Annotated in this window: 107 protein-coding genes (2 of these 107 only partly in view); 37 read left to right on the top strand and 70 right to left on the bottom strand. The window is 63.2% G+C overall.

Features of this window, described 5'->3' with window-relative positions; all coding sequences use genetic code 11:
• The 4 genes from flgK to AC54AG_RS01505 all read left to right on the top strand — a co-directional run.
• Positions 1-110: the 3' end of a flagellar hook-associated protein FlgK gene (gene flgK, locus AC54AG_RS01520; protein WP_051991489.1), read on the top strand. 1858 nt of this gene lie to the left of the window's left edge; 110 of the gene's 1968 nt are visible here — the last part of the coding sequence; its start codon lies off the left edge, out of view; its stop codon occupies positions 108-110.
• Between the two features lie 51 nt (positions 111-161).
• Complete coding sequence (gene flgL / locus AC54AG_RS01515) at positions 162-1403, top strand: flagellar hook-associated protein FlgL (protein WP_034754058.1); 1242 nt, start codon at positions 162-164, stop codon at positions 1401-1403.
• A gap of 166 nt (positions 1404-1569) precedes the next feature.
• Complete coding sequence (locus tag AC54AG_RS01510; RefSeq protein ID WP_456130212.1) at positions 1570-2013, top strand: MarR family winged helix-turn-helix transcriptional regulator; 444 nt, start codon at positions 1570-1572, stop codon at positions 2011-2013.
• A 45-nt stretch (positions 2014-2058) separates the two neighbouring features.
• Positions 2059-3318, top strand: a complete 1260-nt coding sequence (locus tag AC54AG_RS01505) for an MFS transporter (RefSeq protein ID WP_496629333.1) — start codon at positions 2059-2061, stop codon at positions 3316-3318.
• A gap of 9 nt (positions 3319-3327) precedes the next feature.
• On the opposite strand, the gene AC54AG_RS01500 is transcribed toward AC54AG_RS01505, so the two are convergent.
• The gene (locus AC54AG_RS01500; protein ID WP_496629332.1) at positions 3328-4224 is read right to left on the bottom strand and encodes a LysR family transcriptional regulator ArgP; all 897 of its coding nucleotides are present in this window, start codon (positions 4222-4224) and stop codon (positions 3328-3330) included.
• A gap of 73 nt (positions 4225-4297) precedes the next feature.
• Here AC54AG_RS01500 and AC54AG_RS01495 point away from each other — a divergent pair, with 73 nt between their 5' ends.
• Positions 4298-4942, top strand: a complete 645-nt coding sequence (locus AC54AG_RS01495; RefSeq protein ID WP_496629331.1) for a LysE/ArgO family amino acid transporter — start codon at positions 4298-4300, stop codon at positions 4940-4942.
• Positions 4943-4951: 9 nt separating this feature from the next.
• Here AC54AG_RS01495 and fliR read toward each other — a convergent pair whose 3' ends face one another.
• From fliR to fliF, 13 genes are all read right to left on the bottom strand, one after another.
• Positions 4952-5818: a flagellar biosynthetic protein FliR gene (gene fliR / locus AC54AG_RS01490; protein WP_070303629.1), complete on the bottom strand. Its 867-nt coding sequence runs from the start codon at positions 5816-5818 to the stop codon at positions 4952-4954.
• A gap of 16 nt (positions 5819-5834) precedes the next feature.
• Positions 5835-6104: a flagellar biosynthesis protein FliQ gene (fliQ, locus tag AC54AG_RS01485; RefSeq protein ID WP_034754044.1), complete on the bottom strand. Its 270-nt coding sequence runs from the start codon at positions 6102-6104 to the stop codon at positions 5835-5837.
• A 9-nt stretch (positions 6105-6113) separates the two neighbouring features.
• Entirely contained in the window at positions 6114-6890 is a 777-nt protein-coding gene (gene fliP / locus AC54AG_RS01480; protein ID WP_496629330.1) for a flagellar type III secretion system pore protein FliP, read from the bottom strand.
• A complete protein-coding gene (gene fliO / locus AC54AG_RS01475; protein ID WP_496629329.1) occupies positions 6880-7467 on the bottom strand; it encodes a flagellar biosynthetic protein FliO in 588 nt (195 codons plus the stop codon). Before fliO ends, fliP begins: the two co-directional genes overlap by 11 nt.
• Positions 7464-7898, bottom strand: coding sequence for a flagellar motor switch protein FliN (fliN, locus tag AC54AG_RS01470; RefSeq protein ID WP_034754038.1), 435 nt, complete (start codon positions 7896-7898; stop codon positions 7464-7466). The genes fliO and fliN overlap by 4 nt, the downstream gene beginning before the upstream one ends.
• A gap of 178 nt (positions 7899-8076) precedes the next feature.
• A complete protein-coding gene (gene fliM / locus AC54AG_RS01465) occupies positions 8077-9063 on the bottom strand; it encodes a flagellar motor switch protein FliM (protein WP_034754035.1) in 987 nt (328 codons plus the stop codon).
• Between the two features lie 6 nt (positions 9064-9069).
• Positions 9070-9582 carry a flagellar basal body-associated protein FliL gene (gene fliL / locus AC54AG_RS01460; RefSeq protein ID WP_034754032.1) on the bottom strand — a complete coding sequence of 171 codons (513 nt, stop codon included), beginning with the start codon at positions 9580-9582 and terminating at the stop codon, positions 9070-9072.
• 186 nt (positions 9583-9768) lie between these two features.
• A complete protein-coding gene (locus tag AC54AG_RS01455; RefSeq protein WP_496629328.1) occupies positions 9769-11040 on the bottom strand; it encodes a flagellar hook-length control protein FliK in 1272 nt (423 codons plus the stop codon).
• Between the two features lie 19 nt (positions 11041-11059).
• Positions 11060-11500, bottom strand: a complete 441-nt coding sequence (gene fliJ / locus AC54AG_RS01450; protein WP_034754030.1) for a flagellar export protein FliJ — start codon at positions 11498-11500, stop codon at positions 11060-11062.
• Between the two features lie 32 nt (positions 11501-11532).
• Positions 11533-12849: a flagellar protein export ATPase FliI gene (fliI, locus tag AC54AG_RS01445; RefSeq protein ID WP_235194273.1), complete on the bottom strand. Its 1317-nt coding sequence runs from the start codon at positions 12847-12849 to the stop codon at positions 11533-11535.
• A gap of 89 nt (positions 12850-12938) precedes the next feature.
• Positions 12939-13640: a flagellar assembly protein FliH gene (locus tag AC54AG_RS01440; protein ID WP_496629712.1), complete on the bottom strand. Its 702-nt coding sequence runs from the start codon at positions 13638-13640 to the stop codon at positions 12939-12941.
• Between the two features lie 43 nt (positions 13641-13683).
• Complete coding sequence (gene fliG, locus AC54AG_RS01435; RefSeq protein ID WP_034754023.1) at positions 13684-14682, bottom strand: flagellar motor switch protein FliG; 999 nt, start codon at positions 14680-14682, stop codon at positions 13684-13686.
• On the bottom strand, positions 14675-16390 hold the full coding sequence (gene fliF, locus AC54AG_RS01430; protein ID WP_034754020.1) for a flagellar basal-body MS-ring/collar protein FliF: 1716 nt from the start codon (positions 16388-16390) through the stop codon (positions 14675-14677). Before fliF ends, fliG begins: the two co-directional genes overlap by 8 nt.
• A 328-nt stretch (positions 16391-16718) precedes the next feature.
• Here fliF and fliE point away from each other — a divergent pair, with 328 nt between their 5' ends.
• Positions 16719-17021 (top strand): flagellar hook-basal body complex protein FliE, encoded by a 303-nt coding sequence (fliE, locus tag AC54AG_RS01425; protein WP_254798560.1) that lies wholly within the window; start codon positions 16719-16721, stop codon positions 17019-17021.
• Between the two features lie 139 nt (positions 17022-17160).
• Here fliE and AC54AG_RS01420 read toward each other — a convergent pair whose 3' ends face one another.
• The 13 genes from AC54AG_RS01420 to AC54AG_RS01360 all read right to left on the bottom strand — a co-directional run bounded on the left by AC54AG_RS01420 (position 17161) and on the right by AC54AG_RS01360 (position 31027).
• Positions 17161-17907, bottom strand: coding sequence for a flagellar brake protein (locus AC54AG_RS01420; RefSeq protein WP_080698661.1), 747 nt, complete (start codon positions 17905-17907; stop codon positions 17161-17163).
• A gap of 25 nt (positions 17908-17932) precedes the next feature.
• On the bottom strand, positions 17933-18259 hold the full coding sequence (locus tag AC54AG_RS01415; protein WP_034754014.1) for an EscU/YscU/HrcU family type III secretion system export apparatus switch protein: 327 nt from the start codon (positions 18257-18259) through the stop codon (positions 17933-17935).
• Positions 18252-19433, bottom strand: coding sequence for a flagellar hook-length control protein FliK (gene fliK / locus AC54AG_RS01410; protein WP_496629327.1), 1182 nt, complete (start codon positions 19431-19433; stop codon positions 18252-18254). Before fliK ends, AC54AG_RS01415 begins: the two co-directional genes overlap by 8 nt.
• Positions 19434-19459: 26 nt before the next feature.
• On the bottom strand, positions 19460-19786 hold the full coding sequence (locus tag AC54AG_RS01405; RefSeq protein ID WP_070303636.1) for a flagellar protein FliT: 327 nt from the start codon (positions 19784-19786) through the stop codon (positions 19460-19462).
• A gap of 3 nt (positions 19787-19789) precedes the next feature.
• A complete protein-coding gene (gene fliS, locus AC54AG_RS01400) occupies positions 19790-20236 on the bottom strand; it encodes a flagellar export chaperone FliS (RefSeq protein ID WP_034754008.1) in 447 nt (148 codons plus the stop codon).
• 22 nt (positions 20237-20258) lie between these two features.
• The gene (fliD, locus tag AC54AG_RS01395) at positions 20259-22937 is read right to left on the bottom strand and encodes a flagellar filament capping protein FliD (protein WP_496629326.1); all 2679 of its coding nucleotides are present in this window, start codon (positions 22935-22937) and stop codon (positions 20259-20261) included.
• A gap of 233 nt (positions 22938-23170) precedes the next feature.
• Positions 23171-23536, bottom strand: a complete 366-nt coding sequence (locus tag AC54AG_RS01390; protein ID WP_070303638.1) for a flagellar protein FlaG — start codon at positions 23534-23536, stop codon at positions 23171-23173.
• Between the two features lie 84 nt (positions 23537-23620).
• Positions 23621-25105, bottom strand: a complete 1485-nt coding sequence (locus tag AC54AG_RS01385) for a flagellin N-terminal helical domain-containing protein (protein ID WP_072455362.1) — start codon at positions 25103-25105, stop codon at positions 23621-23623.
• Between the two features lie 487 nt (positions 25106-25592).
• Positions 25593-26186, bottom strand: coding sequence for a PEP-CTERM sorting domain-containing protein (locus AC54AG_RS01380; protein WP_331778425.1), 594 nt, complete (start codon positions 26184-26186; stop codon positions 25593-25595).
• Between the two features lie 285 nt (positions 26187-26471).
• On the bottom strand, positions 26472-28043 hold the full coding sequence (locus tag AC54AG_RS01375) for a diguanylate cyclase (RefSeq protein ID WP_034754000.1): 1572 nt from the start codon (positions 28041-28043) through the stop codon (positions 26472-26474).
• A gap of 198 nt (positions 28044-28241) precedes the next feature.
• Positions 28242-28889: a response regulator gene (locus tag AC54AG_RS01370; RefSeq protein ID WP_034753998.1), complete on the bottom strand. Its 648-nt coding sequence runs from the start codon at positions 28887-28889 to the stop codon at positions 28242-28244.
• Between the two features lie 30 nt (positions 28890-28919).
• Positions 28920-30422 (bottom strand): sensor histidine kinase, encoded by a 1503-nt coding sequence (locus AC54AG_RS01365; RefSeq protein WP_331778424.1) that lies wholly within the window; start codon positions 30420-30422, stop codon positions 28920-28922.
• Between the two features lie 17 nt (positions 30423-30439).
• The gene (locus AC54AG_RS01360; RefSeq protein WP_331778423.1) at positions 30440-31027 is read right to left on the bottom strand and encodes a hypothetical protein; all 588 of its coding nucleotides are present in this window, start codon (positions 31025-31027) and stop codon (positions 30440-30442) included.
• A 115-nt stretch (positions 31028-31142) separates the two neighbouring features.
• Between AC54AG_RS01360 and greB the strand changes: the two genes are divergently transcribed.
• Together greB and AC54AG_RS01350 are read left to right on the top strand one after the other, a co-directional pair.
• Complete coding sequence (gene greB / locus AC54AG_RS01355; RefSeq protein WP_035821325.1) at positions 31143-31709, top strand: transcription elongation factor GreB; 567 nt, start codon at positions 31143-31145, stop codon at positions 31707-31709.
• A 69-nt stretch (positions 31710-31778) separates the two neighbouring features.
• Positions 31779-32420 (top strand): transposase, encoded by a 642-nt coding sequence (locus tag AC54AG_RS01350; RefSeq protein WP_331778422.1) that lies wholly within the window; start codon positions 31779-31781, stop codon positions 32418-32420.
• A 49-nt stretch (positions 32421-32469) separates the two neighbouring features.
• On the opposite strand, the gene AC54AG_RS01345 is transcribed toward AC54AG_RS01350, so the two are convergent.
• From AC54AG_RS01345 to AC54AG_RS01330, 4 genes are all read right to left on the bottom strand, one after another.
• Positions 32470-34752 carry a RelA/SpoT family protein gene (locus AC54AG_RS01345; protein WP_070303641.1) on the bottom strand — a complete coding sequence of 761 codons (2283 nt, stop codon included), beginning with the start codon at positions 34750-34752 and terminating at the stop codon, positions 32470-32472.
• An 82-nt stretch (positions 34753-34834) separates the two neighbouring features.
• Entirely contained in the window at positions 34835-35038 is a 204-nt protein-coding gene (rpoZ, locus tag AC54AG_RS01340) for a DNA-directed RNA polymerase subunit omega (RefSeq protein ID WP_010400723.1), read from the bottom strand.
• Positions 35039-35092: 54 nt separating this feature from the next.
• Positions 35093-35731 carry a guanylate kinase gene (gmk, locus tag AC54AG_RS01335; RefSeq protein ID WP_080753685.1) on the bottom strand — a complete coding sequence of 213 codons (639 nt, stop codon included), beginning with the start codon at positions 35729-35731 and terminating at the stop codon, positions 35093-35095.
• 135 nt (positions 35732-35866) lie between these two features.
• Complete coding sequence (locus tag AC54AG_RS01330) at positions 35867-36757, bottom strand: YicC/YloC family endoribonuclease (RefSeq protein WP_034753986.1); 891 nt, start codon at positions 36755-36757, stop codon at positions 35867-35869.
• Positions 36758-37059: 302 nt separating this feature from the next.
• On the opposite strand from AC54AG_RS01330, the gene rph reads away from it, so the two are divergent.
• From rph to hemW, 3 genes are all read left to right on the top strand, one after another.
• A complete protein-coding gene (gene rph, locus AC54AG_RS01325; RefSeq protein ID WP_331778421.1) occupies positions 37060-37788 on the top strand; it encodes a ribonuclease PH in 729 nt (242 codons plus the stop codon).
• A 138-nt stretch (positions 37789-37926) separates the two neighbouring features.
• Entirely contained in the window at positions 37927-38511 is a 585-nt protein-coding gene (gene rdgB, locus AC54AG_RS01320) for an RdgB/HAM1 family non-canonical purine NTP pyrophosphatase (RefSeq protein WP_034753983.1), read from the top strand.
• Positions 38508-39782, top strand: coding sequence for a radical SAM family heme chaperone HemW (hemW, locus tag AC54AG_RS01315; protein ID WP_331778419.1), 1275 nt, complete (start codon positions 38508-38510; stop codon positions 39780-39782). Before rdgB ends, hemW begins: the two co-directional genes overlap by 4 nt.
• On the opposite strand, the gene AC54AG_RS01310 is transcribed toward hemW, so the two are convergent.
• The 3 genes from AC54AG_RS01310 to AC54AG_RS01300 form a co-directional block, all read right to left on the bottom strand.
• On the bottom strand, positions 39779-40954 hold the full coding sequence (locus AC54AG_RS01310; protein WP_496629325.1) for a tetratricopeptide repeat protein: 1176 nt from the start codon (positions 40952-40954) through the stop codon (positions 39779-39781). The two genes, hemW and AC54AG_RS01310, sit on opposite strands and share 4 nt — an antisense overlap.
• A 167-nt stretch (positions 40955-41121) precedes the next feature.
• Entirely contained in the window at positions 41122-42852 is a 1731-nt protein-coding gene (locus tag AC54AG_RS01305; protein WP_034753977.1) for a methyl-accepting chemotaxis protein, read from the bottom strand.
• Between the two features lie 120 nt (positions 42853-42972).
• On the bottom strand, positions 42973-44046 hold the full coding sequence (locus AC54AG_RS01300) for a patatin-like phospholipase family protein (protein ID WP_496629324.1): 1074 nt from the start codon (positions 44044-44046) through the stop codon (positions 42973-42975).
• A 204-nt stretch (positions 44047-44250) separates the two neighbouring features.
• Here AC54AG_RS01300 and AC54AG_RS01295 point away from each other — a divergent pair, with 204 nt between their 5' ends.
• Positions 44251-45111, top strand: coding sequence for a hypothetical protein (locus AC54AG_RS01295; protein WP_496629323.1), 861 nt, complete (start codon positions 44251-44253; stop codon positions 45109-45111).
• 75 nt (positions 45112-45186) lie between these two features.
• Here the strand turns inward: AC54AG_RS01295 and tal are convergent, their stop codons facing one another.
• Positions 45187-46122, bottom strand: a complete 936-nt coding sequence (gene tal, locus AC54AG_RS01290) for a transaldolase (RefSeq protein ID WP_496629322.1) — start codon at positions 46120-46122, stop codon at positions 45187-45189.
• 207 nt (positions 46123-46329) lie between these two features.
• On the opposite strand from tal, the gene AC54AG_RS01285 reads away from it, so the two are divergent.
• From AC54AG_RS01285 to AC54AG_RS01260, 6 genes are all read left to right on the top strand, one after another.
• Positions 46330-49194, top strand: coding sequence for a type VI secretion system Vgr family protein (locus AC54AG_RS01285; RefSeq protein WP_496629321.1), 2865 nt, complete (start codon positions 46330-46332; stop codon positions 49192-49194).
• A 10-nt stretch (positions 49195-49204) separates the two neighbouring features.
• Positions 49205-50137 carry a DUF4123 domain-containing protein gene (locus AC54AG_RS01280; RefSeq protein WP_331778412.1) on the top strand — a complete coding sequence of 311 codons (933 nt, stop codon included), beginning with the start codon at positions 49205-49207 and terminating at the stop codon, positions 50135-50137.
• A gap of 40 nt (positions 50138-50177) precedes the next feature.
• Positions 50178-50630 (top strand): DUF3304 domain-containing protein, encoded by a 453-nt coding sequence (locus AC54AG_RS01275; RefSeq protein WP_331778411.1) that lies wholly within the window; start codon positions 50178-50180, stop codon positions 50628-50630.
• Positions 50631-50903: 273 nt separating this feature from the next.
• On the top strand, positions 50904-51356 hold the full coding sequence (locus AC54AG_RS01270) for a DUF3304 domain-containing protein (RefSeq protein WP_331778410.1): 453 nt from the start codon (positions 50904-50906) through the stop codon (positions 51354-51356).
• A 4-nt stretch (positions 51357-51360) separates the two neighbouring features.
• Positions 51361-53529 (top strand): phospholipase effector Tle1 domain-containing protein, encoded by a 2169-nt coding sequence (locus AC54AG_RS01265; RefSeq protein ID WP_331778409.1) that lies wholly within the window; start codon positions 51361-51363, stop codon positions 53527-53529.
• A 38-nt stretch (positions 53530-53567) separates the two neighbouring features.
• The gene (locus AC54AG_RS01260; protein WP_331778408.1) at positions 53568-54020 is read left to right on the top strand and encodes a DUF3304 domain-containing protein; all 453 of its coding nucleotides are present in this window, start codon (positions 53568-53570) and stop codon (positions 54018-54020) included.
• Between the two features lie 50 nt (positions 54021-54070).
• On the opposite strand, the gene AC54AG_RS01255 is transcribed toward AC54AG_RS01260, so the two are convergent.
• Together AC54AG_RS01255 and zwf are read right to left on the bottom strand one after the other, a co-directional pair.
• Positions 54071-54925 carry an SIS domain-containing protein gene (locus tag AC54AG_RS01255; protein ID WP_034750862.1) on the bottom strand — a complete coding sequence of 285 codons (855 nt, stop codon included), beginning with the start codon at positions 54923-54925 and terminating at the stop codon, positions 54071-54073.
• Between the two features lie 87 nt (positions 54926-55012).
• A complete protein-coding gene (gene zwf, locus AC54AG_RS01250; protein WP_034750861.1) occupies positions 55013-56485 on the bottom strand; it encodes a glucose-6-phosphate dehydrogenase in 1473 nt (490 codons plus the stop codon).
• A gap of 563 nt (positions 56486-57048) precedes the next feature.
• On the opposite strand from zwf, the gene AC54AG_RS01245 reads away from it, so the two are divergent.
• Positions 57049-58002, top strand: a complete 954-nt coding sequence (locus AC54AG_RS01245) for a chemotaxis protein (RefSeq protein WP_034750860.1) — start codon at positions 57049-57051, stop codon at positions 58000-58002.
• Between the two features lie 239 nt (positions 58003-58241).
• Here AC54AG_RS01245 and AC54AG_RS01240 read toward each other — a convergent pair whose 3' ends face one another.
• Both AC54AG_RS01240 and pgi read right to left on the bottom strand, forming a co-directional pair.
• The gene (locus tag AC54AG_RS01240) at positions 58242-59138 is read right to left on the bottom strand and encodes an SMP-30/gluconolactonase/LRE family protein (protein WP_496629320.1); all 897 of its coding nucleotides are present in this window, start codon (positions 59136-59138) and stop codon (positions 58242-58244) included.
• A 14-nt stretch (positions 59139-59152) separates the two neighbouring features.
• The gene (gene pgi / locus AC54AG_RS01235) at positions 59153-60817 is read right to left on the bottom strand and encodes a glucose-6-phosphate isomerase (protein WP_496629319.1); all 1665 of its coding nucleotides are present in this window, start codon (positions 60815-60817) and stop codon (positions 59153-59155) included.
• Between the two features lie 336 nt (positions 60818-61153).
• Here pgi and edd point away from each other — a divergent pair, with 336 nt between their 5' ends.
• The 3 genes from edd to AC54AG_RS01220 all read left to right on the top strand — a co-directional run bounded on the left by edd (position 61154) and on the right by AC54AG_RS01220 (position 64403).
• A complete protein-coding gene (gene edd, locus AC54AG_RS01230; RefSeq protein WP_496629318.1) occupies positions 61154-63067 on the top strand; it encodes a phosphogluconate dehydratase in 1914 nt (637 codons plus the stop codon).
• A gap of 3 nt (positions 63068-63070) precedes the next feature.
• Positions 63071-63700 carry a bifunctional 4-hydroxy-2-oxoglutarate aldolase/2-dehydro-3-deoxy-phosphogluconate aldolase gene (locus AC54AG_RS01225; protein WP_128142236.1) on the top strand — a complete coding sequence of 210 codons (630 nt, stop codon included), beginning with the start codon at positions 63071-63073 and terminating at the stop codon, positions 63698-63700.
• 181 nt (positions 63701-63881) lie between these two features.
• On the top strand, positions 63882-64403 hold the full coding sequence (locus tag AC54AG_RS01220; RefSeq protein ID WP_034750855.1) for a hypothetical protein: 522 nt from the start codon (positions 63882-63884) through the stop codon (positions 64401-64403).
• A gap of 8 nt (positions 64404-64411) precedes the next feature.
• Here AC54AG_RS01220 and AC54AG_RS01215 read toward each other — a convergent pair whose 3' ends face one another.
• The 23 genes from AC54AG_RS01215 to AC54AG_RS01105 form a co-directional block, all read right to left on the bottom strand.
• A complete protein-coding gene (locus AC54AG_RS01215; protein ID WP_496629317.1) occupies positions 64412-65428 on the bottom strand; it encodes a LytR C-terminal domain-containing protein in 1017 nt (338 codons plus the stop codon).
• 13 nt (positions 65429-65441) lie between these two features.
• Entirely contained in the window at positions 65442-66389 is a 948-nt protein-coding gene (locus AC54AG_RS01210) for a type II secretion system F family protein (RefSeq protein WP_319990961.1), read from the bottom strand.
• Between the two features lie 19 nt (positions 66390-66408).
• The gene (locus tag AC54AG_RS01205) at positions 66409-67383 is read right to left on the bottom strand and encodes a type II secretion system F family protein (protein ID WP_072455317.1); all 975 of its coding nucleotides are present in this window, start codon (positions 67381-67383) and stop codon (positions 66409-66411) included.
• Between the two features lie 10 nt (positions 67384-67393).
• Positions 67394-68761, bottom strand: a complete 1368-nt coding sequence (locus AC54AG_RS01200; RefSeq protein ID WP_034750845.1) for a TadA family conjugal transfer-associated ATPase — start codon at positions 68759-68761, stop codon at positions 67394-67396.
• A 45-nt stretch (positions 68762-68806) separates the two neighbouring features.
• Positions 68807-69958 carry a CpaE/TadZ family protein gene (locus AC54AG_RS01195; RefSeq protein ID WP_034750836.1) on the bottom strand — a complete coding sequence of 384 codons (1152 nt, stop codon included), beginning with the start codon at positions 69956-69958 and terminating at the stop codon, positions 68807-68809.
• Positions 69959-69994: 36 nt separating this feature from the next.
• Positions 69995-70513, bottom strand: a complete 519-nt coding sequence (locus AC54AG_RS01190) for a TadE/TadG family type IV pilus assembly protein (RefSeq protein WP_051991109.1) — start codon at positions 70511-70513, stop codon at positions 69995-69997.
• A 10-nt stretch (positions 70514-70523) separates the two neighbouring features.
• Positions 70524-70991, bottom strand: coding sequence for a TadE/TadG family type IV pilus assembly protein (locus AC54AG_RS01185; RefSeq protein ID WP_034750833.1), 468 nt, complete (start codon positions 70989-70991; stop codon positions 70524-70526).
• A 7-nt stretch (positions 70992-70998) separates the two neighbouring features.
• A complete protein-coding gene (locus AC54AG_RS01180; RefSeq protein ID WP_072455313.1) occupies positions 70999-72549 on the bottom strand; it encodes a pilus assembly protein TadG-related protein in 1551 nt (516 codons plus the stop codon).
• Between the two features lie 46 nt (positions 72550-72595).
• Positions 72596-72883: a hypothetical protein gene (locus AC54AG_RS01175; protein ID WP_034750828.1), complete on the bottom strand. Its 288-nt coding sequence runs from the start codon at positions 72881-72883 to the stop codon at positions 72596-72598.
• 9 nt (positions 72884-72892) lie between these two features.
• Entirely contained in the window at positions 72893-74494 is a 1602-nt protein-coding gene (locus tag AC54AG_RS01170; RefSeq protein ID WP_496629316.1) for a type II and III secretion system protein family protein, read from the bottom strand.
• Between the two features lie 22 nt (positions 74495-74516).
• Complete coding sequence (cpaB, locus tag AC54AG_RS01165; protein WP_034750816.1) at positions 74517-75365, bottom strand: Flp pilus assembly protein CpaB; 849 nt, start codon at positions 75363-75365, stop codon at positions 74517-74519.
• Complete coding sequence (locus AC54AG_RS01160) at positions 75362-76708, bottom strand: DUF8689 domain-containing protein (protein ID WP_496629315.1); 1347 nt, start codon at positions 76706-76708, stop codon at positions 75362-75364. Before AC54AG_RS01160 ends, cpaB begins: the two co-directional genes overlap by 4 nt.
• Before the next feature lie 31 nt (positions 76709-76739).
• Positions 76740-77360 carry a methyltransferase family protein gene (locus AC54AG_RS01155; RefSeq protein ID WP_034750813.1) on the bottom strand — a complete coding sequence of 207 codons (621 nt, stop codon included), beginning with the start codon at positions 77358-77360 and terminating at the stop codon, positions 76740-76742.
• A 40-nt stretch (positions 77361-77400) separates the two neighbouring features.
• Positions 77401-77988: an A24 family peptidase gene (locus AC54AG_RS01150; protein WP_496629314.1), complete on the bottom strand. Its 588-nt coding sequence runs from the start codon at positions 77986-77988 to the stop codon at positions 77401-77403.
• Positions 77985-79055 carry a phosphatase PAP2 family protein gene (locus AC54AG_RS01145; protein WP_072455306.1) on the bottom strand — a complete coding sequence of 357 codons (1071 nt, stop codon included), beginning with the start codon at positions 79053-79055 and terminating at the stop codon, positions 77985-77987. Before AC54AG_RS01145 ends, AC54AG_RS01150 begins: the two co-directional genes overlap by 4 nt.
• On the bottom strand, positions 79052-79225 hold the full coding sequence (locus tag AC54AG_RS01140) for a Flp family type IVb pilin (RefSeq protein ID WP_080698528.1): 174 nt from the start codon (positions 79223-79225) through the stop codon (positions 79052-79054). The genes AC54AG_RS01145 and AC54AG_RS01140 overlap by 4 nt, the downstream gene beginning before the upstream one ends.
• A 95-nt stretch (positions 79226-79320) precedes the next feature.
• Positions 79321-79491 carry a Flp family type IVb pilin gene (locus AC54AG_RS01135; protein WP_070303472.1) on the bottom strand — a complete coding sequence of 57 codons (171 nt, stop codon included), beginning with the start codon at positions 79489-79491 and terminating at the stop codon, positions 79321-79323.
• A gap of 82 nt (positions 79492-79573) precedes the next feature.
• Positions 79574-79720, bottom strand: a complete 147-nt coding sequence (locus tag AC54AG_RS01130) for a hypothetical protein (RefSeq protein WP_157814672.1) — start codon at positions 79718-79720, stop codon at positions 79574-79576.
• 242 nt (positions 79721-79962) lie between these two features.
• A complete protein-coding gene (locus AC54AG_RS01125; protein WP_254671641.1) occupies positions 79963-80664 on the bottom strand; it encodes a response regulator in 702 nt (233 codons plus the stop codon).
• Complete coding sequence (locus AC54AG_RS01120) at positions 80661-82328, bottom strand: sensor histidine kinase (RefSeq protein WP_139143401.1); 1668 nt, start codon at positions 82326-82328, stop codon at positions 80661-80663. The genes AC54AG_RS01125 and AC54AG_RS01120 overlap by 4 nt, the downstream gene beginning before the upstream one ends.
• Before the next feature lie 149 nt (positions 82329-82477).
• Positions 82478-83437, bottom strand: a complete 960-nt coding sequence (locus AC54AG_RS01115) for a sensor domain-containing diguanylate cyclase (protein ID WP_034750954.1) — start codon at positions 83435-83437, stop codon at positions 82478-82480.
• Between the two features lie 5 nt (positions 83438-83442).
• A complete protein-coding gene (locus tag AC54AG_RS01110; RefSeq protein WP_034750807.1) occupies positions 83443-84069 on the bottom strand; it encodes a chemotaxis protein CheC in 627 nt (208 codons plus the stop codon).
• Between the two features lie 2 nt (positions 84070-84071).
• Positions 84072-84440 (bottom strand): response regulator, encoded by a 369-nt coding sequence (locus AC54AG_RS01105; RefSeq protein ID WP_070303475.1) that lies wholly within the window; start codon positions 84438-84440, stop codon positions 84072-84074.
• Between the two features lie 207 nt (positions 84441-84647).
• Here AC54AG_RS01105 and rpiA point away from each other — a divergent pair, with 207 nt between their 5' ends.
• Positions 84648-85325 carry a ribose-5-phosphate isomerase RpiA gene (gene rpiA / locus AC54AG_RS01100; protein WP_034750801.1) on the top strand — a complete coding sequence of 226 codons (678 nt, stop codon included), beginning with the start codon at positions 84648-84650 and terminating at the stop codon, positions 85323-85325.
• A gap of 47 nt (positions 85326-85372) precedes the next feature.
• On the opposite strand, the gene AC54AG_RS01095 is transcribed toward rpiA, so the two are convergent.
• On the bottom strand, positions 85373-85909 hold the full coding sequence (locus AC54AG_RS01095) for a DUF6622 family protein (protein WP_496629313.1): 537 nt from the start codon (positions 85907-85909) through the stop codon (positions 85373-85375).
• A 167-nt stretch (positions 85910-86076) separates the two neighbouring features.
• Positions 86077-86349, bottom strand: a complete 273-nt coding sequence (locus AC54AG_RS01090) for an oxidative damage protection protein (protein WP_034750797.1) — start codon at positions 86347-86349, stop codon at positions 86077-86079.
• 219 nt (positions 86350-86568) lie between these two features.
• On the opposite strand from AC54AG_RS01090, the gene kdsA reads away from it, so the two are divergent.
• Positions 86569-87414 (top strand): 3-deoxy-8-phosphooctulonate synthase, encoded by an 846-nt coding sequence (gene kdsA, locus AC54AG_RS01085; protein ID WP_034750794.1) that lies wholly within the window; start codon positions 86569-86571, stop codon positions 87412-87414.
• Between the two features lie 43 nt (positions 87415-87457).
• Here kdsA and argA read toward each other — a convergent pair whose 3' ends face one another.
• The gene (gene argA, locus AC54AG_RS01080) at positions 87458-88768 is read right to left on the bottom strand and encodes an amino-acid N-acetyltransferase (RefSeq protein ID WP_046685875.1); all 1311 of its coding nucleotides are present in this window, start codon (positions 88766-88768) and stop codon (positions 87458-87460) included.
• Positions 88769-88824: 56 nt separating this feature from the next.
• Between argA and hrpA the strand changes: the two genes are divergently transcribed.
• Positions 88825-93060 carry an ATP-dependent RNA helicase HrpA gene (gene hrpA, locus AC54AG_RS01075; protein WP_496629312.1) on the top strand — a complete coding sequence of 1412 codons (4236 nt, stop codon included), beginning with the start codon at positions 88825-88827 and terminating at the stop codon, positions 93058-93060.
• A gap of 181 nt (positions 93061-93241) precedes the next feature.
• Here hrpA and AC54AG_RS01070 read toward each other — a convergent pair whose 3' ends face one another.
• A complete protein-coding gene (locus tag AC54AG_RS01070; RefSeq protein ID WP_496629311.1) occupies positions 93242-93841 on the bottom strand; it encodes a PRC-barrel domain-containing protein in 600 nt (199 codons plus the stop codon).
• Between the two features lie 399 nt (positions 93842-94240).
• Between AC54AG_RS01070 and AC54AG_RS01065 the strand changes: the two genes are divergently transcribed.
• From AC54AG_RS01065 to AC54AG_RS01055, 3 genes are all read left to right on the top strand, one after another.
• On the top strand, positions 94241-95440 hold the full coding sequence (locus AC54AG_RS01065; RefSeq protein WP_072455295.1) for an extracellular catalytic domain type 1 short-chain-length polyhydroxyalkanoate depolymerase: 1200 nt from the start codon (positions 94241-94243) through the stop codon (positions 95438-95440).
• A gap of 307 nt (positions 95441-95747) precedes the next feature.
• Positions 95748-96962 (top strand): MFS transporter, encoded by a 1215-nt coding sequence (locus AC54AG_RS01060; RefSeq protein WP_072455293.1) that lies wholly within the window; start codon positions 95748-95750, stop codon positions 96960-96962.
• An 83-nt stretch (positions 96963-97045) separates the two neighbouring features.
• A complete protein-coding gene (locus AC54AG_RS01055) occupies positions 97046-99079 on the top strand; it encodes a GNAT family N-acetyltransferase (RefSeq protein ID WP_496629310.1) in 2034 nt (677 codons plus the stop codon).
• Between the two features lie 52 nt (positions 99080-99131).
• On the opposite strand, the gene AC54AG_RS01050 is transcribed toward AC54AG_RS01055, so the two are convergent.
• Positions 99132-100397, bottom strand: a complete 1266-nt coding sequence (locus AC54AG_RS01050; protein WP_496629309.1) for a putative Na+/H+ antiporter — start codon at positions 100395-100397, stop codon at positions 99132-99134.
• Positions 100398-100603: 206 nt separating this feature from the next.
• Between AC54AG_RS01050 and imuA the strand changes: the two genes are divergently transcribed.
• The 4 genes from imuA (at position 100604) to AC54AG_RS01030 (ending at position 104345) form a co-directional block, all read left to right on the top strand.
• Positions 100604-101314 (top strand): translesion DNA synthesis-associated protein ImuA, encoded by a 711-nt coding sequence (gene imuA, locus AC54AG_RS01045; protein ID WP_319991091.1) that lies wholly within the window; start codon positions 100604-100606, stop codon positions 101312-101314.
• Positions 101244-102731: a Y-family DNA polymerase gene (locus AC54AG_RS01040; RefSeq protein ID WP_496629308.1), complete on the top strand. Its 1488-nt coding sequence runs from the start codon at positions 101244-101246 to the stop codon at positions 102729-102731. Before imuA ends, AC54AG_RS01040 begins: the two co-directional genes overlap by 71 nt.
• An 81-nt stretch (positions 102732-102812) precedes the next feature.
• Positions 102813-103517, top strand: coding sequence for a glutathione S-transferase N-terminal domain-containing protein (locus AC54AG_RS01035; RefSeq protein WP_331778389.1), 705 nt, complete (start codon positions 102813-102815; stop codon positions 103515-103517).
• Positions 103518-103586: 69 nt separating this feature from the next.
• A complete protein-coding gene (locus AC54AG_RS01030) occupies positions 103587-104345 on the top strand; it encodes an alpha/beta hydrolase family protein (RefSeq protein WP_070303486.1) in 759 nt (252 codons plus the stop codon).
• Positions 104346-104419: 74 nt separating this feature from the next.
• On the opposite strand, the gene AC54AG_RS01025 is transcribed toward AC54AG_RS01030, so the two are convergent.
• Positions 104420-104770: a hypothetical protein gene (locus AC54AG_RS01025; RefSeq protein WP_496629307.1), complete on the bottom strand. Its 351-nt coding sequence runs from the start codon at positions 104768-104770 to the stop codon at positions 104420-104422.
• 221 nt (positions 104771-104991) lie between these two features.
• Between AC54AG_RS01025 and AC54AG_RS01020 the strand changes: the two genes are divergently transcribed.
• The 5 genes from AC54AG_RS01020 (at position 104992) to coaD (ending at position 110519) form a co-directional block, all read left to right on the top strand.
• Complete coding sequence (locus AC54AG_RS01020) at positions 104992-105459, top strand: Hsp20 family protein (protein ID WP_070303487.1); 468 nt, start codon at positions 104992-104994, stop codon at positions 105457-105459.
• A gap of 274 nt (positions 105460-105733) precedes the next feature.
• Positions 105734-107248 carry a Do family serine endopeptidase gene (locus tag AC54AG_RS01015; protein ID WP_331778386.1) on the top strand — a complete coding sequence of 505 codons (1515 nt, stop codon included), beginning with the start codon at positions 105734-105736 and terminating at the stop codon, positions 107246-107248.
• Between the two features lie 31 nt (positions 107249-107279).
• Positions 107280-107939 (top strand): response regulator, encoded by a 660-nt coding sequence (locus AC54AG_RS01010; RefSeq protein WP_034750756.1) that lies wholly within the window; start codon positions 107280-107282, stop codon positions 107937-107939.
• Positions 107940-107941: 2 nt separating this feature from the next.
• Positions 107942-109276, top strand: a complete 1335-nt coding sequence (locus tag AC54AG_RS01005) for an ATP-binding protein (protein WP_034750754.1) — start codon at positions 107942-107944, stop codon at positions 109274-109276.
• 94 nt (positions 109277-109370) lie between these two features.
• Positions 109371-110519 carry a pantetheine-phosphate adenylyltransferase gene (gene coaD, locus AC54AG_RS01000; protein ID WP_128142265.1) on the top strand — a complete coding sequence of 383 codons (1149 nt, stop codon included), beginning with the start codon at positions 109371-109373 and terminating at the stop codon, positions 110517-110519.
• A 2-nt stretch (positions 110520-110521) separates the two neighbouring features.
• On the opposite strand, the gene AC54AG_RS00995 is transcribed toward coaD, so the two are convergent.
• Both AC54AG_RS00995 and AC54AG_RS00990 read right to left on the bottom strand, forming a co-directional pair.
• The gene (locus AC54AG_RS00995) at positions 110522-111121 is read right to left on the bottom strand and encodes a 2-hydroxychromene-2-carboxylate isomerase (RefSeq protein WP_496629306.1); all 600 of its coding nucleotides are present in this window, start codon (positions 111119-111121) and stop codon (positions 110522-110524) included.
• Positions 111122-111144: 23 nt separating this feature from the next.
• Positions 111145-112883 carry the 3' portion of an OsmC domain/YcaO domain-containing protein gene (locus tag AC54AG_RS00990; RefSeq protein WP_496629305.1) on the bottom strand. 460 nt of this gene lie beyond the right edge of the window, so only the last 1739 of its 2199 coding nucleotides appear in the window; its start codon lies beyond the right edge, outside the window; the stop codon is at positions 111145-111147.

The raw sequence follows: 112883 nt of genomic DNA, 5'->3' as shown, positions 1-112883 counted from the left end.
ACGAAGAGGCGGCCAACCTGCTGCGTTATCAGCAGTCCTACCAGGCGTGCGGCAAGGTCATGCAGATTGCCAGTACCCTGTTCGACGTGGTGATCGGCCTGGGACGTTAATCAATTTTTGCCGCGACGTAGCGCGCGGCGGCTTTCTGGAAGGGCAGCATCATGCGCATCAGCACACGAATGATTTATGACCAGGGCAGCTCGCAGCTGAACAATCTGCAGGGCGCCTTGAACCGTACGCAGATGCAGCTGTCGTCGAACCGCCGCAATCTGACGCCGGCCGACGATCCGATCGCCTCGGCGCGCGCGCTGGAAGTGACGCAGTCGCAATCGATCAATACCCAGTTCGTGACGAACCGTTCGAACGCGAAGAACTTCCTGTCGCAGGAAGAGCTGGCGCTGGGCAGCACCACCTCGCTGATCGCCGACGTGAAGGACCTGGTCCTGAAAGCCGGTAATCCTGCCCTGAAGGACGTCGACCGCGATACCCTGGCCAGGGAACTGGAAGGCCGGCTGACCGACTTGCTGGGCATCGCGAACACGGCCGATGGCGCGGGCGGCTACCTGTTTTCCGGCTATAAATCCACGACCCAGCCATTCAGCCAGACGCCGACGGGCGCCAGCTACGTGGGCGACCAGGGCCAGCGCGAACTGCAGGTGGGTTCGGCGCGCTACCTGGCCACCAGCGATTCCGGCGCCACCGTGTTTGAAAACAACCTGACGGGCAACGGCAAGTTCACCACGGCCGCCGCCGCCGCCAACTTCACGCGCGGCGGCTCGGGCGTGGTCTCGGGCGGCACGGTGACGGACCCGTCGGCATTGACGGGGCATAAATATTCGATCGACTTCAAGGTCACGGGCACGGGGACGGACGCCGTCACCACCTATACCGTCACCGACGCCACCCTGGGCCAGACGGTGCCCAATCCTGCCGTGCCCATCCCCTACAAGGCGGGCGACGCCATCACCTTCGACGGCCAGCAAGTGAACATCACGGGCAAGCCGGCCGACCAGGACAGCTTTACCCTGGAGCCGAGCGCCAAGGAATCGTTGTTTACCACCGTGAAAAACCTGATCGGCGTACTGCGCCAGACGGGCAGTGGCGATGCGGCCCAGGCGCGCCTGACGAACGGCTTGAACGCCGCGCATAATATTCTCGACACGGCCTACGACAACGTGCTGTCCGTGCGCGCCGACGTCGGTTCCCGCATGAAGGAACTCGATTACCTCGACAGCGCCGGTGACGACCTCGACATCCAGTACGCCACCACCCTGTCGGACCTGCAGGACCTGGACATGGTGAAAGCCATTTCCACCTTCAGCCAGCAACAGGTAACCCTGCAGGCGGCGCAAAAAACGTTCACCTCGATCTCGGGCTTGTCGCTGTTTAACTACATCAGCTAAGAACGGGCATCGGCAGGATGACCGGCAAGCCGGGGCAGGGAGGATATCTCCCGCCCCGGCTTTTTTGCGTCCGTATTCTGGTCACTTCGGCAAGATATGCAGGCAAACTGTGCAGTCTTCCTGCATATCTGTTATAGTAGGGGCCGTTGATCCACTTTCGCTCCCCATGCACACGACACAAGAAGACCACGAACAAGTCCTGCAACTGGCCGGCGAATTGCGCATCCTGATCGGCAAGTTGCGCCGCCGCCTGCGCGAAGAGGCGCACCTGGGGGATGTCAGCATGTCGCAGGCATCCGTGCTGAGCCGTCTGGAGCGCGACGGCCCCGCCACCGCCAGCAGCCTGGCCCGTGCCGAAGGCATGCGGCCCCAGTCGATGGCCGCCACCGTGCAAGCCTTGACGGAAGCGCGGATGGTGACGGGTTCGCCCGATCCGGCTGACGGCCGGCAAACGATCCTGACCCTGACGGACAGCTGCCGCGCCTGGATCGCGGCCAGCCGCGCCGCGCGCGAAGACTGGCTGGCGCGCACCATCGAAACCCGGCTCACGCCGGACGAAGTCACCGAACTGGACAAGGCGGTGGCATTACTCAAACGCTTGGCGGAATGATCCGCTGCTAGACCTTAACACCCGGCAAGGAGCCCGCACGCCCAGATGAACAACACATTCCGTTCGCTACGCATTCCCAATTACCGTATCTGGGCCGGCGGCGCCCTCGTGTCGAATATCGGCACCTGGATGCAGCGCACGGCGCAGGATTGGCTGGTGCTCAGCGAATTGACGCAGCACAATGCCAGCGCCGTCGGCATCGTCATGGCCTTGCAATTCGGCCCGCAGCTGCTGTTGCTGCCCCTGACGGGCATGGCGGCCGACTTGCTGGACCGGCGCAAGCTGCTGCTGTGCACGCAGGCGGCCATGGGATTGCTGGCGCTGGGCCTGGGTTTGCTGTGCATCAGCGGCCTCGTGCAACTGTGGCATGTGTATGTGTTTGCTTTCCTGCTCGGTTGCGTGACGGCCTTCGATTCACCCGTGCGCCAGACCTTCGTTGCCGAAATCGTCGGCGAGGAAGACTTGACCAATGCCGTGGCGCTCAATTCCACGTCGTTCAATGCGGCGCGCATGCTGGGCCCGGCCGTGGCCGGCTTGCTCATCAGCAGCGTCGGCAGCGGCTGGGTCTTCATCATCAACGCCGTCTCGTTTGCCGCCGTGATCGGTTCGCTGTTGCTGCTGCGCGTGGAATTGCTGCGCCGCGCGCCGCGCCTGAAGGCCACACGCGCCAGCCTGGGCGAGGGTTTCCGCTACGTGCGCCAGCGGCCCGACCTGATGGCCATCCTGCTGATGCTGTTCCTGATCGGCACCTTCGGCCTGAATTTTCCGATTTTCCTGTCGACCATGTCTGTGACGGCTTTCCATGCGGGCGCGGGCCAGTATGGCGTGCTCAGTTCCGTGATGGCTTGCGGCTCCGTGGCCGGCGCCTTGCTGGCGGCGGGGCGCGGCCAGCCCACCCTGGCCTTGCTGCTGGGCGCGGCCGCACTGTTCGGCCTGGCGTGCGCGCTGGCGGCCGTGATGCCCAATTACTGGCTGTTCGGCATGATGCTGGTGGTCATCGGCATTGCCGCGCAAACGTTTACCACCAGCGTCAACAGCAGCGTGCAACTGTCGACGGCGCCCGCCATGCGGGGCCGCGTGATGGCCATCGTGCTGGCCATTTCGGCAGGCGGCACGCCACTGGGCGCACCCATAGTGGGCTGGGTGGCCGACACCTTCGGCCCGCGCTGGGCGCTGGGCATCGGCGCTTTGTCCGGTCTGGCGGCGGCCCTCGTCGGCGTGCGCTATCTGGTCAAGCATCACCAGTTGCGCTTGAACGTCGACCTGCGGCGCTGGCGCTTCGCACTCAGCAGCGACCAGCGCTGACGCCAGCGGTCAGAGCGGCAGCAGATCCGTGCGGGCGGCGGCCAGGATGGCGTCGCTCAAGCCATCAAGCAGGCTCGACGCGGCGCGCGCCGTATGCCAGTGCAGGGGCACGTCCAATGGCGCGGCGGGCAGCAGTTCGACCAGGCTGCCATTATCGAGATGGGACTGGATCAGCGCCTGCGGATGCAAGCCCCAGCCCATGCCGGCCAGGGCGGCCGTGACGAAGGCGTGCGACGAGGGCAGGGTGTGGCGCGGCAGTTCCACGTGCCGGTGGCACAGGCGCCGTACCCAGCGCGCCTGCAGCTCATCCTTGGCATTGAACACGAGGCTGGGCGCCAGCGCCAGGCTGGCGGCGCCCACGCCATGGGGAAAATACCGCCGCAGGAAGGCGGGACTGGCGGCCGCCAGGTAGCGCATGGCGCCCAGCGGACGGCTGTTGCAGCCGGAAGCTGGCCGGGCCGTGGCGCTGACGGCGGCCAGCACGGCGCCGCTGCGCAGCCATTCGGCCGTATGGTCCTGATCGTCGACGGCCACTTGCAGCAGCACCGGATGCGCGGCCCCGAAGGCGGCGATGGCGGGCGCCAGCCAGGTGGCCAGGCTGTCGGCATTCACTGCGATGGGCACGCTGGCGCGCGACATGCCCTGCGCTGCCAGCGCCGGCAAGGTGCCCTGCAAATCCTGTTCCAGCAGTTGTACCTGGTCCACGTGCTGGCACAAGCGCCGGCCCGTTTCCGTCGCGCGGCAGGGCTGGTCGCGTATCACCAGCGCGCAACCGACGCGCTCTTCCAGCAGGCGGATGCGCTGCGAAATGGCCGATGGCGTCACGTGCAAGGCGCGCGCCGCGCGCTCGAAACTGCCTTCGCGGATGACGGAAGCCAGCGCGGCGAGGGCGGCATAATCGAGCATGAATGAAGTTTTCCTTAACTTGCTGTAGAAAAGGTAGTTTGCCTTCATTTCGTTCGGCTGGCAAGATCGCCGCATGACACTCTCGACCGCCACCACACCACTCGTTTTTTCCGTCTTTCTCCAGGGCTTGACCCTGGGCCTGGGACTCATCGTTGCCATCGGCTCGCAAAATGCCTTTGTCTTGCGGCAAGGCTTGCGCCGCGAACACGTGGGCGCCATCGTGCTGTTTTGCGCGCTGGCCGACGCGGCGCTGATTGCCGCTGGCGTTCTGGGCATGTCCCGGGCGCTGGGGCAGCGTCCCATGCTGGCCAGGGCGCTGGCGCTGGGCGGCGCCATCTTTCTGGCCGTCTACGGTTGGCAAGCGCTGCGGCGCGCCCGCCGTCCCCAGCAGTTGCGTGCGGCCGAGGGCGGGGCCGGCCTCGGCCTGGCTGCCATCCTGGCGCAGGCGGCCGCCTTTACCTTGCTCAACCCCCATGTCTATCTGGATACGGTATTGCTGGTGGGAAGTATCGGCGCCCAGCAGCCGGGCGCGCTGCGCGCCTGCTTCATTGCCGGCGCCAGCGCGGCCAGCCTGCTGTGGTTTGCCTCGCTCGGCTATGGCGCGCGCTGGCTGGCGCCGTGGTTTGCGCGGCCGCGGGCCTGGCAAGTGCTCGATGGTTTGATCGGCGTGACCATGTTCGTACTGTCGGCGCTGCTGCTGCGCCACGCGCTGGGCTGATAGGTCTGATCAGCGCGCGGGCGGCAGCGGCGCCGGCGCAGGCAGTGCGGGACGCAAGGGGTTCGGCGGCGCCGGCGGTGGTGGCCGGTCGCGCATGGCAAAGCCGCGCGGCAGCAAACGCGCCGTTTCTATGCCGCGCAGGAACATGTTCTGGAAGGGCGTGGCCAGGTAAGGCAGGACCATGCCGATCACCAGCAAGCCCACGCCCAGGGTGACGGGAAAACCGATACCGAAAATGTTCAGCTGCGGCGCGGCGCGCGTCAAGATGCCCAGGGCCACGTTGGTCAGCAGCAGGGCGGCGATGATGGGCAGCGAAATTTGCAGGCCGGAACGGAAGATTTCCCCGCCCCAGGCAGCCAATTGCTGGAAACCGCCGCCGCTGATGGGGCTAGCCGAAATGGGCAGGCTGACAAAGCTTTCCGCCAGCGCCGCAAGCAAGACCAGGTGGCCATTGACGGTCAAAAACATCAAGGTGGCCAGCATGACGAGGAACTGGCTGATGGCGGACGACCTGCCCTTGGTTTGCGGATCAAAGAACGAGGCAAAGCCCAGGCCCATGGTGAGACTGCTGAGTTCGCCGGCCATTTCGATGGCGGAAAACACGATGCGGATGGAAAAGCCCATGGCCAGGCCCACCAGCATTTCCTGCGTGAGGATCAGCAAACCGGGCAGGGACATCGGGTTGACGGCCGGCAAGGCCGGCACGGTGGGGGCGATGATCATGGCCAGCAGCGCGCCCAGGGTCACCTTGACGGTGGCCGGCAGGGCCGCATTGCCGAACAGCGGCGCGGCCGCGATCAGGCCGAGGATGCGGCTAAGCGGCCACAGCAATGCTGCGATCCACGTATTGAGTTCGATGCTGGACAGGGTCAGCATGGCAACAGTGGCTGCACTAACCCACCAGGTTCGGGATGCCCGTAAACACCTGGCGCATGTAGTCGAGCATGACGGACAGCATCCACGGACCGGCCACGACGATGGCGACAAAGATGCCGACCAGCTTGGGAATGAAGGAGAGGGTCGCCTCGTTGATCTGCGTGGCCGCCTGGAAGATACTGACGATCAGGCCGATGATGAGGGCGACGAGCAGCATGGGCGCGGCCACCATCAGCGTGATTTCCATCGCATGGCGGCCCAGGGTCATGACGCTTTCGGGTGTCATCTGCTTCCCCTAGTAAAAACTCTGAGACAACGAGCCCAGCAGTAACTGCCAGCCATCGACGAGCACGAACAGCATCAGCTTGAACGGCAGCGAGATCGTGGCGGGCGACATCATCATCATACCCATCGACATCAGCACGCTGGCGACCACCATGTCGATGATCAAAAACGGGATGAAGATGGCAAAGCCGATCTGGAACGCCGTCTTCAGTTCACTGGTGACGAAGGCGGGCACGAGGATGCGCAGCGGCACGTCTTCCGGACCTTGCAGGGCCGGTGAGCGCGACATTTTGGCAAACAGGGCCAGGTCGGCCTGGCGCGTCTGCTTGAGCATGAAGGTTTTCAGGGGATCGACGCCCTTGTCCATCGCCTGCTGCATGGTGATCTTGTTTTCCTGGTAGGGCTGGTAGGCTTCCGTATAGATCTTGTCGAACACGGGTCCCATGACGAACAGGGTCAGGAACAGGGCCAGGCCCACCAGCACCTGGTTCGGCGGCGCCGATTGCGTGCCGATGGCCTGGCGCAGCAAGGACAGCACGATGATGATGCGCGTAAAGCAGGTCATCATCAACAGGGCCGCCGGCAAAAAGGTGAGCGACGTCATCAGGATGAGCGTCTGCACCGGCAGCGAGTAATTCTGGCCGCCGCCCGGCGCCGGCGTGCTGTTGAAGGCCGGGATGCCAGGCTGGGCCATCGCCCACAGCGGCAAGGCCAGGGCAACGGCCGCCAGCAGCCAGGTCAGGGGAGTCTTCAAGGTGGACCACGCCATCTGCTGCTTATTTCCCATTGCGTTTTTCGATGGTCTGTTTCAGCCACTCGGAAAAATTGGCGGCCGCGGGGCCGTTTTGTGCCGTGGCCAGTTGCGGCAGGTCGCCTTCCTGGCGCGGCATGGTGGCCAGCGCGTTGATCCGGCCTGGCGAGGCGCCGACGACGATCCACTGGTCGGCCACTTCGACGAGGACGATGCGTTCGCGTCCGCCCAGGTTGAGCGAGCTGACGACGCGCATCTTGTTGTTGCCGCCCATGACCTTGGGGCCATAGCGCTTCATGAACCAGGCCAGGCCGATCAAGAGGGCCAGCACGAACATCAGCGCGAAGATGGTTTGCAGCAAGCTGCCGGCCGAGCTTGCCGGCGCCATCGTCGCCGGTGCGCCAGGCGGCATGGCGGGCAGGGCGGCAGCAGGCGAGGCAGCCGGAGAAGCTGCTGGCGCCGTTGCGGCGGCAGGCGGCGTCTCGCTTGCCACGGCGGCGGAAGCGCTGGCGGCGCTGGCCGCTGGTGCGGACGCGGCTGGCGCTTCAGCCAGGGCAATGCTGCATGCCGCCATCAGCGGCAGCATGGTGGAAATCAACAGGCCAGGCTTCATTTATTCAATTTTCGGATGCGTTCGGAAGGCGTGATGATGTCGGTCAGGCGGATGCCGAACTTGTCATTGACCACCACCACTTCGCCCTGGGCGATCAGGCAGCCGTTGACCAGCACGTCCATCGGTTCGCCGGCCAGGCCGTCGAGCTCGACCACGGAGCCCTGCGCCAGTTGCAGCAGGTTCTTGATGGCGATCTTGGTGCGGCCCAGTTCGACCGTCAGCTGCACGGGGATATCGAGGATGAAATCGATATCGTTGTGCGTTTCCGACTTCGACGCCTGCTTGGAAAAGTCCTTGAACACGGCGGCGCTGGCGGCGCTGGCCGTATTGGCGGCCTGGTTCTGCAGCGCTTCGGCTTCCGCCTTGGCCTGCTCGGCAATGGCCGCGCCCCAATCGTCTTCCGCGCTTTGGTCGTCTTGGTTGTCAGACATGTGTTTCTCCTGTTGTACAGAGTTGGCCGCCAAGCGGCCAGTGTATATATTAATTGTAACGCCTGGCAAAATCGTAGCGAGCGGCAGTGATTTGTGGCTAAGAAGCGCAACCGTGCTGGAACACGGTGAGCATCGCAGGCCGCACAAAGCGCGACGCGCAGTAGGTTTGGTCAGGTGTTTAGTGGTTGTTCATGTTATCGGCATTAGCGAGGAGTTTCTCCACCTTCAATGCATATTGTCCGTTCAGCACGCCGTACGTGCAATCCATCACGGGCACGCCGTCGACGGTGGCGGCGATCAGTTCCGGAATATTCAGGGGGATGATGTCGCCCACCTTCATGTTCAGGATTTCATCGAACGAGACGCGCGCCGTGCCCAGCGAGGCCACCAGCTCGACTTCGGCGATCTGGATCTGCTGCGTCATCAGGCGGATCCAGCGCTTGTCCACTTCCAGCGCCTCGCCCTGCAGGCTCGAGGTCAGCGAATCGCGGATCGGCTCGATCATCGAATACGGCATGCAGAAATGGATTTGTCCGGAAACGGAGCCCAGTTCCACCGTAAACGTGGAAGCCACCACCACCTCGTTCGGCGTGGCGATGTTGGCGAACTGCGTGTTCATTTCCGAACGGATATATTCGAACTCGACGGGGAAGACCGGCTCCCACGACTTGGTATAGGCTTCAAAGACGATGTCGAGGATGCGCAGGATGATGCGCTGCTCCGTCTGCGTAAAGTCGCGTCCTTCGACGCGCGTATGGAAGCGCCCGTCGCCACCGAACAGGTTGTCGACCAGCAGGAAGACGAGTCCCGGGTCGAACACCATCAGGGCCGTGCCGCGCAGCGGCTTCATGTGCACCAGGTTCAGATTGGTCGGCACCACCAGGTTGCGGATGAACTCGCTGTATTTCGAGACGCGCACGGAACCGACCGACACTTCGGCGCTGCGGCGCAGGAAGTTGAACAGGCCCACGCGCAGCAGCCGGGCGAAACGCTCGTTGATAATTTCCAACGTTGGCATCCGGCCGCGCACGATGCGCTCCTGGGTTGCCAGGTTGTAGGTACGAACTCCCGTGACATCTTCCGGCGCCTGCGCGTCGTCCTGGTCTCCGTTGACTCCCTTCAGAAGGGCATCGACTTCTTCCTGGGAGAGGAAATTATCGGCCATGGCTGCTTATTGAATGATGAATGCGGTAAATAATACGTCCGTCACGTCCTGCTCCGGCCCTTTGTCCTCGAACGGCTGGTTCACCTGATTGATGATTTCGGCCGCCAGCTGCTGCTTGCCTTCCACGGTATTGAGTTCGGACGCCTTCTTGCCCGACAGCAGCAACAGCAAGCGGCTGCGCACTTTCGGCATGTTCAGCTTGATGGAATCCATTTCTTCCGGGCTGCCCACCTGCAGGGTAAACGCGATCTGCAGGTATTGCTCGCCATTTTCCGGCTGCAAGTTGACGGTGAACGCATCGACGGGCACGAATACGGGTGGACCTGCCTTGGAAGCGGCATGTTTTTTCTTGCTCGGTGCCGATTCTTCTTTATCGGCCTTGCCATGCAGGAAGTACCAGGCGGCACCGCCACCGATGCCACCGGCCACCAGCACCGAGGCCAGCACAATGATCAGAAGCTTCTTTTTCGAGGCGCCGGCGGGAGCCAGGCCTGCATCTGCTTTCGGATCTGCTTTCATTTTTGGATTTGCTTTCAATGGTACTCGGGTGCATGGAAGTGGATCACGACGCCATTATGTCATTATCGGCAAATTCTGCGCAGAAGGATGCAGTGAAAAGAGGGCGGAAGCGCCCTCAACTCGCTGTTTTTATACGAAAAGTTATGCCGTGGGGCGCGCCTGTGGCCTGCGGACGACGAATTGTCCTCAGGCAAAGGTATCCACGGCACTCAGGCTGGCCCGGCTGCGTCCGCCCGTCGCCGGGGCGATGGCGATCTCGCCTCCGGAAGTGCCGCCGCCCTGGCCATTGCCACGGCGTTCGCCCGAGGCGGCGCGTTCGCCATTGTTTTGCTGTTCCGGCGTGCCGGCCGAGACGGTGGCGCTGCCGAAGGCGATGCCCGCTTCGCTCATCATTTCGCGCAGGCGCGGCATGGCCGCTTCCAGCGCCTGGCGTACTTCCGGCTGGGCCGACATGAAGGCGGCATCGGCCTGGTCATTGGTCACCGTCAAGACCACTTGCACGGGACCCAGATCGGGCGGATTCAGGGTCAGGGTGGCGCTCTGATCGCCACCGGCCGCCATCCACACGACTTTCTGCCCCAGTTGCTGGTCCCAGGCTGGCGAACCGACCCGGCCCGTCAGCTTGTCGGCCGGCACGGCCAAGGCGGCGGCAGCCTGCTGCAGCGCGCCTGGCTGTAACTGGGCCGCCAGGCGGCTCAGGTCGGCTGGTGTTTCCTTGAGGATCGGTTCGGCCACGGCGGCGCCCGCCTTGGCGGTGGCTGCCAGCTGGGCGTCGATGGCCAGCTTGCCCGGTTCGGCCTTGCCTGCCGGCACGCCGGTGCCTGGTGTGGCGGCCGCCTTGCCCTGGGCCTGGCCCAGGCTGTCGGCAAAGTCGCCGCCGTCCGCTTGCGCGATGACGGTGGCCTTGCCGCTGCCCTGGCCGGCTGCCAGCAATGGCCCCGTTGCCAGGCCTTTGCCGTCGGCCTTGACGCTGGAACGTGCGGGCAGTTCCGGCGCGGCCTTGGCCGCTGGCGGCTGGATGGCCAGCTGGATGTTGCCCACGAGGGCCAGCATCGCGGCGGCCGGATCGGCTGGCGGCGCTGTTTCGGCGGGGACGCTGGCCTCGGCCACGGTGCTGTCGGTGGCGGGGGGGGCCGCCGCTTCGGTGGACTGTGCTGGCGGCTGTTCGCTGCTGGCAGCGTGTTCTGTGCCCGCTTGCGCCGGCTTCGCTTCATTGGCGGGCGCCGGGGCCGCGGGCGCTGGCGCTGGCGTGGCGGCGGGGCTGGCAGGACGGGCCGCCGGTGCTGCCGCTTGCGTTTGCGCCATATTGCGGCTGGCCTGGCGTTGCTCGATCTGGCGGTTCAGGGTGCGCTGGAAGTCGCCCGCCGTGCCGCTGGTGGTCGGCTGGCTGCGGTTGGCGGCACCCGGCGTGGCGTTCGGCGAGATAATCTGGGAAATCGGGGTTGGCTGGGTTTGCATGATGCTGCCTTAGTGTTGCTTAGCGTTTGTAATAGGCTTGTCGCGCCGCGTGCTCATCCATTGCTTTCTGGTCGCGCTTGTTTTCCAGCTTCAGCGCCTGTTCCTGCGCCCGGTTGTTCAGGGTGGTGTACGACATGCGCTTGCGTTCGGCCAGCTGCCAGCGCATCTTTTCATTGTCGCTGCGCGCTTGCGCATGCTCGACCACTTGCTGCTGGCCCATGATGGCGCTGTCGAGCTTGCCCATGAAAGCCTGGAAATTGCGGTAAGCCATCGGCGTGATGCCGCTGCTCATGCTCGCCTCGAAGCGCTGGGCATAGTCGTCGCGGTAGCCGGACAGCATGTCGAGCTTCTGGCGGCAATCGTCGAGCGCTTTCAGGGCCGCGCCCAGGCGCTTGGCGCAGTCGTCCGTTTCGCGCTGGGCGAGGTCGATCAGGGTCGCAAGTTGGGAAGGAGAAGCCATGGCTGATTATATTCCCGCTATGCAAGTCCTAATCAGTCGAATAGAGCGGTAAGTTGCCCCAAGCTCTCGTCCATGCTGACCCGCTCCGTGATTTGCTGTTGCAAAAACGCTTCAATCTTTTCATGCAGGGCGATGGCCTGGTCCAGCACGGGGTCGGTGCCGGCGCTGTAGGCGCCCACGCTGATCAGGTCGCGGCTGCGCTCATAGCGCGAATACAGCTGTTTCAGCTTGCGTGCCTGCTGCTGGTGCTCGTGCGTGGTGATCGAGTGGGCGGCGCGCGAGATCGATTGCTCGATGTCAATGGCCGGATAATGGCCCGCCTCGGCCAGGCGGCGGTTCAGCACGATATGGCCGTCCAGGATGGCGCGCGCCGAGTCGGCGATCGGATCCTGCTGGTCGTCGCCTTCGGTCAGCACGGTGTAGAAGGCCGTGATCGAGCCGCCGCCTTCCTCGCCATTGCCGGCCCGCTCCACCAGCACGGGCAGCTTGGCGAAGACGGACGGCGGATAGCCCTTGGTGGCGGGCGGTTCGCCGATGGCCAGGGCGATTTCGCGCTGCGCCATGGCGTAGCGGGTCAGCGAATCCATGATCAACAGCACGTTCTGCCCCTGGTCGCGGAAATACTCGGCAATGGCCGTCGCATACGCGGCGCCTTGCAGGCGCATCAGCGGCGGCGTGTCGGCCGGCGCGGCCACGACGACGGAGCGGGCCAGGCCTTCGGCGCCCAGGATTTGCTCGATGAATTCCTTCACCTCGCGGCCCCGTTCGCCGATCAGGCCGACGACGATCACGTCGGCTTCCGTGTAGCGGGCCATCATGCCAAGCAGCACGCTTTTACCGACGCCGGAACCGGCGAACAGGCCCATGCGCTGGCCGCGGCCCACAGTTAGCATGGCGTTGATCGAGCGCACGCCCACGTCCAAGGTGTCGACGATGGGCGCGCGGCCCAGCGGATTGGCGGGGCGTACATTGATGGGGGCGCTGTCGACCGTGTGCAGGGGACCGAGCTGGTCGAGCGGCCGTCCCGCGCCATCGAGCACGCGGCCCAGCAGTTGCGGCCCCACAGGCAAGTGGCGCGCGCGGTCGCTGGGGCGGCGGCGCGGGTGCGCCACGCTGCCGGGGCGGGGGATGGCCGGTTCGACGGAAAACACGCGCGTGCCGGGCACGATGCCCTCGACGTCGCTTTGCGGCATCAGAAACAGGCGCTCGCCTTCAAAGCCCACCACTTCCGCCTCGACCCGGCCGCCATTTGGCAGCGGCACGGTACAGGCGGCGCCGACGGCCAGGCGCAAGCCCACGGCTTCCATCACGAGACCGGCCACGCGCGTGACCCGGCCTGAAATTTGCATCGGTTCGACAAAGCCGACGACGGCCGAACAGTCGCTCAGGTAGGCGCGCCAGCGCGCCGCATGGGCAGTGGGGCCTTTGACGGGCTCGCTCACGGCGCCAGCCAGTCCAGGTCTTTGCCCAGCGCATGCGTCAGGCGGTGCCAGCGGGTGGACGTCTGCGCGTCGATCTGGTTGCTAGCCGTGTCGATCTTGCAACCGCCGCGTTCCACGCTGGGGTCTTCGATGACACGCCAGCCGCCCTTGTCGAGCTCATCGCCGATGCCGTCGCGCACCACTTGCGCGTCTTCCGGATTGAGCATCAGCAAGGCCGGTTGTTGCAGCACTGGCAAGTATTCAATGGCTTCGCGCACCACGGGCAGCATCAGTTCGGGGCGCACGGGCAAGGCAGTTTTCAGCATGCCCTTGGCCAGCTGCAGGGCCAGTTCCATCACGTCGTTGGCGATCAGTTCGTCTGCCTGGTGCACGGCCGTGCCGAAGTCGACGGCGATGGTTTGCAGGTGCGCCAATTCCACGGCGGAGGCCGCCTTGCCTTGCGCATACGATTCGGCATGGCCATCGGCATGTCCGGCCGCATGGCCTTCCGCATAGCCGGCCGCGCGGCCTTCCTCGAAGGCCGTGGCGCGCGCTTCCTCGCGGATGGCGTCGAGTTCTTCCTGCGTCGGGTATTCGAGCGGCGGGGCCAGCTCTTCCTCGTGCAGTTCGGCAAACGGGTCTAGCTCGGGCTCGGGGTCCGGTTCCAGCAGCTTGCGCGCCGCCACCACGCTGGGACGCTCGTCGCCAAACGAGGTCATTTCCCAGCGCTGGTAGGCGGTTTGCTGCTCTTTGGGAATCAAATTAGACAAACGAATCCTCGCCTTTTCCGCCTAGGACAATCTGCCCTTCGTCCGCCAGACGGCGCACGATCTGCAGGATCTGTTTCTGCTGCGATTCCACTTCCGACAGGCGCACGGGGCCTTTCGACTCGAGGTCTTCGCGCATCATCTCGCCGGCGCGCTGCGACATGTTCTTGAAGATCTTGTCGCGCAGCTCCTGCGAGGCGCCTTTCAGGGCGATGATCAGCATTTCCGACTGTACTTCGCGCAGCAGCAACTGGATGCCGCGATCGTCGATGTCGATCACGTTGTCGAACACGAACATTTCGTCCATGATCTTTTGCGCCATGTCGTTGTCGTAGTTCTTGATGTTGTCCATGACGGAGCCTTCTTGCTCGCCGCTCATGAAGTTCAGGATCTCGGCCGCCGCGCGCACGCCGCCCAGCGACGATTTCTTGATGTTCTCGTTACCCGACAGCAGTTTCGTCAGTACGTCGTTGAGTTCGCGCAAGGCGGCCGGCTGCACGCCGTCCAGGGTGGCGATGCGCAGCACCACGTCGTTGCGCAAACGGTCCGTGAAATGGCCGAGGATTTCGCAAGCCTGGTCGCGTTCCAGGTGGACGAGGATGGTGGCGATGATCTGCGGGTGTTCGTTGCGGATCAGCTCGGACACGGATTGCGAATCCATCCATTTCAGCGATTCGATGCCGGACGCATCCTTGCCGCCCAGGATGCGCGACAGCAGCACGGACGCCTTGTCGTCGCCCAGCGCCTTGGTCAGCACCTGGCGGATATATTCGTCCGAATCGAGGCCGACCGTGGAATTGAGTTCCGTCTGCGCGCGGAAGTCGCCGAGCACCTCGACCACCTGCTCGTGCGCGATACCCTTCATGGTGGCCATGGCGGCGCCCAGTTTCAGCACTTCGCGCGGGCCGAGGAATTTCATCACTTCGGCCGCTTCGCTTTCGCCCAGTGCCAGCATCAGGATCGATGCTTTTTGCAGTCCCGTTGTCTCAGTCATTATTGCCTATCCATGCTTTGATCACGTTGGCCACCACGCGCGGGTCTTCCTGCGCCAGTTTTCTGGCCATCGCCAGGTTTTCGCGATAACCGCGGGCAGTGTCTTCTTCCAGTTCTTCCAGTTCCGCTTCGCTGAGCAGGACTTCGTTTTCTTCGTCCGTCTTCTCCAGTTCCGGCTCGATGACGGGCGGCGGTGCGCCGAAATCGTCGATCTTGCGCATCACGGGGCGCAGCATCGGGCGCACGATCTTGATGAAGATATACAGCAGGATCAGGGCCGTGATGAGGAATTTCGCCAATTCCTTGGCCAGCGGCAAGTTGGCCGGGTCGCGCCACCACTCGAGCTTGCCTTCCGGCGCACGGTCGATGCCGTCGAACGGCGAGTTGGCCACGCTGAAGCTGTCGCCGCGCTCCTTGTTGTAGCCCATCGCTTCCTTGACCAGATTATTGATCTGGACCATTTCGGCAGGGGAAATCGGCTTGACCGTGACCTTGCCATCCTTGTCGAAAGTACGGCGATAGTTGACGACGACGGCCACCGACAGGCGGCGCAAGCCGCCCATGGACTTCTGCTCGTAGCGCACGGTCTTGTCGACTTCATAATTCGTCGTCGATTCCTTCTGTGTCGGCGCCGTCGGCGCGCCGCCCGGGGCGCCTGGCGCCTCGGCCGTCAATGGCGCCGTCGCCACGCCAGGCGGCTGGTTCGACAGCGCACCCGGCACGCCGGATGGGTTGGCATTGCCGGCGCCCGTCGACTCGCTCGTTTGCTGGCTGCGGATGGTGGACGCTTCCGGCGGCGAATTCGGCTTGTAGGTTTCGGCCGCCTGCTCGCTTTGCGAGAAATCGACATCGGCCGTCGCTTCGGCGCGCACATTGCCTTCGCCGACGATGGGCAGCAAGATCGATTCGACCTGCTTGATCACGCTTTGCTGCAACTGCTGCACGTACTTCAGCTGGTTCGGGTCCAGGCTCTTGATGCCGTTGGCGCGGTCCTTGTCCTTTTCCTGGTTCGACAGCAAGGTGCCGGCCTGGTCGACCACGGTGACATTGATCGGCAGCAATTCCGGTACGCTGGACGCCACCAGGTGGACGATGGCGCTCACCTGCAGCTGATCGAGGCCGCGGCCCGGATGCAGGTTCAGCAACACGGAAGCCGTCGGTTTTTGCTGTTCGCGCACGAAGACGGACGGTTTCGGCAGGGCCAGGTGGACACGCGCCGTGTCGACGGCGGAGACGGATTCGATCGATTTGGCCAGTTCGCCTTCCAGTGCGCGCTGGAAATTGACCTGCTCCAGGAATTGCGAGACACCCAGCTTCTGGTTTTCCATCAGCTCGAAGCCCACGTTGCCGCCCTTCGGCAAGCCTTGCGCCGCCAGTTTCAGGCGCGCGTCGTGGACTTGTTCGGATGGCACGAGAATGGCGCCGCCGCCTTCGGAAAACTTGTGCTTGATGCCCAGCTGGTCCAGCGAAGCGGTGATGGCGCCGCCGTCGCGGTCCGTGTAGTTCGAGAACAGGACTTTGTATTCAGGCGGCTGGTTCCACATGTACAGGGCCACGCCGATGGCGATCAGTGCCGCCACGCCCAGGCCGCGCAGGAAATTCTTGCCCATCGGCGTCTTGGCGAACGCTTGCACGGACTCCACGGGCGAGCGGGCAGGCGCCGGTTCCGGCGGTATGCGGTTCACATCGATTTCTTCGGCTACAGCCATGATTGCCTTCCGGGGCGCGTATGTTTGGTATTGAGTGGGGGCCGCTTCCACTGGAGGAGGGGGCGATATGCAGAATTATCCGCCACTGTCACGCGCTTCAATCGTCCAAATAGAAGGCGCTTTTGCCGCCTGCTCGGCCGAGCGGCTGGCGTTGGCGCTGGTATTGTGGAACCCTGGCAACATGTGACGGAAGTTATTGTACCCGTCGTTGCCTTGCAAGCCAGGGTTTTGTTCTCTGGGTGCAACAGGCATGGAACAGATATGAAGCAGACCAGAATCGGGAGGCAAAGTGAAAACAGGCGGTATCGATAGCAGCAGGATCGAGGCGATGATCGCGCAACTGAAGTCGGCGGCCACGCGGCCGGAGGCGAAAATACCGGCGATCCAGACCGAGATGCCGGCGGCGAAGGTGAATTTTGCCGATGCCTTCAAGAGCGCGCTCGACTCCGTGAGCGGCGCGCAAAAGGCTTCGTCGGCGCTGGGCCAGCGCTTTACCATGGGCGACGAAAAGGTCAGCCTGTCGGACGTGATGGTAGCGATGCAAAAGTCGAGCATCGAATTCCAGGCGACAGTGCAGGTGAGAAACAAGTTGGTTTCTGCGTATCACGAGATCATGAACATGCAGGTATAAACGTCGCACCAAAGCTATTGCGCGGCGCCCTTTGCGGCCTGCGATGCTCGCTGTACTTCAGTACAGCTGCGCGTCTCGGCCGCAAATCATCGCCGCTCGCTACGCTTTGGCGGGACGTTTGGTGGCCTTCAATTCTGCCTTACCCCAATCCAGCCATGCGCGCATTGCGCTCGCGCTCCAGTCGCGTGATGTAGCGCTGCACGTGCGCCAGCATGCTGCGCGGCAGGTCGACGAACTGGCAGCCGAGGCGGCGGTTCAGTTTGTTGTTCAGCAGGGTCATGTCCAGCGAATTGCGAATTTGCAAAGTCGCGGTGACGATGCCGACGTCGGGCAAGTCGATGCGGCAGCCCGGATAGTCCCTGCCGATGGTCTCGCCCAGCATCAGTTTATTGTCGAGGATGGCGATGCCGCCGCAGCTGATGTCGGCCAGCGGGAACAGGGTATCGGCGCCGCCCAGCGAGGGTGGCAGGGGAATCGAGACGCGCACGGGATTGCTCACGGGCGTCGTCATGCGGTAGTACTCGCGCCGCTGCAAACGGATCAGTGTTTCTGGAATGGCAATTTTCAAGGCGGGCGTGCCGCCGTAATTACACTCTTCCACCTGGGCGCTGGCAAACAGGATGCGGATCTTGTCGAGCGAGGTTTCAAACGAAATGCCCGTGGCGGCCAGCATGCGCCGGTTCTGGTCGGCGTTCACGGAACGGTCGAGGATGACGGTGTTATGGTCGGCATCGACTTCCAGGATGGACGTGACGCACACATCGGATTCACCGTGGATCAGCATGCGGATCAGCTGGTTTTTTTCGCTGATGCCGCGCAGCAAGGCGATGATTTCCCGCCGCGATTCCACTTCAAAATCATGCCAGTTTTCGAGACCGGAATCCATAATATGTGCTTGCATTGATGCCTGTCTATGTATCGGTGAGGTTGACGCTGGTGTCGGGCGGCGGCGGGATCGGCCCGCCATTCGCAGATTCAATATGATATAACCAGGCCAGCAGTTCCGCAATCGCCCGATACAGGCCGGGCGGAATCTGGCGGTCCAGGTCGACATCCATCAGCAGCGCCACCAATTCCTTCGATTCATGCACGAAGACGCCGTGTTCGCGCGCCGTGCTGATGATCTGGTCCGCGATCAGGCCGCTGCCCTTGGCCACCACCTTGGGCGCCGGCGTGCCGCTCTGATAGGCCAGCGCGACGGCCGTCTGCGGCACCTTGCGTCTGCTGTCGTCAAGCATCGTCTTCTCCAGCCGCCGCCTCCGGCTTGCCGGCGATCGTCAGCGACGACAATGGCCAGCCGGCCGCATCGAGCGACGCTTCCAGCCGCGCCGCATGCTGGCGCAAGGTGTCGGCGCTGCCTTCGCTGCCTGCCTGCAACTGGATGGATACGCGGCCGCCCTGCAGGACCACATGCGCGGCCAGGTCGCCTAGCAGGGGGAACTGGAAGCGCACATTGCTGCGCCAGGCCGTCGCTTCCTCGTCGCCATCGCGTCCTTCGTGCTGCTGCCCTTCCGGCGCATCCTTGCTGATATCCCACTGCATCTTCTGGCCGGGCCAGGCTTCGCCCTGCCACTGCACGCGTGCCTGTTCGTGCGTATGCAGCTGCAAATTGATCAGTTGCGCCGAAGCGAGGTCGGTGCCCGTTCTGGCCATGTCGCCCTGTGCCGCCTTCTGCATTTGCGGCTCCAGCAGCAGCGAGGCCAGCGGCCGCTTGCCTTCGGCCCATTCGGCCACATGCGATTCATAGAACAGGCCGCTGCTGCCGACGGCATCGCGCAGGTTCTGGGCCACCTGGGCCGGAGCGGCGCCGGGCGTGGCCATCAGCGGCGTCTTGCCGACCAGCGACAGGGGTGCGCCGGGCACGCTTTCGGCCTGGCTGAGCACCGTGCTGATGGCGCGCGCGGTGGTGCTCAGCTCTGGCGCGGGCGTGTCGCCGGCCAGGGCGGGCAGCAGATTGGCGGGTGTCAGGGGTGCACGGCTGAGCAGGGTGGCGGCCGTGCTGCTGGTGCGCGTGCCCGCCTGGGCGGCACCGGCCTGGGGGCCGCGCAGGTCGGCTGCTTCCGGCTCGGCTTCCGCGTCCGCATACGTCAGCAGGGCGCTGGCGGGCTGGTCGTGGTTATTGCCGATTTGAAAAGAGGGGCGGGGATTGATGCCGATCAGGGTCAGCGGGATTTCCGTGCCCGGTTGGGCGCCGGCGGGCAGCTGCATGCGGGCCGGCGTGCCGGCCACGCGCACAAGGAAGCTGCCGTCGCCCATGCGGGCCAGCACCTGTCCCTGCATGGATTTGCCGATCAGTCCCTGCAGCGAGCGCTGGAATTCGGCCTGGCGCGGGTCGGCGACGCTGTCGGCCGCTCGCGTGCCCTTGACCGGGGTCAGGGGCGTCATGCCGATCGCATCCATCTTCGGCAACATGATAGCTGACCTTGCCCCGTGGGCGTTTAGACGCCGTAGGCGTTGGCCAGGCGCCGCTCGGTGCCGGTGCTGTTGATCAGCTTGGACAAGTGGGCCATCCACGGCATGGTCAAATCGCGGATCTTGCGGTCGTCTTCGAGGATCTGTTTGATCAGGGCGACCTTGCGCTGGCGGCCGGCGCTTTCCAGCACGACTTTTTCTTCATTCGCCTTCAGCGCAGCCACATGCGCGCTCACTTGCTGTTCCAGCGCTTCGAGCTCGTCCCAGTCGGCATTGCTGGCGGCGGTCACCATCCGGCCCGTCAGGGTCTGCATGGCTTCGTAGGTGGTCAATACTTCTTGATTGGTCATCATGGGTCAGGCGCTCGCAAGGCTGGGCATACGTTTCAAATCGGCGCCGGGAATGGCGGCCGGCGTGGCGCCGATGGCGTTCCAGGTTTCGCGCAGGTCGGTCAGCAGGCGCTGCACTTCTTCCAACAGGCTGATGTCGTTTTTCAGGTTGGCCATCAGCAGGCGCGCGCTCATGTATTCGTACAGGGCGTCGAGGCCTTCGGCGATTTGGCCGCCAGCGTCCTTGTCCAGGCTGGCGCGCAAGCCATTGTCGATGATCTGGATGGCTTTCGAGATGGACTTGCCTTTTTCCGGCACATTGCCCGATTTCATGTGCATCTGTGCGCTGAGCACTGCCACCAGGGCGCCGTCGTACAGCATCACGATCAGCTTGTGCGGCGAGGCCGAGACGATGCCCGTCTCCAGGCCGACCTTGGCATAGGCGTTGACGCCGCGTTGTTGGGTTCCAAACATGTAATTCTCCTGATGATAGCGCTTAACGGTTGGCGGCGATGGCGGCCAGCTGCTGGGTCAGATAGGTCTGCGTGGTCTGCATGGCACTCAGCGACACGTCGAGGCGCGAGAACTGGGCGCGATAGCGCGCTTCGATGGCGGTCAGTTTTTCGCTGAACTTGTCGCGCTGCGCCGCCACCGATTTCAGGGTTTCGTTGATGCCATTCGTGCGGCCGGTGATCATGCCGTCCGTCCCCAGGAAGGAGGTGGCCAGATTGTTCAGCTGGTAGGCATAGCCTTGCGAGAAGCTGACGGTGCCGCGCGGGCCGATCGTGCCGCCAGTTACCTCGATTTTCAAGCCTTCCGACGACGAACCGGGCGCGCCCGTCAGCGTCTGACCGGAGCCGATGACCGGTTGTCCGCCCAGGGTGCCAGCCACGTCGGCGCCCTTGACGGGCTTGGCCGTGCCAAACAAGGTTTCAATGGTGGTTCCCGTGCCGTTGCTCAGGGCCAGGTTCGACACGGAACCATAGCGGCTCGAGGCCAGCACCAGCTTGCCCGTGCCATCGATCGAGGCGGACACGGTGGCGCCATTGTCCGAGAAGGCTTTCACGCCATTGATCGACGATTGCACCAGCGCCGCCAGCTGGGTCGGTGTGTAGGTGCCGGCCGGTATCGTCACCTGGGCCGTGTTCTTGGCGGATGAAGGATCCGTATCGTTCAGGGTCACGTTCCAGGTGGTATCGCTGGCGATGGTCGTGCTGGCGCCCAGCACGCCGGTCGAGGTGAGCGAACCCTGGCTGGCCATGGTGGTGATGCTCAGTTCATACGTGCCGGGCTTGGTTGCCGCCGTCGAGCTGGTAAAGGAGACGTTGCTGTCGCTGGTCTTGCCGATGGCCGAGAACAGGCCAGCGATATCGCTGAAATTGGCACTGATGGCCTTGTCGAGTTTGCTGGAATCCAGCGCCAGGCTGCCGTCTTTCTGGAAAGAAATACCCACCTGGCTGAGGGTACTCATAGTGCTGTTCAAGCCGGTGATCGGCGCGCCCAGCTGTCGGCGCAGCTGGCTCTGGATCGATTGCACGGTCGAGTCGCCCAGCAGCACGCCGCCAGTCTTGGTGTCGGGATTGTACGCCGTCATTTTACCGATCGCCGTGTTCAGTTCGTTGTATGCCTTGACGAAGGAGTTGATGCTGGTCTTGACGGTGGTGGTGTCTTTGGCAACGGACAGGCTGCTGCTGCCGACCTTGGCGATGTTCAGGGTAATGCCTTCGATTGCCGTATCGACGCTGTTCGAGCTGCTGGTGATGGGAATGCCGTTAACACTGAACATGGTGTTCTGTGCCGCGCTGTTCTGCTTCAGATTCTGCGCGCCGCCAACGTCGTAGGCCAGCAAGGATTCCAGGGCACTGTCCGCAGGCTGGCCGTCACTGCCGCTCAGCGAGATTTTCATGGCCGAATTGGCGCCCGTCTTGCTTGAGCTGAGCACCAGGTGGAACGGTTTATCCGTGCCGTCGGAAACGATGCTGGCCGTGACGCCCAGACCGGCGTTGTTGATGGCGTCGCGGATGCCTTGCAAGGTATTGTTTGTCGAATCAATGACGACCGACCCCGTTGCCTGCGTCGCATCCTGGGTAAAGCCGGCACCCATGTAGCTGCCGACGGTGCCCGCCGTCAGGCCGGCCGCGGCCGGATTGCTGCCAGCGATGATGATGGGGCTGGCATTGCCCGATGTCAGGGTGATGGCGCTGGCAATTGTCACATTCGAGCCATCGTTGCTTGCGCCCGCTGCCTTGCCGATGCCACCGCTGACGCCACCCGTGACGACCTCTTCAATATTGATGTTGGAGCCATCGGCGCGCGTAAATTGCAAGGTGCCATCGGCAGCCTTGCCCGTGACCGTGATATTGGCTGCGGCCAGCGCATTCGAGACGGCATTCGGCCCTTCCAGCTTCGCATCGAGGCTGGCGGCGGTGATACCGGCGCCGGCGGCCACGTTCTCGCCTTGCGAGACGATTTCAATGCCGCCAACGGACAGGGAATAGCTGCTGCCCGCGCCGCTGGTGGCGACATTGCCATACGTGCCGAACATGGCGGCATCACTGCTTGCTGGCTGGGCTGTCGCCGTGACGCCCGTGGTGCTGCTCTTGGCATTGATGGCATCGGCCAGCGCGCGTGCGCTTTTCGTGCTGGCGTCCGTCGGGATGGCCGTGCCGTTGAGGCTCAGCGAACCGTTGCTCACGCCGTTCAGCAGTGTGCTGCCGCTCAGGGCCGTGCCTTTGGTGCCAAAGGTGCCGCCGCTTGCCGAGCCGAGCTGGAAGGAAATCGTCGTCTTGGCGCCCAGGCCGATGGTCGACAGCTTGCTGGCCATGCCACCTGACGTCAGGGTCTGCGCCTGCGCCAGCTGCGAGACATTGATATTGTAAGTGCCGGCCACGGCCTTGGCGCCAGCGCTGGCGGACAGCACCAGCGGATCCGATGGCGTGGCGCTGACGGCGCGAAAATTGTTCGAGTTGGTCAGTGACGACAGCGAGCTCTGGAAGGTGCTGATCGAACCGCCCAGTGTACCCAGGGCGCTGAGCTTGGCCTGGTAGGAAGCCGTTTTCTTGTCGTAGAGATTCAGCGGCGCCGACTCAGCCGTCATCAGCTTCTCGATGATGGCATTGACGTCCAGCATGCTATTGCCGATGCCCGGAGAGGATAAGGTTGGTGTGATGGCCACTGCATGCTCCTAGGAAAACACTAATATAAGCTGTTATCGGCAGAATCAATCAGGACTTGAGAGGGGGATTTACCGCGCTGTTTTCATTTCGGGGAAAAAAGCGGCCTGGTGTGCGTAAAGGGTTGCTCTTGTGGTAATAAGAATACGGGGGCCGGCAGGCTGGCTGGCGGACCCCGGTGTCGTGCTGATGCATGGCGAAACATGGCAGCGCGGACGGTTTTGCATGGCATCCGTCAGGCGCTTTGGCTGATGAGCGCGCCTTTGGCTGACTCGAAGGCCTTGGCCAGCGCCAGGGCTTCCTTGGTCGGGATCTGCCGCAAGACTTCCTTGGTTTCCTGGTCGATCACCATGACGACCGTGCGCTGACTGTCCTCATCGACGGAAAATTCCAGGCCCTGGGTCTTGATTTGCGATGACTGGTTCAGTTCAGATACCGCCTGGTCCAATTGGGCGCGGCTGGGTTCCTGCTCATTTTGCTGCGTTGTCACGGCGTCAGTGGTGCTGCGAGATGCCGCGGCACGCGCCGGCGCGATGTCTGCCGGAGTGTAACTCTTCTCGATCCGGCTGGCCGAGGCGGCTGATATCGTGTCTATAGTCATGGTGCTCTCCTAGTGAAAATTCCCCTGCCGAAAAAATCCGGCAGGGGAACCTGGGTCTGGCGATGTGACGAGACTAATCGAAGATTAGCCGCGCAGCAGGCTCAGCACGCCGTTAGGCAGCGAGTTTGCTTGCGCCAGCATGGCGGTACCAGCTTGTTGCAGGATCTGGCCGCGGGTCAGGCTGGCCGTTTCTGCTGCGAAGTCGGTATCGACGATGCGGCTGCGCGATGCGGACAGGTTTTCCGTCGTCGATTGCAGGTTCGAAATCGCCGAGGAGAAGCGCGATTGCAAAGCACCGTACTGGGCGCGTTGGCTGTTGACCGTCGACAGTGCCGCATCGGTGATCTTCAGGGCCAATTGCGCGCCCGCAAACGTCGTGACGTCCAGCGATGCAACCGATTTCAGCTGCGAACCTGCATTCGTGGTTCCAGCGGCCGCCGCACCCAGGCCCAGGCCGGAACCCGCATCGGTCACGGAGAAGCTGCTGTCCGAATCGAACGTCACGCTGCCGTTGGCGATACCAACTGCAGCTGCACCTTTGGTATCAGCAGCCGCCGACAACGTGTTATCCAAGTTGTAGGTTTTGACGTCCAGCTTGACAGCAGCCGTGGCGCCATTCGTCACCTGGATGTCGGCACCATTGGCATTACTCAGCTTGATGCCAGGATTTTTGGCGTCAAAACTTGCCGTGATGCCCGTTTTGGCGGTTTGTGCATTGATCGCGTTGATGCCGGCGGCAAAGTCGGCAGCCTGATTGGCGGCGCCGGTGACGGTGAACGAAACAGTCACGGCATCAGCAGGTGCAGAATTATCGCCGTTCAATTTGAACGAGTACGATTCCGCGCCCAAACCCAGGTTGGCTTCGGTTTTTGCCGTGGCGGTGACGCCGGTGCTTGCCGTTTTGGCATTCAATGCGGCAGCGATCGACTTGGCGGTGTCGCCTGCAACGGTGGTGTACTTGTCGGTACCCAGCTTGCCGTTGACGGTGACATCTTTGGCTGCAACGACGTTGGTCGTGGTCAGTTTGGCTGCAACAGCGTTGTTTTCAACGCGGTTGTTGCCATATGTGTTCGTCAGGAAGTTCGCGCCGTTGGCGGAAATCAGCTGGTTGGCATCGGCGCCGACCTGGAAGTTGGCCGTACCCATGGTGCCATCGAGCAGTGCCTGGCCGTTGAACGAGGTGGTCGTGGCGATACGGTTCAGTTCCGAGTTCAGCTGCGTCACCTCGGTTTGCAGCGCCTGGCGGTCGCTCGACGAGTTGGTCGAGTTCGACGACTGTACGGCCAGTTCGCGGATACGTTGCAGGATGTCGCCCGAGCTCGACAGTGCACCTTCGGCCGTTTGGGCCAGCGAGACGCCGTCGTTTGCATTGCGGGTTGCTTGGGTCATGCCGCGGATTTGCGACGTCATACGGTCGGAAATCGCCAGACCAGCAGCATCATCCTTGGCGCTGTTGATGCGCAAGCCAGAGGACAAGCGTTGCAGCGAGGTGCTCAGGGATGCTTGCGAGGAGCCCAGGTTGCGTTGCGAGTTCAGGGAAGCGATGTTGGTGTTAATTACTGCAGCCATGTTAATTCTCCAGACAGGTACTACATTGCGCTATGTGCTAGTCACTTTGGCCTGCCCCGCTGTTCCGGGACAATCAAGCCGCTGTTGTTTAGGGTAACGGTTGCTCTGCGGGAAAATTTATGGCGAAAAGTGCTTTAAATTTTAATTTTTAGCCCTTCAGTTTGTCGCATGCCGCGCGCTAGACGACATGCTTTTTGGAAACTTTAGGGTGAAAATAATTTTATTTTTATATGGTGCGCATGCTGGCGGCATGCTGGAGGGAGGGGGTGTTATTGTTTACGCCATGAAGTTGCCGTCCAGCTGGGCAGCGGGACGGCATGGCGTAGGCCGGCCGGACTCAGGCGGCCAGGATCCTCGTCCTCGTCCTCGTTGGCAGGGGCCGGGATAGGCGAGGAAAAAGTGGATCAGGACTTTTTGGTGAGGTCATATGGCGGACGGATCGTTCGTGCCCGACAAGCGATAGCATATTATCCGCCAGTTGTTGTGTTCACGATTTCCGTTTACGTCGAACAATGAAACCCATCAAGCCTAAACCTGTGAGTAACATGGCATAAGTTTCGGGTTCGGGAACTGCGGAGGTAAATGTCAGGGACAATGTTTGAGCGCCAGATGGAAAACCGGTGAAGTCAGTCCAGTTTTGTCCTTCTATAGAGGATTTCATCATGAATCCCACAGGCGTACCATTTTTATAAGCCTTGTTCAGATATTCTGTCAGGTCGATGGGTTTTTTTTGGCTTATATTGGTTGCTGTCTTTGCTACCAATCCCCCGATGGGATTCGGAGCGGTATAGTAATTAAAGGATACCCAGGTTCCATCGGTAAGATAAACCTCCATGCTACGGGCAGTTATCGGTGTCCATAAAAGCCCCGATGTCAGCGTGACGGAGGGATCATAGGCTGGCAAGATGAACTTTTCATACAGGCGGCTATATCCTTCGCCAAAAATAGCCCCTACTTCACCTCTATCTAAGGTGTTTGTGTTGCCGTTGCGGGTATTGTAAAAAGTTGATAGGTGCTGGCTGCTTGTGATGGAAATTTCTTTGGCAGCCGCCTGGGAGACCGCAGGCATGATTGCAGCCATGAAGATTGCGAGCGCGAATAAGGTATTTGAGGATATATTTTTAATGCACTTAAGTGGACTTCTTTTCATATGGCATGCCCTGAAAGGTTGATTTAATAAAATTATTGGCATAACTGGTGTGTGTAGCCTTTTCTTAAAAAAAAGCACACAACCATGTTACATTGCCAATTAAGTCATTAAAACGATCAAGGTTAATTTTTTAGTAATTCGCCGAGTGATTTTTTTTCGGTAATGCCCCGAGGCAAAGTGATTGAGGTGCTGTGTGTTGCTTCGCACCACATGGGTTCACTCCGCCACCACCACCCGGTTCTTGCCCGTCTGCTTGGCTTGGTACATGGCGCGGTCGGCGCGCTTGACCAGCTCGGCCTGGTCTTCGTTGGGCAGGCGCAGGGCCACGCCGGCGGAAAAGGTGATCAAGACTTTTTCGTTGTCGTGCAAGAAGAAATGCCGGGTCAGCTCGCGCTGCAAGCGCGTCATCGTCGACGAGGCCGCCTCGACCGTCGTTTCCGGCAGCAGGATGAGGAATTCCTCGCCGCCGAAGCGGGCGATGACGTCCATCGAGCGCAGGGTTTCCTTGACGATTTTCACCAGGTGTTTCAAGGCGGCATCTCCGGCCAGGTGGCCGTAGGTATCGTTCAGGCGCTTGAAGTCGTCAAGGTCCAGCATGGCGATGCATAGCGGCGTGCCGCGGCGGTCGGAGCGGGCCGTCTCGCGCTCGAACACGTCGTCCAGGCCACGGCGGTTCAGGCTGCCCGTCAGCTGATCTTCCCGCACCAGTTCGCTCATATGCTGGAGCTTTGCTTCCAGGGTGTGGATGCGCTGTTCCGCATCCTGCACTTCCTGGCGCGCCAGTACCATCTTGTCGCGTGCGCGCAAGGCCTCGTTCTGCACCATGCGCGTTTCGCGCAGGACTTCGTCGAGAACGCTGTTCAGTTCGCTGATATTTTCCGCCTGGCTGATCTTTTCCGAATAGCCGCCGATCTTTTCATGGAAGTCGCCCGTACTGGCCGCCACTTGGCCCAGGCGGTCGATGAAGGTCATCATCATGTTCTTGACCGTCAGCTTGACGTCGGACAGGCTGTGCTTGAGCTGGCTTTGCTTGTAGATGACTTCCTTCAGGCTGCGCGTGGCGTCTTCCAGCGCGCGCTGGTCGAGCGGGCCGGCGATCAGGTTTTGCACGGCATCGACCTGGCCGCGCAGCCAGCTGTCGTCGTCGAGCAACTGGCTGACGTTATCGAGCAGCAGCTTGAACAGGCGCAGCAGCAGTTCCTGCTGCTCGGCCGTGTCGCCGCTTTTCAGTTCGATCTGGTAGCACAGCTGTTTCAGGCGCAGTGCCGCTTCGTTCAGCGCTTCTTCCGTATGGGCCTGCTTGATGGCCGCGCCCAGCGATTCGGCCTCTTCCACCAGTGCGGGCGTGCCCGTCAGCAAGGTGGCGACGGCAAAGCCCAGGGTGCGGCTGAGCAATTCACGCAGGGTGCGCGTCTGTTCGCCGTCCGGCAAGGGCGGCAATTCGATGCCGCCGCCTTTCTTGACCTGTTTCTCCGCCAGCTGCGCCAGGGTGCGCGCATAGCTGTCCCAGTCGCGCGCTTTCAGTGCGCGCTGGAAACGCTTGCCAAAGTCGCCCAGTTCGCCCGCCGATTCGCTCATCTTGGCGGCAAATTGCGTCAGGACGTTTTCCGCGCCGCTCTCCGTCGGTGCGCTGGCGGCCAGCACGGCGCCCGGCGCCGCAGGGCTGTCCGCCGATTCGCTGATGCCGGCGATTTCATTGTAGATATCGCGGTAGGCGCTCGGCGTGGGGGCGATGCGGCGCGTGGCCAGGCGGCGAAACGCTTCGCGGGCGATATCGGCCGGGTTCATCGCGGCGGCGGCGGTATTCGTGGCGCCAGCGGGAGCGCTTGCTGGTGAAGATGGCAATTTACTGGACATGTAGGCACAGCCTTTTCAGATATTTCTCATTATCCCCATGATATGCGAGTTGGCAAAGAACTTATTGTGCGAGAAGCAAGGAGAAGTCCTGTCAATTCGCCCGATGCCAGCGGGCATGCCGCTTTGCCGTCAATCCACCAGCTGGTTGCGGATCGCGTAATGTGTCAGTTCCGCGCTATTCTTGAGTTTCATCTTGACCAGCAAGCGGGCGCGGTATTCGCTGACGGTTTTCACGGACAATTTGAGCTCTTCGGCGATGGCGCCCACGGCCTTGCCCGAGGCAATCATCACCAGGGTCTGGTATTCGCGGTCCGACAAGGTGTCGTGCAAGGCCGTTTCGTGGTCTTCGCCCACCGTGTTGGCCAGTTCCTGCGCCAGCGAGGCGCTGATATATTTCAAGCCCTGCGCCACCTGGCGGATGGCCGTGACCAGCTCGCGCGGCGCGCTCTGTTTCGTCAGGTAGCCGGCCGCGCCCGCCTTGAGCGAACGGATGGCGTATTGGTCCTCGCGGTGCATGGACAGCATCAGCACGGCCAGTTCCGGCTTTTCCTTCTTGATCTGCTTGAGTACCTCGATGCCGCTGCGGTCGGGCAGGGATATGTCGAGCAGCAACACCTGGCATTTGGAGCCACGGAACAGCTTGATGGCGTCGTGGCCATTTTCGGCTTCGCCGGCCACGATGATGTCCTTGGTATCGGCGAGGATTTGCTTCAAGCCTTCGCGCACGATCGCGTGATCGTCGGCGATGAATACCCGGATGGTGGCTTTTTCTTTCATGACTGCATTGTTTCCTATCTGATTCACCCACTAGGCCGCGTCTGGCGGCGGCCCGCTGTGCGCTGGCGCACTGGCTGCAGCCGCTATTATCGCCTCTCGCGCGGTGGTCAGCCGGATTTTTATGCTCAGGATGGTGCCGCCATCCGACCCATCCATCAGGCTCAGGGTGCCGCCCAGCGCGCTGGCCCGTTCTGCCATGCCGCGGATGCCGAACGACTGCGGCTTGGCGCGGTCGGACAGGCGCATGCCGACGCCATTGTCGGCGATCGACAGGCTGATATGCTGGCGCTGCCGGGCCAGGCGAACGCTGACCTTGCTCGCCTGCGCATGCTTGGCGATATTCGTCAGCGCCTCCTGGGCGATGCGGAACAGGCTCGTCGCCTGGTCCAGCTCGAGGTCGATGTGCTGGCGGTTCGAAATGAACTGGCATTCGATGCCTGCCTGGCGCGCGAATTCCTTGACTTGCCAGTCCAGCGCGGCGACCAGGCCCAGGTCCAGCATGGACGGGCGCAAGTCCAGCGAAATGCGGTGCACGGCGTCGATGCTGCGGTCGACCAGGGCGTCGACATAGTCGGCCTTTTCCTGCAATTGCGGATCGTCCGGCGGCAGGCGGCGCGCCAGCATGGCCAAGGCCATCTTGATGGCCGTCAAGTTGCCGCCCAGGTCATCGTGCAGTTCGCGCGCCAGGCGCGTGCGTTCGTGTTCCTTGACCTTGTCGATATGCGCAGTCAGCTCGGCCAGGCGGGCGCGCGACTGGCGCACTTCGATCTGTTCGAGCCGGCTTTCCGTGATGTTCGTCATGATGCCTTCCCACTGCACCGTGCCGTCGGCCAGCGCGCGCGGCGTGGAGCGCAGGTTGATCCATTTGACGTCCTTCCAGGCGTCGATCCATATGCGGCCTTCCCAGTTCCAGCTCCACAAGGCGTTTTTTGAGGCCTGCATCGATTCCAGATACGAGGCGCGGTCGTCGGCGAGGATCAATTGATAGAATAGTTCCGGGCGCGCGTGCAGCAGTGCCGGGCTTAGGCCCAGCAGGGCTTGGCAGCCGTCGCTCAGGTAGGCAAAGGACGCCCGTCCATCCGGATGCAGGCAGAACTGGTACACGAGGCCCGGCGTATTCGAGACGATGGCGTTGAAGCGCGACTGCACCTGCGCCAGGGCGGCGGCCGTCGCCTGCGGCGTGCGCAAGTCTTCGCCTTCGGCCAGCAGCAGGGCGCGGCCGTGGCGGTGGGCGCGCGACAACTGCAGGCTGAGCGAATACAGGCTGCCGTCGCGGCGGCGCTGCTGCACGTGCAGCCGGGCTTGAGCGCCGATGCTGTCGTCCAGGGTAGCCAGCACGGCGGCCAGTTGCTGCCCATCGAGCTGCGGCGCCAGCGTGAAGGGTGTCATCGCCAGCAATTCCTTGCGTGCGTACTGCAAGTTGCCGCAGGCGGCATCGTTGGCGTCCAGCAATTGCAAGCTGGCCGCGTCGTACAGGTAGATTTCCGGCGCCGCCGCGCGCATGGCGGGGGCCAGCCGGGGAGTGTCGTGCATGGAGTTGGCTTTCTTCATCAGCGGCGGGCGCGCCAGAAGGCGGCGAAGCGGCGCAGGACCCTGGCCGGGTGGGAATTATGGCGTCCTGGCGTACCTTTGCGCAAGCGCTGCCACCAGGCACGGCGGGCGCGGCCCAGCGCGGCCGACAGCCGGCTGACTCGGCGCCATGGACGCGTGGCGCGCAGGCGGGCGATCCAGCGGTCCTTGGTTTCCATGAACAATCCATGCCAGCGCGCAAACCATGGCAAACTCAACAGGGTAGGGCGCGTCAGGCTGTACAGGCGCGCGACGGCGGCCGCGCCGCCCAGCTTGGCGATGACGATCACGCCGATGCCGGAAAACGCATGGCCGCGCGCGATCGCCAGCAGGGCCAGCAGCTTGACGGGAAACAGCAGCACGGCCGGCAGCACGAAGATGGCCAGTGCCCAGTAAGGCGGCAGGCGCTTGATCCACGCTTCGAGTGCATGCAGGGGCGGAAATTGCGCGATCACCTGCATGATGCGGGCCCCGGTCGCCCACAGCCATTCCTCGATCAGCAGGAAGATGGCGGCCAGGTAGACCAGCGGCGCGAACAGCCAGCGCCTGACTCTGTAGAATTTTTTCATCCGTCTCCGTGTGCGGCGCAGGTTTGCCGCGATTGCCACGATGATACGTCAAAAAAGCCCGTTTGCCCCCGCATCCCGTGTGCCCGCGGCTCTCTGGCGGGGCTACAATAGACAGATGAATAAAGCCTTTGTAAAAGAATCCGACAACGACGACGATGAAGAAGCGGCCGCGCTGGCGCTGGCCATTCCCGCCGGCGCCAAGAACTACATCACGCCGGCCGGTTACCAGCGCATCAAGGAAGAGCTGCTGCAGCTGATCGACGTCGACCGTCCGGAAGTGGTGCGCATCGTCCATTGGGCGGCGTCGAATGGCGACCGTTCGGAAAATGGCGACTATATCTACGGCAAACGGCGACTGCGCGAGATCGACCGCCGCATCCGCTTCCTCACCAAGCGCATGGACCTGGCCGCCATCGTCGACCCCAGCGTGCACCATGGCAACGACCAGGTGTTCTTTGGCGCCACGGTAACTTACCGCACCAGCGACGGCGAAACGCACACCATCACCATCGTCGGCATCGACGAGTTCGATCCCCTGAACGGCAAGATCAGCTGGGTCTCGCCCATGGCCCGCACCATCACCAAGGCGCGCGAAGGCGACGTGATCACTCTCACCACGCCGCTGGGCGAGCAGGAACTGGAGTTGCTGGAAGTGACGTATCCGGCGCCGGGGGAGGGGTAGTTTGCGGTGACGCAGGGTTCGTCTTGATAAGCCTGTCACGCTGGGACTTTTCTTGATGGGAGAACGACCATGGCCCGCGTCCAGCGTTTGTTTATGCCTGGCATGCCCTTGCATGTGGTGCAGCGTGGGGCGGACAGGCAAATCTGCTTCTTTGATCCCGCCGATTTCCTTTGGTATTTGCAGCAACTGCAGCGGCACTCACATGCGCAAAGCTGCGCGCTGCATGCCTATGTCCTGATGACAAATCATGTGCATTTGCTGCTGTCCGCAGATAGTGTTTTGGCTGTCTCGCGCATGATGAAGGCGCTAGGGCAAGAGTACGCACATTACATCAACTGGCGGCGCCATCGTAGCGGCCCGTTGTGGGACGGGCGCTACAAGTCCTGTGTTGTGCAGGATGTGAGCTACTTGTTGATATGCCAGCGCTACATCGAACTCAATCCCGTGCGGGCCGGCATGGTACGTTATTCGGGGCATTACCGATGGTCCAGCTATCGTTGCAATGCAGAGGGGCGCGAGGATGCATTGGTATGTCCACATTCACTCTACTTGAGCATGGGCAAAAACAAAGGCGAGCGGCAGCAGGCCTATACTGCGTTATTTCATGCTGATGAGGAAACGGCGCTTCAGGTATTGCGTGCCGCCAGCCGTGGCAATGCGGTCGTTGGAAGTGCCAAATTTGTGAGGGAACTGCAAACCCGCAAAGCATGAGGGCCGGGGTCGGACCCTGAGGGTCCGACCCCAGTCTTCGCTTTGGGTTTTAGTTACGCTCGCGCAGGATGCGGTTCACGCCGGCCACTCTGCGCACATTGCGCAGCAGAGCGGCCAGGTGGACCCTGTCCTTGACTTGCACGGTGAAGCGCAGCTGGTCGAGGACGTTGTCCTTGTCTTCGTCCATGCCGACATAGATGATGTTGGCGTCGGATTCGCCGATTTCGGCGGCCACGCGTGCCAGGATGCCCCGCTCGCTGTTGATCAGCACCTTGATGCGGCAGTCGAAGCGGCGGTTCAGTTCGGTTCCCCAGCGCACGGCGATCCAGCGGTCCGGTTCCTTGGCGCGCTGGCGTTTCGCTTGCGAGCAGTCGCTCGTGTGCACGAGCAAGCCCTGGTCGCGGCGCAGCTGGCCGATGATCTGGTCGCCCGGAATCGGCAAACAGCATGGCGCCAGTTGCACGGAGACGCCTTCGCTGCCGCAGATGGTGACAGGGTCGAGCTCGCTGCCGCTGTTGTGTTCCACGGGCATGCTGGCCGCTTCGCCGCCGATCAAGCCGAAGATATGGCGCGCCACCAGGGTGGCCATGCGCTTGCCGATGCCGATGTCCGCGTACAGCTCGTCCATGGAATTGGCGCTCGATTCGTTGAGCAGGCGTTCGACCAGTGGCGCTTGCAGGTCGGCGTCGATGTTCAGGGTGTGCAGCGCCTGCGACAGCAACTGCTGGCCCAGGGCGATCGATTCGGGCAGGTTGATCGTGCGCAAATGGTGGCGGATGGCCGAACGGGCCTTGCCGGTGCGCACGAACGACAGCCACGTCGGGCTGGGGCGCGACGAAGAATCGGTGATGATTTCCACGATGTCGCCATTGTGCAGCTCGGTGCGCAGGGGCGAGGTTTCGTTGTTGATCTTGACGGCCACGGTCTGGTCGCCGATGCCCGTGTGGATCGAGTAGGCGAAGTCGATCGCCGTGGCGCCGCGCGGCAGGGCGATGATCTTCGACTTCGGCGTAAACACGTAGACGGAATCGGGAAACAGGTCGACCTTGACGTGCTCGAGGAATTCGGCCGAGTCGCCCGTCTGCTGCTGGATGTCGAGCAGGGATTGCAGCCACGCATGCGTGCGCTGCTGCAGGTCGGACGGGTTCGATTCGCCGCTCTTGTAGAGCCAGTGCGCCGCCACGCCCGATTCGGCCGTGCGGTGCATTTCCTGCGTGCGGATCTGGAATTCGACCGGTGTGCCGTACGGGCCGATGACGGTCGTGTGCAGCGACTGGTAGCCGTTCAGCTTGCGGATCGCGATGTAATCCTTGAACTTGCCCGGCATGGGCTTGTACAGGCTGTGCAGGGTGCCCAGGGTCACGTAACAGTCGGCAAAGCTGCCCACCACCACGCGGAAGCCGTACACGTCCAGCACTTGCGAGAACGACAAATGCTTGCTGCGCATCTTTTTATAGATGTCGTACAGGGTCTTTTCGCGGCCCGTGACGTCGGCCTCGAGCTCGGCCATGGACAAGGTGCTTTTCACCGCTTCCATGATCTTGTTGACCACTTCGCGCCGGTTGCCGCGCGCCGCCTTGACGGCTTTCGCCAGGGTACGGTAGCGCATCGGGTACAGGTGCGAGAACGACAGGTCCTGCAGCTCGTGGTAGATGTTGTTCAGGCCGAGGCGGTGCGCGATCGGCACGTACACTTCCATGGTCTCGCTGGCGATGCGGCGCTTTTTCGCCGCCGTCATGAAGTCCAGGGTGCGCATATTGTGCAGGCGGTCGGCCAGTTTGATCAGGATCACGCGCACGTCGGAGGCCATGGCCAGCAGCATCTTGCGGAAGTTTTCCGCCTGCGCTTCGATCTGGCTCTGGAATTCGATCTTTTCCAGTTTCGACAGGCCGTCGACCAGGTGCGCGACCGGTGCGCCGAAGCGCTCGATCAATTCATCTTTCTTGACGTCCTGGTCTTCCATCACGTCATGCAGCAGGGCGGCCATGATGGCTTGCGCGTCGAGCTTCCAGTCGGCGCAGATTTCGGCGACGGCGATCGGATGCGAGATATACGGCTCGCCCGAGCGGCGCATCTGGCCCAGGTGCATTTCGTCGGAGAAGCGGTAGGCTTCCTTGACTTTCTTCAGGTCGGCGGGAGACAGGTATTCGGCCAGCTTGTCGGCCAGATGGCTGACGGAGGCCACGCCGAGGGCGGGCGCTGGCGGTGCTGCGGGGGTGTTGCTGCCGGACGTGCCGGTGCCGGGCGCGGAAGCGCCCTGCGGTTTTGCCGCCTGGCGCGGGGCCAGGGGCGGCAGTGCTGCGGAAGTCGTGTCGGCTGGGGTCAGACTCATAAAACGTCGCGTTGCTTCACAGTGTGAATAAAGGATACGGTAGAACCAGGGGTCAGCACTGTTCCGGCACGCGGGTTCCCAATTACATCGGGACCTTTTTCAGCATTTCGATGCCGACTTTACCGGCAGCGATTTCACGCAGTGCGACAACGGTAGGCTTGTCCTTGGCTTCCACCTTCGGGGTGTGGCCTTGCAACAACTGGCGTGCGCGATAGGTCGCAGCCAGGGTCAGCTGGAAACGGTTAGGGATCTGCTTCAGGCAATCTTCGATTGTGATACGGGCCATAGTAACTCCTAAATTTGTGTGCGTGGTGCTGTGTGAACTGGCGTGCAGAAACGATTATTCTGCGTGCAGGCCCAGCTGGGCGAATAGCGATGCGTTGCGGGCCGCTTGTTGCGCAAACCGGCAACGGGCCGCTCTCACGATCGCGCTCAGTTCGGACAAAGCGACCGTAAACTCTTCATTGATAATAACATACTCGAACTCGGGAGCGTGTGCGATTTCGCCGCCGGCCGCCAGCAGGCGGCGCGTGATCACGTGCGGCTCGTCCTGGCCGCGCTTGTTCAAGCGTTCTTCCAGCGCATCGATCGACGGCGGCAGGATGAAAATGCCGGCCGCGCGGGGGAATTGCTTGCGCACCTGGCGCGCGCCCTGCCAGTCGATTTCCAGCAGGATGTCGGTGCCGGCGGCCATTTGCTGTTCCACCATGATGCGCGAGGTGCCATAGTAATTGCCATGCACTTCCGCCCATTCCAGGAATTCGCCCTGGTCGGCGCGCGCGACAAAGTCTTCCGCCGTCGTGAAATAGTACTCGCGCCCATGCTGCTCGCCCGGACGGGGCGCGCGCGTGGTGGTCGAGATCGACAATTTGATGCCGGGCTCTTGCGCCAGCAATGCATTGACCAGTGTCGATTTGCCGGCGCCCGATGGCGCGGCAACCACGAACAGGCTGCCGGAGAAGGCGGTAGGGTGGCTCATGCGGATCTTTCAATAATCGTGTTGTTGGCGCCGATGCTCGCGCAAGCGGCGCCCAATCCGCTATTTTACCAAGAGGCAAGGCGGCGAGCCAGTCCCAAAGCGGCCGGCATGGAGGATGCCTGGCCAGGCTGGCCCTTATTCCAGGTTCTGCACCTGTTCGCGCATCTGCTCGATCAGCAGCTTCAAGTCCATCGAGGCGTCGGCCAGTTCCTTGACGGACGCCTTGGCGCCCAGGGTATTGGCTTCGCGGTTCAGTTCCTGCATCATGAAGTCGAGGCGCTTGCCCACTTGGCCGCCCTTGGTGAGGATGTGGCGCGTTTCGCCCAGGTGGGCCGACAGGCGCGCCAGTTCTTCCGATACGTCGATGCGGATGCCGTACAAGATCACTTCCTGGCGGATGCGCTCCATGGCGTCCTGGCGCGACAGGGCCGAATTCGAACCCTGGCTGGCCAGGCCCAGCGCGTCCTGCATGCGCTCGATGGCTTTTTGCTGGAAAGCCGCCACCACTTGCGGTATCAATGGCGTGATGCGCTTGACGATGGCTTCCATCGCTTCGATGCGCGACACGAGCACGGCTTCGAGCGCCGCGCCTTCGCGCTTGCGGCTGTCGACGAAAGCGGCCACGGTGCGCTTGGTCAGCGCGCCCACGTCCGCCTGCAAGGATTCCTGTCCCACTTGCGCTTCTTCGATGACGCCAGGCCAGCGCAGCAGTTCGGCCACCGTCATGACGGGCGCGGAGACAAAATGCTGGCCCACTTCGTTTTGCAGGCGCGCCAGTTCGGTCAGCAGGGGCAGGTTCAGCGCCTGCGTGCCGGCCGTCGCGGCCTTGCGGCCAAAGCTCAGGCGTACCTCGACTTTGCCGCGCGTGATGGCGGACATGACGGCGGCGCGCAAATCAGGCTCCAGAGCCCGCAGATCGTCGTTGATCCGGAATTGCAGGTCGAGAAAGCGTGAGTTGACGCTCTTGATTTCAATTGTCAGTGTGCCTGCAGCACCTTCGCTGGTGGCAACCGCGTAGCCTGTCATGCTTGAAATGCTCAAAGGATTCCCCGATTTGGTCTTGTATACAGTCACTTATACACTTAATCAGCCAGCGCAGGCAATACCGCCCGCGCCGCAAAACAGGACCGAAGTGCTCGATGGCCTGGAAATTGCTGAATAGTGTGCGTTTTACGGCATTGTAAAGAAAATTGTGTTTGGCGGGGCAGGATTGTATGGATCATGTGTGCGCCGCCCGCCATTGCGCCTTGCGCTGTTGCATGGCCGCAAATAGACGGGCGCGCGGTGGTAGAATCGCTGCCGCAACCCCAATCACACAGGACATCCCCATGACATTCGAATCCCGCCCGAGCGGCCGCGCCGTCGACGCGCTGCGCGCCATCCGCATCACCCGCCAGTACACCAAGCATGCCGAAGGCTCGGTGCTGATCGAGTGCGGCGACACCAAGGTCATCTGCACGGCCAGCATCGAAGACAAGGTGCCGGGCTTCCTGAAGGGCAAGGGCCAGGGCTGGTTGACGGCCGAGTACGGCATGCTGCCTCGCTCGACGCACACGCGCATGGACCGCGAAGCGGCGCGCGGCAAGCAGTCGGGCCGCACGCAGGAAATCCAGCGCCTGATCGGCCGATCGCTGCGCGCCGCCTTCGATCTGCAGGCATTCGGCGAACGCACTCTGCACCTCGATTGCGACGTGATCCAGGCCGACGGCGGCACGCGCACGGCCTCGATCACGGGCGCCATGGTGGCCGCGTATGACGCGTTTACCCAGCTGCAGGCGCGCGGCGCGATCGCCGCCATCCCAGTGAAAAGCTTTGTCGCCGCCATCTCGGTGGGCGTCTACCAGGGCATGCCGGTGCTGGACCTCGACTACGTGGAAGACTCGGGCTGCGACACGGACATGAACGTGGTGATGACGGAAGCGGGCCACTTCATCGAAGTGCAGGGTACGGCAGAAGGCGCCGCATTCGACCGAGCCGGCATGGACCGCTTGCTGGACCTGGCGCAGGGCGGCATCGCCGATCTGATCGCCATGCAGAAGCAAGCCCTCGGCATTTAATCTTTACACAGATTTACACATCGCCGCCCGCCGCGCCGGGCAACAAGCCCGTTTTTGCCGCCGTTGAGCGCGGCGGTGGGCCAAGGTGAGGGGAGCGCAAAAGGTTTACAATGTCGGCACTTCAACCGGACTACTGACATGACCCAACGCCTCATCCTCGCCTCCAACAACGCCGGCAAGCTCAAGGAATTCAACGAGCTGCTTTCGACCATCGGTTTTTCCGTCCACGCCCAGGGCGAGTATGACGTGCCGGAAAGCGACGAGCCGTTCCACACCTTCGTTGAAAACGCTCTGCAGAAGGCACGCCACGCGTCGCGCCTGACGGGTTTGCCGGCGCTGGCCGACGATTCCGGCGTGTGCGTCAATGCGCTCGGCGGCGCGCCGGGCGTGTACTCGGCGCGCTATGCGGGCGAGCCGAAATCGGACGCCGCCAACAGCGCCAAGCTGATCGCCGACCTCGAGGCGCATGCCGACAAATCCGCGTACTACTACTGCGTGCTGGTGTACGTGCGCCATGCGGACGACCCGCAGCCCGTGATCGCCGACGGCCGCTGGAATGGCGAGATGATCGCCACGCCGCGCGGTAACGGCGGCTTCGGCTACGATCCGCATTTCTTCCTTCCCGCGCTGGGCAAGTGTGCGGCCGAACTGACGTCCGATGAAAAGAACGCGCTGTCGCACCGTGGCCAGGCCCTGCGCGCGCTGGTGGAAAAGCTGCGATGATCCCGATCAAACTGGTGGGCGCCGTTGCCAAGTCGGCAGCCAAGCCCGGCGCCGCTCCCGCGCCGCAGGAAGGCATTTCCGGCGCGGCCGGGGCGGCTCTGAAATACCTGCAGCCGGGCGCGCTGAACCTGACGGCCCTGCCGCCGCTGTCGCTGTACATCCATTTCCCGTGGTGCGTGAAAAAATGCCCGTATTGCGACTTCAATTCGCACGAGGTGCGCGGCGACTTGCCGGAAGCCGAATACCTGGCGGCCCTGCGGCTGGACCTGGAAATGGCGCTGCCGCTGATCTGGGGCCGCAAGATCCACACGATTTTCATCGGCGGCGGCACGCCCAGCCTGATGTCGGCGGCGGGCCTGGACCGGCTGATGTCGGATGTGCGCACCCTGCTGCCACTGGAGCCCGATTGCGAAATTACCATGGAAGCCAATCCGGGCACCTTCGAAGCGGAAAAATTCAAGTCCTACCGGGCCAGCGGCATCAACCGTTTGTCGATCGGCATCCAGAGCTTCAATGGCCGCCATTTGCAGGCGCTGGGCCGCATCCACGACGACAATGAAGCGCGCCGCGCGGTGGAGATCGCGCACGCCAATTTCGACAATTTCAATCTCGACCTGATGTACGCGCTGCCCACGCAGACGCTGGACGAGGCGCGGCAGGACCTGGAAACGGCGCTGTCGTTCGCGCCGCCGCACCTGTCGCTGTACCACCTGACGCTGGAGCCGAACACCCTGTTCGCCAAGTATCCGCCCGTGCTGCCGGACGACGACGAGAGCGCCGACATTGCCGACATGGTGGCCGCGCGCGCGGCGCAGGCGGGCTACGGCCGCTATGAAGTGTCGGCCTATGCGCAGCCGGGCCGCCAGGCAAAGCACAACCGCAATTACTGGGAATTCGGCGATTATCTCGGCATCGGCGCTGGCGCGCATTCGAAGATATCGTTCCCGCACCGCGTGCTGCGCCAGGCCCGCTACAAGCAGCCGCGCGCCTACATGGATGCGGTACTGGCCGGCAACCCGGTGCAGGAAGAGCGCGAACTGGCGCGCGAGGAAATGGGTTTTGAATTCATGCTCAATACCCTGCGCCTGACGCAGGGCTTTTCGCCGAACCTGTTCGCCGAGCGCACGGGCCTGGCCCTCAACGCCATCGAGCAGCCGCTCAATGCGGCCGAAGCGAAAGGCTTGCTGTACCGCGACCACCAGGTCATCCGCCCGACGGAACGGGGATTGTGCTTCCTGAACGACCTGCAGCAGATGTTCCTGGAAGATTAATGCGTGGTGACGGCGCGCAGGCGCTGCAGCTTGGCCGCATAGAGCGTGTGGTCGCTGCGCGTGGTGCTGCTGCTCATCGCCAGTTCCAGCTGCTTGCCGGCCTGCTCCAGCTGGCCCAGGCGCGCATAGGCTTGCGCCAGCCAGAAGTGGAACTCGTGGTAGTACGGGTCGCGCGCGATTTCACGTGAGAACAGCTGTATCGCCCGCACGTAATCGTTTTGCTGCATGGCCGCCTTGCCCAGGTTGAAGTAGTGGAAAGGCGGCTGCGGCTGCAGCGCCAGCAGGCGCCGGCGCAGCGGCAGCGCTTCATTCTGCAGGCCGGACGCTTCCAGCGCCTGCGCCAGGTTCGACAGCAGCACCGTGTTGTCCGGCGCGCGCGTCAGCGCATGGGCGAACGTGCGCCGCGCTTGCGCCAGGTTGCCATGGCGGAACTGGACCACGCCCAGGGTGTTGTAGGCGCCGGTGAACGAGGGGTCCTGCAGCAGCGCTGCCCTGGCCCACCAATACGCCTGGTCCAGCTGGCCTTCGCTCATGCTTTCGGCGGCTCGGTTGTTCATGTACATGGCGAGCACGGTTGCTTCGTCGAGTTCCCGGGTGCGGTAGCTGCCCATCTCCGCGGACGGCAGGAAATCGATCACCATCATGCCCTTGGCATCGTATCGGCCGGATTTGTCGTCCAGCCGCTGGCCCAGTACGAGGTTGACGTGGCCGGCGACAAAATACATGTCGCCGCTGCGGCTCCAGCTTTCTTCACCGAGCACCTCCTGGTAGCGCACCTGCAAGCCCATTTCATGCGCCAGCGCCGCCGTCATGATCACCAGCGACAGGCAGTTGCCCTGGCGCGCCGCGAACGTTTCGCGCGCATTGCGCGTCATGGCCGCATCGTATTCGAGTTTCAGCCTGCTCTTGTCGTACAGGGCGTCATACAGGGCCGCGCGGTCGTTCTTGTTGCGCGCCTCGCGCCGCACTTGTGTGCGCACATACTGGCGCATGGGCTCGTCGATGGCAAAGACCTGGCTGGCGTCGATGGCGGCGGCCGGGGCGAAATCGCTGTTGTTGAAGATGGGGGGCAGGCTGGCAGGCGGTGCGACGCTGCAGGCCGCCAAAACACAGCAGAGCATGGCGGCGCCCAGGTGCTTGAAGCAAGGGGCGGAAACAAGATAGGGGCGCATGGTCTCTCCCTGGAGGCGCCGGCTGTCTCATGTCGCGGTGGCGCGCCAGTCCCACCTGAAACCAGTATCGGCGCGCCTGGCGCCGCTGTCAAATAGTTTCAAGCGCCTTGCCGCCGCCGGCACGGCGCTTGAAACTGTGCTTGAAAACCGGGCTTGAACCTCCGGGCTTAAAATTCTTCCCAGTCGTCGCCGGCGATGTGCGATGGCGTTTTGTGCGCCGCCGCACCGGCCGCTTTGGGTGCTGCCGGCTTGCCGGCCGTGGCCTGAGACTGGCGTGGCGCGAGTTTTTGCGTGCTGGCAATGGCGGCCTTTGCCGGCCGCGCAGCGCGCACGGGCGCCGCCGCGACGACGTGTTCGAGCTGGAAGCCGGCCGCCACTTGCGCCAGGCGCGCGGCCTGGTCTTGCATGCTTTCGGCCGCGGCGGCCGCTTCTTCCACCAGGGCCGCATTTTGCTGCGTCACCTGGTCCATCTGCGCGATGGCCTGGTTGACCTGGTCGATGCCCAGGCTTTGTTCGGCACTGGCGGCGGTGATCTCGGCCATGATGTCGGTCACCCTGCGCACGCTGTCGACCACTTCACCCATGGTGCTGCCCGCCTGCTGCACCAGCCGCGTGCCATTGTTGACCTGTTCCACCGAGTCGCCGATCAGGGTCTTGATTTCGCGCGCCGCCGCGGCCGAGCGCTGCGCCAGGCTGCGCACTTCCGTGGCGACGACGGCAAAGCCGCGTCCCTGCTCGCCGGCGCGCGCCGCTTCGACGGCCGCGTTCAAGGCCAGGATATTCGTCTGGAAGGCGATGCCGTCGATGACGCCGATGATGTCGACGATTTTCGTCGATGCCGTATCGATGGCGCCCATGGTGTCGACCACCTGGCTGACGATGCTGCCGCCCCGTTCGGCCACGCCGGACGCGGCCACCGCCATCTGGTTGGCCTGGCGCGCATTGTCCGCATTCTGCTTGACGGTGCTGGTCAGTTCTTCCATCGACGACGCCGTCTCTTCCAGCGAGCTGGCCTGCTGCTCCGTGCGCGCCGACAAATCCTGGTTGCCGGCGGCGATTTCGCCCGACGCCGTGGCAATCGCGTTGGTGCCCGTCTGCACTTCCGACACCACCTTGCGCAGCGCCTCGTTCATGCCGTGCAGCGCGCGCATCAGGTCGCCGATTTCATCGCTGGCGGCCTTGCCGAAATGCGTGCGCAAGTCGCCGTCGGCCACCGTTTCCGCCACTTTTACGGCAGCCTTCAACGGCTGCGTGATCGAGCGCGTGATCAGCCAGGCGCAGACGCTGCCCAGCGCCACCACCAGCACGCACAAGGTCAGCAGCAGGGTGAAGCTGCGCCCGTTGGCCGCCTCGATCGCTTGCGCCGTGGCGTCGATGGCCTGGCGCTGCTGCGACAGCAGGGCCTTGACGTTGTTCTGGTATTTGGCGGCGGCCGGCGCGAAGCTGTCGCGGTAGGTGCTTTCCGCCTGCGCCGCGTCGCCGGCCTTGCGCGCATTCATCACCAGGGTCTTGGCATCCTGGTACTTGACGCGCTCGGCGATGGACGATTTGAAGATGGCTTTTTCTTCGTCGCTGTCGAGCAGCGCCTCGATTTTCTTCAGCAGTTCGCTGCCCTGTTTGGTGCTGTCGGCGATGGTGTCGGCAAACACGCTGGACAGGGTTTCATCCGTGCTTTTGGCGATCATCGAGGTGCGCGCGATGGCCGAATAGATCAGCACGTACCAGTCCGATACGAGGCGTTCCTTGGCCAGCGGTTTTTCCATCATTTGCCGCGTCGCTTCGGCATTCACGTGGGCGCTGTACAGCGCGTACGAGGTGGAGATCACGGACAGCAGCAGCACCAGCGCGAAGCCTGCAGCCAGGCGCGTGCCGATACGAAGGTGGGAGAGGGCGTGCATGGTTGGAGCTCCTGTCGCAAGGGGATTTAATTGCCTGTGCGACATAGTATGCACTGAGAAGTGACCAAGAGGCGAGCGAAACGCGCGCTTGTTTTGGCGTCTGTTGCAGCCACGCCCGTGCTACAGATCGCCCGCCTGGCGCAAGTCCGGCTGCTCGGCCCAGCGGGCGAAGGCGGCCGCCATGCGCTCGCTTTCCGCGATGGCGCGGCGCCAGTCGCGCATGCGCGCCGCGTGGTCTTGCCCGTAATGGGGGAAGTCGCGCCGGTCCGGCAGTTTTCCATTGGGCAGGCTGGCCACGAAGGCGGGCGACGGCGAGACGAGGATCATGTTGTCGAGTGCGCTATCGCCGCTGCGCGCGCGGCGCCAGGGCATGGCCTTGTCCAGCCAGCCCGGTACGATATGGTCGGCAAAATGCGGATACAGCACGAGGTCCGGTTCGCGCTGGTAGGGCAGGTGCAAATGGTAGTCGACCAGGCCGCCGTCCCAGTAGCGCCCGGGTGGCGCGCCGGCGATGTCCGTGACCGCATCGAGCACCAGCGGGATGGAGCCGGAGGCCAGCAGCGCGTCGCGCAGGTTGTCTTGCGCCAGCGGCACGAAGTGGGAATGAAAGGCGTCGAAGCGCGAACGCAGCCAGCTGGCGCCGTCCGGTCCGGCATGGAACACGGTGCGCTCCAGCGAGGCGGCCAGGCGCGCGCGCGCCACGGCGTTGCCGGCGGCCGCCAGCAGGAAGCCGCGCCGGTCGCGCCATTTGCCCGGCTGCGCCAGCGCGCCAATGCCGCGTACGGCCAGCACCGACAGGCTGTGGCGCTCGTGCCGCAGCAGCTGCGCATCCTGGCCATCGAGGACGGCGTCGAGCAGGGCGCGGCAGGTGCGGCTGACGTGCGCCGCCTCGGGTTTGTCGGGATAACGCTGGCCCACGTATTCGCGCACCAGGCGGCGCTGCGCGGCCACCGGATCGGGGAACACGGCGGCGGCCATGCGCCAGGCGCCGATTGAGGCGCCGACGAACTGGCGCGGACGCGGCGCTTGCGGCAGGAAGTGGCCGAACAGCCAGCAATCGAGCTGGTGCAGGATCAAGCCTTTCGGCCCGCCTGCGGCGGCAGGGACGATGGCGATATCGATGGCGCGCACCCCGTTGTCGGCGATGCGCGCCCGGGCGCGGCGGCCCAGGCGGATAGTGATCGGTGATTGCATGAGTAGTCGTTGGCGGCCTGTAGCCAGGTATTTTACCGCCAGCGTGGCGCCACGACACAGTCGCGCTCGCTATAGTCCCATTGTTGGTATTAATAAATTTCTTTAAGGCAACCATTCTCTTGAGAAATGTTGCATAATATTGGACGTTGAATTTTTGGCATGTGCCAAGGATTCCGTATGTCTTGCTTTTTTTATTGGAATCGTATGCAACTGAATCACGCTTTTGTTCTGACCCTGATCGCCGCTTCGCTTGCCGCTTGCGGTGGTGGCGGTTCTTCTTCCCCATCCGATACGGCGGTTGCCGTGAACACGACCAAGCCTGCCGATCCGGTGGCGCCCGTCGTTCCTGTCGTTCCCGCCGTGCCAGCGGCCACCGGCGAAAACACGGGTAGCGTCAGCGCCCGTTTCGTCAATGGCGACAATAGCCGCTTCATCTTTACGGCTATCGGCTTGCAGAGCAGTGGCAAGGCCAGCCTGCTGGTCCAGGATACCTCCGGCGCCTTGAGCAATATCGGCAGCATCGTGCTGACGGGCAACCCGTCCGTGACGCGCGAAATCAGCGGCGACGCGGCTTTTGCGCAGGGACGCTGGTTCAAGGGCTCGTTCAGCAACAGTACTGGTGCCACGACGTTGACCGGTAACAATGCCAGCGCGCATTACGTCGCCTACAACGTGCTCGCCGCATTGCCAGCGACCGGCACGTTCACCTGCGATGCCGGCACGTTCACGGCGCCAAGCTATACGGGCGGTACGAACATCTCGTCGAGCGGCTACTTCGGCACTGCCAGCGGCACTGCCAGCATGTCCTTCGATGCCTCCGGCGCGAAAATAGCGCTGGCCATCGACGCCAGCGCTGGCGGCAGCACGGGCAAAGTATCGGCTTCGACGACCATCGCTTCGCCAGGTTCCAGCAGCATCACCGGCGGCTACCTGTCGAACGGCACGGGCGCGCAGCTGATGCTGGGCGACGGCGGCGCCGGCCGCTATCTGCTGATCGCCGCCTACAAGGCGCAGCTGGCGAATGGCGCCAATTACCAGGGCGTGGCCACGTTCCGCTGCTCCTGATCGCACGGGCATGAAAAAAGCGGCGTCCGTGCAATGCACGGCGCCGCTTTTTTTCGTCCGTCGCGATTGCCGCGATTAACGCAGCGCCGCGATCATCTGTTTCAGCTTGCCGGAATCGATGCAGAAGGCGCGGATGCCTTCGGCCAGTTTTTCCGTCGCCATCGCGTCTTCATTCATCATGAAGCGGAACGCTTCTTCGTTCAGCGACATTTGCACGATGTTGGTCGATGGCGCCGCTTCGGCGCTCAGCTTGCGTTCCACCGGCGCGTCGCTGTCGGCCAGTTTTTGCAGCAGGTCGGGGCTGATGGTGAGCAGGTCGCAGCCGGCCAGTTCGAGGATTTGCGACGTGTTGCGGAAGCTCGCGCCCATCACCTCGGTCTTGTAGCCGAACTTGCGATAGTAGTTGTAGATGCGGCGGACCGATTGCACGCCCGGATCTTCCGCGCCCATGTAATCGATACCCGTCGATTTCTTGTACCAGTCGTAGATGCGGCCGACGAACGGCGAAATGAGCTGGGCGCCCGCTTCGGCGCAGGCAATCGCCTGGGCCAGCGAGAACAGCAGGGTCATGTTGCAGCGGATGCCTTCCTTTTCCAGGATGGCGGCGGCGCGGATGCCTTCCCAGGTGGAGGCGATCTTGATCAGCACGCGCTCGCGTGGAATACCGGCATTCGAATACAGGGCGATCAGGTCGCGGCCCTTGGTGACCGTGCCTTCCGTGTCGAACGACAGGCGCGCATCGACTTCGGTGGAGACGCGGCCGGGGATGGTTTGCAGGATTTCCACGCCAAAGGCGATCAGCAGGCGGTCGATAATTTCGGCGGTCGAGGCGTTAGGATGGTCGCGCACGGCCTTTTCCAGCAGCGGCTTGTATTCATCCTTTTGCACGGCCTTCAGGATCAGCGACGGATTCGTCGTCGCATCGCGCGGCGTGTAGGCCTGGATCGATTGGAAGTCGCCGGTGTCGGCCACCACGGTAGTAAATTGCTTCAGTTGTTCGAGTTGGTTCATGGCTGCACGGGAAAGAGTGAATGGGCTTGCCGGGCTATTGTACCGAATTCACTGCCTGAAGCATCGACTATTGGCTTGCCCGCGCACTACTTACTCAATTGAATCTTGCTTTTTTGAGAACTCGCGCATAATTGCCTGGACTTGTTTATTTTGTACATTGTTTTAATAAGCAATGTGCGATGCCACTCTCCAGATGAAGAGCATCTTTTGACACAAGATATCGTTAGCGCGGTAGCCGCCTTCAACGGCGCGACACGCCTGTATGCATTGTCCATCGGCGACGATGGACAGGACAGCGGCTTGCTGGTCGAAGCCTTTGCCGCCGACGAGCGGCTGCAGGAGGTCGGTGCGCGCGACATCATCGCCTTGTCCACCAGCGCCCATGTGGCGCTGGCGTCGCTGCTGGGCCAGCCTGCCAGCCTGCACGTCAGCCTGGCGGACGGCACGCGCACCCCATTTTCCGGCTATATCAGCGCCGCCGCCACGCTGGGCAGCAATGGCGGCCTGGCGCGCTACCGGCTGCGCATCACCCCATGGCTGTGGCTGCTGACCCAGGCGCGTAACAGCCGCGTCTGGCAAGACAGGAGCGTGAGCGCCATCGTCGACGAGGTCTTGCAGGCGTATGCGCCGTACGCGCTGTGGCGCTGGAGCGACGAGGTGGCGTCATTCATGCAGGAGGCGGGCGAGCGCAGCTATTGCTGCCAGTACCGGGAATCGGATTACGATTTCGTGCGCCGCCTGCTGACGGAAGAGGGGCTGGCCTGGCGGTTTGACGGTCAGACCATGGTCGTCTTTGCCGACAGCAGCCAAGCGTGCGCCACGCCCGAGGACGCCAGCAGCGCGCAGGGCGGCGGCTTGCGCTTTCATGGCGCCCGCTTCGGCGAGCCGGGCGACAGCGTGCAGGCCTTGAGCGCGCGGCGCAGCCTGCAGGTGGGCCTGAGCAGCGTGCTCAGCTATGACTACAAGGCGAAAAAGGCCGTAGCCGCCAGCGTGCCGACCAACACTGCGCTCGGCGGCAAGAATGCGCCTATGCTGGAAAGCTACGATACGCCGGGCCAGTACTGGTACGCCAGCGCCGCCCAGGCGCAGCGTTACGCGCAGTTGCAGATGCAGGCCCATGAAGTGGGCGCCCAGCTGTGGCAGGCGCGCTCGACCGTGCGCACCTTGCGCGCCGGCACGCGTTTTACCCTGACGCAGGGTCCGTTACCGCCCGCCGATGGCGCCGCATCCGAATATGTCGTGCTGCGCGTGGCCAGCATCGGCGTCAACAACCTGCCGGCGCCGGCACTGGAGGGATTGGCGGAACTGTTCGGCCCGATACCGGAATTGCTGGAGGAAACCGTGGCGCAGTGGGGCGACGGTTTTCCCGATGTCGCCGCCGCGATCGCCCAGGCGCAAGCCAGCGGTTACGCCAACTGCATCGAGATGATCACAGCAAGCACGCCGTGGCGTCCGCTGCAGGATGGCAGCGATGCGCGCCAGCACGCCACGCCGACTGCCCTGGGCAGCCAGAGCGCCATCGTCGTCGGCGCCGAGGGCCAGGACGCGGCCAGCGGCGCCGATGAAATCTATTGCGACAGGCTGGGCCGGGTGCGCATCCGCTTTCACTGGCAACAGGAAACACATGCCACCTGCTGGGTGCGTGTGGCGCAGCGCGCGGCCGGCGGCGGCATGGGTAGCCAGTTCCTACCGCGCATCGGCCAGGAAGTGCTGGTGCAATTTTTGGAAAACGATATCGACCGGCCCGTCATCATCGGCGCGCTGTACAACGGCCAGGGCGAGGGCGGTACCAAGCCGACCCCGGGCGGCGTTGGCGGCGAGTCGGGCGACGCCGGCGTTTTCCAGCCGGCACACGATCACGCGGTAGCGGGCCAGGGCAATGTGGCGGGCGGCAACAGTCCGCTGTGGCACGGGGCAGCTGGCGCCAGCGCGGCGCACCGCAATGCCAGCGCGCAATGGGGCATCCGCAGCAAGGAGTTCGGCAAGGCTGGAGGAGCGGCGGGCTACAACCAGCTGCTGTTCGACGACACCGACAGCCAGGGCCGGGTGCAACTGAAAAGCAGCCATGCGGCCAGCGAACTCACTCTTGGCCACTTGATCCACGGCGCCGACAATTACCGGGGCAGCCTGCGCGGCGCGGGCGCCGAGCTGCGCACCGATGCGTATGGCGCGGTGCGGGCGGGCGCCGGGCTCCTGATTTCCAGCTACCTCGTCAACCACGACGCCCGGGCGCGCGATCCGGCCGGCGACAATGCGCCCGGCATGGCGCTGCTCAAGCAGGCGGCCAAGCTGGGCGAGACCTTCAGCGAGGCGGCCGTCACGCATCAGGGGGTGGCCTATGCGGGGCACTTGGGGGCGACGGCGCCCGGCAGCAGTGTGCTCGATGCCAAGGCCGCGCCGTTGTCGGCATTCTTGACCAGTGCCTCGGGCATGCTGAGCCGCGACAGCGCGGACGCCGCCAGGAGCGACGCGGCCGGCAAGCCCACGGCGCCGGCTGACGACAAGCTGCCGCACAGCAGCGACGCCATCATCGCGGTGGCGGCCAAGGCGGGCCTGGGCGTGGTGGCGGGCCAGGATATGCAACTGGCCAACGGCGAAACGGCAACACTGATGAGCGGGCTCGATACGCAGTTCGCCAGCGGCGGTCAATGGCGACTGCACACGGGCCAGGCGATCGGCATGCTGGGCGGTGTCGTCAAACCGGGCGAGGGCGAGCTGGGCGTCCAACTGGTGGCGGCCAGCCAGCCCATCGAGGTGCAGGCCCAGTCCGACGAGATCAAGGTGCAGGCGCGCGAAGAGGTCAATGTCGCCAGCGCCAACGCGCACATCGACTGGGCGGCGGCGAAAAGCATCCGCCTGTCGACGGCGGGCGGCGCCAACATCACGATCGAGGGCGGCAACATCACGATCCAGTGCCCGGGCAAGATCACCGTGTTTGCCGGGAAGAAAAGTTTTATCGGGCCGGTACGGCTCGCTTATCCATTGCCGGCGCTGCCTGCCAGCGTCTGCAAAGCGTGTCTGCTGGCAGCGTTGCGTAGCGGCAGCCCGTTTGTCGCGCCCACGGCAGCCTAGAAAAGGAGCCATGATGTACTTTGCCATCGATCTTCCCGACCCGGAAGTTCCAGCACTGATCGCGCAGCAACTGCAGGCCTTGCGTGCGGACGCGGTAGTGGCGAACGGCGGCCGGCCCCTGCATCTGCTGGCGCTGCTCGACGGCGCCTGCGACGAGGAATTTTTCACCAAGCGCTACCCGAGTCGCTTGCGGCGTCAGTCGCTGTATGCGTATACCTCGCTGCAAAACTTCAAGAGCGCCGCACCGCATCTAATGGCGGCACCATCGGCAAGCAGCGAGCAGGCCGAGTGGCTGCAGCGCCTGTTTTCGCTGTGCGCAGGCAAGCCCATGCTCAGCATCATCGCCAGCACGCTCAATATCGACCAGCTGGAGCAGCATCTGCGCCCCTATTTGATTGCCATCACGCCAGACACCGTCGAATGGCCCGTGCGCTGGGCCGATACGCGCATATTGCCGGCCTTGCTGACGGCTTTGACCCCAACGCAGTCTGCGCATTTGCTGAGTCCCATCTACCGCTGGTGGTCACTGCGGCGCGATGGCTCGCTGATCAGTTGGCAGGGCGAGGCGCAGACCAGTCCCGTCCCTGCGGAGTTTGATAAATTTCCCCTCGGCGACACGGCCTTTGCCGCCCTGGTGGATATCGCCGAGGCCGACGCCATCCTTGCCAATCTGCATGATGTGCAGCCGGACCTGTTTCATTCCGGCACCCCGGCCGAGTGCCACGCGCGCGTGGTGCGTCATTTGCTTGTGGCAAACGCCAGCGGCATCGAGGCGGCAGGCCAGCGTCAGCATTTCAGCGCCCTGGCCTTGATGCTGGCCGATGATTTTACCTTGCATCCTGCGATGGCCAGCCTGTTGCGGCGCACGCGCCAGGGGGCGAATTATCTGTCCGAGCTCGACACGCTGCCCGACGATTTCTGGCAGGCGCGCTCTGCTGCCTAGCTTTGCTCCCTCAACTGCTTACTTTTATAAAAGGAAAATCATGAAATGGATTATGTATCTTGGCATCGCCTTGTTGCTGAGCGGTTGTGCGGTCAAGGCCAGGCAGATTGAAGAAGCCGGCCCAAGTCCTACCGCGACGGCGCAGGTGGGTATTGTCAACCATACGGGGAAGTATATTTATTCCGCATCGGTGGATGGAGCGGGAGGGGCCAATATGGCCAGATGGGGGGCGGGCGGGGCAAATATTTGCTGTACATCGATTCCCCGCGTATGGCATCCAGGAATGAATGTCTTGGTGCGGTGGAATATGCCTGAAGGGCACACTGATGTCATTAAGGAAAAAATGGTCGAAATTGAAAAATATGATAGGCCAGGAGATATTTATATGCACTTTTTTGAGAATGATGAGGTGAGAGTTGTTGTGTCGAATGATGCAGGATATGGAAAAGATCATCCGATTCAACACATGGCTAATCCATCGACTAAAAAATGAATCCTTAAGATTAAAGCACCACCTTTCAAGGCTACGATCCCTGTCGATGTTTTCTTAAAGCCAGACGTGCGTGATCAGCCAAAAAAATGCTCAAGGTACATGTGATGTGGCTTCAGACGCACTGTGTAACATAGCTGGCCAGCCAGTTGCGGCGGACGCGCCAGGGTGCGAATTACCTGTCCGAGCTCGACACGTTGCCCGACGATTTCTGGCAGGCGCGCTCTGCTGCCTAGCCTTGTTTCTTCAACTGCTAACTTTTATAAAAGGAAAATCATGAAATGGATTATGTATCTTGGCACTGTCTTGCTGCTGAGCGGCTGCGCCTTAAAGACCCGGCAGGTCGAGCCAGCTGGCCCAAGTCCTACCGCGACGGCGCAGGTGGGTATTGTCAACCATACGGGGAAGTATATTTATTCTGCATCGGTGGATGGGGCAGGAGGGGCCAATATGGCCAGATGGGGAGCGGGGGGAGCTGATGTTTGTTGTGCTTCTATTCCGCGGGTATGGTATCCGGGAATGAAAGTCTTGGTGCGTTGGAATATGCCTGAAGGGCGTACCGACGTTATTAAAGAAAAAATGGTGGAAGTGGAAAAATACGATGAGCCTGGGGATATCTATATGCATTTCTTCCCCAATGATGAGGTGAGAGTTGTCGTGTCAAATGCCGGAGGGGGGGCAAAAACTCATCCTATTCTTCACTCCGGCAAACCTGCCAATATTCCTTGATATTATGATCAGTGAAACTCCCAATTCAGCGCCGTTTCCCGTCGATTTTTTTCTAAAACCGTCGACGAAAGAACAATCCGAAATTGCCAAGGAGGCATGTGCTAAGAAAGATAGCGCGCCGTGCAGTATTCCAGTAAGGGTTGGACTTTTCTTTGATGGAACCAATAATAATCTGGAGCGCGATAGGAATGGGGTTAGAACAGGCGTGCTCGACCCGAAAACAAAGAAGCCTATTCCTATAAGTAATGCTGTGGTCGACGCCAATAGTGCCAGTCATAGCAATGTGGCGCGGCTATTTTCGAGTTTTCCATCGAATAAACGGGGTACGGGATATTTTCGAAATTATATTCCTGGCGTCGGAACTCCATTTGTTGAAATCGGTGAATTGACTGAATCGGATGAGGGGAAAGCTTTTGCCAAAGGAGGGCAGCCGCGCATTATCTGGGGATTGTTGCAGGTTTTAAATGCAATTCATCGAACGGTATATGGAGATGAAATTCCATTATATAAATCAGATAAGGCTGGCGAACTTGCCCGTGCTTATGATAATGCCGTAGGCCACAAAAAGGTGCCGCATCCCTCAACCGGCAGGGAGCGCTTCATGACTCACTCGGACTGGTTCGCTGAGCATATTGAAAAACTAAGGGAGGCGATGGCGGCACGGCCCAAGCCGCATATCCCATCGCTGACCCTGTCCGTGTTCGGTTTTTCGAGGGGCGCCGCCGAGGCGGTGGCGTTCTGTCAGCTGTTTGCCGATTTGCTCAAGCCGGGCGAGAAGGGGCCGGAGTTTGCCGGCATCCTCGCCAGCATCGATTTTCTTGGCGTCTTTGACACGGTGGCAACCGTCGGCAGCTCGGCGTCTGTGGCGCAAACCACGATCGCGCCTGGCGCGATGTTCGATGGCCATTGGGCCTGGGCCAATGAATTGCTCAAACCGTTGCCGTCCTGCGTCATGGCAGGCTTGCATTGTATTGCCACGCATGAGCAGCGCATGAATTTTCCCGTCACGCGCCTGACAGGGAAAATCGAGGAAGTGTATTTCCCTGGCGTGCACTCGGACGTGGGAGGCGGCTATGGTCCGGGCGAGCAGGGAAAGGGACGCGGCGGACAAGCGGCCTTGCTGTCGCAAATCCCGCTCGCGCATATGTTCAAGGAAGCGCGCCTCAAGGGCGTGCCCTTAATACCGTTCAGCGAACTGGAACTTCGCGATCAGGAGGATTTCCAGGTCAGTCAAGAGCTTGCCAAAGCATGGGAAGCATATACCGCCGAGCTTAACAAGCAAGGCGCCTTGCTGAGCAAGCACATGGAGCTGTATTACCGCTGGCGCGCCGTGCGCGTCAAGACCCTGGAAGCCACGGCCAGCTTCAAGGCGGCCAACGCGCAGGAGCGGGAGGATCTGGGTTCCTACAACCGCTTGCTGGCAGGCGATCTGGAAGCGCTGCGCGCGCGCAAAGCCTTCCGTCATGGTGATGAGGGGCAACCGTTCAGCGCCAGGGATATTGCGCGCATCAATCACTGGCAATACTATCGCGCGCAAAATCACACGTCCCTGGATAAATGGGAAGAATTTGCGCTCGATATATTCGATCACCCCAAACCGCTGCCGCCCGAAGTGATGCGTTTTTTTGACGACTATGTACATGATTCCCTGGCCGGCTTTTATATGGCCGGCGAAGTGACGGAATACGACAAGCGCGCCAGGATCGCTTCGTTCGCCAATAAACCGCCTAAGGACGGCTTTTATAAACGCGCGTATGAGTTCAGCCGGAAGACCGAAGCCGCGCAACTGAAACAGAAGAATGGCGAAGCATTGACGCCGGAAGAGGAAGCACTGGTCAAGGAAGCGCAGTACGGCACTCCCTATCCGATCCGTACGGATGCCGACAGCGCTGACATGCGCAGCGGGGTGATCACCACGCAAACCTATACGCGTCGCGAGGGCGGTGGCTATATCCTGCGCCGTGGCTATTACCCGCAAAGCGGCTTCTTCCGGAAAAGCGTGCACGAAAACGAGTTGCAACGCATGCCGACGGCTGGTATCAAGGCGAAAGAAACACCCGAAGAATTCGTGTGGAGCGAAAACTTGATACAAGATATTGCGCAAGCCAAAGCCGATGAAGAGATTTACCTGGCGCAGCAGCGCTACGCAACGCGGGCCGAGGCGCTCGCATAGGACGTAATTTCAGCGTGGCTGGAGCCGAAAGGAAAAATATGAAATGGATTATTTATCTTGGTACTGCTTTGCTGCTGAGCGGCTGCGCGTTCAAGGCCAGGCAGGTTGAGGTAGCCGGCCCAAGTCCTACCGCGACGGCGCAGGTGGGTATTGTCAATCATACGGGGAAGTATATTTATTCCGCATCGGTGGATGGGGCCGGAGGGGCCAATATGGCCAGGTGGGGAGCGGGAGGGGCAGAAATTTGCTGTGCCTCTATCCCGAGAGTGTGGTATCCGGGGATGATGGTTCTAGTGCGGTGGAATATGCCTGAGGGGCATACCCACGTAATCAAAGAAAAGATGGTGGAAGTGGAAAAATACGATAGACCGGGAGATATCTATATGCACTTTTTTCCCAATGACGAAGTGAGAGTTGTTGTGTCAAATGTGGATGGTGATAGTAAAAATCATCCTATTCTTCATTCCGGAAAACCTGCAGATATGCCTTGATGTCTGTCGCGAAAAGGATGAGCGCCAGCGAGGCTGGCGCCGATGGGGGATCAGCCGATGAAGGAGTCGAACTGCATGTCGAATTCCTGCAGCGCTTTCTGCGCATTCTGCATTTTCTTGCGGAATTCCGGTCCCCGCTGCAGGGCCAGGCCCACGGCCAGCACGTCGATCACGACCAGGTAGGCCAGGCGCGCGGAAATTGGGGTGTAGGGGTCGGTGTTGAAGACCAGGTCGATCGGGATCAGCACGGTCGCCAGGTCGGCCAGCGGCGTGCCCGATGGGGCCAGCACGACGACGTCGGCGCCGCCGCGGCGCGCCAGTTTCACGGAGCGCACGAGGGCGGGACTGTTGCCGCGCTGCGAGATGGCCACCAGACAGTCGCCGCCGCGCAGCAGGGCCGCGGCGATGCTGTGGATATTCGGATCGCTGTAGGCGACTGTCGGCACGCCCGAGCGGAAGAACTTGTGCTGCGCGTCTGCCGCCACGATGCCCGACGTGCCCTGGCCATAGAATTCGATCTTGCTGGCGCGCGACAGGATGTCGAGCGCGCGCTGGATCGCTTCCGGATTCAGGTTGTTGCGCAGGTCGAGCAGGGTGTTGATCGAGCGGCTGCAGATTTTGTTCACCAGGTCGGCCGCCAGGTCATCCTGCGCTGGCTGCTCGTTCGCGCCCGGCATGGCCAGGGCCAAGCCCTGCGCCAGCTTCAGCTTGAATTCATGCCAGCCGTCATAGCCCAGGGTGCGACAAAAGCGCACCACGGTCGGTTCCGACACCTGCGCGCTTTTCGCCAGTGCCGTGATGTTCTGGCTGACCGTCTGGTTAGGCTGGTCAAGCACGGCCAGCGCGACCTTTTTCTCCGACTTGGAGAGCGAATCGAGCTGGGTGCGGATGGAATCAAGCAGCATCAGGGTAGTCTTCTGGTAGGTGTTCAGGAGTGTAGGGATAATAGGTAAAGGGCCTGCCCATCTGCGGGCAGGCCCCTGTTTTGCCTGTTAATCCTCGGGTAATGCTTCTTCACGCCACTGCAAGCCATCGCGGCCGATCAGGGCGCTGGCGGCCGCAGGGCCCCAGGTGCCTGCCGTGTACGGAATCGGCGCGCTGTCGTTCTGTTCCCAGTTGTCGAGAATCGGCTCGACCCATTCCCAGGCCGCTTCCAGTTCGTCGCCGCGCATGAACAGGGTCAGCTGACCGCGCAGGACGTCGAGCAGCAGGCGCTCGTAGGCGTCCATGCGAGGGGTCTTGAACGATTCGCGGAAATCGAGTTCCAGTTCCGCCGGTTTCAAGCGCATGCCGTCGCCCGGGGTTTTTGCCATCAGGTTCATGCGCAAGCCTTCGTCCGGCTGCAGACGGATCACCAGGCAGTTCGGCTGGAAGCTGGAGGTCGGCTGGTTGAAGATCGAGTGCGGGATCTGCTTGAAGCGCACGACGATCTCGGCCAGGCTGTCGGCCATGCGCTTGCCCGTGCGCAGGTAGAACGGCACGCCGGCCCAGCGCCAGGTGTCGATTTCCGCCTTCAGGGCAACGAAGGTTTCGGTGCGCGAATGTTCCGGCGCATCCGGTTCGTCGCGGTAGCTCGGCACGGTGGCGCCGTCGACGTGGCCGGCGCGGTACTGGCCGCGCACGATGTTTTGCGCCAGGGTGGTGGGCGTGAATTTTTTCAGCGAGCGCAGCACTTGCAGCTTTTCATCGCGCACGGCGTCCGGCGCGATCGAGGTCGGCGGTTCCATGGCGACGATGCACAGCAGTTGCAGCAAGTGGTTTTGCAGCATGTCGCGCAGCGCGCCCGAGGTGTCGTAGTAACCCATGCGGTTGCCCACGCCCAGCTTTTCGGCGATGGTGATCTGCACGTCGGAAATCCATTCGCGGCGCCACAGCGGTTCGAACAGGATATTGCCGAAGCGCAGGGCCAGCAAGTTCTGCACGGTTTCCTTGCCCAGGTAATGGTCGATACGGTAGATCTGCGATTCCTGGAAGACCTTGCCCACTTCGGCGTTGATCTGCTTGGCGCTGGCCAGGTCGCGGCCCAGCGGTTTTTCCAGCACCACGCGCGAATTCGGCGTCACCAGGCCGTTGTCTTCCAGGTTGTCGCAGATCAGCGCGAACAAATGCGGCGGCGTCGCCAGGTAGTACACGCGCGTCAGGTCGGCATCGCCGCGCAGCGCTTCGACCAGCGGCGCGTACGTGGCCGCATCGCTGGCGTTGAGCGACACATACACGATGCGCGCGCAGAATTTGCTCCAGGTCGCGGCATTCAGGGTGCTGGCCTTGATATGCGGGCGCGAGTTGGTTTCCACCATTTTCAGGAAGGCATCCTGGCCGCTGTCCTGGCGGCCCACACAGATGATGCGCGCCGTCGGCGGCAAATCGTTCGCGACGTCGCGCGCATACATTGCAGGCAACAACTTGCGCATTGCTAAATCGCCGCTGCCGCCAAACAGGACCAGGTCAAAATCGGTAAGTGCCATAAGTGAGTGTCGTCGCAAAAGTAAAAGGGCCGGAGCGGGGAGGAAGCCGACCGGAAGTGCCAGTCTGTCGCTACTATAATCGGTGGTGTAAATTTACTACGTAGAACAGGCAATTGCAAGAAATTTTACTACATTCCAACGGCTGCCGTCGCCATTTTGCCCGCTATGCATGGCTGCGATGCCGGCATGGCCATTATATGCCGTTCGCTGGCCTTGGTAAGCTATCGCGATTTGCACGCGGCGTTTCAAAGTAACCATGGTTGCCAGGGAAATTTCTAGTTCTCCACGTCATCATTTGCGCTGTAGCAACAGGCAAAGCAAGAAATGCTGTCAGGATCGCCGTTGGCAGCGTAAAGTAGCTTTGGAGAAAGTAAAAAACCGTATAATTCAAGCTCGAATCGATAGCAACTATTGGTTGTAAGAAATTGTACGATACATACTGCACCGCTAGCGCCGGCCATGCCCCGAACCCGCCATCCGACGTCCATGCGACGTGCAGTCCGCACTGTCCGCAGCATCAGGGGCAGGCGACTTAACTTTACAAGACGGCTCAAGGGGACACAATGAATTCAATGCAGCAAGATGTCGATGAACGCACCAGCCTGACAGGCAATAACAAATTCGAACTGTTCCTGTTCAAGCTCGGTACCAGTGATCACTCGACCAGCCGCGAACTGTTCGGCATCAATGTGTTCAAAGTCCGTGAAATCATGGAAATGCCGGCCATCACGGCCGTGGCCGGTTCGCACCCGCACATGCTGGGCGTGGTCAACATCCGTGGCCAGATCGTGCCCGTGATCGACTTGCCGATGGCGGTCGGCTGCAAGAGCAGCGGCTTGAAGATACTGATGGTGACCGAATTTGCCCGCTCGACACAGGCGTTTGCCGTGGAAGAGGTCGACGAAATCGTGCGCCTGGAATGGAATCAGGTGCTGTCGGCCGAGTCGAGCGTTGGCGGCGGCCTCGTTACCAGTATCGCGCGCCTCGATGGCGATACGGACAAGACACGCCTGGCGCAAGTGCTGGACGTGGAGCAAATCCTGCGCAACGTGCTGCCGTCGGGCGACCCGGACGTGGACGAGAACAGCATCGGCCCGCAAGTGCGCTTGCCGGCCGGCGCCGTGATCCTTGCGGCCGACGATTCCTCGCTGGCCCGCTCGCTGATCGAAAAGGGCCTCGAAGCGATGGGCGTGCCTTTCATCATGACCAAGACGGGCAAGGAAGCATGGGAACGCCTGCAGGCCATCTCGGCCCAGGCGGCCACGGAAGGCAAGACGGCGAAAGACAAGGTCGCGCTGGTGCTGACCGACCTGGAAATGCCGGAAATGGATGGCTTTACCTTGACGCGCAACATCAAGAACGATGGCCGCTTCTCCAACATCCCCGTGGTGATCCACTCGTCGCTGACGGGCTCGACCAACGAAGACCACGTCAAGGGCGTGGGCGCCGATGGCTATGTGGCGAAGTTCGTGGCGGCTGAATTGGCCGAGACGATCCGCAAGGTATTGTCGCGGTAATCCGGCGCGGCCATGGTCAACACTGTTGTCGGATTACGCGGGCCTTCGTCCCGCTAATCCGACCTACGCCGTTGCGCAAGAAAAAGCGCCGGACCCTCGCGGGTGCCGGCGCTTTTTCTTGCTGGCAAACGATTACGGCTGGTCCGCCACGCCTTTGGGCACGTGGCATCCGGTAGGTCGGATTGGCGCAGCGAAGCTGCGCGTAATCCGACGCCGCCACGGTCAACAATGGTGTCGGATTACGCCTGGTAAGCTGTTTCCGGCTGGCCTGCCACGTCCACGCGCACGGATAAGACGTGGCCTGTCAACGGGTAGTCGGCGATTTCGGCGGCGGAGCGGTTGTGGCTGGCGCTGGTGATGTACAGGGTGCGCAGGTCGGGGCCGCCGAACGTCACCATGGTGGGGCAGCGCACGGGCACGGTAATTTCGCCCAGCAGATGGCCATCGGGGGCGAAGCGCAAGATCTTGCCGCCTTCAAACATGGCCGACCAGTAATTGCCTTCGCTGTCGACGGCCGCGCCATCGGGGCGCCCGCCGTAATCAAACGCTTTCTTGTCCGTGGAAAAACGCTGGAACGGTTGTGGCTCGGAAATGGCACCCGTGGCCGCATCGAAATCGAAGCGGTCGATGCGGTGCGTGGTGGTATCCGAATGGTACATGGTGCGCTTGTCCGGGCTGAAGCCCAGGCCGTTCGACACGGTCATGCCGCCCGACCAGACCTTGCGTACTTGTCCTTTTTCCAGCACGAACATCTCTGCAGCGTCAGCGTTGCGCGGCTCGAAAATCGTGCCGACCCAGAAGCGGCCTGCCGGATCGACCTTGCCATCGTTGAAGCGCGTGGTGCTCATGTCGAACGGCGCCGGGGCGATTTCCGCCAGGCTGCCCGTCTTCGTGTCGAGGTGGGCAAAGCCGCTGCGCAAGGCCACGATCAGGCCGCCGCCCGCATTGATGGCCAGCGCCGACGGTTCCGTCGGCATGCTCCATTGGTCATGCTTGCCGCTGGCCGGGTGCAAGCGGTGCACGGCGCGGCCATCGATGTCGACCCAGTACAGGGCCGCTTCCTTGCCATGCCAAAGCGGGCATTCGCCCACTTGCATGGGCTTGTCGCTCACTACTTTGATTTCGTAAATATTCATAAACCTCAATTAAGTTAGTACGCCGCTTTGGCGGCTTTCGCCAAGGCAATCAAGCCATTGGTCGAGCTGTCGTGGTGGTCGGGACGGGCTTCGCCCGTCAGTTCGGCCTGGATTTTCTTGGCCAGCACCTTGCCCAGTTCCACGCCCCACTGGTCGAAACTGTTGACGTTCCACAAGACGCCCTGCACGAAGGTCTTGTGTTCGTACAACGCGATCAGGGCGCCCAGGGTGGTCGGGGTCAGCTGGTCCATCAGGATGGTGTTGCTGGGGCGGTTGCCTGGGAAAGTCTTGTGCGGCACCAGCGCTTCGATCTCGCTTTCCGGCAAGCCTTGCGCCTGCAAATCAAGACGTACTTCATCGCCCGTCTTGCCCGTCATGAAGGCTTCCGACTGGGCGAAGCAGTTGGCGAGCAGGGCGTCGTGGTGGCCCGGCAAGTCGTGCGTGGCGCGCAGGGCGGCGATGAAATCGATGGGCGTGATGTCCGTGCCCTGGTGCAGCAGCTGGAAATACGCATGCTGCGCATTCGTTCCGCAATCGCCCCAGATGACGGGGCCGGTCGGCACGCCGACGGGCACGCCATCCTTGGTGACGCGCTTGCCGTTGCTTTCCATGTCCAGCTGTTGCAGATAGGCGGCAAAGCGGCTCAAGTCCTGGTGATACGGCGCGATGGAGACGGAGCCGCAGTCGAGGAACTGGCGGTTCCAGAAACCGACCATGGCCAGCACGACGGGCATGTTCTGTTCCAGCGGGGCCTGGCGGAAATGCTGGTCCATCGCATGTGCGCCGGCGAGGAAATCGCTGAAGTATTCGAAGCCGACGGACAGGGCCACGGCCAGGCCGATCGACGACCAGACGGAGTAACGGCCGCCGACCCAGTCCCAGAACGGGAACATATTGTCCGGCGAAATGCCGAAGTCGACGATGGCTTGCGTGTTGGTCGAGACGGCCACAAAATGTTGCGCCAGATCCTTTTCTTCGCCTTCGAGCAGGAACCAGGCGCGCGCCGTGTTGGCGTTGAGCATGGTTTCTGCCGTAACAAAAGTTTTCGAAGCCACGATGAACAGGGTCGTTTCCGGATCGACCTTGGACAAGGTCGCTTCCATGTCGTGACCGTCGACGTTGGAAACAAAGTGCATTTCCAGGCCCGGGTTGGCGTAGGAGCGCAGGGCCAGGCACGCCATTTTCGGGCCCAGGTCCGAGCCGCCGATGCCGATGTTGACGATGTCGCAAATCGGCTTGCCCGTGTAGCCGAGCCAGCTGCCATTGCGGACCTTGTCTGTAAATGCCTTGACGCGTTGCAGCACATCTTGCACGTCGGCATCGATATCCTGGCCATCGACGACCAGCTTGGTGCCGCGTGGCGCGCGCAAAGCCGTATGCAGAACGGCCCGATGTTCGGTAAGATTGATTTTCTCGCCAGTGAACATGGCTTCGCGCTGCGCTTCCACGCCGCGCTCGCGGGCCAGGTCCATCAGCAGCGCCATGGTGGTGGCGTCGACCCTGTTTTTCGAGTAATCGAGCAGCAGGCCGGCCGCATCGACGGTCATGCTGGAAAAGCGGGCGGGGTCGGCCGCGAACAGCTGGCGCAGATGCACGTCGCGCAGGCTGGCGCTATGCGCTTGCAGGGACTGGAAACTGGCGGTGGCGGTGATGGCAGGAGTAGGTGCTGGCTGGCGCATGGCGGTCGGCTTGGGTGCTTGTCTCGGTTGAAAGGAGCGCGGCGCGTTCGTGGTGGCGAACAGCGGATCCGGCATTGGTATGAGAATAATACATCAGAAAAACGTAATTTCACTACAGTTTGTGACGCGAAGCGGATTTTGTTGTGCTTTTTTAAGCGATGGCACGCGTGACATATAAGAGCCACGTTGACAGGCGCGGCTACGCGATATTGCCCGGGTTTGCCTTGATACGCCGCAATCTGTCGCTTATTTGTGTTGCTGGCCCATGCAAGAGTGCTTCTTCTTTAGCATTTTGTAGTAAAATTTCACGAAATACTCATTTTTAAGGAAATCCATATGGCGCTGCATCCAGTAGTCGAATCCGTAACAGCGCGCATCATCGCGCGCAGCCGGCCATCGCGCGGCGCCTACCTGGCGCATCTGGATGCGGCCCGCATCCAGGGCGTGCAGCGCGGCGCCCTGTCGTGCACCAACCTGGCGCACGGCTTTGCCGCCTTTCCCGCCAACGACAAGCTGTCGCTGAAGGAATACAAGAAGCCGTCCGTGGCCATCGTGTCCTCGTACAACGACATGCTGTCGGCGCACCAGCCTTTCGAAGGCTTCCCGCAGATCATCAAGCAAGCCGTGCGCGAAGTGGGCGCCGTCGCCCAGTTCGCCGGTGGCGTGCCCGCCATGTGCGATGGCGTGACGCAAGGTCAGCCGGGCATGGAACTGTCGTTGTTCTCGCGTGACACCATCGCCATGTCGACGGCCGTGGCGCTGTCGCACAATATGTTCGACGCCGCCCTGTACCTGGGCGTGTGCGACAAGATCGTGCCGGGCCTGTTGATCGGCGCGCTGCACTTCGGTCACTTGCCAGCCATCTTCGTGCCGGCCGGTCCGATGACGTCGGGCCTGTCGAACAAGGAAAAAGCCCAGGTGCGCCAGTTGTATGCGCAAGGCAAGGCGACGCGTGAAGACTTGCTCGAAGGCGAATCGAAAGCCTACCATGGCGCCGGCACCTGTACCTTCTACGGCACGGCGAACAGCAATCAGATGCTGATGGAAGTGATGGGCCTGCACATGCCGGGCGCCGCCTTCATCACGCCGAACACGCCGCTGCGCGATGCGCTGACTGTGGCCGCCTCCCAGCGCGCCGCCGCCATCACGGCGCAAAGCGCCAGCTATTTGCCGGTTGGCCATATCGTCGACGAAAAATGTATCGTCAACGCCGTCGTGGGCTTGCTGGCCACGGGCGGTTCGACCAACCATACCTTGCACCTGGTGGCAATCGCCAAGGCGGCCGGCATCGTCATCGACTGGAACGATTTCAATGAACTGTCGGCCATCGTGCCGATGCTCACGCGCATCTACCCGAACGGCGACGCCGACGTGAACCATTTCCACGCGGCCGGCGGTACCGGTTACCTGATCCGCGAATTGCTGGACGCGGGCTTGCTGCACGAAGACGTCAACACCATCCTGGGCCACGGCTTGCGCGCGCACTGCATGGAGCCGTTCCTCGGCGAAGACGGCAAGGTCTTCTGGAAAGATGCTCCAGCCGCCAGCGCCGACGAAAACGTGCTGCGCCCCGCCTCGAATCCGTTCGCACCGGACGGCGGCATGGTCCTGGTCGCAGGTAACCTGGGCCGCGCCGTGATGAAGGTCTCGGCCGTCAAGCCGCAGCACCGCACAGTCGAAGCGCCGGCGCTCGTGTTCAATTCGCAGGAAGATTTCATGGCCGCCTACAAGGCGGGCACCCTGGACCGCGACTTCGTCGCCGTGCTGCGCTTCCAGGGCCCGCGCGCCAACGGCATGCCGGAACTGCATGCGCTGACGCCGGCGCTGGCCAATCTGCAGGATGCGGGCCGCCACGTGGCGCTCGTTACCGATGGCCGCATGTCGGGCGCGTCGGGCAAGGTGCCGGCCGCCATCCACGTGTCGCCAGAGATTCTCGCCGGCGGCCCGCTGGGCCTCGTGCGCGACGGCGACATCATCCGTCTCGACGCCTTTACCGGCGTGCTCGAGGCGCTGGTGCCGGCCGACGTCTGGCACGCGCGTTCGCTGGTTACCGCCGACCTGTCGCCGAATCACATCGGCATGGGCCGCGAGCTGTTTTCCATGTTCCGTTCCACCGTCAGCGCGGCGGAAGAAGGTGCAACCACCTTCGGCCTGCCGTCGCCGATTCCCACCACCGTCGCCTTGCACGACGCCGACAATGTCGGTGATACCGTACCGGGTTCCGATGAAGACTTTTTGGCTAGGAAATAAGAGATGACCATGACACTACTGGAAATTATGCGCACCTCGAGCGTGATCCCCGTGATTGCGATCGACGATCCTGAACACGCCGTACCGCTGGCGCGCGCGCTGGTGGCGGGCGGCATCCGCGTGCTGGAAGTAACCTTGCGCACCAAGCATGGCCTAGAAGCGATCCGCGCCATGTCGGAAGTACCGGGCGCCATCGTCGGCGTGGGCACCTTGACGCGTCCCGAGGAATTCGTGCAGGCGCGCGATGCGGGCGCCGTCTTCGGCGTGTCGCCAGGCCTGACGTCGGCCCTGGTGGCGGCGGCCAAAAGCAGCGGCTTGCCTTTGCTGCCAGGCGTGATGACGCCGGGCGAAGTGATGGCGGCGCGTGAAAACGGCTTCCAGCAGCTAAAACTGTTCCCGGCCGTGCCGGCCGGCGGCATCGGCATGCTCAACGCCATCTACGGCCCGCTGCCGGACGTGACGTTCTGCCCGACCGGTGGTATTTCGCAAGAGACGGCGTCGCAGTTCCTGGCGCTGAAAAACGTCGCCTGCGTGGGCGGCTCCTGGCTGACACCGAAAGACGCGATCGCGGCCGGCAACTGGGACCGCATCACGGAAATCGCCAAAGCTGCCAGCGGCCTGCGCTCCGCCTAGTCGTACCTGACATAAGCTACTGCGCGTCGCGCTTTGCGGCCTGCGATGCTCACCGTACTAGAGTACGGTTGCGCTTCTTAGCCACAAATCGCTGCCGCTCGCTACGCTTCTGTCAGGTACTTGCAGTTATAGTACTCGGCAAGCTCCCATGCTTGCCGCTTCTTTCTTCTGACGGAGTGCCATGCGCGTCTTGCGCCGCCCCCTCACCATCGGCGAAACCGCCATGGCCCGCAGCGTCTTCCAGGGCGCCATCGACTACGCGCGCGTGCGCGTCGTGCGCGGCTCCTTTCTACCGTTTGGCTTGCAGGACCAGAACACGGCGATGACGCCGCGCGGCAGCCTGCACTTCATGCCGGCCCAGTACCGCGACGATTTCTCCCGCGAAGGCAACAGCGGCAAGCTGTTCTTCATCCACGAAATGGTGCACGTGTGGCAGTACCAGCTTGGCTACAGCGTGCTGCTGCATGGCGTGCTGCTGGCGCTGCGCGGCGGCTACATCGGCCAACGCGCCTACCGCTACGATGCGCAAGCGGGCGGCGTCCTGTCCGACTTCAACATGGAGCAGCAGGGCGACATCATCGCCCACTACTTCGGCGCGCGCCAGCTGGGCATTCCCGCCTACGTGGCCAAGCTGCCGCAGCTGCAGGATATCCTGCAAGGCTTCCTGATCAACCCCGCCGACCGCCGCCTGCTGCCGCGCTGATTTCACCGTTACTGCGCCAGGTTAGACGCCAGGCGCACGTTCGGCGCGCGCAGGCTGGCTGCCGCATCCTTGCCCAGCAAGATACGCAGGTCGGCGCCCGCGCCCACGCCGCCGTCGTCCGCCGCCTGCAGCTGCGGCATGCCGCCCAAGGCCAGGGCCAGGGCGGCCGCTGCCTCGGCGTGACCGGGGCGGTAGACGATGCTGCTGGCCTGGACGCCATACGGCCGCTGGTTGCCCAGCCGCAGCACGCTGATGCCCATGCCGCCCAGCATGCCGCGCATGCGCGCCGCCATCCCCGTTGCGCCATTGCCGTTGATGACTTCCAGCCGTGGCAGGGTTGCCACCGGTGCCACCTGTTTTGCCGGCGCTGGCAAGGCGGCGTGCGCCGCCACGGGAGTGTCGCGCCAGCTCAGCGTGAAGATATTCGGCTGCGATTGCGTCAGCTGCAGGCGGCTGGCAGGCGCCGCTGGCGCGGGCGCCGGTGCCAGGTCGGGCACGATGGTCTCCGCGGTGGCATCGACTGTGACTATGCTGCGCGCCAGCGCCGCGATGGTGAGATCCAGATTGGCGCGCGCCGGCTGCTGGCCGTTGTCGAGTTGCAGCGACTGGCGCAGCACGCTGGCCGCCTGGGCATAGTCTCCCTGCAGGTACAGCACGTAGCCGAGGTTGTTGTAGGTCCTGGCCGTCGGCGCCTCTTGCGCCAGCGCCTGCAGCATGCTGCGCGCCGTTTCCAGCTGGCCCAGCTGCGCGTGCAGCACGGCGGCGCCATTGCGCGCGTCGGCCGAGTCGGGCGTCAATAGCAGGGCTTCGCTGTACGCTGCCATCGCCGCGCGCGGGTCGCCCAGTTCCTGCATGCGCTTGCCCAGCTTGCAGAAAGCGGCGCTGCGGGTGGCGGGGCTGTCGTCGATGCGCGCCTGGGGCGGCGCAGCATGGTTGCTCTGAGTGGCCGGGCCGGGCAGGTGGCCGCAGGCGGGCAGCAGGCCGGCGCAGGCGAACATGAGCATCAGGGTGGTGTGCTGTGACATGGCGGTTCTCCGGTCAGCTGCCGCTGCCCATGCTGGGCAGGAGCACGCGGTAGATTTGCAGGAAGGCTGGTCCCATCAGGACGACCAGCAGCGAAGGGAAGATGAAAAAGATCAGCGGGAACAGCAGCTTGAGGGCGATCTTCGCCGCTTCTTCCTCGGCCAGCTGGCGGCGCTTCGTGCGCAGCTGGTCCGACTGCACGCGCAGCGAGGCGGCGATGCTGGTGCCGAAGCGCTCGGCCTGGATCAGCATGGCCACCAGCGCGTCGACATCCTCGACGCCCGTGCGCAGGGCCAGGTTGCGCAGCGCCCGCTCCTTGGTGTTGCCGGCGCGTAGTTCCAGCATCACCAGGTGCAATTCCTCGGCCAGCACGGCGCTTTTCAGGGCGATTTCGGCCGCCACCCTGGCCAGCGCCGCATCCATGGCCAGGCCCGCTTCCACGCACACCGTCATCAAGTCGAGCGCATCGGGAAAGCTTTCGAAGATATCGCGCTGGCGCCGCTTGATCATTTGCGCCAGGACGATATTGGGCAGGTAGTAGCCGATGGCGGCCACGATCAGCAGCCAGAACAAGAGAGCTTTGCCCGCCATCTGGCTGCCTGACGCGCTCAGCCCCAGGAACAGCATCAGGGGCAGGCCGATGGCCAGCATGGTCTTGGCGGAAAAGAACAGGATGGGCGCCGACGCCTGGCGCAGGCCGGCATTCATGAAGCGCCGGCGCATCACTGAGCCTTCCCAGCCCTGGTCGGGCAGCGACAGTTTGGCCAGCGGGCCGCTCAGGCGCACCATGCGCGCCAGCCAGGGGCTGGGCGCGGAGGCGCCAGGCGCGGCCGCGCTCTTGCCGGTGGCGTTGTCCATGCGCTGGCGCAGGGGATCGGGGGCAAAGCTGCGCATGGCCACCAGCACGGTGCCGAAGACGGCGATGAAGAGCAGGGCGAGAAAGGCGAAATGGACGGGATTCATGAGGATTCTCCTTGCGGGCTCAGACGCGGATGCGGATGATATTGCGCATGACCAGGATGCCGCACACCATCATCACGAGTGCGCCGACGAGCATCTTGCGTCCGCCCGGATCGACGAACAGCATTTCCAGGAATTGCGGATTGGTCAGCTGGATCATGGCCGCCGCGCCGAAGGGCAGCAGCGACAAAATCCAGGCCGACAGCTTGCCTTCGGCCGACAGCACGCGCACCTGTCCCAGCAGCTTGATGCGCTCGCGGATGATGCGGCTGATGCTGTCGAGCAGCTCGGCCAGGTTGCCGCCCGTTTCGCGCTGGATCAGCACGGCGATGACGAAGTAGCGCAAGTCCGTGCTGGGCACGCGCGTGGCCAGGTTCATCAGCGCGTCCTGCATGGCGATGCCGAAATTGACTTCATCGAAGGTGGCGCGAAATTCCACGGCCAGCGGCGCATTCATTTCATCGCCGACCATCTTCAGGGCCGTGGGGAAGGCGTGGCCGGCACGCAGGGCGCGCGCCATCAGGTCGAGCGCATCGGGTAATTGCTGTTCGATGCGCTGCAGGCGCTTGGCCTTGGCGCGCAAGACCACCAGCAGCGGCAGCAGGGCCGCGCCGGCCACCAGCGGCAGGAGCAGCAGCCACGGCACGCTGAAGTAGCTGAGCAGCAAAAACGCGGCGCCGGCCGAGGCCAGCATCACGCCGGCGAAGCTGGCCACGCTCCAGGTCAGGCCCGACTGTTCCAGCAGGCGGTCGAGCGCATGCACGCGGGGCACGCTGAGCAGCACGCGCTGCAGGGACGGGGTGTCGCTCAGCAGGCGTTTCTTGATCATCGAGCTGCCCGCGTCGCCATGCGCGCCGGCCGACATGATGCGCAGGCGGCGCGCGACCCTTTCCGCTTCCGGGCCGCGCGAGGTGTTCCACGCCAGGTACACGCCCTCGATCAGCAGTACCACGGCGATGAAGGTGAGGATGGCGAATACGTAATAGAGATAGTCCATGATGCTCCCCTTAATGGTACTGGCGGGCGGGATCGAACAGGGTTTCCGGCAGGCTGATGCCGAAGGCGCGCAGGCGTTCCAGGAAGCGTGGCCGTACGCCGCTGGCATGGAAATGCCCCTGCACCGTGCCGTCCTCGCCGATGCCTGTCTGGCGGAAGGTGAAGATTTCCTGCATGGTGATCATCTCGCCTTCCATGCCCGTGATTTCCTGGATCGACGTCACCTTGCGCTTGCCGTCCGTCAGGCGCGACACCTGCACCACCACGCTGATGGCCGAACTGATCTGCTGGCGCATGGCTTTCACGGGCAGGGCCGCGGAGGCCATGCTGATCATGTTTTCCAGCCGCGTCAGCGCGTCGCGCGGGGTGTTCGCGTGGATGGTGGCCATCGAGCCCTCGTGGCCCGTGTTCATGGCGCCCAGCATGTCGAGCGCCTCGGCGCCGCGCACCTCGCCCAGGATGATGCGGTCGGGGCGCATGCGCAGCGCATTGCGCACCAGCGCCCGCTGCGTCACTTCGCCCTTGCCCTCGATATTCGGCGGGCGCGTTTCCAGGCGCACCACGTGCGGCTGCTGCATCTGCAGTTCGGCCGCGTCCTCGATGGTGACGATGCGTTCGGCCGTGCTGATGAAACCGGAAATCGCATTGAGCATGGTGGTCTTGCCGCTGCCCGTGCCGCCCGAGATCAGAATGTTGACCTTGGCCTTGCCCAGCGCCTGCAGGGTGGTGCTCATTTCCTCCGTGAGGCTGTGCTTGAGCAGCAGGTCGGCCAGGCGCAGCGGCTGGGCCGAAAAGCGCCGGATCGACATCACGGGGCCGTCGATGGCCAGCGGCGGGATGATGGCGTTGACGCGCGAACCGTCGGGCAGGCGCGCATCGACCATGGGGCTCGATTCGTCGATGCGGCGGCCCACGCGCGAGACGATCTTGTCGATGATTTTCATCAAATGCGCGTCGTCGGTGAAGCAGACGTCGCTCAGCTCCAGGCGGCCATGGCGCTCGACATACACCTGGCGGTAGGTGTTGACGAGGATATCGGACACGCCGGGATCGGCCAGCAGCGGTTCGAGCGGGCCGAAGCCGAGCACCTCGTCCTGGATGTCGCGGATCAGCGAGCGCCGTTCCAGCTCGTTGATCACTACATTGTCTTCCGTGAGCACGTCGCTGACGAGGATTTTCAGCTCTTCGCGGATCTGTTCGCGCGACAGGCGCTGCATGCCTTCCAGGTCGACGCGGTCGAGCAGCGCCTGGTGGGTGCGATGCTTGAGCTGCTGGTAGCTCTGGCTTGATGCGCCCTGGTGCGCGGCATCGTCATTCAGGCTGGCGTCGTCCTGGGCATAGCCCAGGCGGTCCCGCAGGGTGAGTTTTTCGACAGTCATGATCGGTCTCCGGTAAATGTAGGGGGATCAGGCGCGCTGTAGGGATCAAGCGCGCGCCAGCAGCCGCGAAACCCAGCCTTGCGCGGCGGGCGGGGTTTCGCCGGCCATGCTGGCGGCCAGCTCCTGCAGGGCGCGCGAGACGGCGTTGTGCGGCGTCAGTTTGAGGATGGGCACGCCCTGGCTGACGGAGGCCGCCACCGCTTCGTAGTGGTTGGGGATGGATTTGTAGACGTGCTTGCCATACGCCGCTTCCAGGTCGGCCACGCGGATGCTGTCGCTGCTGGCATAGCGGTTCAGGATCAGGCGGATCTTGTCTTCGCGGTAGCCGAGGCCGCGGAACACGTCGAGCAGGCGTTTGCCGTCGCGCACATACGGCAACGTTGCCTGCAGCACGGGGAAGATCAGGTCGGCCCGGTCGAGCGCGCGCACGCTGACGGGGTCGAGGCCGCGTCCCACGTCGAGCAGGATGTAGTCGTACTGGCTGCGCGCCAGGGTCAGCAGGCGGTCGATATGGTCGGCTTCGACGTCGGCCGCGTGGGCCGGGTCGTCGGCGGCGGCCAGTACGCTGTAGGCGGGCGTGATCTGGATCATGCTGGCGCTCAGCAGCGAAGCGTCGAGGCGCACGATCTGCTGCGACAGCTGCGACAGGGTGGTGGCCGGCTTGTGGTCCGAGACGAACAGGGCGGCGTCGCCGAACTGCAGGTTCAGGTCGAACAGCGCCACCTTGCGCTGTTCGCCGGCGGCCAGCGCGTAGCCGAGGTTGGCGGCGATGAAGGTGGCGCCGCTGCCGCCCTTGCACGAGACAAAGGCCAGCACCTGGCCCTTGCGCGTGACCTGTTTCTGCAGTTTTTCCTCGATGCGGCGCAAGGCGGCGCACAGGGCCGCGTCGTCGTCCGGCTGCAGCACTTCGCGCACGCCGGCGCGCATCGAGCGCAGCAGGAATTGCGGACTTTGCTGCGGGCATTGCACGATGATGGCCAGGCTCGGATGGCGTCCGCCCAGCAGCTCGAGCTGTTCCAGCTCCGCCTCGCCCGTCTGCTCCTGCTCCAGCAGCAGCAAGTCCGGCGTGACGCCGTTGTCGAATACATCGGGTATGCTGGCCAGCAGGGTCACGCGGTCGGCCGTGCTGCGTTCGCGCAGCAAGCGGGTCAGCCGTTTGAGCTGGGCTTCATTCTTCGAGACGATGACGATATTCACTTGGTACTCCCCGGTAAAAGTGTTCGGTAAAGGCGTTCAGTTGATCTGGAAGCCCAGGCTTTCGGCGTGCATGACCACCACCGAGGCTGGTACGGCGATATTGAGAAAACCGAACAGGCTGACCATCGGCGTGTAGCTGACGTTGTCGATCGAGACGCGCACGCTGTCGATGCAGCTGGCCGTGCGCGTGATGTCGCCGCAGGCCGACAGGTTGTCGCCCGGGTCCGTCGGCGGCAAGGTCACTTCGGCGCCGCTCTTGTTCAGGTAGCGGATGGTGATGTTGGCGGCCGTCAGTTCCGGTGCGGCCGGCAGTGCCGTGCCGCCGAACAGGGCCAGGGTCTTGATGGCGTCGGTCTCGTCGACCCAGCGCACCACGGCTTCGCGTGCGGCGCGGCGGCTCACTTCCTGCACCGTGTTGTACAGGTACAGCATGCGGCCAAATTCGAGGATGCCGAACAGCAAGGTGAAAAACAGCAGCGACACCAGGGCGAATTCGACGGCGGCGGCGCCGCGCTGGCGCCCGGCTGGAGGAGAAGATGAAAGGCGGTGGCGCATGGCGTTCTCCTTACAGCATGTAGCGCATGGTGGTGCGCGGCGAAAGCGGCGTGGCATAGCTGCTGGCCGCGCCGATCACGAACGGCAGGTACTGGCCCACCGACAGCGTGTAGTTGACGACTTCGACGCGGATGCCGCCCGGCGCCGTGCCATCGTTGCAGTTGCTGTCGTTGAACGCCGCGTCCAGGCAGGTGACCGTCACGTTGGCCGTGGTGAAGTCGCTGATGCCGGCGCTGAGGGCCGCGTCGACCACGGTCTGCCTGGCCGCCGGCACGCCCTGCGAGGCGATGCCGGCCTTGGCCTTGACGGACATGTTGCGCGCCGCGTCGCGCGTGGCCTTGGTCAGCGCGTCGTAATACCAGAAGGCGCGGCCGAAGCCGAAGATGCCTGCCAGCAGGGTGATCAGCAGGGCCAGCACGATGCCGAATTCGACGGCGGCGCCGCCGCGCTGCCTGAGGGGGGAGTGGTGGATGCGCATGGCCGCCTCACTTGTAGAGTTTGATTTCGGAATTCGGCACGGGCTCGATCAGGCCCGCAAATTCGACGTCGAGGCGCTTGGTGCCGCCACTGAAATCGGCCTTCATCGTCATGAAGAATTTGCCGATGCCGACCGCGTTCATGGTGCCGCACGAAGCCGGCCCCACGGGCGCCGTGCGGCAGTCGACCAGGACCACGTTGAGGATGCGCCGGTTGCGCTGGCCCGGATGGGCCGGCGAAGGCGCCTGGAACGTGGGCCCGCTGGTCTGGTTGTACGGCGAAGGCGGCGTACTGGCAGGAAAGCCCGCGCCGGGGCTGACGGGGTAGCTGGCCGTGTCGAAGTAATTCGCCTTGGCCGTGCTGTACATGGGGTTGGCGTTGCCGTCCGCGACGCTGTAGGCCGTGCCGGCCTTGGCCGGGGTGGCGCCATTGCTTTGGTAGGCGGGGCCGTAGGACCACAGCACGCCGTAGCCCGAGAACTGGGCGAACGTGGCCGATGGCGCGGGAACCGTGCCGGCCGACGGCAGCTGGTAATTCGGCTTGTTGCCGGCCAGGCTGACGGGCTGCTGGCTGGGCAGGGTGCTGGCGCCCGGTTCCATCCAGCTGGCGGGCGGCGAATTGGCGGCGGTGGCGGCGCAGGGCGACGCGGCGCCCACGCATGGATATTCCTTGATGTTGGTGTCGGGCGGCGCCGTCGCGGGGTCGCACACGGAGGGGCCGCCGTAATCGTCGAAGCGGGAATTGAGCGAGGCGGCCAGCGACGCCGTCAGCCCTGTGTTCGTGTAGACCTGGCCCGTGCCGCTGGTGATGACGGCGCTGCTGCCCGTGCACATGAACGGCGCGGTGGAGGCGGCGCTCGCGTGCGAGGCGCTGCAGGTGCCGGGCGGCGCGTCGACGGGATTGATCAGGTAGGGATCGGAAGGGCCGCCCAGCGGATTGAGGCCGAACAGGTTGTAGGTGACGCCGCGGCGGAAACCGAATTCCACCAGTTCCGTCAAGCCCGTGCCGGCCGGCGCGGCCGGATACGTGTATTGCGCCGTCTTGTTGGCCGGATCGACGGCGCACACGCCGATCGGCGTGACGTCGTTGACGAAGCGGCCCGCCACGGCCACGCCCGAGGTGCTGGTGCTGGCGATGCCGGCGATGCCCATCAGGTAGGTGGCGAAGGTCTTGCTGCCCGTGTCGACGCGGATGAAGGTCTGGCCCTGGGGACTGGTGCGGGCGCTGGCGCCGGACGACCAGGGACCGTCCGGGCTGGGGCCGAACTCGATGTTGGCGGCCGTGATGGTCAGCGCGGTGGAAAAGTCGTAGCGGTTCTTTTGCGCGATGGCGATGGCCTTGGCCTGCGCGTTGTCGATGCCGTCCGCGCTTTGATTGAGTTCCACGGCGCCGGCCAGGGCGGCGCTGTCGGCGCCGTTCTGCAGTTCCGCCTTGGCGATGTACAGGTGGCCCAGGTCCAGCACCAGGCCGCCCATGGCAAACAGTACCACCAGGGTCAGCCCCAGCACGATGGCGATCGCGCCCTGCTGCTTGTCGTGCCTGCGAAATGCGGTGTTCATGGCTGTCTCCTGGTGGCCTGGGGGAAGTGCATCGCGGGACAGGCGCCTACTGGCGTCCGCCCACGCCGATGGTGAAGACATTCGGTTGCGGTTCCGGCGCCGCAAACGATTTCTGGTAGCGCTGGTAGGCGCTGACGCCGGCCTTGCCGTCGATGCCGCTGACGGGGTTGGCATTGCGGTAGGCGTCCGGATACATGATCTGTTGCGCCTTGAGCAGGGCCACCGATTCGCCGAAGTGCGAATCGAGCACGGGCGTGGTGGTGGCGGCGCAGCCGGCCAGCAGGACCAGCAGCGACAGCAGGGTGGCGCAAGGCAGGCGATGTGCGGTTTTCATGGTGTTCTCCTATTTGAGGTCGAAGCCGGCGGCAGGCTGGGGCGCGGCCGCTTGCGGCTGCATGGGCGCTGGTGCCGGTGTCTGTGCCGCTGCGGGCGCGCGCGCCGGTGCGCTGCCTTCCATTTTTCCCTGCATGAACATGTCGCCGCGCGTCGGCTGGATGTAGCCGTCGGTGGGCAGCTTGTAGTCGGGCGGCAGCGGCTTGACCAGGTGCGGCGTGATGATGAAGACCAGTTCCGAACGGTCCGTCTGGAAGTCCGTGCTGCGGAACAGGGCGCCCAGCACGGGCACTTCGCCCAGGCCTGGCAGGGCCTTGATATTGCTGGTCACATTGTTCTTGATCAGGCCGCCGATGGCGAAGCTCTGGCCGTCGAACAGCTGCACCGTGGTGGTGGCGCGCCGCGTCGTAAACGATGGCAGGATGGCCGTGGCCGAGATGCCGGTGGCCGTGATGCCGATGCCGTCCTTGTTCAGGTCCGACACTTCCGGCGCCACCTTCAGGTTGATGCGTCCCCCTTCGAGCACGGTGGGCGTGAATTTCACGGCCACGCCGAACTCCTTCTCTTCCAGGGTGATGGTGGGCACGCCGTTATTGTTGCTCTGGCTGACGGGGATGAATATCTTGCCACCGGCCAGGAAGCTGGCCTCCTGGCCGCTGATGGCCATGATGTTCGGTTCGGCCAGCACCTTGATCAGGCCATCGCGTTTTTGCGCGTCGAGGTTGAAGAAGTTGTTCTTGCTGGCGCCGCTCAAGCCGCTGGGATTGTTGCTGAGCAGGCTCGACAGCAGCGAATACGACCAGCTGCCGATGGTCTTGTTGATGCCCAGGCTGGCGCCCAGCTGGTCGACCAGCACCTTCGACACTTCGGCCACTTTCACTTCCAGCATCACCTGCTGCGGCGCGGCGATCGACAGCAGGTTGATCACGCGCGGCATGTTCGCATCGGGCGTGGCGGCGGGGGCCGGAGCGGAAGCGCCTGCGGCTGCGGCGGGTGCTGCGCCCGAGGCGGCGCCGCCGCTGCGGGCGCTGCGCTGCACATAGGCGTTGGCCAGCGACAGGGCCTGGTCGGCCTTGACGACATCGCTGACCATGCCCGACAGGATCAGGGTGTCGCCCGCCACCGTGACGTTGATCTTTTCGTTCGGCAGCAGTTCGGCCATGCGCGCCTGCAGGCTGCTGCTGTCGATGCCGACGGCCAGGTCGATGATGGTGGCGTCATTGCTCTTGTTCCACAGGATCAGGTTGGTGGTGCCGACGGAACGCCCCAGCAGGTAGACCTCGTTGGGGTTAAGCAGGATGACGTCGGCGATGCGCGGGTCGCCGACGGACATGCGGCTGGCTGCGAACGGCAGGCGCATCAGGGTCGACTTGCCTTCGGCCAGGCTCATTTGCGGCGCCATTTCGGTGCGGCCGGCGCGCGATTCGCTTTGCGGCGGCGTGGCCTTGGGGCGGGTGGTGGCGCGGCTGCTTTTGGCTGTCCCGGTGTCGGCGGCAGCGGCGGTGGCGGCGACGGGTTCGCCGCGTGCCTGGGGCGCCAGGGCGCCGATCATGGCGAGGGCAAGCGCCAGGCTGAGTACCCGGCTTCCGCTTGCTGTGCAATATGTGCTCATGGCGTGACTCCTCTGGTGCAGGTTAGAATTGTTGGGAGCTGCGTTCCAGCCCCTTGATGACATCGACCTTTGGACCGGCCGTTGGCGCGGGGGCGGCGGCGGGACGGCGGCGTGGCAGCGGCTTGGCTTGCACCATGGCGGCGGGGGCTGCCATGGCGACCTTTTCATCGAGCAAACTGGACTTGGTGGCGCCTTCCGTGTTGACGGGTTTGTCCTCGATCTGGTTGCGCAGCACCAGCGACAGGGTGCCCACGCTGCGTGCCAGGTCGAGTTTTTCCGCCTGGTCCGGCGTCAGCTCCAGGGTCACGGCGTTGACCACCTTGGGCTTGGTGTCGTCGCGGCTCGATTCCTGGGCGATGGCCAGCACGAGGATGCGTTCGAGCACGATCTTGGAAATGTTCGGATCGCGGTCCGGCGTCTTGCGGGCCCCTTCGCCCTGGGTGTTGACGAGGATGTCGACGAAGTTGCCGGGCAGGGCGAAGCCGGCCACGCCCACCACATCGTTGACGCGCACGGTCATGGCGCGCTTGCCCTCGGCGACGACGGCCGACAGGCCGCCCTGCGTGCCGGGAGGCGCCAGCTTGCCTTCCATGATCGGTTCGCCGTGCTGGATGCTGGTGCGCGTGACGCGCGTTTCCAGCAGTTTCGGATCGTTGATGGCACCGGGCGGCAGCGCGTTCGATGGCCAGTCCACCATGCGTACCATGTCGGGCGTCAGGCGCGCGCCCAGGCTGATGTCGACCTGGGCCACGGCCACCTTGTTGATGTTGCCCGAGGCTTGGGCATTGATCCAGCGCGCGGCCACGATGACCGCGGCGAACGCCAGGATGACCGCAATGGCCATCATCGTCAGAGCGCGTGCGTTTCTCATTTTGCTTCCCCTTTGTGCTGGACCGCTTCCGGTCCGTTATGTGTGCTTGCAAGGTCGTCATCGCTGCCGAAATAGTTTTTCCATGCCCACAGCAGCCCTTCCGGCGACAGCTGCGCCGCGTGGTCTTCATAGCGCGCCTGGTCGCAGATCTGCGCGAGGATGTCGCGCGGATAGCAGGCCAGCAAGGGCCGCCCGTACTGGCTGTGCAGGTGCAGCAGATAGGTGTAGGAGGCTTCGTCGAAATTGATGCCCAGCTGGGCGCAGGTGCTGCGGAACACGGCCAGGTAGTGGTAGGCGCTCAGGGGTCCCACATGGATCTTGTAGCCGATGCGGCGCAGGAAGGAGTCGTCGGCCAGGTGCTGCGGCGCCAGGTTCGACGAGAACACGACGATGACGTCGAAGGGCACGGGGAACTTGTAGCCCGTGTGCAGCGACAGGTAATCGATGTGGCGCGCCATCGGCACGATCCAGCGGTTCATCAGCTCCACGGGCGAGCAGCGCTGGCGGCCCAGGTCGTCGATGATGAAGATGCCGTTGTTGGCCTTCAGGTGCGGCGGCGCCTGGTACAAACGCGTGCTCTGGTCGAATTGCAGGTCCAGCATGTCGAGCGTCAGCTCGCCGCCCGTCAGCACGGCGGGGCGTTCGGCGCGCACCCAGCGCGGGTCGGATGGCACGGGGCCGCCGTGCGACACGGTGTGCAGCATGGGGTCAAGGAAGGGCAGCACTTCGCCGTCGACCATCACGGCATGGGGCAGGGCGATGGCGCCGCTGAGCAGGCCGTTCAGGCGCTCGGCCAGGTAGCTCTTGCCGCTGCCGGCGGGGCCGTGGAAGAACAGGGCGCGTCCGGAATTCATGGCCGCGCCCAGCTGGTCGAGCACGGCCGAACTGGCCACCACGTTGCGAAATTCGCGCTGCACGTCGTCGCGGGTGACCTGCATGTCCGCCACGCTTTGCGCCAGCACCTGGTTGCTGTAATCGGCCAGGGTGACGGGAGCGGGACCGCTGTAGGCATTGCGGCGCATGTACTCGGCGGCGCGCAGGCGGCCCTGGTCGCCCAGCAGATAAGACAGGTCGGCGTCGGTGCCGCTGCCGCCGTTGCGGCGCGCTTCGCACAGTTTTTCGGCGCGCATGAAAGTGAGCAGCGGCTCGAGCACGCCGGCGCCCAGTTTCACGTGCGTCGACAGGGCGGGCAGGCCGATCTGGCCGCGCTGGAAGAGTATCTTGACCAGCAGTTCGACGAGGAACAGGAAGGGCAATCCCGTTTCCTCGACCGTGCGTGGCGCGCGCTTGGCGGCCGGTTCGACGCCGCCGCCGTCGCTGCGTTCTGGATAGGTGTCAGGCATGATGGATGCTCCTCGCTCGGGTGGCCGGATATCAGAAAATGAAGGGCAGCAGGCGGTACTTCACCTGGCGCATGTAGACGCGATAGCGCACGTCGGTGGACAGGAAGCGCTCTTCGCGCAGCAGGCGCATCACCATCATCGTCATCGTCGCCACATAGATGATGGTGTTGGCGAGCGAGGTATTGGCCAGCAGGTAGCCGCTCAGGGAAATCAGGTAGCTGGCATACAGCGGATGGCGTACCACGCGGTATACGCCACCCGTCTTGATCTCGCGCTGCGCCGCCACCAGGCCGAAGCTGCGGTTCAGCGACAGCAGGCCGGCGATCTGCAGCAGGCTGCCGACGGCCAGCAGGTAGCGCGCGCCTGGCCAGATGGCCATGTCGGCTGGCGCGAAGAGGAAGGGGGCAAAGGTGGCGCCGATGGCCAGCAGCCAGTCGCCCGCATCGGTGGAAACGCTGACGGGGGCCGAACGCACGATGAAGAACAGGGCGGCCAGGGTTTCGGCGACGCAGAACAGCAGATAGCTCCAGTCGCCGCTGTGCAGATAACCGACCACGTGGGCACTGGCGAAGAACGCCCACAGGCAAGCCATGGCGATGCTGGTGAGCAGGCTTGCGTGGCGCGAGTGGCAGAAGGTGGCGAGGGTGTCCATGGTCAGTTCCTATGGTGGCGGGTCGTCGGAGCGGCGCGTTTCAGCGCAGGCTCCACAGGTGGGTGTAGTGCAGGAATACCTGCAGCAGGGTGCCGCTGGCAATGGCGAAGGCGTAGGCCAGCTTGCCGGTGGCGGGCGGCGGTTCGGCGATCGTGGCGGCGCCGCCGGCAAGGCTGTGCAGCAGCGCACCCAGCATCATGTGGTAGGTGTTTTTCAGCACCTGGCGCAGGCGCTGTCCCACCAGTGCGGCGGCCAGGGCCAGCACGCCGCCGCACAGGAAGGTCAGCAGGGCCGCTTCGAGCACGGCGTCGGGGCCGAGGAAGGCGCCGCACATGGCCATCAGCTTGACGTCGCCTGCGCCCAGGGCGCGCAGCAGATGCATGGGTAGCAGCAGGGCCAGTCCGGCGGCGGCGCCGGCCAGCGCCTGCAGCAGTCCCAGGCCGCCGAAGGCAGCGTCGAACAGGCCGGAGCCCGATGGCACGAAGCTGTTCAGGATCAAGCCCGCCAGGGTGCCCCACAGCACCAGCCGGTTCGGGATGCGGCGCGTGCGCAGGTCGTGCCACAGGGCGGCAGCGAGCAGGGTGGCCAGCACGGCCAGGCACAGCAGCATGGGCAGGTGGGCGTTCATGATGTCAGTCCTTCCTTGCCCATGCAGGGCGCCGTGGCCAGGTGCACGACCGGCGCCGCGGCCTGGCTGCCCAGCAGCCGTCCCACCAGGTGCCACACGAGCGCCGCGCCGGCCGCGCCGACATAGCCGTCGAGCGCATAGTGCCAGCCCAGGTGGATGGAGCCGAGCAGTATCAGCACGGCGAAGGCGGACAGGGCGATGCCGGCGGCGCGGTTGACGCTCCAGCCCACGATGGCCATCAGCACGGCCGTGGCCACATGCATGCTGGGCATGGCAGAGATGCCCAGCTCGCCGTTCGCGCCCTTGCTTTGATAGCCTTGCCACAGCATCTCCTGCACCTGCAGGGCCCAGACGGGGACGTGCCCGTTGGCCTCATGCAGGTAAGCCATCAGCGGCGCATACGGATCGCTGGCGTGCAGGTGACCGTAGTAGCAGGGGCCGACCGAGGCAAACAGTATGGCCATGACGCTGCCCAGGACGATCCACGTCAGCGCAAAGCTGAGCAGGAACTGCATGCGCAGCAGCGGGCGCCGGGTGTCGAGGATGAGCCAGTACAGGATGGCGTAGAACAGGAAGAACCAGAAGTGGTAGCTAAAGTTGAGCAAGCCCGTGACGAGCGGGTGGCCCAGCAGCGGCTGCAGCCTTTCCCATGGGGCCTTGCCGCCATGCAGCGCGATGTCCCAGGCGGACAGGGTGGCATCCCAGGTGTAGGGATGCAGGCGCGGGATGGCGCCCTTGATGACGGTGAAGCTGGAGGCGAAGACGGGGATCAGCAGCATGGCCGGCAGCGCGTGCAGCAGGCGCTCGTTGCTCAGGTAGTGGCGCAGATCGTGGTACAGATAATGGCACAGGCGGTGCGGGCGTTTCATCACCATGACGTGGATGGTGTAGCCGCACAGGATGAAGACGGGGCCCGTGAGGATGGCCACGAGGAAGCCGGCCAGCACGTTGAGGATGTCCGCTGCGCTGGGCAGGCCGCCGGCCAGCAGCATCGCCGCGGCGGCGTACGGCAGCACGATCAGCAGCAGGGCGCGGTGGGTGCGCAGCGAGAGGCGCAGGGTATTCATGACAGGGCCAGGACCACTTGGTCCTTGACGTAGACAAACAGCAGCTTGACCTGGTCGCCAAGCACGGTGATCGTGATGACCAGCACGACCGCGATCAGGCCCGCCAGCAGCGCGTATTCGATCGCTGTGACGGCGGACTCGTCGGATACACGGCTGAAGAGAGATTTCACGATGGGCCTCGCTATGCGTCGTCAAGGTGGGTATGCCGGGGGAGACTGGAAAGCGTAGTCCGGGCCGGCGCAGGGCCGGTCCGGACAGCACCGCATCAGTTCGCAGCGGTGAGCTTGGTACCGATGGTGCTGAAGGTTTTTTTCAGCTGCGTGCCGACGATGGTGATGGCGGCGATGATCACGACGGCAATCAGGGCAGCGATCAGGCCGTACTCGATTGCGGTGACGCCATCTTCTTCGCGGATAAAGTTTTTGATGAGGTTCATGACAACTCCTGGTGTGGTTAAGGTACGGCGGTGGGTAAAGCGGCATGACGGTGTTGCTTCCTGCTGCTACGACCTGGCGCGCTCATGGGCTTTCGCCCAGTGCCAGCAGTCCGATGATGCATACCACCGCCATGAGGGCCGCCACCAGGGCATAGCGGTAGAACGCAGCCTTTTCCTTGCCCTGCAAATAGGTGATCAGGGCGGTCGGAAGAAACTTGTCAAGGCGCATGCTGTGCTCCGTGTCGTGGTGGGCCGTGCGGTGATTTGCACTCCGGTAAATCCACTATAGAAGTTGGCACCTTGATCTACATCAGAAGAACATCCTTTTATTGCAAGGAGGAACTGCTTGTTTTTTTCGTGACAATTGTCATGGTCGAGTCTGGCGCGCAGACGCAACGGCCGTGCCGCTGGCTGGCGAAGGGGAGGCGGGGAAGAAATACGCGGCCGTGGCCGCGCGGGGATGCAGCAGGATCAGGCGCCGGGCGGCAACTGGCCCAACTGGTGCTTGGTGGCGTAGGCGTACAGTTCCAGGCGGTTATACACGCCAAGCTTGCGGTAGATCGACGTCAGGTGATTGCGCAAGGTGTGCTCGGAGATGAACAGCTGGTCCGCCAGCAGCTTGGCCGGCGTGCCGCTGCCGTGCACCAGCGCGGCGATGATCTTTCTTTCCTTGAGGGTCAGGCTGGCGATGGCGATCGCTTGCGCCGAGCCGCCACCGGGCTGGGTCAGCTGCGTCAGCATGCGTCCCAGCATCGCGTGTTCCAGCCACAGCTCGCCCTGGTAGACCTTTTCGATGGCCTTCAAGACCATCTCCGCCGGCGCATCCTTGCTGACGATGCCGCGCGCGCCCTTGAGTACCGTCTGGTCCAGGACGGCCTGGTCGTGGCTAGCCGTCAGCACCAGCACGCGCGTGCCCCCGCTCTGCGCCAGCGCGGGCAGGATGGACAGCGAGCTGATGCCGCCCAGGTCCAGGTCCAGCACGATCACATCGGGTTGCAGCGCTTTTGCCTGCTCCAGCGCCTCGGTGCCGTCGGAGGCCGTTGCGACCACGCGCATGCCCGAGTGCTCACCGCCGATCAGCCGCTCCAGGCCCCACAGCATGGTCTTGTGATCGTCCACCAGCATGACGCTGATGACATGGCTGGCCGGTGGCATGTGGCGTAAGTCATTCATATGGGGATCTCGATCTGCACGGAGGTGTTGCCCAGCATGCCATGCGTGACGCGGGCCGTGCCGCCGAGGGCGGCGGCGCGCTCGGCCAGCGAGTCGGGCAGGAAATCGGGGACGTGCGCGGCGGCGCATTCGTTGTCGATGCTGATGTGCAGGGCGCCCTGCACGCAGGTCAGCTTGACGGCGCCGTGGCGCGCCGACGTATGCTTGCGGATATTGCTCATGCCCTCGTTGACGATCTGGAACACCTCGGCCGCCAGGCGGTCGTTGATGTGCAGGTCGCCTTCGATCTGCAGGGCGATGTCAATGCCATAGAATTCGCGGATCTGCGTGGCCTGGCGGCGCAGCGCGACCAGCAGTTCCGGCTCGCTTTGCACCTGCCCGTTCTTGAACGTGCGCGCGTAGCTGCGCAGGTCGGCGATCACCTGGCCCGACATGATGATCAGTTTTTCCAGTTCCGGCAGCAGCGGGTTGCCCGGCGTGGCTTCGTTGCGCAGGGCGGCCAGGCCGTGGCGCAAGCCGATATACGGCTGCACGGCCGTGTCGTGCAGGTCGCGCGCGATCTTTTCGCGTTCGCGCGAGGCCGCCTGCGACGCCAGCCGGTCGAGCAGGTTGATGTTTTCAATGACGGGAAACGCCTGCGCGCCGATATGGCTGAGGAACAGGGCATCCGTCTTGCTCATGCTGGTGGCGGAGACGATAAAGATGCGGCCTTTGCCATTGCGCAGGGGCAGCGGCGCGCTGATGAAGGCGTGCGCTTCGAGCAGCTCGGCCAGACGGGCGCCCGCCGCGTCGTCATGCCGCAGCCAGCGTCCGCTGTCGGGCTCGAGCATGCGCGCGCCGCCTATCCACGGCAGCCAGGGGCCGGCGGGCTGGTTGTACAGCGCGATTTTATCGTGCGGGAAAGCGAGCAGGGGACTGGCCGCGTCGTCGCTGAGGAGCGAGCTGGTATGCACGACGCCCGTTGCCGTTTGCAGCACGCTGCGCAGCGACCAGACCCGCGTGCCCTTGTCCTGCATGATCAGCAGGCAGCTGCGGCCGTTGAAATAACTGCGGGTTTTTTCCAGCACCGAGGTAATGGTCTGGTCGACGCCGAAGCGCGGATTGGACAGCTGGCTGACATCGCGCAGCAGCGCCAGGTGGCTGCGCTGCGTGATGGCCGAACCGCCCCAGTAGGCGATCATGTAGCCGAGCGCCAGCAGGAAGGTGGTGCGCAGCAGCAGGCGCGACAGTTCCGCATCCGTTTCGCCGAACAGGGCAGTCGCGGCGAACAGGCCGGCCGAAGCGAGGGTGACGCGCGCGCCTTCCTCGAAGCCACGCTGGAACGACGAGGTCAGGATGGCAAAGAAAAAAAACAGGAAGAATAAAGTGTTGTGGCTGCTGGTGGAAAACACGATCAGCGCATACCAGGCCACGTCGAGCCAGTACAGCAAGATATCCTGGGGCAGGCTGAGGCCCAGCACGGCCAGCACGTAGAGCAGCAGGCTGTGCATGGTGTAGGCGGAAAAGATCAGCCAGGTAATCTTACTCAGCTTGCCGGCGCTTTCGGGATCGATGAACAGGGTCAGCAAGGTGGCGCTCGACAGCAGCAGGCGCATGCCGTTCACCATGGTCGTATCCATGCCAGCACCCGGCAAGCCGGATTTGAGGGGAGGATCGAGTTTCACAAGCGCTCCTGGCCGTGTCCCGCATGGTGAGCCATGCGCAGGGATAGATACCACAGATAAATTCTTGTTGTTGTTGCTGCAATCACTGACGAGTCTACGCACACGCCGTAAAGATGTCTACTGGAATCCTTTGTCCGGCGTTGCTTTTTTTATAGCGGCTGCACCATCACGCGGTTGCGCCCGGCGCCCTTGGCCAGGTACAGGGCGCGGTCGGCGGCGCCGATCAGGGCGGCGATGGTCGGCTGCTGCTGCGGGTGCTGGGTGGCGATGCCGATGCTGACCGTAATGTGCTTGACCTCATTGCCCGTCTTGGCATGCGGAATACGCAGCCCGGCCGCCCGTTCGCGGATCGCCTCGGCCATGCGCAGCGCCTGCGCCGCGTCCGTGTCGGGCAGGATGGCGGCAAATTCCTCGCCGCCATAGCGCGCCAGCAAGTCGGTGGGGCGCTGCAGCATGGCGGCCAGTTCGGCCGCCACTCTTATCAGGCAGTCATCACCTTGCTGGTGACCGTAATGGTCGTTGTAATCCTTGAAATGGTCGATGTCGATCATCAGCAGCGACAGGGGGCTGCCCGTGCGCATGGCGCGCCGCATTTCCTTTTCGATCGCCACGTCGAAGTGGCGGCGGTTGGCGATGCCCGTCAAGCCGTCGGCAAAGGTTTGTGAACGCAACACCATGGTTTGTTCGCGCAGCAGCTTTTCGCGGCCCACGGCGATGGTCACATCATTGATCTGGATCAGGCAGTGGCGCGGCGAACCGGGCAAATTGATCGGCGTGACGGCAATCGCCTGCTGCATGCGCTCCCGGCCTTCGGCCGCGCCATGCGTGTACAGGGGGAATGGCGCCTTGTGCAGGGTTTGCGACAGCAGCGACTGGAAATTGTCGCGCAGGGCCTGGGTGATGGCCGAGGCTATGCGCTTGTGGCGCAGTTCAGGATAGACGGCAAAGAAATCCTGGCCCAGCACGGCGTCGGCCTGGCACGCCGAGTGGCGCGCCATCCAGTGGTTCCACAGCACGATGCGGTGCTGTTCGTCGAGCACGATGGCGCCCAGGTTGACGGCGCCGAGTATGCTCTCGAGCAGGGCGAGTCGGTGCAAGGCCTCCGGCATGATCGTCACGCCTGTCCCAGGACCTTGGCCAGATAGCGGCTGACCTGCTGCTTCAGGTCGTGCAAGGCGGACAGGTCGAGCACGAATGCCACATAACCGTGGATCTGGTGCTTGGACAGCACGAAGTCGATATGCAGCATCAGCACGACGGCGTCGTCATCGTCGCCGCCGAACGAGGACAGGATTTCTGCGCTGGTGCCCACGTGGTACAGGGGCAGCGAGCCATGCAGTTCACTGTCGAACAGGTTGGCCAAAGTTCCCACGCAGGAATTGAGGATGATGTTGCCGATTTCGCTCATCGCCTCCTGTTCCATTTCCGTCAGTTCCTGCAGCGGCATGGCATCGCCCACCATCAGGCGCACGATTTCCAGGCTCTTGTCTTCGGGGAACATCAATATGGCTTCGGTGGCGAAGGCGCCATCGTAATGCTGGCTGACGCCGCAGATGCGTTCGCCATCTTTCTTGCTGCCCAGCAAGGCAGCCGCGTCGGCACGGTTCAGGAAGGTGATCGACGGCACCGACATGGTGACTTCTTCATTGACGATTTCGCTCATCGCGGCGGCCGCATGGCCCACCCCGATGTTGAATATCTCTACGAGGGCATCGTTTTCGAGTTCGGAGAGATTGACCATGCTCACAGTCCCAGTGACGCGATCAGCTGGTGGATGCGCGTTTCCGTGATCGGTTTTTCCATGAAGCCGACGCCGAGCTCAGTGGCGCGGTTGCGGATGGCGTTTTGCACGTTGGCCGTGACGAGAATGATGTGCGTTTGCGGACACAGCGCGCGCAATTGTTCCGCCGCCGCCACGCCGCCCATGCCGGGCATGTTGACATCCAGTAATATCAGCACAGGGCTGATGGTCTTGACTTTTTCCAGGGCTTCTTCACCGGTCGCCGCCTCAATCACTTGCCAGTCGGCATGTTTGCTGAGGATGAACTGATGCGACATCAAACGTGAAACCCGGCTGTCATCGACAACAAGTACCTGTTTACTGTGATTCATGTGCTATTCCTGGAACGTCATATCGGGCAATCGTGCCATTTTCGCATATTTTAGAGTGCATAGAGAGTAATTGGCTGGGAATTGCCCTGGGGCAAAGGTTTCCAGCTTGGCTGTTGTATTCCATCGCATGGCCCGTCATCATGGCCGGCTGGCCGGGCTGGCAATCCGTTAAAATAGCGGCATTCCCCACTTTAGCCTTTTTTTGCCATGACCCAAGACGAATTGAAGCAAGCCGTAGCCCGCGCCGCCATTAACTATGTGGTGGACGGTGAAATCATCGGTGTCGGCACCGGTTCCACCGCCAACTTTTTCATCGATGAACTGGCCAAGATCAAGGACCGTATCAAGGGGACGGTCGCGTCGTCCGAAGCGACGGCCGCGCGCCTGGCAGGCCATGGCATTCCCGTCTTCGACTTGAACGACGTCGAATCGATCGCCGTCTACATCGACGGCGCCGATGAAATCACGGCCAGCGGCGCCATGATCAAGGGCGGCGGCGCGGCATTGACGCGTGAAAAGATCGTTGCCTCCGTCGCGAAACAGTTCGTCTGCATCGCCGACGGCTCCAAGCTGGTGGAAACCCTGGGCGCCTTCCCGCTGCCGGTGGAAGTGGTGCCGATGGCGCGCGCCGCCGTCTCGCGTCAGCTGGCCGCGCTGGGCGGCACGCCCCGCTTGCGCCTGAAGGCTGGCAGCGATCAAGCGTTCATTACGGATAACGGCGGCGAGATCATCGACGTGCTGGGCTTGAAAATTGCCGACCCGGTGGCGCTGGAACAGCAGATCAACCAGATCGTCGGCGTCATCGCCGTCGGCCTGTTCGCCGTGCGCGGCGCGAATGTCTGCCTGCTGGGCATGCCGGAAGGCGTGCGTACTTTGGCCTACTGATACGCAGCAGAAATCCGGGGTCAGTCACTGCGTGATCGGAATGCGCCTCACTGGGGCGCATTCCCCCGCCGGGTCTGACCCCAGCCTTCCATTTGCACCGCCCGGTACACGGCCACAGTGCGCAGCAAGCCGCCGATGAAGAGGCCGCTGAAGCAGCCATAGGCGAGGCACACAGGTGCGGTGAAGCCGGTCGCGTGGGCATAGGCTGGCGCGATGGCCAGGGTCACGGCCACCGCATATTTCATGCAGAAGATACTCATCATCAAGATCAACGGCACCCAGCTGCCGGGACGCTGCACGCTGCTCCGTTCGGGAATGGCGACGATCTTGCGCGCATCGGTCAGCGTCCACGCCAGCGCTGCACCGGCCAGGGCGCCGATTGCCCAGGCGAACGGCGCCACGCCATCGAAGCCGAAACTGCCATGCACGCCGCTCAGCGACAGCGCCAGCATCACCATGGGAATGATGCACAGCTTGCGCAAGGTCACTTCGCGCGCGCGGCTGGCCAGCACGCCCCGGTAGACGAGAAAGCCCAGGATGGCCCAGACGTAGAGGGGAGTGTGGCTGAAGATTTGCTGCAACATGGTGTCCGCCTTGGAATGAGGTTGTCGATGGACGTACTGTGCCAGCCGGCGGCATGGGCGGCGAGCGGTGTGCGACGAAACGGGGAGGCGGTGCCGTGAAACGGCGGAGGCGGGCGTGAAACGTAGGCGAAACTGCCCGTGACGTGGTCACGGGCAAGCGATAAAACTTATTCCGTTGGCGGCACGTAGCCCATGGCGGCATCGGCGCCATCGCCGAAGAAATGCTTTTCCATCTGCGTGGCCAGGTATTTGCGGGCGCGCGCGTCGGCCAGGTTCAGCCGGTTTTCATTGACCAGCATGGTCTGGTGCTTGAGCCAGGCAGCCCATGCTTCCTTCGACACGGATTCGTAAATCTTCTTGCCCAGTTCGCCCGGGTACGGCGGGAAATCCAATCCTTCGGCTTCCTTGTTGAGTTTGATGCAGTGGATCGTGCGGGCCATCTGTGCTCCTGAATCAGTGTAGAGATAAAGCGTGATTATAAGGCACTTTGCGCCTGCCCTCGCGGGGCCGTCGCGGCCTGGCGACACGCCGTTTGCCGCGCCCTTGCGCTGGATCAAATTTGATCTGCGCCGCCCCAGCTAGTAAGATGCCTTATCGCGCCAGCCGCTGGCTGCGCCTCTTCCAAGCAAGTAGTAACAATTAACCAATATGGAATCCCTATGACCTCAGTGAAAGTCCATGGCATCGACGTCAGCAATACCGGCAGCTTCGCGCTGTTTGGCGGCATCAACGTGCTCGAATCGCGCGATCTCGCCATGCGCGCCTGCGAAGAATATGTGCGCGTGACGCAAAAACTGGGCATTCCCTATGTGTTCAAGGCCAGCTTCGACAAGGCCAACCGTTCATCGATCCATTCCTACCGCGGCCCGGGCCTGGAAGAAGGCATGCGCATCTTCCAGGACGTCAAGGCGGCGTTCGGCGTGCCCGTGATTACCGACGTGCATGAACCATGGCAGGCGCAGCAGGTGGCCGAAGTGGTCGACGTGCTGCAACTGCCCGCTTTCCTCGCGCGCCAGACGGACCTCGTCGTGGCCCTGGCGAAAACAGGCAAAGTCATCAACATCAAGAAGCCGCAATTTTTGAGCCCTGGCCAGATGGCCAATATCGTCGAGAAATTCAAGGAAGCGGGCAACGATCAGCTGATCCTGTGCGACCGCGGCACCTGCCTCGGCTACGACAACCTGGTGGTCGACATGCTGGGCTTTGGCGTCATGAAGAAGACGTGCGACGACTTGCCCATCATCTTCGACGTCACGCACGCGCTGCAGCAGCGCGACCCCGGTGGCGCCGCTTCGGGCGGCCGCCGCCAGCAAGTGGCGGATCTGGCCCGCGCCGGCCTGGCCGTCGGCATCGCCGGCCTGTTCCTGGAAGCTCATCCTGACCCGGACAATGCCCGCTGCGACGGCCCCAGCGCCTTGCCGCTGGACCAGCTGGAACCATTCCTGGCGCAATTGAAGGCGCTCGACGACCTGGTCAAATCGTTTGCGCCGCTGAATATCAAGTAATGATCTCAATGTGAAAAAGCCCGGCATGCCGGGCTTTTTCTTTTTACAAGGTTTTGATGAGAACCTGCGATTTGCGCTGCCAGTTATACATGTGCTGGCGGTCCTTCGGCAAGTCGTCGACGGTGGCTGGTACGAAACCGCGCTTCTTGAACCAGTGCGAGGTGCGCGTGGTCAGCACGAACAGTTTGTTCAGGCCGGCGGCGCGCGCGCGGTTTTCCATGTGTTTCAGGATGCGTTCGCCGTCGCCCTGGGCTTGCACTTCCGGGTTGACCGTCAAGCATGCCATTTCCGCCATCTTTTGCGCGGGGAACGGGTACAGGGCGGCGCAGCCGAAGATCACGCCATCATGCTCGATGACGGAGAAATAATCGATTTCGCGTTCGATCAGCTCGCGGCCCCGTTTGACTAACGTGCCGTCCGCTTCCAGCGGTTCGATCAGTTTGATGATGCCGCCCACGTCTTCGATGGTGGCCTGGCGCAGGCTTTCCAGGTTTTCATGGCTGATCATGGTGCCCACGCCATCATGGGTAAACAATTCCAGCAGGGCCGAACCATCCATCGAGAACGGTACGATGTGCGAGCGCTCGACGCCGTTGTGGCAGGCCTTGACGCAATGTTTCAAATAAAACGCCGTGGCGTCGGGCAGGAAGCCTGCCATCAGCACGGCTTCGGCCTGGTGCGACGACAGTTCGCGGATTTCCACGCCCGTCGCATCTTCCATCATTGGCGTTTCGGTAATGAAAATCAGTTTATCCGCGTGCAGGGCGATGGCGGCGCTGCAAGCCACGTCTTCCATGGTCAGGTTGAACGCTTCACCGGTAGGCGAGAAGCCCAGCGGCGAGAGCAGCACCAGGCCGTCCGAACCGAGGATGGAATGGATGGTTTCGGCGTCGACCTTGCGCGTGATGCCCGTCAGTTCCAGGTCCACGCCATCGATCACGCCCAGCGGGCGTGCCGTGATGAAGTTGCCTGAAATGATACGGATGGCCGCATGCGACATGGGCGTGTTCGGCAAGCCCTGGCTGAACGCCGCCTCGATATCGAGGCGCAGCTCGCCGGCGGCTTCCTTCGCGCATTCCAGCGCGGCGATGTCCGTGATGCGCACGCCATTGTGGAAGCGGCCTTCGACGTTACGCAAGGCCAGCTGTTCCGCCACCTGCGGCCGCGAGCCGTAGACGACGGTGACATTGATGTCCAGCGCATGCAGCAGGGACAAATCATGGGCCAGCACCTGCAGCGCCCCGGCGCTGACGAGTTCACCGGGGAAGGCGACCACGAAGGTCTTGCCGCGAAAGGCGTGGATGTAGGGCGCGACGGAGCGCAGCCATTGGACGAATTGGGTAGGGTTTTCCATTAAGCGCATTATAATTCGCTGCGCGATGTGCGCGCTTAAAATACCTGTAAAAAACAATGTCTTCAGCCAGCAATAAGTCTTCCCCTCCTTCCAACGTTGCAAATGTGCCCGCCGGCGGGGATGTTTCCGCGCCTGCCGCCACGCCTGCGCAGGGCCGCCAGCGCCCGCCCGTGAGCCAGCAAAGGCAGCAGCCGCCGCGCGCGGAACAACAGAAACAGCAACAGCAGCAGCGTGCGCCGCGCCCGCCGCGTGAGGGGCAGCCGCCGCGCAATGACCAGGCTAGCCGCGAAGAGCGCGAAAGCCGTGACGCAGCCCGCGCCGCGCGCGAAGCGGAAAAGGCGTTCCGCAATCCGCTGCCACCGATTACGTATCCGGAAGACTTGCCCGTCTCGGGCCGGCGCGCGGAAATCGCCAAGGCCTTGCTGGAAAACCAGGTGATCATCGTCTCGGGCGAGACGGGTTCCGGCAAGACGACCCAATTGCCGAAGATTTGCCTGGAACTGGGACGCGGACAGAAGGGCATGATCGGCCACACGCAGCCGCGGCGTATCGCCGCCTCGTCGACGGCCAAGCGCATTGCGCAGGAGCTGGGCACGCCGCTGGGCGAAACCGTGGGCTTCAAGGTGCGCTTTACCGATACCCTGAGCCGTGGCGCGTCCGTCAAACTGATGACGGACGGTATCTTGCTGGCCGAGACGCAGACCGACCCGTTGTTGAAAAATTACGACACCATCATCATCGATGAAGCGCACGAACGCAGCCTGAACATCGATTTCCTGCTCGGCTACCTGAAACAGCTGCTGCCGCGCCGGCCCGATCTGAAAATCATCATCACGTCGGCCACCATCGATGCGGAACGCTTCTCGCGCCATTTCGGCACACCGGAAAAACCGGCGCCGGTGATCGAAGTGTCGGGCCGTTTGTACCAAGTGGAAGTGCGCTACCGTCCCGTGGAACGCGAGCAGGTGGCCATGCCCGGTGCCGCCAACCCTGACAAACCTGGCCAGCGCACGGCGAATGTACGTGTAGCTGCGCGCGAAAAGCGCGATTTGATGGATGCCGTCGTCGATGGCGTGGAAGAACTGTGCCGGATCGGCTCGGGGGACGTGCTGGTGTTCCTGCCGGGCGAGCGCGAAATCCGCGACTGCGCCGAAGCGCTGCGCAAGCACCATCCGCCGCACGTGGAGATTTTGCCCCTGTTCGCCCGCCTGTCGGCCGAAGAGCAGGAGCGCGTGTTTAAAACCAGCAATGCGCGCCGCATCGTGCTGGCCACCAACGTGGCGGAAACCTCGCTGACCGTGCCCGGTATCCGCTACGTGGTCGACGCGGGCCTGGCGCGGGTGAAACGCTATAGCTACCGCAACAAGGTCGAGCAGCTGCAGGTCGAGCCGATCGCCCAGTCGGCCGCCAACCAGCGTGCGGGCCGTTGCGGCCGCGTGGCCGACGGCGTCTGCATCCGCCTGTACGAAGAGCAGGATTATTTGCTGCGCCCGAAATTCACGGAGCCGGAAATCCTGCGCTCCTCGCTGGCCGCCGTCATCCTGCGCATGAAGTCATTGCACCTGACGGACGTGGAAACCTTCCCCTTCATCGAGCCGCCGCTGGCGCGCGCGATCGCCGACGGCTACCAGTTGCTGCAGGAACTGGGCGCCGTCGATGAGGTGAATAAACTCACGCCGCTGGGTAACAAGCTGGCCAAGCTGCCGCTCGATCCGCGCGTGGGCCGCATGATCCTCGCCGCGCTCGATAACGCGTGCTTGAGCGAAGTGCTGATCGTCGCTTCCGCCTTGTCCGTGCAAGACCCGCGCGACCGCCCGATGGAGCACCAGCAGGCGGCCGACGAGGCGCACAAGAAGTTTGCCGATGAAAAGTCGGAATTCTTGAGCTACCTGAAAATCTGGCGCTGGTTCGAATCGGCCATTGAGCACAAGAAAACCAACCGCCAGCTGCAAGACAATTGCCGCACGAATTTCCTGTCGCAGATGCGCCTGCGCGAATGGCGCGACGTGCATTCGCAGCTGCTGACCATCGTCAAGGAGCAGGGCTGGCGATTGAACGAAGCGCCGGCCACCTACGACAACCTGCACATGGCCTTGCTGACCGGTTTGCTGGGCAATATCGGCTTCAAGGGCGAGGACGAACCGGGTGCCGGGTATCTGGGCGCGCGCGGCATCAAGTTCCATATCTGGCCCGGTTCCTCGCTGCTGAAAAAGCCGGGCAAGTGGATCATGGCGGCCGAACTGGTCGACACGACGCGGCTCTACGCGCGCTGCGTGGCGCAAATCCAGCCCGAGTGGCTGGAAAAAGTCGGCGTGCACCTGCTGAAGAAATCGTGGGGCGAACCGCGCTGGGAAAAACGCTCGGCGCAGGTGACGGCGTCCGAACGGGCGACCCTGTACGGCCTGGTGGTGTACAGCCAGCGCCGCATCAATTACGGCAATTTCAATTTGCCGGAAGCGCGCGAAATCTTCATCCGCGACGCCTTGGTCGGCGGCGACTTCGATACGCGCGCGCCGTTCTTTGCGCACAACCACAAGCTGATCAAGGACATCGAAAACCTCGAGCACAAGTCGCGCCGCCTGGACGTGCTGGTCGACGATGAACTGATCGCCGCCTTCTACGACCAGCTGCTGCCGGCCGACGTGTGCAATGGCGCCGGTTTTGAAAAGTGGCACAAGGAAACCACGCGCGACAATCCGAAGCTGCTGTACCTGAATCGCGAAGAGCTGATGCGCCACGAGGCGGCCGGCGTGACGACGGACCTGTTCCCGAAAACCATGTCGGTGACGGGCCTGGAAATGGGCCTCACGTACCACTTCGAGCCGGGCAGCGTGCGCGATGGCGTGACCTTGAGCGTGCCCCTGTATGCCTTGAACCAGTTGCCGCGCGAGCGCTGCGAATGGCTGGTGCCGGGCATGCTGAAGGAAAAAGTGCATCTGCTGCTGAAATCCTTGCCGCAAAAACTGCGCCGCCACTGCGTGCCGCTGCCCGATTACGCGGCGAAATTCTGCGAGCGCGTGCATGCAGCGGGCGTGTTTGGCCGCGGCGACCTGATCGACGCCATCATCGCAGACATCCGTACGCAGATCACGATCAATGTGCTGACGACGGACTTCAAGCCGGAAACCCTGCCTGCCCATCACTTCATGAATTTCAAGGTGATCGACGAGCATGGCCGCCAGCTGGACATGGGCCGCAACCTGGCCACTCTGCAAGCGGAATTTGGCGGCCAGGCGCGCCAGAGTTTCCAGAAGCTGGCCGAAGTGTCGGGCGTCTCTGGCTCAGGCACACCGGGTGCCAAGGTGGCGGGTGCGCAAGTGGCGTCGCGGCTGCAGGCGCAAGCGCAGGGCGCCGCCGCCAATGCGGCAGCAGGCAAGGGTGGTACGCCGGCCAAGGGCGCGACCGTTGCCGCGCAGCCTTCCGGCAATGCCACCGTTTCGCAGCACATGGGCTTGACGGGCTGGACCTTTGGCGAATTGCCGGAGTTGCTGGAAATCGTGCAGGGCAAGCTGACCCTGATCGGCTTCCCCGCCCTGGTCGACAAGGGCACGCATTGCGACCTGGAAGTGTTTGACGACCCGACCGTGGCCGCCCGCACGCACAAGATCGGTTTGCGCCGCCTGTTCGCGCTGCAAATGAAGGAGCAGATCAAATACGTCGAGAAAAGCATCCCCGGTTTGCAGCAGATGGGCATGCAATTCATGGCCCTCGGTTCGCAGGAAGAGCTGCGCGAGCAAATCATCAACAAGGCGCTCGACATCGCCTGCCTGCAAGATCCGCTGCCGCTGGACGCCGCCTCGTTCGCCAAGCGCCAGGCGGAGGGCAAGTCGCGCCTGGTTCTGCTGGTCAATGAAATCGCCCGTCTGCTGTCGCAAGTGCTGACGGAATTCCACGGCTTGCCGAAGCGCCTGCAGAATATTCCCGCAGCGGCCGCTACCGATATCCAGTCGCAGCTGCAGGGCCTCGTGCATAAACGCTTCCTGACGGAAAACGAATACACGCAACTGGCGCATTTCCCCCGCTATCTGAAGGCGATCAACGTGCGTCTGGAAAAGCTGCGCGCCGACCCCGCGCGCGACACCAAGTTGATGGCCGAATGGCAATCGGCCGCCGCGCCGTACTTGCGCCAGGCCAAGGACCGCCAGGCCGGCAAGAACACGGACCCGAAACTGGTCGACTTCCGCTGGATGCTGGAAGAGCTGCGCGTGTCGCTGTTTGCGCAGGAGTTGCGCACGCCGATGCCGGTGTCTGCCAAACGCCTGCAGAAGGTATGGGAGTCGATGCAGCGGTGATGGCGCCTCTATAAACCTACTGCGCAGCTCACTATCGCGTCGGCGTTGCTCACCGTACTAGAGTACGGTTGCGCTACTCAACGCGATATTGAACTTGCTCGCTACGGTTTCTAGAGGCGCCTTGACGCTAACGATGGGCAGCAACATGCTCCGCTAATCCATCCTACCCGACCTACCCGGCTCAAGTGCGCTTGTTGAGATCATCATCATCATCATCGCTGAGCGTTGAGCGCGAGCCCAAGTTGCCCAGATCGCCCTGGCTGCTGCCCGTGCCGGCGCGGCTGCCGCTCATGGAGCTGCCGGTCAGGCTGCCTTCGCTGCCCGATTGCAGGCTGGCGCCGCTGCGCAGGTCGCTGCCGGATGGCATATGGCCTGCCATGCTGCCGTAGCGCGTGCCGCTGCCATAGAATGCTTCCATTTGCTGGTTCCATGCTTCGCTGCCCATGTCGGGCCAGTTGTCCTTGTCGAAGCCGGGAGCGTTTTTCAGCAAGTCTTTGTCGACGTTCAGCAGGAAGCGCTTGTTGACGGTGTCCAGGGTCAGACGTTCCCAAGGCACGGCAAACAGCTTGTCGCCCATGCCCAGGACGCCGCCGAAGGACAGCACGGCGTAGGCGATCTGGCCGGTGCGCATGTCGAGCATGATTTCCTTGATGTCGCCCAGCTCCTCGTCTTCGTGATTGTAGACATCGTCCCCGATCAGGGTATCGGCCCCCATCAGGGCCGGCCCCGGGCCGTCGTGGTTACGGTACATGCCCAGGATGTCGCGGTCCAGATAGCTCATGGTGTTCTCTCCTCGTGTGAAGTGCTGTTCGAACATCCAGATTAAGCATACGCACTATGTGGCGTTTGATCTGCCTCAATGGTGCTAAGTAACCCCCAATAAATTATTATGATTTCTGACTTCCATAACCGGCGCTCTGCGGCGTTGCCCGCTGCTAGCAGTGCTCGCACTGCGTCGCAGTGGGCGCCTTGCATAGCATCCGGTTCTGTTCGTCATAAATTCACAATAATTTCCTGAGGATTACTTAGCGGCACTTTTATCGGTGTGCAAACGTACGGTGCTGTCAGCCAATTGCGGTACTCTATGCGTTCCAAGGAGGAGGCCGCACATGCTGATGACGCAACGATGCAATGGGATGAACTTGCGGTACGCTCCACAACGACACGCACGCCGCGTGCCATGGTAAAGCCCGCCACCAAATGGCTGCGCGGGCTATTGCGCGCCGGTAAGGCGCAGCAGCGCACGGCGACCAAGCTGGCCAAGGTGCTGTTCGGGCCCGTGCCAGCCAAGCCCAGGGCCAAACCCCGCAGCAAGCCCGTGGTCAAAACCAAGGCCAAAACAATCGCCAAGCCGCGCGCCAGGCCCGCCAGCGACGCCATACCCTCGCTGGCGCCCTTTGCCACGCCCCTGTCGCCACCGCGCGTGCGCAAGCGAACGACGCCCCCGCCGGGCAAGTGGCTGGCCGCCCACTATGCGCCGCTGCCGGAACTGGGGCAGATGCCGGGCCGGCGCCTGCCGTATTTCCTTTACCTTCCCGAGAAGGCGCCGAGCGTCGCCATGCGCAGCCGGGGCCGGCCGTTGCTGGTGATGCTGCACGGCTGCGAGCAGAGCGCCACGCAGTTTGCCGATGGCACGCGCATGAACCGCCTGGCCGAGCGCAAGGGCTACGCCGTGCTGTATCCGCAGCAATCGCTGCGCTCGCATGCGCGCCGCTGCTGGAAGTGGTACGACAAGCTGACGCAGGAGGGCGGCGGCGACGTGCGCCTGATCGTGGGCGCCATCGAGCAGGTGGCGGCCCGCTATGCGATCGACCGCGCGCGCATCTATATCTGCGGCATTTCCGCCGGCGCCGGCATGGCGCATATCGTGGCCCTGAACCATCCCCATCTGTTCGCGGCGCTGGGCCTGCATTCCGGACCCGTCTTTGGCGCCGGGCATAATCTGATCGGCGCGCTGGGCGTGATGCAGCATGGCGCTGCCGCCCGCGCCGACGTGGCCATCGATGAAGTACTGGCGCGTCAGCCCGCGTTTCCTCGCCTGCCCACCATCCTGCTGCAAGGGCTGGCCGACAAGGTGGTGCGGCCCATTAACCAGACGCAGCTGGTGCGCCAGAGCGTGCGCGTCAACCGCTTGCCGTTCGATACCGTGGTGACGGCGCAGCGCCTGCCTGGCGGCGCGGCGGGCGGGCGCAATCCAGCCCATGCGTATGCGCTGCACGATTATCAGGTGGGCAAGGATGTGCTGCTGCGCGTGGCGCAGGTCGAGCACCTCGAGCATGCGTGGAGCGGCGGCGACGCCAGCCTGCCGTTCAACGACAAGGCCAAGCCCGACGCCAGCAAGATGCTGCTCGATTTCTTCGCCAGCCACCGCCGCCGCTAAACCAGCGTGCCGCGCGCCGCAACGGTGCGCTGGCACTGGTACGCATCGTTCTCCCTTTCCCCGCAGGGCCGCGGCCAGCGCGCCGGCACGCTGGCCGTGCCCTTTTCAGCCTGAATTCTAAATACCGCAGTACCATGGATTTCACTCAAGTGGTATTGCTGCGGTATTTAAAAATCACAAAAACAGGCGTTAAAAATACTAACTGGTATACAATTGGTACACGTTTCAGTGTGAAACCGTGTCCGCCGTCCCATGCCCCGACGGCTGATACGCACTGACGGCAGCCACCCACGTTACGGAACGCGCCATGTCCATCAAGTCGAAGCAGTTGCTGTGGTTTTTTGCGTTTTTTCTCGTCTTTGAGCTCAACATCTATCTGTCGAACGACATGATCATGCCGGCGATGCTGGGCATCGTCGAGGAGTTCCAGGCGGAAAAAAAGTTCGTCCCCCTGTCACTGAGCCTGTATCTGCTGGGCGGCAGCTCGCTGCAGATTTTCCTCGGGCCCCTGGCTGACTGCATCGGCAAGCGCAAGCTGGTGTTGACCGGCAATACCTTGTTCTTGCTGGCTACCTTGGCCGTGCCATTGACCGCCTCGATCGAGCAATTTCTCGCCGTGCGTTTCATCCAGGGCATGGGCTGCTGCTTCATCTTCGTCGGCTATGCCATGATCCATGAGCTGTTCGATGACATGGCGGCCGTCAAGCTGAGCAGCATTTTGTCGAGCACCACCATCCTCGCACCCCTGGCCGGCCCCATCCTCGGCAGCGCCATCATCAGCCGGCTGGACTGGCGCTACGTCTTTTTCCTGTCGGCTCTGCTGGCGCTGCTGTCCTTGCTGGGCCTGTTCAAGACCATGCCGCGCGCGGTCCCCAAGGTCACGCGCCCGGACCTGGCCGCCATCATGCGCAGCTACGCGGCCATTTTCAGCAATGGCCGCTTCATGTTCGGCATGTTCACGGCCGGGCTGGCCACCGTGCCTCTGACGGCCTGGATCGGCTTTTCACCCATCTTCGTGCTGCAGGAAATGGGCGCGTCCTACGCCACGTATATCGCCCTGCAATGCGTGATCTTGTCGGGTTTTGTCCTCAGCAGCATCGCCATCCAGCGCCTGCGCCAGGATTTCCCCCTCGTCTCCCTGCTGCGCCTGGGCGGGCTGATCGCGGCCGCCGGCATGCTGGGTGCCGGCGCGGGCCGCCATCACGTCGACGTGTTTGCCGCCTGCATGTTTGTCTATTCCATCGGTTTCGGCCTGTTCAACGGCGCGCTGATACGCAGCGCGATCACGGCCAGCAAGGAGGCGATGACCTTGACGACGGCCGCCATGAGCTTGCTGTACTGCATTTATCTGTCCGCCTGGCTGCAGCTGTACAACGTGCTGTGCCAGCGCTTCGGCTATGCGCTGGAAACGTATGCGTTGCTCAATATTCCCGTCATCGTGGCCATCACGGCCTGCCTGCTGCTGTTTACGCGGGGCATGGCGGGGCGCCGGGAAAGCGGGGTGCGGCTGGCCCGGCACTGATGGCGCAACGATGCGCCTGTTCTCGACCTTGCTTTACCTCCTGCGAAGTTTATTGACACTCTCCTGCGGAAAATGGTGCGCCCATGAAAATAGATGACCTGGCCTCGAAACACGATCAAGCAAAGATTTTCAACCTCGAATACGAGTTCCGCATCAACCGGCTGAAACTCGATTACATCACCCTGGCCGATGTCCGGCCGGCCGGCAGCGACCTGGAGCAACTGGCCGTCGAGCACCAGGCGGGCATCGCGGCCCTGCGCAGCTTTGTCGCCCTGAACTTCAATCATTTCAACGCGGCAAGCTGCTCCTCGCTCAGCTGCATCCCCACGCGCGCGCTCGGCGACGACGAGCGCTACTTGCACCGCATCTGGATGGGCGGACCCTTGCCTGCCATCGCCGCCGAAGCGATCGGGCAGTGGGGCGCGGCGCTGGAAGAGGTGCGGCGCAACGGCGGCGCGCCGTACGTCTCCATCCTGTGGGTATGGGATGCGCAGCAGCTGCGCAATGACGAGCGCTTCAGCCCCACGGGCGGCGCCGGGCGCTACACGATAGGCCGCTACGCGATCGGCGGCACGACCCTGCATATCAACTCGCTGCGCGCGCTGGCGCTCGATTTCGCGCCGGCCCGCTTCGACACCCTCGATACCCTGCATACGCAGCGCTACTTCGCCACCTTGTCCGATTACTTCCGCATCCTCATCATGTGCGAATACGGCGGCCTGTATATGGATGTCGATACGATCCCGCATAATCCGGCGACGATTTTCCTGATGAAGCCGGAAGTGCCCGATTATTTCCAGCGCAAGGAGGATGGCAGCGAAGAGCGCCGGCATGTCAGCTGGATGAATCTGTTTCTCGATGAAACGGGCATGCTGATCGCCAAGAAGAACGATGCCGCGCTGCGCGTGATCCAGCGCAATGTGAATCTCGCCTATGCGGGCATCGACGCGCAGATTCCACGTTCCTGCCCGCAATTCGAGGCGCAGCTGTTTGGCCAGTTCTATGCGGAATGGAAGAAGAACCTGGGCGTGACCGTGCTCAGCCATGCCGAGTTCTACCAGCGCTATTGCGTGCTGTATGACGGTGCGCGGGAGGCGGTGGCGGGCGGCATCCGCGGTATGCGCTTGCTGGACGATATCATTACCGACATGCACATTCCCTTGAGCGACGAGGAACGGCGCGCGTATGCGCGTTGCGTGGCGCGGCTCGACGAGATCGGCTGGCAGCTTGACGATCCTTTGATCCTGCCCGACATCGTCGATGTGTTCGATATCGAGGAAGTGCCGCGTATGGCCTATGCGGCCCAGTTGCGGGCCGACATCGACCATTTTCACTATTACTCGGTGCTGTCGGACGACCCGCAGCTCGACCGCGTGAATACTGTCTTTTGCCGCTACCTGCTGGCCCACCGTTCGCAGCATATTGCCGCCGGTGCTTTCTGGCGCCCGACCGTTGGCCGCCACGGCAGCCGCATGCCGGCCGTCAGCGATGTGGCCCCGCCAGGTGACGAGGCGCAGGCGGACCTGCTGTCGCATGCGCCGCTCACGCTGGTGCCGGGCGAACTGCTGGACGACGAGACGAAGAACCGCATGGCGAAGCTGCTGTTTGCCACCAGCTACCTCGAATACTGCTCGTTCGGTAATAAATTGAATCTGCAATTCGTCGAATTGCAGCGGCGGCAAAACATCGACCCGTATCTGGCGCACATCCACGGCCTGCATGACGAGGACGGGCGTTTCATCGGCTTTTTCACGGCCGCGACGATGGACGAGTTCCAGGCCTGCGGCGCCGTTTCCTATTACCGTGACGACATGAAGGCGCTCGACGATGCGTATGACGCCTTCGTGCTCGCGCATGCGCATGCCGACGACTGTTTCGTCAGCAGCCTGGCCATCGACGAGAAATACCGGGGCCAGGGTTTATTCAGGCAAATGTTCCATGAAATCCGCGACCTGGCCAGCCGCAAGGGCTGCGCGCGCATCACTCTGACGGTGTGGGAAAAGAGCGAAGCGCTGCAAGTGTATCTGCACAAGGGCTTTCGCAGCGTGGGCACGTTCGACTATGCCTACAGCCTGTTCTATGACCGGCTGCATTTCCTCGTGTATGAGGGTAACTGAGGCGGGAAACTGAGGGAAGCGGGGGCGGCCGGCAGCCGCCCCGTGAGTAGCGTTACAAAGCGAGGAAGGCCAAGGCCGCCACAGTCGTCGGCAGCAGGGCGCCGGCCAGCAGGCCGACGGCACCGATCGATTCATCCTTGAAGCCGCGGCGCAGCAGGGCCACGCCGGCCGGGTTCGGCGCATTGGCGATGACGGTCAGGCCGCCACCGGCCACGGCGCCGGCCATCAGCATGTATTTCGCTTCGTCCGTCATGCCGACGATCAGCGAACCGAGGTAAGTGAGGGCCGCATTGTCGGTAATGGCCGTCAAGCCCAGGGCGCCGAAGAACAGGGCCAGCGGCTTCAGGCTCGAGACGATGGGTTGCAGCCACCATTGCTGCATGCCGCCCAGTACCACCAGGCCGCCGAGGAAGAAGCCGACCAGCAAGCCTTCCTTGAGGATCAGCGGGCTTTGATAGCGCTCGTACGCCTGCACGAAGCCGAGGAAGAACAGGAACAGGCCGATGAACAGCACGGGATGGTGCGCCAGGGTCACCACGCCGGCCAGCACGATCATGTGCACGAGGCTGACGGCCAGCGGCACTTTTGGCGCTTCCACCTCGCCGGCCTTCGGCTTGATGTCGGAAGTGTTGCTGTGCAGGTATTTGCGCAGCAGAATGCTCACGCCCGTGGCGTTGACGAGCACGGCGATGGCGGCCTTCCAGCCGAAATGGCTGGCCATGTAGGCGCTATCCCAGTTCCACGTGGTGGCCACCATCAGCACGGGCGGCGCCGCGTACGAGGTCAGGGTACCACCGATGGAAACGTTGACGAAGAGCACGCCCAGCGCGCCGTATTTCAGCCATTCAGGGATGCCCGGGCGGAAGATTTGCGGCGCCAGCATCAGCGCGGCCAGGGTCATGGCGGCCGGTTCCGTGATCAATGAGCCCGTCAGGGGCACGAGCGCCAGGCCCAGCCAGACGAGGCCCAGTTCCGTGCGCAGCGGCATCACGCGCGCCACGCTTTTCAACAGGCGCTGCACGGCGTCGAGCACAGGGCGCGAGGCGGCCACGACCATGACGACAAAGACGAACAGGGGCTCCGTGTAATGGCGCGACTCGGCATACTCGATGGCCGCATCGCTGCCCGAGACAAAGGCCATGATGAGGATCAGGATAAAGGCCCAGAAGCCGAACACGACTTCCACTTCGCCCAGCAAGTGCAGCAGGCCCGCATGGCGGGGATGGCGCCGCGACAAGGTTTCAAACGACTTGGCGGCAAAGGTGTGGATGAGCGCAAGGCTGAAGACGATGGCGCTGATGATTTGGATGGTGGTCAAATGCGTTTCCTTATGGACGGAGGAAGCCGGCTGGTACGTTGCCAACCGGTAAGGAGAGTGCTTATGGTACAGCAATCGATGCCGAAAACGGGGTTTTTCGGACATGGCGGAGCGGCCCCGGCGGTAGCGGCAGTCAGATAAACCTTGCCAAAAGTGGAGCTGGATAGTACTGTATATGCATACAGTATTAATCTATCTATCCAATGATGCAACATTCTCAATTGATGGCCTCGCCGGAAGCCTTGCACCCGTCCTTGTGGCGTGCATCGCAGCTGGGGCAGGGCGCCACGCGCTGCCTGGACACGGGCTTTGCCGCCCTGTCCGCGCAGCTGCCCGGCGGCGGCTGGCCCAGCGGCAGCCTGATCGATCTGCTGGTGCAGCAGCCGGGCAGCGGCGAATTGCGGCTGCTGGCCCCCGCGCTGGCGCAACTGCCGGGCTTGCCCATCGTGCTGCTGCAGCCGCCCCATCCGCCGCAGGCACTGGCCCTGGCCGCGCAGGGACTGGCGCCGTCGCAACTGCTGTGGCTCAAAAGCGCCGGCAGCAAGGATGCCTTGTGGGCGGCGGAAAACATCTTGCGCAGCGGTACCTGCGGCGCCTTGCTGTTCTGGCAGCCGCACGTGCGCGCCGACAGCCTGCGCCGCCTGCACCTGGCCGCGCAAAGCGGCAACACCCTGTTCTGCATGCTGCGCCCGCTGCACGGCGCGCAGGATGCGTCGCCGGCGCCGCTGCGCCTGTCCGTGCGCCCGGCTGCCGGCGGCATCGAGATCGGCTTCATCAAGCGCCGGGGACCGCAGCGCGACGCGCCCCTGTTCCTGCCCCTGCAACCTCCTTCATTATTGCGACGCCATGCGACTCTGGATCGGCCTGTGCCTGCCCCGGCTCCCGCTCGAAGTGTTTTGCCCGCGCTGGTCGGCTGACAGCCTGGGCGTAGTGCTGGAGCAGGAGCAAGTGATGGCCGTGTCGCCGCTGGCGCGGGCGGCCGGCATCAAGCCGGGCATGCGCCGCGCCGGTGCGCTGATGCTGGCGCCGCAGGCGCGCCTGCACGAGCGCTCGCCTGAACTGGAAGCGCAAGCCCTGCAAGCGGTGGCGCTGGCGCTGCTGCAATATTCGCCGCTGGTGGCGCAAGGCGAGGAAGCGACCCTGCTTGTCGATGCGGGCGCCAGCCTGCGCCTGTTCGGCGGCGTGCGTGCCCTGTGCCGGCACATCGCGGCCAGCTTGCGCGCGCTCGGCTACACGGCCCAGCTGTCGTGCGCCCCGACGGCACGTGGCGCCTGGCTGCTGGCGCGCGCCACTACGCGCCGGCGCCGCGTGCTGGGCATGGAGAGCCTCACCCGCCGCCTCGACGGCCTGCCGTGCGCCTTGCTGCCGCCCGCGCGCCCCTACCTCGACTGGTTCGAGGGCATCGGCTGCCGCACCCTGGGGCAGCTGCGCCACTTGCCGCGGCCCGGCTTGCAGCGCCGTTGCGGCGGGGCCTTGCTCGATATGCTCGACGATGCGCATGGCCACAGCACGGAATTGTTCGTGTGGCTCGAAGCGCCGCCCACGTTCCGCGCCAGCCTGGAATTGTTCGACCGCGTGGAGCATGCCGACGCGCTGCTGTTCGGCGCGCGCCGCCTGCTGCAGCAAATGACGGGCTGGCTGTGCGCGCGGCAATTTGCCGTCGAGCGCATCCAGCTGCTGCTGGCGCACGAGCGGGGCAGGGTGGCGCGTCCGCCCACCGTCATCGACCTGGCGCTGGGCGAGGCCGTGTGGCGCGACGAGCACCTGGTGCGCCTGCTCCAGGAGCGCCTGGCGCAGCTGGTGCTGGAGGCGCCCGTGATCGGCCTCACCCTGGAAGCGCTGCAGGTGCAGCCGATGGCGCCGCCCAGCGACAGCCTGTTTCCCGAGCCGGGCGGCACGCCGCAGGAACGCCAGCGCCTGCTGGAATTGCTGGTGGCGCGCCTGGGCACGGACAATGTCTTGCAGGCCGCGCCGCGCGCCGATTACCGCCCCGAAGCGGCCAACCAGTGGCTGCCGCTGCCGGCCAAGGCCGGCGCAAAAAACGCGCTGCCGGACTTGCCGCCAGGCTTGCCCGGCATGCCCCGTCCCGGCTGGCTGCTGGCCCAGCCTATCGCCCTGCTGATGCGCGAGCACCGGCCGTTTTATGGCTCGCCCTTGAAAATGGTGTCCGTTGCCGAACGCATAGAGGCGGGCTGGTGGGGCCAGTCGCAGGCGCGCGATTACTTCATCGCCGAAGGCCTCGACCACGCCCATTACTGGGTCTACCGCGAACGCATCGCCGGCAGCGGAGAAGACGCCGCGCCGCGCTGGTTTTTGCATGGCTTGTTTGGCTGAATGGGCTGTCCTGCTGAAACTGCCATGCTTGGCTATACTGGCTTCCCGGCGCCGCATCTTTCATTGAAACAAAGGATATCCATGACACAGCTTTCCGACTTCCCCATCACCCAAAAATGGCCCGCCCGCCATCCCGAGCGCTTGCAGCTGTACTCGCTGCCGACGCCGAACGGCATCAAGGTTTCGATTTTGCTGGAAGAGCTGGGCCTGGCGTACGAGCCGCACCTGGTCAGCTTCGAGACAAACGACCAGACATCGCCCGCCTTCCTGTCGCTTAATCCCAACAACAAGATTCCCGCCATCCTCGATCCGAACGGCCCCGATGACAAGCCGCTGGCCCTGTTCGAGTCGGGCGCCATCCTGCTGTACCTGGCCGAAAAGACGGGCAAGTTCATCCCCCAGGACGCGGGCCTGCGCTATGAAACGATACAGTGGCTGATGTTCCAGATGGGCGGTATCGGCCCCATGTTCGGCCAGGTGGGCTTCTTCCACAAATTCGCCGGCAAGGATTACGAGGACAAGCGTCCGCTCGAACGCTACCTCGGCGAAGCCAAGCGTTTGCTGGGCGTGCTCGAGCAGCGCCTGCAGGGCCGCGACTGGATCATGGGCAGCCAATACACGATTGCCGACATCGCCATCTTCCCGTGGGTGCGCTGCCTGGTGGGTTTTTACGGTGCGGGCGATCTCGTCGGTTTTAACAACTTCCCGAATGTGCAGCGCGTGCTGGATGCTTTCCTGGCCCGGCCTGCCGTTATCAAGGGGCTCGACATACCATCGCGTGGCTAAAACAGCCGTGGCCGGACAGCGCTACAATGCGCCATCGGCCGCGCTGCGCGGCAGCTTTGATCTGAGACAATGAAATCCACCCGGCAAGACTTTCCCGGCGCGCACGGCCATGTGCTGGCGGCGCGCCTCGATGCGCCCGACGGCGCCATCCGCGCCTACGCGCTGTTCGCCCACTGCTTTACTTGCGGCAAGGACGTGCTGGCCGCGCGGCGCATCGCGCAAGGCTTGACGGAACACGGCATCGCCGTGTTGCGCTTCGACTTCACGGGACTGGGTGCCAGCGAAGGCGAGTTCGCCGCCACGAATTTCTCGTCGAACGTGGACGACCTGGTCGCCGCCGCCGACTTTTTGCGGGCCAGACACGCCGCGCCGCAATTGCTGATCGGCCACAGCCTGGGCGGCGCCGCCGTGCTGGCCGCCGCGTCGCAAGTGCCGGAAGCGACCGCCATCGCCACCCTGGCCGCGCCGAGCACGCCCGCCTACGTGACGCGCATGTTCAGCGACCACCTGGAAAAAATCGCCGCCGAAGGCGAAGCGCTGGTGCAGCTGGAAGGGCGGCCCTTCCGCATCCGCCAGCAATTCGTCGACGACGCTGGCAGCCACAGCTTAAAAGAGCACATCGCCGGCCTGCGCCGCGCCCTGCTGGTGATGCACGCGCCGAACGACACGACGGTCAGCCTGTCGAATGCGATGGATATCTTTACGGCGGCCAAGCACCCGAAAAGCTTCGTTTCGCTCGACGATGCCGACCATCTGTTGACGGGGCGCGATGACGCGGCCTATGTCGCCAACGTGATCGCCGCGTGGAGTGCGCGCTATATCAGCTAAGTAACTAAGCTGCCGCCCATGAAAAACGCCGCGGCAGCAGAAGCTGGCGCGGCGCAGATGGGGGAGAAAACGGATCAGTCTTCGTCAAACTCGGCCGAAAGATCCTTCCAGCCCTTGCTCACGGCAAAGGCCGAGAATTCCTCGGGCGCTTCCAGAACGATCAGTTTCTTGTCTTGCAAGCCCAGGTCGCCATGGCCGAAGTCGGGGCCCACGTAGCCGAGGCTGCGCAGGCGGGACAGGATGTGGCCGACCAGGGTCTTGTCCTTGTAGGCGCCCGCTTCGAGCGGGGCGGCGAAATCGACGTAGACGTCGATGATGCCGTAGCCTTCGTCGAAGATGCGGATGGCCTTGATGTCGTGGGCACGGCCGGAGCCGTCGGTGGCCTTGAAGGGGCCGCTGAGCTGGATGTCGGTGTCATTGTTCATGCCGCCAGCATACACCAAAAGCCGGCCCCGCATGGGGGGCGCCATGCAAATCCTGCTGGATGGGCCATGTAAAAATTTCTTACAAATTGAGCGGTGTCTGGGGCGCTTTTCGCCAATTTCAAGGCCTTGAAAGGGGCTGGAGAGGCCGTATATCGGTAACAGGCGGATGCTCATCGTGAGGTCCGCCCCTCTTATCGCTTCATTTGAAAAGGATATTTATCATGCGTACTTTTGACCTTGCTCCCCTCTACCGTTCCGCCATTGGCTTCGACCGCCTGGCACAGCTGCTCAACGAACAACGCGCCGATGCGCAACCGAGCTATCCACCGTACAACATCGAACTGGTGTCGGAAGACAAGTACCGCATCGTGATGGCATTGGCCGGCTTCTCGCGCGAAGAGATCGACATCATCACCGAACGCGACTCCCTGCACGTCACGGGCCGCAAGCAGAAAGATGGCGTCGAGCGCACGTTCTTGCACCGCGGCATCGCTGCCCGCGATTTCGAACAGCGTTTCCAGCTGGCCAACCATGTGAAGGTCACGGGCGCCACGTTTGAAAACGGCATGCTGACCATCGACCTGGTGCGTGAAGTGCCGGAAGCCCTGAAACCGCGCAAGATCGAGATCGGCGCCGGCAGCGGCACCGCCGCTAACGTCAATGCGCTGGAACAGCGTCAAGCGGCCTGATCTGATCGTGGCGCCCCTTCGGGCGCCCTGGCAGCCGGGAGGGTTCCCTTCCTCCCCATGCAGTAAAATACTGGCCGGTTGATCCGGCCAGTGTCACGTCTGGAGCCTGTTCGGGCCCTTCATTGAGCGCCATGCAAGGTGCATGCTGCAGGCCAGATTAAGCCATGCTTAAAGGCGCAAATACCTGTTTCCAAATAGAAAAATGTTAAGCACCGCCTAAGACTCGTGGCCCACTATTGCAGACATCAAAATCTCATTAAATGAGGAGCAATTCATGGAACAGCAAACGAATACCGCATCCCTGAAAATCAAACGCACCGTAGCCGCGCTGGCCGCGATCGGTGTGCTGGGCGCCGGTGGCGCCATGGTGGTGCATCAGAACAATGCAGGCGCGAATGCCGCTGCCGCTGCCCCAGGCACCCCCGTGGCTGCCGCCGTGGCACCCGCCGCTGCCGCGCCGCTGGTGGCCTTGCCCGACTTTAGCCAGATCGCCGCGCGCAACAGCCCGGCCGTCGTCAATATCAGCGTCACGGGCAGCACCAAGGTGGCCTACGACCCCTCGGCCCAAGCCGGCAATGACGACTTCGGCAACGACCCGTTCTTCGAATTCTTCCGCCGCTTCCAGGGGCCGCAGGGCGGGCAGCGCGGTGGCCGCGACGTGCCCACGCACGGCCTCGGTTCCGGTTTCATCGTCAGCCCCGACGGCGTCATCATGACGAACGCCCACGTGGTGCGCGATGCGCGCGAAGTGACCGTCAAGCTCAACGACCGCCGCGAATTCCGCGCCAAGGTGCTGGGCACGGATCCGAAAACCGATATCGCCGTGCTGAAAATCGACGCCAACAACCTGCCCGTCGTGCCGCTCGGCCATTCGAGCGACCTGAAAGTGGGCGAGTGGGTGCTGGCCATCGGTTCTCCTTATGGCTTCGACAGCACGGTGACGGCCGGCGTCGTCAGCGCCAAGGGCCGCTCCCTGCCCGACGACAGCAATGTGCCGTTCATCCAGACGGACGTTGCAGTGAACCCCGGAAACTCGGGCGGCCCGCTGTTCAACACGCGCGGCGAAGTAGTCGGCATCAATTCGCAGATCTACAGCCAGACGGGCGGCTTCCAGGGCCTGTCGTTCGCCATCCCGATTGACCTGGCCGGCCGTATCAAGGACCAGATCGTCGCCACGGGCAAGGCCAGCCACGCCAAACTGGGCGTGACGGTGCAGGAAGTCAACCAGGGCTTTGCCGATTCGTTCAAGCTGGCCACGCCGGAAGGCGCCTTGGTCGCCAATGTGGAGCGGGGCAGCCCGGCCGACAAGGCGGGCCTGAAATCGGGCGACGTGGTGCGCAAGGTGAATGGCCAGCGCATCATCGGTTCGGCCGACTTGCCGGCGCTGGTGGGCACGTCCTTGCCAGGCGACAAGATCACCATGGATGTCTGGCGTGACGGCAAGATCGTGAGCCTGACGGCAACCCTGGGCAATGCGGCCGACAAGGTGGCCGACGTGGCGAAGAGCGACAGCGCCGCCGGCAAGGTAAAGCTGGGCCTGGCCCTGCGTCCGTTACAATCGGATGAAAAGCGCGAGGCGGGCATCAGCGCCGGCCTCTTGGTGGAAGACGCGGGCGGTGCTGCGGCCAACGCCGGAGTGCAGCCGGGCGACGTGCTATTGTCGGTCAATGGCCGTCCCGTCAACACGGTCGAGCAGGTGCGCGACGTGGTGGAAAAATCCGCCAAGTCGGTCGCCTTGCTGATACAGCGGGGACCCGACAAGATTTTTATTCCCGTGCGTTTGGGCTGAAAACAAGAGTAACGAGATAGAGAGGCAAGCCATGCGCTTATTGCTGGTAGAAGACGATACGATGATCGGCGAGGTGGTGCTCGATTTGCTGCGCGCCGAGCATTACGCGGTGGACTGGGTCAAGGATGGCGACATGGCCGATACGGCCCTGCAGACGCAGACCTATGACCTGGTGCTGCTGGACCTGGGCTTGCCGCGCAAGGATGGCCTCGACGTGCTGCGCTCGATGCGCTTGCGCAAGCTCGACACGCCGGTCCTCGTGGCCACGGCGCGCGACGCCATCGAGCAGCGCATCGCCGGCCTCGACGCGGGCGCCGACGATTACGTCTTGAAGCCGTATGACCTTGATGAACTGCTGGCGCGCATCCGTGCCTTGCTGCGGCGCGCCTCGGGACGGCCGGAACCGGTCTTCGAACACCAGGGCGTTTCCATCAATCCGCTGACGCGCGAAGTGATCGCCGAAGGGCATCCCGTCAACCTGTCAGCACGCGAATGGGCCGTGCTGGAAGCCTTGATCGCGCGCCCCGGCATCGTGCTGTCGCGCGCGCAACTGGAAGAAAAACTGTACAGCTGGAAGGATGAAGTCAACAGCAATGCCGTGGAAGTGTATATCCATGGCTTGCGCAAAAAGCTGGGCAGCGACTTGATCCAGAACGTGCGCGGCCTCGGCTACATGGTGCCCAAGGCATGAGGATGAAGGTCACGGTGACGCACTCGCTGCGCGGCCGCCTGCTGTGGTTTTTGCTGGCGGCCATCATCATGGCGGCCTTGGCGCAAGCGTCGATCGCCTACCGCAGCGCCCTGTACGACGCCGACCAGATTTTCGACTATCACATGCAGCAGATGGCCCTGTCGCTGCGCTCCGGCGCGCCGCTGGCCAACCATGCGCAAGCCTTGCCGGCCGACCCTGTCAACAACGACATGGTGGTGCAGGTATGGACGCCGGACGGCGTGCAGGTGTTCCGTTCGATCACGCGCGCGGAATTGCCGCAGCGCGCCGTGCTGGGCTTTTCGAATGTAAAGGCCAACGGCACGACTTACCGCATCTTCTCCGTGCAGACCAGTTCCCAGACCGTGCAGATCGCCCAGGACATGGCCGTGCGCAAGCGCATGGCCGGCAGCCTGGCGCTGCGCACGGTGGGGCCCATCGCGCTGATGGCGCCGATTTTGATGCTGGTCGTCTGGTGGGTCGTCAGCGGTTCGCTGGCGCCCGTTTCGCGCGTGCGAAAACAGGTGGCGGCGCGCCAGGCGGACGATCTGTCGCCCGTTTCGGAAGCGGGCTTGCCCGACGAAGTGCGCCCGCTGGTGCATGAGCTGAACTTGCTGTTCGGCCGCGTCAAAACGGCATTCGACGCGCAGCAGCATTTCGTCGCCGACGCCGCGCATGAATTGCGCACGCCGCTGGCGGCCCTGAAACTGCAGGTGTTGAGTCTGGAGCGGGCCGAATCGCAGGAAAAGCGCAGCCTGGCGATCTCCCGCGTGAGCGCCGGCATCGAGCGGGCCACGCGCCTGGTCGAGCAGTTGCTGGTGCTGGCGCGCCAGGAAGCGAGCGCCGCCAGCGGCGACCAGCTGCAGGCGGTGGATTTGAACGACGTCGTCAAGCGCGCGCTGGGCGACATGGCCGGTATCGCGCAGGCGCGCAAGATCGACCTGGGCCTGCATCACATGGATGCGGCCAAGGTGGCGGGGCAGGCCGATGCGCTCAACATCATGCTGCGCAACCTGGTCGACAACGCCATCAAGTACACGCCGCAGGGCGGCACGGTCGACATCGACCTGCGCGCCAGCCCCGTCGGCGTGACCTTGTCCGTGGAAGACAGCGGCCCCGGCATCCCGCCCGAGGAGCGCGAGCGTGTCTTCAGCCGCTTCTACCGCGTGCCCGGCACGGACGCCAACGGCAGCGGCCTGGGGCTGGCCATCATCAAGGCCATCGCCGAGCGCCATGGCGCGCGCCTGGTGCTCGATAAATCCGAGCGCCTGGGCGGCCTGTGCGTGCGCGTGGAATTCCCGCAAGCCGTGAAAAAATAGCGTTTTGATCATGATCTTTGGCATGTTGCATTGACGCGCGCGCCGCTGGCATATATTGTCTGCGCAATAAGCAATCAAGCAAACGGAGCGCAGCATGCAGAAGATCGGCTTTTCAGGAACCCTCGACCCCATCACCAATGGCCATATGTGGGTGATCGGCGAAGCGCGTTCGCTCGCCGACGAGGTGATCGTGTTCCTGTCGCAAAACCCCGCCAAGCGCCCCCAATTTCCCGCCGAAGACCGCAAGCGCATCATCGAACAGAGCGCGCGCGAGTGCGGCTGGGACAATGTGCAGGTGGTCATCGTCAAGGGCGACTACACGGCCCGCGCGGCGAAAAAGCACGGCTGTGACTACCTGATCCGCGGCATCCGCACGACGGCTGATTTCGACTATGAAAACCTGATCCAGCAAACGAACGTGGACGTGCTGCAGGGCGCCAAGACGATCTTCGTCATGCCGCCGCGCGACCTCGGCTCCGTCAGTTCCAGCTTCGTCAAGGCGCTGGAAGGGCCAGTCGGCTGGAACTGGACCATGAAGAAATTCGTCCCCGGTCCCGCCTACCAGGCATGGATACTCGACTGCCTGCGCAAGGAGTGGGAAGCGCTGTGGAACTATGCGACCGCCTCGCAAGATGACATCGCGCTGGCGGACCACTGGTTCGCCCACCTGACGGGACCGCAGGCGTATGGTGGCGCGGACCGCCACTATCACAACCTCGACCATTTGGTGCATGGCCTGTCCGAGATCCGCGTGTGGGCCGACAATACCTTTGCGCCCAAGCGCGACAGCGCGCTGGTCAAGAAGGCGTTCTGGTTCCACGACGCCGTCTACAGCCACGACGACGATGCCCTGTATTCGAGCGAAGAGGCGAGCGCCCAGCTGTGGCTGGCCAGCGGCCTTGATGCGGGCGACAACCAGGATGTGGCGCAATTGATACGCGCCACCGATCACTTCCAGGGACCCGGCATCAGCCATGCGCTGAAGGACGCCATGCTCAGTGCCGACCTGGCCATCCTGGGGCAGGATGAAGAAGTGTATCAAGCGTATACGCAAGCGATCGGAAGAGAATACGCGCACGTGGACCCCGTACGCTTCAACGAACAGCGGGGCCTGGCCCTGCAGCACCTGAGCGCCAAGGCGCAGGCGGGCCAGCTGTTTGGCGATGCGTATTTCGCCGACCAGTACAACGAGCGGGCGATAGACAATATGCGCAAAGAGATCGCGGCGCTGGCGGGGAATTGAGTTTAACGGCGGCTGGCTGCTGCATGCAGCAGTGCATCCTTGAGCCGGTCATTGCCCCAGAATAATTCCCCAGCGCTGACGAAGCTGGGGGCACCGAACAGGTTCAGCGCTTGTGCCTGCTCGGTCTGGCGGCGCAGCCGCAGCTTGTTATCTTGTGTCAAAGCCAGCGCCAGCACGGCGCGTGCATCGAGACCCAGTTCCTCCAAGGCTTCGCTGACGGCCTCGATGTTGTCGATATCGCGGTCCGCGGCAAAATTCATCGTCATCATGCGGCGCGCGAATGGCGCAATCCAGCCCTGGTCCGCGCCGATCAAGGCCACACGCATGGGCAACAGGGCCGTGCGGGGAAAGGAACTCGGCTGCTGCCATGGCAACGTGTACTTTTCGCACTGGCGCGCCATGTCGCGCCACGTGTAGTCGCCCTTGAGTTTTTGCAAGATGAAGGGCGATGTCTGCCAGCCCAGCGCCTTGAAGACGACGCCCAGCAGGAAGGGTTTCCAGATCACATGTACCTTCTTTTCATGCGCCAGCGCTTCGATGCGCATGGCGCTCAGGTAGCTGTAGTTGCTGCCGAAATCGAACCAGAATTCCAGTGTGGCCATGGCATCGCTTCCAAGTGGTGGTGCTAGCGGGCCGCCGCCTTGGCGCGCGCCGCGTGCAGTTTCTTGAAGCTGTCGATCAGGCGCTGGTGCCTGTCGAGGCCTTCCAGCTGCATGCTGGTCGGGGTCAGGCCGAAGAAGCGCACGCTGCCTTCCACCGAGCCCAGCACTGCATCCATCCGTTCGTTGCCAAACATGCGGCGGAAATTGACGACGTAGTCGTCCAGTTCCAGTTCGTCATCGAGCTCCACTTCCAGCACCACGTTCAAGGCTTGATAGAACAGTTTGCGCTCGAGCGTGTTGTCGTTGTACTGCAGGAAGGTTTCCACCAGCTCTTTCGCTTCCTCGAATTGCTGCAAGGCGAGATGAATCAGCAGCTTCAATTCCAGGGTCGTCAGCTGGCCCCACACCGTGTTTTCGTCAAATTCGATGCCGATCAGGGTGGCGATGTCGCCGTACTCGTCGAGCTCGCTGTTTTCCAGGCGGTCGAGCAAGTCTTCCAGGCTGGCATCGTCCAGGCTATGCAGGTTCAGGATATCGGCGCGGAACAGCAGCGCCTTGTTGGTGTTGTCCCAGATCAGATCTTCGACCGGATACACCTCGGAATAACCGGGCACGAGGATGCGGCAGGCCGTGGCGCCCAGCTGGTCGTATTCGGCCGTGTACACTTCCTTGCCCATGCCGGCGAGGATGCCGAACAGCGTCGCCGCTTCCTCGGCATTCGAATTTTCGCCGTGACCGGAAAAATCCCACTCGACGAAATCGTAATCGGCCTTGGCGCTGAAGAAGCGCCATGAGACGATGCCGCTCGAATCGATGAAGTGTTCGACGAAGTTATTCGGCTCGGTGACGGCTTCGCTGGCAAACGTGGGCTGCGGCAAGTCGTTGAGGCCTTCAAAGCTGCGGCCCTGCAGCAATTCCGTCAGACTGCGCTCGAGCGCCACTTCCAGGCTCGGGTGCGCGCCGAACGAGGCGAACACGCCGCCCGTGCGCGGGTTCATCAGGGTGACGCACATCACCGGGTACACGCCGCCCAGCGACGCATCCTTGACCAGCACGGGGAAGCCTTGCTCTTCCAGGCCGGCGATGCCGGCCACGATGCCCGGGTATTTCGCCAGCACTTCATGCGGCACGTCGGGCAGGGCGATTTCGCCTTCGAGGATTTCGCGCTTGACGGCACGTTCGAAAATTTCCGACAGACATTGCACCTGCGCTTCAACCAGGGTATTGCCGGCGCTCATGCCATTGCTGACGTACAGGTTTTCGATCAGGTTCGACGGGAAATACACGACTTCGCCATCGGAGTGACGCACATACGGCAGCGAGCAGATGCCGCGCTCGGCATTGCCGGAGTTGGTGTCGATCAGGTGCGAGCCGCGCAGCTCGCCATCGGGGTTGTAGATATCCAGGCAATACTCATCGAGAATCTCTTTCGGCAACGCATCCTTGCGGCCCGGCTTGAACCAGCGCTCGTTCGGGTAGTGGACGAATGGCGCGTTGGCGATGTCCTCGCCCCAGAACGAACCGGCGTAGAAATGGTTGTTGCTGAGTCGCTCGATATATTCGCCCAGGGCCGACGCCAGCGCGCTTTCCTTGGTCGCGCCCTTGCCGTTGGTGAAACACATGGGTGAATGCGCATCGCGGATATGCAGCGACCAGACATTCGGGATGATGTTGCGCCACGAGGCGATTTCAATCTTGATGCCCAAGCCGGCCAGCAGGCCCGACATATTGGCGATGGTCTGTTCCAGCGGCAAATCCTTGC

This window comes from Janthinobacterium sp. BCJ23 (assembly GCF_059617945.1).
The sequence above is the reverse complement of the archived record's forward strand: the minus strand, read 5'-3'. Positions and strand labels throughout refer to the sequence as shown.

Excerpts from the sequence above, each read along its gene's own strand:
- flgL (WP_034754058.1), top strand. The coding sequence starts at position 162 with ATGCGCATCAGCACACGAATGATTTATGACCAGGGCAGCTCGCAGCTG.
- AC54AG_RS01510 (WP_456130212.1), top strand. The coding sequence starts at position 1,570 with ATGCACACGACACAAGAAGACCACGAACAAGTCCTGCAACTGGCCGGC.
- AC54AG_RS01505 (WP_496629333.1), top strand. The coding sequence starts at position 2,059 with ATGAACAACACATTCCGTTCGCTACGCATTCCCAATTACCGTATCTGG.
- AC54AG_RS01500 (WP_496629332.1), bottom strand. The coding sequence starts at position 4,224 with ATGCTCGATTATGCCGCCCTCGCCGCGCTGGCTTCCGTCATCCGCGAA.
- AC54AG_RS01495 (WP_496629331.1), top strand. The coding sequence starts at position 4,298 with ATGACACTCTCGACCGCCACCACACCACTCGTTTTTTCCGTCTTTCTC.
- fliR (WP_070303629.1), bottom strand. The coding sequence starts at position 5,818 with ATGCTGACCCTGTCCAGCATCGAACTCAATACGTGGATCGCAGCATTG.
- fliQ (WP_034754044.1), bottom strand. The coding sequence starts at position 6,104 with ATGACACCCGAAAGCGTCATGACCCTGGGCCGCCATGCGATGGAAATC.
- fliP (WP_496629330.1), bottom strand. The coding sequence starts at position 6,890 with ATGGGAAATAAGCAGCAGATGGCGTGGTCCACCTTGAAGACTCCCCTG.
- fliO (WP_496629329.1), bottom strand. The coding sequence starts at position 7,467 with ATGAAGCCTGGCCTGTTGATTTCCACCATGCTGCCGCTGATGGCGGCA.
- fliN (WP_034754038.1), bottom strand. The coding sequence starts at position 7,898 with ATGTCTGACAACCAAGACGACCAAAGCGCGGAAGACGATTGGGGCGCG.
- fliM (WP_034754035.1), bottom strand. The coding sequence starts at position 9,063 with ATGGCCGATAATTTCCTCTCCCAGGAAGAAGTCGATGCCCTTCTGAAG.
- fliL (WP_034754032.1), bottom strand. The coding sequence starts at position 9,582 with ATGAAAGCAGATCCGAAAGCAGATGCAGGCCTGGCTCCCGCCGGCGCC.
- AC54AG_RS01455 (WP_496629328.1), bottom strand. The coding sequence starts at position 11,040 with ATGCAAACCCAGCCAACCCCGATTTCCCAGATTATCTCGCCGAACGCC.
- fliJ (WP_034754030.1), bottom strand. The coding sequence starts at position 11,500 with ATGGCTTCTCCTTCCCAACTTGCGACCCTGATCGACCTCGCCCAGCGC.
- fliI (WP_235194273.1), bottom strand. The coding sequence starts at position 12,849 with ATGCAAATTTCAGGCCGGGTCACGCGCGTGGCCGGTCTCGTGATGGAA.
- AC54AG_RS01440 (WP_496629712.1), bottom strand. The coding sequence starts at position 13,640 with ATGACCTCGTTTGGCGACGAGCGTCCCAGCGTGGTGGCGGCGCGCAAG.
- fliG (WP_034754023.1), bottom strand. The coding sequence starts at position 14,682 with ATGACTGAGACAACGGGACTGCAAAAAGCATCGATCCTGATGCTGGCA.
- fliF (WP_034754020.1), bottom strand. The coding sequence starts at position 16,390 with ATGGCTGTAGCCGAAGAAATCGATGTGAACCGCATACCGCCGGAACCG.
- fliE (WP_254798560.1), top strand. The coding sequence starts at position 16,719 with ATGATCGCGCAACTGAAGTCGGCGGCCACGCGGCCGGAGGCGAAAATA.
- AC54AG_RS01420 (WP_080698661.1), bottom strand. The coding sequence starts at position 17,907 with ATGGATTCCGGTCTCGAAAACTGGCATGATTTTGAAGTGGAATCGCGG.
- AC54AG_RS01415 (WP_034754014.1), bottom strand. The coding sequence starts at position 18,259 with ATGCTTGACGACAGCAGACGCAAGGTGCCGCAGACGGCCGTCGCGCTG.
- fliK (WP_496629327.1), bottom strand. The coding sequence starts at position 19,433 with ATGTTGCCGAAGATGGATGCGATCGGCATGACGCCCCTGACCCCGGTC.
- AC54AG_RS01405 (WP_070303636.1), bottom strand. The coding sequence starts at position 19,786 with ATGATGACCAATCAAGAAGTATTGACCACCTACGAAGCCATGCAGACC.
- fliS (WP_034754008.1), bottom strand. The coding sequence starts at position 20,236 with ATGTTTGGAACCCAACAACGCGGCGTCAACGCCTATGCCAAGGTCGGC.
- AC54AG_RS01390 (WP_070303638.1), bottom strand. The coding sequence starts at position 23,536 with ATGACTATAGACACGATATCAGCCGCCTCGGCCAGCCGGATCGAGAAG.
- AC54AG_RS01385 (WP_072455362.1), bottom strand. The coding sequence starts at position 25,105 with ATGGCTGCAGTAATTAACACCAACATCGCTTCCCTGAACTCGCAACGC.
- AC54AG_RS01380 (WP_331778425.1), bottom strand. The coding sequence starts at position 26,186 with ATGGCTGCAATCATGCCTGCGGTCTCCCAGGCGGCTGCCAAAGAAATT.
- AC54AG_RS01375 (WP_034754000.1), bottom strand. The coding sequence starts at position 28,043 with ATGAACCCGGCCGATATCGCCCGCGAAGCGTTTCGCCGCCTGGCCACG.
- AC54AG_RS01370 (WP_034753998.1), bottom strand. The coding sequence starts at position 28,889 with ATGAAAGAAAAAGCCACCATCCGGGTATTCATCGCCGACGATCACGCG.
- AC54AG_RS01365 (WP_331778424.1), bottom strand. The coding sequence starts at position 30,422 with ATGCACGACACTCCCCGGCTGGCCCCCGCCATGCGCGCGGCGGCGCCG.
- AC54AG_RS01360 (WP_331778423.1), bottom strand. The coding sequence starts at position 31,027 with ATGAAAAAATTCTACAGAGTCAGGCGCTGGCTGTTCGCGCCGCTGGTC.
- greB (WP_035821325.1), top strand. The coding sequence starts at position 31,143 with ATGAATAAAGCCTTTGTAAAAGAATCCGACAACGACGACGATGAAGAA.
- AC54AG_RS01350 (WP_331778422.1), top strand. The coding sequence starts at position 31,779 with ATGGCCCGCGTCCAGCGTTTGTTTATGCCTGGCATGCCCTTGCATGTG.
- AC54AG_RS01345 (WP_070303641.1), bottom strand. The coding sequence starts at position 34,752 with ATGAGTCTGACCCCAGCCGACACGACTTCCGCAGCACTGCCGCCCCTG.
- rpoZ (WP_010400723.1), bottom strand. The coding sequence starts at position 35,038 with ATGGCCCGTATCACAATCGAAGATTGCCTGAAGCAGATCCCTAACCGT.
- gmk (WP_080753685.1), bottom strand. The coding sequence starts at position 35,731 with ATGAGCCACCCTACCGCCTTCTCCGGCAGCCTGTTCGTGGTTGCCGCG.
- AC54AG_RS01330 (WP_034753986.1), bottom strand. The coding sequence starts at position 36,757 with ATGACAGGCTACGCGGTTGCCACCAGCGAAGGTGCTGCAGGCACACTG.
- rph (WP_331778421.1), top strand. The coding sequence starts at position 37,060 with ATGACATTCGAATCCCGCCCGAGCGGCCGCGCCGTCGACGCGCTGCGC.
- rdgB (WP_034753983.1), top strand. The coding sequence starts at position 37,927 with ATGACCCAACGCCTCATCCTCGCCTCCAACAACGCCGGCAAGCTCAAG.
- hemW (WP_331778419.1), top strand. The coding sequence starts at position 38,508 with ATGATCCCGATCAAACTGGTGGGCGCCGTTGCCAAGTCGGCAGCCAAG.
- AC54AG_RS01310 (WP_496629325.1), bottom strand. The coding sequence starts at position 40,954 with ATGCGCCCCTATCTTGTTTCCGCCCCTTGCTTCAAGCACCTGGGCGCC.
- AC54AG_RS01305 (WP_034753977.1), bottom strand. The coding sequence starts at position 42,852 with ATGCACGCCCTCTCCCACCTTCGTATCGGCACGCGCCTGGCTGCAGGC.
- AC54AG_RS01300 (WP_496629324.1), bottom strand. The coding sequence starts at position 44,046 with ATGCAATCACCGATCACTATCCGCCTGGGCCGCCGCGCCCGGGCGCGC.
- AC54AG_RS01295 (WP_496629323.1), top strand. The coding sequence starts at position 44,251 with ATGCAACTGAATCACGCTTTTGTTCTGACCCTGATCGCCGCTTCGCTT.
- tal (WP_496629322.1), bottom strand. The coding sequence starts at position 46,122 with ATGAACCAACTCGAACAACTGAAGCAATTTACTACCGTGGTGGCCGAC.
- AC54AG_RS01280 (WP_331778412.1), top strand. The coding sequence starts at position 49,205 with ATGATGTACTTTGCCATCGATCTTCCCGACCCGGAAGTTCCAGCACTG.
- AC54AG_RS01275 (WP_331778411.1), top strand. The coding sequence starts at position 50,178 with ATGAAATGGATTATGTATCTTGGCATCGCCTTGTTGCTGAGCGGTTGT.
- AC54AG_RS01270 (WP_331778410.1), top strand. The coding sequence starts at position 50,904 with ATGAAATGGATTATGTATCTTGGCACTGTCTTGCTGCTGAGCGGCTGC.
- AC54AG_RS01265 (WP_331778409.1), top strand. The coding sequence starts at position 51,361 with ATGATCAGTGAAACTCCCAATTCAGCGCCGTTTCCCGTCGATTTTTTT.
- AC54AG_RS01260 (WP_331778408.1), top strand. The coding sequence starts at position 53,568 with ATGAAATGGATTATTTATCTTGGTACTGCTTTGCTGCTGAGCGGCTGC.
- AC54AG_RS01255 (WP_034750862.1), bottom strand. The coding sequence starts at position 54,925 with ATGCTGCTTGATTCCATCCGCACCCAGCTCGATTCGCTCTCCAAGTCG.
- zwf (WP_034750861.1), bottom strand. The coding sequence starts at position 56,485 with ATGGCACTTACCGATTTTGACCTGGTCCTGTTTGGCGGCAGCGGCGAT.
- AC54AG_RS01245 (WP_034750860.1), top strand. The coding sequence starts at position 57,049 with ATGAATTCAATGCAGCAAGATGTCGATGAACGCACCAGCCTGACAGGC.
- AC54AG_RS01240 (WP_496629320.1), bottom strand. The coding sequence starts at position 59,138 with ATGAATATTTACGAAATCAAAGTAGTGAGCGACAAGCCCATGCAAGTG.
- pgi (WP_496629319.1), bottom strand. The coding sequence starts at position 60,817 with ATGCGCCAGCCAGCACCTACTCCTGCCATCACCGCCACCGCCAGTTTC.
- edd (WP_496629318.1), top strand. The coding sequence starts at position 61,154 with ATGGCGCTGCATCCAGTAGTCGAATCCGTAACAGCGCGCATCATCGCG.
- AC54AG_RS01225 (WP_128142236.1), top strand. The coding sequence starts at position 63,071 with ATGACCATGACACTACTGGAAATTATGCGCACCTCGAGCGTGATCCCC.
- AC54AG_RS01220 (WP_034750855.1), top strand. The coding sequence starts at position 63,882 with ATGCGCGTCTTGCGCCGCCCCCTCACCATCGGCGAAACCGCCATGGCC.
- AC54AG_RS01215 (WP_496629317.1), bottom strand. The coding sequence starts at position 65,428 with ATGTCACAGCACACCACCCTGATGCTCATGTTCGCCTGCGCCGGCCTG.
- AC54AG_RS01210 (WP_319990961.1), bottom strand. The coding sequence starts at position 66,389 with ATGAATCCCGTCCATTTCGCCTTTCTCGCCCTGCTCTTCATCGCCGTC.
- AC54AG_RS01205 (WP_072455317.1), bottom strand. The coding sequence starts at position 67,383 with ATGGACTATCTCTATTACGTATTCGCCATCCTCACCTTCATCGCCGTG.
- AC54AG_RS01200 (WP_034750845.1), bottom strand. The coding sequence starts at position 68,761 with ATGACTGTCGAAAAACTCACCCTGCGGGACCGCCTGGGCTATGCCCAG.
- AC54AG_RS01190 (WP_051991109.1), bottom strand. The coding sequence starts at position 70,513 with ATGCGCCACCGCCTTTCATCTTCTCCTCCAGCCGGGCGCCAGCGCGGC.
- AC54AG_RS01185 (WP_034750833.1), bottom strand. The coding sequence starts at position 70,991 with ATGCGCATCCACCACTCCCCCCTCAGGCAGCGCGGCGGCGCCGCCGTC.
- AC54AG_RS01180 (WP_072455313.1), bottom strand. The coding sequence starts at position 72,549 with ATGAACACCGCATTTCGCAGGCACGACAAGCAGCAGGGCGCGATCGCC.
- AC54AG_RS01175 (WP_034750828.1), bottom strand. The coding sequence starts at position 72,883 with ATGAAAACCGCACATCGCCTGCCTTGCGCCACCCTGCTGTCGCTGCTG.
- AC54AG_RS01170 (WP_496629316.1), bottom strand. The coding sequence starts at position 74,494 with ATGAGCACATATTGCACAGCAAGCGGAAGCCGGGTACTCAGCCTGGCG.
- cpaB (WP_034750816.1), bottom strand. The coding sequence starts at position 75,365 with ATGAGAAACGCACGCGCTCTGACGATGATGGCCATTGCGGTCATCCTG.
- AC54AG_RS01160 (WP_496629315.1), bottom strand. The coding sequence starts at position 76,708 with ATGCCTGACACCTATCCAGAACGCAGCGACGGCGGCGGCGTCGAACCG.
- AC54AG_RS01155 (WP_034750813.1), bottom strand. The coding sequence starts at position 77,360 with ATGGACACCCTCGCCACCTTCTGCCACTCGCGCCACGCAAGCCTGCTC.
- AC54AG_RS01150 (WP_496629314.1), bottom strand. The coding sequence starts at position 77,988 with ATGAACGCCCACCTGCCCATGCTGCTGTGCCTGGCCGTGCTGGCCACC.
- AC54AG_RS01145 (WP_072455306.1), bottom strand. The coding sequence starts at position 79,055 with ATGAATACCCTGCGCCTCTCGCTGCGCACCCACCGCGCCCTGCTGCTG.
- AC54AG_RS01135 (WP_070303472.1), bottom strand. The coding sequence starts at position 79,491 with ATGAACCTCATCAAAAACTTTATCCGCGAAGAAGATGGCGTCACCGCA.
- AC54AG_RS01130 (WP_157814672.1), bottom strand. The coding sequence starts at position 79,720 with ATGCGCCTTGACAAGTTTCTTCCGACCGCCCTGATCACCTATTTGCAG.
- AC54AG_RS01125 (WP_254671641.1), bottom strand. The coding sequence starts at position 80,664 with ATGAATGACTTACGCCACATGCCACCGGCCAGCCATGTCATCAGCGTC.
- AC54AG_RS01115 (WP_034750954.1), bottom strand. The coding sequence starts at position 83,437 with ATGCCGGAGGCCTTGCACCGACTCGCCCTGCTCGAGAGCATACTCGGC.
- AC54AG_RS01110 (WP_034750807.1), bottom strand. The coding sequence starts at position 84,069 with ATGGTCAATCTCTCCGAACTCGAAAACGATGCCCTCGTAGAGATATTC.
- AC54AG_RS01105 (WP_070303475.1), bottom strand. The coding sequence starts at position 84,440 with ATGAATCACAGTAAACAGGTACTTGTTGTCGATGACAGCCGGGTTTCA.
- rpiA (WP_034750801.1), top strand. The coding sequence starts at position 84,648 with ATGACCCAAGACGAATTGAAGCAAGCCGTAGCCCGCGCCGCCATTAAC.
- AC54AG_RS01095 (WP_496629313.1), bottom strand. The coding sequence starts at position 85,909 with ATGTTGCAGCAAATCTTCAGCCACACTCCCCTCTACGTCTGGGCCATC.
- AC54AG_RS01090 (WP_034750797.1), bottom strand. The coding sequence starts at position 86,349 with ATGGCCCGCACGATCCACTGCATCAAACTCAACAAGGAAGCCGAAGGA.
- kdsA (WP_034750794.1), top strand. The coding sequence starts at position 86,569 with ATGACCTCAGTGAAAGTCCATGGCATCGACGTCAGCAATACCGGCAGC.
- argA (WP_046685875.1), bottom strand. The coding sequence starts at position 88,768 with ATGGAAAACCCTACCCAATTCGTCCAATGGCTGCGCTCCGTCGCGCCC.
- hrpA (WP_496629312.1), top strand. The coding sequence starts at position 88,825 with ATGTCTTCAGCCAGCAATAAGTCTTCCCCTCCTTCCAACGTTGCAAAT.
- AC54AG_RS01070 (WP_496629311.1), bottom strand. The coding sequence starts at position 93,841 with ATGAGCTATCTGGACCGCGACATCCTGGGCATGTACCGTAACCACGAC.
- AC54AG_RS01065 (WP_072455295.1), top strand. The coding sequence starts at position 94,241 with ATGGTAAAGCCCGCCACCAAATGGCTGCGCGGGCTATTGCGCGCCGGT.
- AC54AG_RS01060 (WP_072455293.1), top strand. The coding sequence starts at position 95,748 with ATGTCCATCAAGTCGAAGCAGTTGCTGTGGTTTTTTGCGTTTTTTCTC.
- AC54AG_RS01055 (WP_496629310.1), top strand. The coding sequence starts at position 97,046 with ATGAAAATAGATGACCTGGCCTCGAAACACGATCAAGCAAAGATTTTC.
- imuA (WP_319991091.1), top strand. The coding sequence starts at position 100,604 with ATGCAACATTCTCAATTGATGGCCTCGCCGGAAGCCTTGCACCCGTCC.
- AC54AG_RS01040 (WP_496629308.1), top strand. The coding sequence starts at position 101,244 with ATGCGACTCTGGATCGGCCTGTGCCTGCCCCGGCTCCCGCTCGAAGTG.
- AC54AG_RS01035 (WP_331778389.1), top strand. The coding sequence starts at position 102,813 with ATGACACAGCTTTCCGACTTCCCCATCACCCAAAAATGGCCCGCCCGC.
- AC54AG_RS01030 (WP_070303486.1), top strand. The coding sequence starts at position 103,587 with ATGAAATCCACCCGGCAAGACTTTCCCGGCGCGCACGGCCATGTGCTG.
- AC54AG_RS01025 (WP_496629307.1), bottom strand. The coding sequence starts at position 104,770 with ATGAACAATGACACCGACATCCAGCTCAGCGGCCCCTTCAAGGCCACC.
- AC54AG_RS01020 (WP_070303487.1), top strand. The coding sequence starts at position 104,992 with ATGCGTACTTTTGACCTTGCTCCCCTCTACCGTTCCGCCATTGGCTTC.
- AC54AG_RS01015 (WP_331778386.1), top strand. The coding sequence starts at position 105,734 with ATGGAACAGCAAACGAATACCGCATCCCTGAAAATCAAACGCACCGTA.
- AC54AG_RS01010 (WP_034750756.1), top strand. The coding sequence starts at position 107,280 with ATGCGCTTATTGCTGGTAGAAGACGATACGATGATCGGCGAGGTGGTG.
- AC54AG_RS01005 (WP_034750754.1), top strand. The coding sequence starts at position 107,942 with ATGAAGGTCACGGTGACGCACTCGCTGCGCGGCCGCCTGCTGTGGTTT.
- coaD (WP_128142265.1), top strand. The coding sequence starts at position 109,371 with ATGCAGAAGATCGGCTTTTCAGGAACCCTCGACCCCATCACCAATGGC.
- AC54AG_RS00995 (WP_496629306.1), bottom strand. The coding sequence starts at position 111,121 with ATGGCCACACTGGAATTCTGGTTCGATTTCGGCAGCAACTACAGCTAC.